Source organism: Nonomuraea roseoviolacea subsp. carminata (genome assembly GCF_024172185.1).
Lineage (GTDB): Bacteria > Actinomycetota > Actinomycetes > Streptosporangiales > Streptosporangiaceae > Nonomuraea > Nonomuraea roseoviolacea.
Window position 1 is genome coordinate 6,045,001 of record NZ_JAMZEC010000001.1, and the last position, 114,256, is coordinate 6,159,256.

At 72.8% G+C, this 114,256-nt stretch carries 105 protein-coding genes, 3 tRNA genes and 2 rRNA genes (2 of these 110 running past the window's edge); 76 read left to right on the top strand and 34 right to left on the bottom strand.

The features are described 5' to 3' along the window. The 21 genes from HD595_RS28005 to HD595_RS28105 all read left to right on the top strand — a co-directional run. A 23S ribosomal RNA gene (locus tag HD595_RS28005) occupies nt 1-2,718 on the top strand; it begins 389 nt to the left of the window's first position. A 133-nt stretch (nt 2,719-2,851) separates the two neighbouring features. Then, nucleotides 2,852-2,968: ribosomal RNA gene (rrf, locus tag HD595_RS28010) — 5S ribosomal RNA — on the top strand. A gap of 409 nt (nt 2,969-3,377) precedes the next feature. Then, complete coding sequence (locus HD595_RS28015; protein WP_253781339.1) at nt 3,378-4,667, top strand: bifunctional folylpolyglutamate synthase/dihydrofolate synthase; 1,290 nt, start codon at nt 3,378-3,380, stop codon at nt 4,665-4,667. Beyond that, nucleotides 4,667-5,032 (top strand): DUF4233 domain-containing protein, encoded by a 366-nt coding sequence (locus HD595_RS28020; protein WP_253774086.1) that lies wholly within the window; start codon nt 4,667-4,669, stop codon nt 5,030-5,032. The genes HD595_RS28015 and HD595_RS28020 overlap by 1 nt, the downstream gene beginning before the upstream one ends. An 11-nt stretch (nt 5,033-5,043) precedes the next feature. Then, a complete protein-coding gene (locus HD595_RS28025; RefSeq protein ID WP_253774087.1) occupies nt 5,044-7,245 on the top strand; it encodes a hypothetical protein in 2,202 nt (733 codons plus the stop codon). A 622-nt stretch (nt 7,246-7,867) separates the two neighbouring features. Next, a complete protein-coding gene (gene ndk / locus HD595_RS28030) occupies nt 7,868-8,278 on the top strand; it encodes a nucleoside-diphosphate kinase (protein WP_080046153.1) in 411 nt (136 codons plus the stop codon). Between the two features lie 265 nt (nt 8,279-8,543). Next, the gene (mreB, locus tag HD595_RS28035; protein WP_253774089.1) at nt 8,544-9,575 is read left to right on the top strand and encodes a rod shape-determining protein; all 1,032 of its coding nucleotides are present in this window, start codon (nt 8,544-8,546) and stop codon (nt 9,573-9,575) included. Between the two features lie 13 nt (nt 9,576-9,588). Next, complete coding sequence (gene mreC, locus HD595_RS28040; RefSeq protein WP_253774091.1) at nt 9,589-10,467, top strand: rod shape-determining protein MreC; 879 nt, start codon at nt 9,589-9,591, stop codon at nt 10,465-10,467. Further along, nucleotides 10,464-10,928, top strand: a complete 465-nt coding sequence (gene mreD / locus HD595_RS28045) for a rod shape-determining protein MreD (protein WP_253774094.1) — start codon at nt 10,464-10,466, stop codon at nt 10,926-10,928. The genes mreC and mreD overlap by 4 nt, the downstream gene beginning before the upstream one ends. Continuing rightward, entirely contained in the window at nt 10,925-12,967 is a 2,043-nt protein-coding gene (gene mrdA / locus HD595_RS28050) for a penicillin-binding protein 2 (protein WP_253774096.1), read from the top strand. Before mreD ends, mrdA begins: the two co-directional genes overlap by 4 nt. Before the next feature lie 67 nt (nt 12,968-13,034). Next, nucleotides 13,035-14,204: a rod shape-determining protein RodA gene (rodA, locus tag HD595_RS28055; protein WP_253774098.1), complete on the top strand. Its 1,170-nt coding sequence runs from the start codon at nt 13,035-13,037 to the stop codon at nt 14,202-14,204. Between the two features lie 50 nt (nt 14,205-14,254). Then, the gene (locus HD595_RS28060; RefSeq protein WP_253774100.1) at nt 14,255-16,165 is read left to right on the top strand and encodes a TIGR03960 family B12-binding radical SAM protein; all 1,911 of its coding nucleotides are present in this window, start codon (nt 14,255-14,257) and stop codon (nt 16,163-16,165) included. 211 nt (nt 16,166-16,376) lie between these two features. After that, the gene (locus HD595_RS28065; RefSeq protein ID WP_253774102.1) at nt 16,377-17,129 is read left to right on the top strand and encodes a TIGR03936 family radical SAM-associated protein; all 753 of its coding nucleotides are present in this window, start codon (nt 16,377-16,379) and stop codon (nt 17,127-17,129) included. Between the two features lie 143 nt (nt 17,130-17,272). Continuing rightward, nucleotides 17,273-20,452, top strand: coding sequence for a ribonuclease E/G (locus HD595_RS28070; protein ID WP_253774104.1), 3,180 nt, complete (start codon nt 17,273-17,275; stop codon nt 20,450-20,452). Nucleotides 20,453-20,685: 233 nt separating this feature from the next. Continuing rightward, nucleotides 20,686-20,988, top strand: a complete 303-nt coding sequence (gene rplU / locus HD595_RS28075; protein WP_101789902.1) for a 50S ribosomal protein L21 — start codon at nt 20,686-20,688, stop codon at nt 20,986-20,988. 15 nt (nt 20,989-21,003) lie between these two features. After that, on the top strand, nt 21,004-21,261 hold the full coding sequence (rpmA, locus tag HD595_RS28080) for a 50S ribosomal protein L27 (protein WP_020546367.1): 258 nt from the start codon (nt 21,004-21,006) through the stop codon (nt 21,259-21,261). Between the two features lie 226 nt (nt 21,262-21,487). After that, complete coding sequence (gene obgE / locus HD595_RS28085; protein ID WP_253774106.1) at nt 21,488-22,840, top strand: GTPase ObgE; 1,353 nt, start codon at nt 21,488-21,490, stop codon at nt 22,838-22,840. A gap of 96 nt (nt 22,841-22,936) precedes the next feature. Continuing rightward, nucleotides 22,937-23,566: a TetR/AcrR family transcriptional regulator gene (locus HD595_RS28090; protein ID WP_253774108.1), complete on the top strand. Its 630-nt coding sequence runs from the start codon at nt 22,937-22,939 to the stop codon at nt 23,564-23,566. Nucleotides 23,567-23,576: 10 nt separating this feature from the next. Continuing rightward, on the top strand, nt 23,577-24,695 hold the full coding sequence (gene proB, locus HD595_RS28095; protein ID WP_253774110.1) for a glutamate 5-kinase: 1,119 nt from the start codon (nt 23,577-23,579) through the stop codon (nt 24,693-24,695). 151 nt (nt 24,696-24,846) lie between these two features. Next, nucleotides 24,847-26,127 carry a glutamate-5-semialdehyde dehydrogenase gene (locus HD595_RS28100; protein WP_253781341.1) on the top strand — a complete coding sequence of 427 codons (1,281 nt, stop codon included), beginning with the start codon at nt 24,847-24,849 and terminating at the stop codon, nt 26,125-26,127. 100 nt (nt 26,128-26,227) lie between these two features. Beyond that, a complete protein-coding gene (locus tag HD595_RS28105) occupies nt 26,228-28,642 on the top strand; it encodes a serine/threonine protein kinase (protein WP_253774112.1) in 2,415 nt (804 codons plus the stop codon). A gap of 31 nt (nt 28,643-28,673) precedes the next feature. Here HD595_RS28105 and HD595_RS28110 read toward each other — a convergent pair whose 3' ends face one another. Beyond that, complete coding sequence (locus HD595_RS28110; RefSeq protein WP_420540720.1) at nt 28,674-29,705, bottom strand: M48 family metallopeptidase; 1,032 nt, start codon at nt 29,703-29,705, stop codon at nt 28,674-28,676. A gap of 87 nt (nt 29,706-29,792) precedes the next feature. Between HD595_RS28110 and nadD the strand changes: the two genes are divergently transcribed. Then, nucleotides 29,793-30,407, top strand: coding sequence for a nicotinate-nucleotide adenylyltransferase (gene nadD / locus HD595_RS28115; RefSeq protein ID WP_301309618.1), 615 nt, complete (start codon nt 29,793-29,795; stop codon nt 30,405-30,407). 15 nt (nt 30,408-30,422) lie between these two features. Here the strand turns inward: nadD and HD595_RS28120 are convergent, their stop codons facing one another. After that, a complete protein-coding gene (locus tag HD595_RS28120; protein WP_253774116.1) occupies nt 30,423-30,773 on the bottom strand; it encodes a VOC family protein in 351 nt (116 codons plus the stop codon). A 164-nt stretch (nt 30,774-30,937) separates the two neighbouring features. Here HD595_RS28120 and rsfS point away from each other — a divergent pair, with 164 nt between their 5' ends. From rsfS to HD595_RS28135, 3 genes are all read left to right on the top strand, one after another. After that, nucleotides 30,938-31,333 carry a ribosome silencing factor gene (gene rsfS, locus HD595_RS28125; protein WP_175602652.1) on the top strand — a complete coding sequence of 132 codons (396 nt, stop codon included), beginning with the start codon at nt 30,938-30,940 and terminating at the stop codon, nt 31,331-31,333. After that, nucleotides 31,330-31,959: a histidine phosphatase family protein gene (locus HD595_RS28130; RefSeq protein ID WP_253774118.1), complete on the top strand. Its 630-nt coding sequence runs from the start codon at nt 31,330-31,332 to the stop codon at nt 31,957-31,959. The genes rsfS and HD595_RS28130 overlap by 4 nt, the downstream gene beginning before the upstream one ends. Before the next feature lie 150 nt (nt 31,960-32,109). Continuing rightward, nucleotides 32,110-32,182 (top strand) — tRNA-Ala (locus tag HD595_RS28135). A 64-nt stretch (nt 32,183-32,246) separates the two neighbouring features. Here the strand turns inward: HD595_RS28135 and HD595_RS28140 are convergent. Then, complete coding sequence (locus tag HD595_RS28140; RefSeq protein WP_253774119.1) at nt 32,247-32,915, bottom strand: AIM24 family protein; 669 nt, start codon at nt 32,913-32,915, stop codon at nt 32,247-32,249. Between the two features lie 201 nt (nt 32,916-33,116). Between HD595_RS28140 and HD595_RS28145 the strand changes: the two genes are divergently transcribed. Continuing rightward, complete coding sequence (locus HD595_RS28145) at nt 33,117-33,659, top strand: fasciclin domain-containing protein (protein ID WP_253774121.1); 543 nt, start codon at nt 33,117-33,119, stop codon at nt 33,657-33,659. A gap of 78 nt (nt 33,660-33,737) precedes the next feature. Here the strand turns inward: HD595_RS28145 and HD595_RS28150 are convergent, their stop codons facing one another. From HD595_RS28150 to HD595_RS28160, 3 genes are all read right to left on the bottom strand, one after another. Next, nucleotides 33,738-34,784 (bottom strand): YbgA family protein, encoded by a 1,047-nt coding sequence (locus tag HD595_RS28150; RefSeq protein ID WP_253774123.1) that lies wholly within the window; start codon nt 34,782-34,784, stop codon nt 33,738-33,740. After that, nucleotides 34,781-35,257 carry an RNA polymerase sigma factor gene (locus tag HD595_RS28155; RefSeq protein WP_253774125.1) on the bottom strand — a complete coding sequence of 159 codons (477 nt, stop codon included), beginning with the start codon at nt 35,255-35,257 and terminating at the stop codon, nt 34,781-34,783. Before HD595_RS28155 ends, HD595_RS28150 begins: the two co-directional genes overlap by 4 nt. Before the next feature lie 82 nt (nt 35,258-35,339). Further along, nucleotides 35,340-36,425 carry a MerR family transcriptional regulator gene (locus tag HD595_RS28160; protein WP_253774127.1) on the bottom strand — a complete coding sequence of 362 codons (1,086 nt, stop codon included), beginning with the start codon at nt 36,423-36,425 and terminating at the stop codon, nt 35,340-35,342. Between the two features lie 176 nt (nt 36,426-36,601). Here HD595_RS28160 and HD595_RS28165 point away from each other — a divergent pair, with 176 nt between their 5' ends. Next, nucleotides 36,602-37,870, top strand: a complete 1,269-nt coding sequence (locus HD595_RS28165; RefSeq protein WP_253774129.1) for a cryptochrome/photolyase family protein — start codon at nt 36,602-36,604, stop codon at nt 37,868-37,870. A 142-nt stretch (nt 37,871-38,012) separates the two neighbouring features. Beyond that, nucleotides 38,013-38,990, top strand: coding sequence for a GNAT family N-acetyltransferase (locus HD595_RS28170; RefSeq protein ID WP_253774131.1), 978 nt, complete (start codon nt 38,013-38,015; stop codon nt 38,988-38,990). On the opposite strand, the gene HD595_RS28175 is transcribed toward HD595_RS28170, so the two are convergent. Then, nucleotides 38,936-40,012 (bottom strand): helix-turn-helix transcriptional regulator, encoded by a 1,077-nt coding sequence (locus HD595_RS28175; RefSeq protein WP_253774133.1) that lies wholly within the window; start codon nt 40,010-40,012, stop codon nt 38,936-38,938. The two genes, HD595_RS28170 and HD595_RS28175, sit on opposite strands and share 55 nt — an antisense overlap. Before the next feature lie 44 nt (nt 40,013-40,056). On the opposite strand from HD595_RS28175, the gene HD595_RS28180 reads away from it, so the two are divergent. Further along, a complete protein-coding gene (locus HD595_RS28180; RefSeq protein WP_253774135.1) occupies nt 40,057-40,512 on the top strand; it encodes a hypothetical protein in 456 nt (151 codons plus the stop codon). A 21-nt stretch (nt 40,513-40,533) separates the two neighbouring features. Here the strand turns inward: HD595_RS28180 and HD595_RS28185 are convergent, their stop codons facing one another. From HD595_RS28185 to nhaA, 3 genes are read right to left on the bottom strand one after another with little or no spacing between them, the layout of a single operon-like run. Then, nucleotides 40,534-40,851 carry a hypothetical protein gene (locus tag HD595_RS28185; RefSeq protein ID WP_253774137.1) on the bottom strand — a complete coding sequence of 106 codons (318 nt, stop codon included), beginning with the start codon at nt 40,849-40,851 and terminating at the stop codon, nt 40,534-40,536. Continuing rightward, a complete protein-coding gene (locus HD595_RS28190; RefSeq protein ID WP_253774139.1) occupies nt 40,848-41,288 on the bottom strand; it encodes a hypothetical protein in 441 nt (146 codons plus the stop codon). Before HD595_RS28190 ends, HD595_RS28185 begins: the two co-directional genes overlap by 4 nt. Nucleotides 41,289-41,322: 34 nt before the next feature. Beyond that, nucleotides 41,323-43,119: a Na+/H+ antiporter NhaA gene (gene nhaA, locus HD595_RS28195; RefSeq protein ID WP_253774141.1), complete on the bottom strand. Its 1,797-nt coding sequence runs from the start codon at nt 43,117-43,119 to the stop codon at nt 41,323-41,325. 213 nt (nt 43,120-43,332) lie between these two features. Here nhaA and HD595_RS28200 point away from each other — a divergent pair, with 213 nt between their 5' ends. Continuing rightward, a complete protein-coding gene (locus tag HD595_RS28200; protein WP_253774143.1) occupies nt 43,333-44,106 on the top strand; it encodes a neutral zinc metallopeptidase in 774 nt (257 codons plus the stop codon). A gap of 7 nt (nt 44,107-44,113) precedes the next feature. On the opposite strand, the gene HD595_RS28205 is transcribed toward HD595_RS28200, so the two are convergent. After that, on the bottom strand, nt 44,114-44,623 hold the full coding sequence (locus HD595_RS28205; RefSeq protein WP_253774145.1) for a 2-thiouracil desulfurase family protein: 510 nt from the start codon (nt 44,621-44,623) through the stop codon (nt 44,114-44,116). Nucleotides 44,624-44,722: 99 nt separating this feature from the next. Between HD595_RS28205 and HD595_RS28210 the strand changes: the two genes are divergently transcribed. The 5 genes from HD595_RS28210 to HD595_RS28230 all read left to right on the top strand — a co-directional run bounded on the left by HD595_RS28210 (nt 44,723) and on the right by HD595_RS28230 (nt 48,374). Further along, nucleotides 44,723-45,088, top strand: a complete 366-nt coding sequence (locus HD595_RS28210) for a hypothetical protein (RefSeq protein ID WP_253774147.1) — start codon at nt 44,723-44,725, stop codon at nt 45,086-45,088. Continuing rightward, nucleotides 45,085-45,465: a hypothetical protein gene (locus HD595_RS28215; protein ID WP_253774149.1), complete on the top strand. Its 381-nt coding sequence runs from the start codon at nt 45,085-45,087 to the stop codon at nt 45,463-45,465. The genes HD595_RS28210 and HD595_RS28215 overlap by 4 nt, the downstream gene beginning before the upstream one ends. Nucleotides 45,466-45,496: 31 nt before the next feature. Next, entirely contained in the window at nt 45,497-46,138 is a 642-nt protein-coding gene (locus HD595_RS28220) for an SRPBCC family protein (RefSeq protein ID WP_253774151.1), read from the top strand. Between the two features lie 146 nt (nt 46,139-46,284). After that, nucleotides 46,285-47,547 (top strand): CynX/NimT family MFS transporter, encoded by a 1,263-nt coding sequence (locus HD595_RS28225; RefSeq protein ID WP_301310803.1) that lies wholly within the window; start codon nt 46,285-46,287, stop codon nt 47,545-47,547. Beyond that, nucleotides 47,544-48,374, top strand: coding sequence for an alanyl-tRNA editing protein (locus tag HD595_RS28230; RefSeq protein WP_253774155.1), 831 nt, complete (start codon nt 47,544-47,546; stop codon nt 48,372-48,374). The genes HD595_RS28225 and HD595_RS28230 overlap by 4 nt, the downstream gene beginning before the upstream one ends. Before the next feature lie 101 nt (nt 48,375-48,475). Here the strand turns inward: HD595_RS28230 and HD595_RS28235 are convergent, their stop codons facing one another. Then, nucleotides 48,476-48,994 carry a dienelactone hydrolase family protein gene (locus HD595_RS28235; RefSeq protein WP_253774157.1) on the bottom strand — a complete coding sequence of 173 codons (519 nt, stop codon included), beginning with the start codon at nt 48,992-48,994 and terminating at the stop codon, nt 48,476-48,478. Between the two features lie 52 nt (nt 48,995-49,046). Between HD595_RS28235 and HD595_RS28240 the strand changes: the two genes are divergently transcribed. The 6 genes from HD595_RS28240 to HD595_RS28265 all read left to right on the top strand — a co-directional run bounded on the left by HD595_RS28240 (nt 49,047) and on the right by HD595_RS28265 (nt 51,111). Then, nucleotides 49,047-49,268 carry a helix-turn-helix domain-containing protein gene (locus tag HD595_RS28240; RefSeq protein WP_253774159.1) on the top strand — a complete coding sequence of 74 codons (222 nt, stop codon included), beginning with the start codon at nt 49,047-49,049 and terminating at the stop codon, nt 49,266-49,268. A gap of 4 nt (nt 49,269-49,272) precedes the next feature. Further along, a complete protein-coding gene (locus tag HD595_RS28245; protein ID WP_253774161.1) occupies nt 49,273-49,839 on the top strand; it encodes a Clp protease N-terminal domain-containing protein in 567 nt (188 codons plus the stop codon). Between the two features lie 65 nt (nt 49,840-49,904). Next, nucleotides 49,905-49,977: transfer RNA gene (locus HD595_RS28250), tRNA-Ala, on the top strand. Nucleotides 49,978-50,130: 153 nt separating this feature from the next. Continuing rightward, nucleotides 50,131-50,382, top strand: coding sequence for a hypothetical protein (locus HD595_RS28255; protein ID WP_253774163.1), 252 nt, complete (start codon nt 50,131-50,133; stop codon nt 50,380-50,382). Beyond that, nucleotides 50,379-50,807, top strand: a complete 429-nt coding sequence (locus HD595_RS28260; RefSeq protein ID WP_253774165.1) for a type II toxin-antitoxin system VapC family toxin — start codon at nt 50,379-50,381, stop codon at nt 50,805-50,807. The genes HD595_RS28255 and HD595_RS28260 overlap by 4 nt, the downstream gene beginning before the upstream one ends. Before the next feature lie 10 nt (nt 50,808-50,817). Then, a complete protein-coding gene (locus tag HD595_RS28265; RefSeq protein ID WP_253774167.1) occupies nt 50,818-51,111 on the top strand; it encodes a hypothetical protein in 294 nt (97 codons plus the stop codon). Nucleotides 51,112-51,127: 16 nt separating this feature from the next. Here the strand turns inward: HD595_RS28265 and HD595_RS28270 are convergent, their stop codons facing one another. Both HD595_RS28270 and HD595_RS28275 read right to left on the bottom strand, forming a co-directional pair. After that, complete coding sequence (locus HD595_RS28270; RefSeq protein ID WP_253774170.1) at nt 51,128-51,910, bottom strand: SDR family NAD(P)-dependent oxidoreductase; 783 nt, start codon at nt 51,908-51,910, stop codon at nt 51,128-51,130. Between the two features lie 45 nt (nt 51,911-51,955). Next, the gene (locus HD595_RS28275) at nt 51,956-52,564 is read right to left on the bottom strand and encodes a cadmium resistance transporter (RefSeq protein ID WP_253774171.1); all 609 of its coding nucleotides are present in this window, start codon (nt 52,562-52,564) and stop codon (nt 51,956-51,958) included. 198 nt (nt 52,565-52,762) lie between these two features. Here HD595_RS28275 and HD595_RS28280 point away from each other — a divergent pair, with 198 nt between their 5' ends. The 10 genes from HD595_RS28280 (at nt 52,763) to HD595_RS28325 (ending at nt 59,174) form a co-directional block, all read left to right on the top strand. Further along, nucleotides 52,763-53,725, top strand: a complete 963-nt coding sequence (locus tag HD595_RS28280) for a hypothetical protein (RefSeq protein ID WP_253774173.1) — start codon at nt 52,763-52,765, stop codon at nt 53,723-53,725. Between the two features lie 5 nt (nt 53,726-53,730). Next, nucleotides 53,731-54,936, top strand: a complete 1,206-nt coding sequence (locus HD595_RS28285; protein WP_253774175.1) for an SRPBCC family protein — start codon at nt 53,731-53,733, stop codon at nt 54,934-54,936. Between the two features lie 100 nt (nt 54,937-55,036). Further along, complete coding sequence (gvpJ, locus tag HD595_RS28290) at nt 55,037-55,384, top strand: gas vesicle protein GvpJ (RefSeq protein WP_425566432.1); 348 nt, start codon at nt 55,037-55,039, stop codon at nt 55,382-55,384. Between the two features lie 2 nt (nt 55,385-55,386). Beyond that, nucleotides 55,387-56,184, top strand: a complete 798-nt coding sequence (locus HD595_RS28295) for a GvpL/GvpF family gas vesicle protein (protein WP_253774179.1) — start codon at nt 55,387-55,389, stop codon at nt 56,182-56,184. 6 nt (nt 56,185-56,190) lie between these two features. Beyond that, on the top strand, nt 56,191-56,535 hold the full coding sequence (locus HD595_RS28300) for a gas vesicle protein GvpG (protein WP_253774181.1): 345 nt from the start codon (nt 56,191-56,193) through the stop codon (nt 56,533-56,535). Between the two features lie 4 nt (nt 56,536-56,539). Further along, nucleotides 56,540-57,079 carry a gas vesicle protein GvpO gene (gene gvpO, locus HD595_RS28305; protein ID WP_253774183.1) on the top strand — a complete coding sequence of 180 codons (540 nt, stop codon included), beginning with the start codon at nt 56,540-56,542 and terminating at the stop codon, nt 57,077-57,079. A gap of 2 nt (nt 57,080-57,081) precedes the next feature. Further along, nucleotides 57,082-57,624, top strand: a complete 543-nt coding sequence (locus HD595_RS47285; RefSeq protein WP_253774185.1) for a gas vesicle protein — start codon at nt 57,082-57,084, stop codon at nt 57,622-57,624. Beyond that, a complete protein-coding gene (locus HD595_RS28315; RefSeq protein ID WP_253774187.1) occupies nt 57,614-58,558 on the top strand; it encodes a GvpL/GvpF family gas vesicle protein in 945 nt (314 codons plus the stop codon). The genes HD595_RS47285 and HD595_RS28315 overlap by 11 nt, the downstream gene beginning before the upstream one ends. Next, entirely contained in the window at nt 58,555-58,848 is a 294-nt protein-coding gene (locus tag HD595_RS28320; RefSeq protein ID WP_253774189.1) for a gas vesicle protein, read from the top strand. Before HD595_RS28315 ends, HD595_RS28320 begins: the two co-directional genes overlap by 4 nt. Before the next feature lie 5 nt (nt 58,849-58,853). After that, entirely contained in the window at nt 58,854-59,174 is a 321-nt protein-coding gene (locus HD595_RS28325; protein ID WP_253774191.1) for a gas vesicle protein K, read from the top strand. A gap of 61 nt (nt 59,175-59,235) precedes the next feature. Here the strand turns inward: HD595_RS28325 and HD595_RS28330 are convergent, their stop codons facing one another. The 5 genes from HD595_RS28330 to HD595_RS28350 all read right to left on the bottom strand — a co-directional run bounded on the left by HD595_RS28330 (nt 59,236) and on the right by HD595_RS28350 (nt 68,144). Beyond that, on the bottom strand, nt 59,236-63,285 hold the full coding sequence (locus HD595_RS28330) for an Ig-like domain-containing protein (protein WP_253774193.1): 4,050 nt from the start codon (nt 63,283-63,285) through the stop codon (nt 59,236-59,238). A gap of 66 nt (nt 63,286-63,351) precedes the next feature. Then, nucleotides 63,352-65,196 carry a glycoside hydrolase family 127 protein gene (locus HD595_RS28335; RefSeq protein WP_253774195.1) on the bottom strand — a complete coding sequence of 615 codons (1,845 nt, stop codon included), beginning with the start codon at nt 65,194-65,196 and terminating at the stop codon, nt 63,352-63,354. Continuing rightward, nucleotides 65,189-65,953, bottom strand: coding sequence for a carbohydrate ABC transporter permease (locus HD595_RS28340; protein WP_253774197.1), 765 nt, complete (start codon nt 65,951-65,953; stop codon nt 65,189-65,191). Before HD595_RS28340 ends, HD595_RS28335 begins: the two co-directional genes overlap by 8 nt. After that, nucleotides 65,950-66,864 (bottom strand): carbohydrate ABC transporter permease, encoded by a 915-nt coding sequence (locus HD595_RS28345; protein WP_253774199.1) that lies wholly within the window; start codon nt 66,862-66,864, stop codon nt 65,950-65,952. Before HD595_RS28345 ends, HD595_RS28340 begins: the two co-directional genes overlap by 4 nt. Beyond that, nucleotides 66,861-68,144, bottom strand: coding sequence for an ABC transporter substrate-binding protein (locus tag HD595_RS28350; protein ID WP_253774201.1), 1,284 nt, complete (start codon nt 68,142-68,144; stop codon nt 66,861-66,863). Before HD595_RS28350 ends, HD595_RS28345 begins: the two co-directional genes overlap by 4 nt. 139 nt (nt 68,145-68,283) lie before the next feature. On the opposite strand from HD595_RS28350, the gene HD595_RS28355 reads away from it, so the two are divergent. From HD595_RS28355 to HD595_RS28405, 11 genes are all read left to right on the top strand, one after another. Further along, entirely contained in the window at nt 68,284-69,273 is a 990-nt protein-coding gene (locus HD595_RS28355) for a LacI family DNA-binding transcriptional regulator (protein ID WP_253774203.1), read from the top strand. A 186-nt stretch (nt 69,274-69,459) separates the two neighbouring features. Then, nucleotides 69,460-70,443 carry a LacI family DNA-binding transcriptional regulator gene (locus HD595_RS28360; RefSeq protein WP_253781343.1) on the top strand — a complete coding sequence of 328 codons (984 nt, stop codon included), beginning with the start codon at nt 69,460-69,462 and terminating at the stop codon, nt 70,441-70,443. Between the two features lie 100 nt (nt 70,444-70,543). After that, nucleotides 70,544-71,524: an ABC transporter substrate-binding protein gene (locus HD595_RS28365; RefSeq protein WP_253774205.1), complete on the top strand. Its 981-nt coding sequence runs from the start codon at nt 70,544-70,546 to the stop codon at nt 71,522-71,524. Nucleotides 71,525-71,594: 70 nt separating this feature from the next. After that, entirely contained in the window at nt 71,595-73,103 is a 1,509-nt protein-coding gene (locus HD595_RS28370; RefSeq protein ID WP_308211252.1) for a sugar ABC transporter ATP-binding protein, read from the top strand. Continuing rightward, entirely contained in the window at nt 73,100-74,113 is a 1,014-nt protein-coding gene (locus HD595_RS28375; protein WP_253774207.1) for an ABC transporter permease, read from the top strand. The genes HD595_RS28370 and HD595_RS28375 overlap by 4 nt, the downstream gene beginning before the upstream one ends. Continuing rightward, entirely contained in the window at nt 74,110-75,108 is a 999-nt protein-coding gene (gene yjfF, locus HD595_RS28380) for a galactofuranose ABC transporter, permease protein YjfF (RefSeq protein ID WP_253774209.1), read from the top strand. The genes HD595_RS28375 and yjfF overlap by 4 nt, the downstream gene beginning before the upstream one ends. 66 nt (nt 75,109-75,174) lie before the next feature. Then, complete coding sequence (gene araB / locus HD595_RS28385; protein ID WP_420540761.1) at nt 75,175-76,800, top strand: ribulokinase; 1,626 nt, start codon at nt 75,175-75,177, stop codon at nt 76,798-76,800. Beyond that, nucleotides 76,797-77,456, top strand: coding sequence for an L-ribulose-5-phosphate 4-epimerase (locus HD595_RS28390; protein WP_253774213.1), 660 nt, complete (start codon nt 76,797-76,799; stop codon nt 77,454-77,456). The genes araB and HD595_RS28390 overlap by 4 nt, the downstream gene beginning before the upstream one ends. Then, nucleotides 77,453-78,910, top strand: a complete 1,458-nt coding sequence (araA, locus tag HD595_RS28395) for an L-arabinose isomerase (protein ID WP_253774215.1) — start codon at nt 77,453-77,455, stop codon at nt 78,908-78,910. Before HD595_RS28390 ends, araA begins: the two co-directional genes overlap by 4 nt. Further along, nucleotides 78,910-80,160: an FAD-binding protein gene (locus HD595_RS28400; protein WP_253774217.1), complete on the top strand. Its 1,251-nt coding sequence runs from the start codon at nt 78,910-78,912 to the stop codon at nt 80,158-80,160. The genes araA and HD595_RS28400 overlap by 1 nt, the downstream gene beginning before the upstream one ends. 58 nt (nt 80,161-80,218) lie before the next feature. Continuing rightward, nucleotides 80,219-80,611, top strand: a complete 393-nt coding sequence (locus HD595_RS28405; protein WP_253774219.1) for a DUF3224 domain-containing protein — start codon at nt 80,219-80,221, stop codon at nt 80,609-80,611. Here HD595_RS28405 and HD595_RS28410 read toward each other — a convergent pair. Beyond that, nucleotides 80,599-81,600 carry a helix-turn-helix domain-containing protein gene (locus HD595_RS28410; protein ID WP_420540762.1) on the bottom strand — a complete coding sequence of 334 codons (1,002 nt, stop codon included), beginning with the start codon at nt 81,598-81,600 and terminating at the stop codon, nt 80,599-80,601. The two genes, HD595_RS28405 and HD595_RS28410, sit on opposite strands and share 13 nt — an antisense overlap. A gap of 36 nt (nt 81,601-81,636) precedes the next feature. Here HD595_RS28410 and HD595_RS28415 point away from each other — a divergent pair, with 36 nt between their 5' ends. Continuing rightward, nucleotides 81,637-82,692 (top strand): type III polyketide synthase, encoded by a 1,056-nt coding sequence (locus HD595_RS28415; RefSeq protein WP_301309621.1) that lies wholly within the window; start codon nt 81,637-81,639, stop codon nt 82,690-82,692. A gap of 40 nt (nt 82,693-82,732) precedes the next feature. Here HD595_RS28415 and HD595_RS28420 read toward each other — a convergent pair whose 3' ends face one another. Further along, a complete protein-coding gene (locus HD595_RS28420) occupies nt 82,733-84,355 on the bottom strand; it encodes a PHP domain-containing protein (RefSeq protein WP_253774226.1) in 1,623 nt (540 codons plus the stop codon). Nucleotides 84,356-84,636: 281 nt separating this feature from the next. On the opposite strand from HD595_RS28420, the gene HD595_RS28425 reads away from it, so the two are divergent. The 6 genes from HD595_RS28425 to HD595_RS28450 all read left to right on the top strand — a co-directional run bounded on the left by HD595_RS28425 (nt 84,637) and on the right by HD595_RS28450 (nt 91,563). Next, nucleotides 84,637-86,484 carry a S9 family peptidase gene (locus HD595_RS28425; protein WP_253774228.1) on the top strand — a complete coding sequence of 616 codons (1,848 nt, stop codon included), beginning with the start codon at nt 84,637-84,639 and terminating at the stop codon, nt 86,482-86,484. Beyond that, nucleotides 86,448-87,761 carry a serine hydrolase domain-containing protein gene (locus HD595_RS28430; protein ID WP_253774229.1) on the top strand — a complete coding sequence of 438 codons (1,314 nt, stop codon included), beginning with the start codon at nt 86,448-86,450 and terminating at the stop codon, nt 87,759-87,761. Before HD595_RS28425 ends, HD595_RS28430 begins: the two co-directional genes overlap by 37 nt. Before the next feature lie 9 nt (nt 87,762-87,770). Continuing rightward, nucleotides 87,771-89,090, top strand: coding sequence for a serine hydrolase domain-containing protein (locus HD595_RS28435; protein WP_253774230.1), 1,320 nt, complete (start codon nt 87,771-87,773; stop codon nt 89,088-89,090). 64 nt (nt 89,091-89,154) lie between these two features. Continuing rightward, nucleotides 89,155-89,709: a TIGR03086 family metal-binding protein gene (locus HD595_RS28440; protein WP_253774231.1), complete on the top strand. Its 555-nt coding sequence runs from the start codon at nt 89,155-89,157 to the stop codon at nt 89,707-89,709. Nucleotides 89,710-89,839: 130 nt separating this feature from the next. Then, complete coding sequence (locus tag HD595_RS28445; RefSeq protein WP_253774232.1) at nt 89,840-91,396, top strand: vWA domain-containing protein; 1,557 nt, start codon at nt 89,840-89,842, stop codon at nt 91,394-91,396. A gap of 94 nt (nt 91,397-91,490) precedes the next feature. Next, nucleotides 91,491-91,563: transfer RNA gene (locus tag HD595_RS28450), tRNA-Ala, on the top strand. Nucleotides 91,564-91,611: 48 nt separating this feature from the next. Here the strand turns inward: HD595_RS28450 and HD595_RS28455 are convergent. Beyond that, the gene (locus HD595_RS28455) at nt 91,612-92,796 is read right to left on the bottom strand and encodes an FAD-dependent oxidoreductase (RefSeq protein ID WP_253774233.1); all 1,185 of its coding nucleotides are present in this window, start codon (nt 92,794-92,796) and stop codon (nt 91,612-91,614) included. Between the two features lie 243 nt (nt 92,797-93,039). Continuing rightward, nucleotides 93,040-93,606, bottom strand: a complete 567-nt coding sequence (locus HD595_RS28460) for a TetR/AcrR family transcriptional regulator (protein ID WP_253774235.1) — start codon at nt 93,604-93,606, stop codon at nt 93,040-93,042. A 157-nt stretch (nt 93,607-93,763) separates the two neighbouring features. Here HD595_RS28460 and HD595_RS28465 point away from each other — a divergent pair, with 157 nt between their 5' ends. After that, nucleotides 93,764-94,465, top strand: coding sequence for a hemerythrin domain-containing protein (locus HD595_RS28465; protein WP_253774237.1), 702 nt, complete (start codon nt 93,764-93,766; stop codon nt 94,463-94,465). Here the strand turns inward: HD595_RS28465 and HD595_RS28470 are convergent. The 8 genes from HD595_RS28470 to HD595_RS28505 form a co-directional block, all read right to left on the bottom strand. Further along, entirely contained in the window at nt 94,450-97,896 is a 3,447-nt protein-coding gene (locus HD595_RS28470) for an ATP-binding protein (RefSeq protein ID WP_253774239.1), read from the bottom strand. The two genes, HD595_RS28465 and HD595_RS28470, sit on opposite strands and share 16 nt — an antisense overlap. Nucleotides 97,897-97,962: 66 nt before the next feature. After that, complete coding sequence (locus HD595_RS28475) at nt 97,963-98,127, bottom strand: hypothetical protein (RefSeq protein ID WP_253774241.1); 165 nt, start codon at nt 98,125-98,127, stop codon at nt 97,963-97,965. Nucleotides 98,128-98,326: 199 nt separating this feature from the next. Beyond that, nucleotides 98,327-98,839, bottom strand: a complete 513-nt coding sequence (locus HD595_RS28480) for a hypothetical protein (RefSeq protein WP_253774243.1) — start codon at nt 98,837-98,839, stop codon at nt 98,327-98,329. A 108-nt stretch (nt 98,840-98,947) separates the two neighbouring features. After that, on the bottom strand, nt 98,948-99,139 hold the full coding sequence (locus HD595_RS28485) for a hypothetical protein (protein ID WP_253774245.1): 192 nt from the start codon (nt 99,137-99,139) through the stop codon (nt 98,948-98,950). A 78-nt stretch (nt 99,140-99,217) separates the two neighbouring features. After that, nucleotides 99,218-102,277: an AfsR/SARP family transcriptional regulator gene (locus tag HD595_RS28490; protein WP_253774247.1), complete on the bottom strand. Its 3,060-nt coding sequence runs from the start codon at nt 102,275-102,277 to the stop codon at nt 99,218-99,220. A 45-nt stretch (nt 102,278-102,322) separates the two neighbouring features. After that, entirely contained in the window at nt 102,323-102,784 is a 462-nt protein-coding gene (locus HD595_RS28495) for a S26 family signal peptidase (protein WP_253774250.1), read from the bottom strand. 126 nt (nt 102,785-102,910) lie between these two features. Beyond that, nucleotides 102,911-103,798: an aldo/keto reductase gene (locus HD595_RS28500; protein ID WP_253774251.1), complete on the bottom strand. Its 888-nt coding sequence runs from the start codon at nt 103,796-103,798 to the stop codon at nt 102,911-102,913. A 1-nt stretch (nt 103,799) separates the two neighbouring features. Then, on the bottom strand, nt 103,800-104,759 hold the full coding sequence (locus tag HD595_RS28505) for a Rossmann-fold NAD(P)-binding domain-containing protein (protein ID WP_253774253.1): 960 nt from the start codon (nt 104,757-104,759) through the stop codon (nt 103,800-103,802). Between the two features lie 80 nt (nt 104,760-104,839). Between HD595_RS28505 and HD595_RS28510 the strand changes: the two genes are divergently transcribed. Further along, nucleotides 104,840-105,730 carry a LysR substrate-binding domain-containing protein gene (locus tag HD595_RS28510; protein ID WP_253781345.1) on the top strand — a complete coding sequence of 297 codons (891 nt, stop codon included), beginning with the start codon at nt 104,840-104,842 and terminating at the stop codon, nt 105,728-105,730. Nucleotides 105,731-105,737: 7 nt separating this feature from the next. Here HD595_RS28510 and HD595_RS28515 read toward each other — a convergent pair whose 3' ends face one another. Both HD595_RS28515 and HD595_RS28520 read right to left on the bottom strand, forming a co-directional pair. Next, nucleotides 105,738-107,000: an MFS transporter gene (locus tag HD595_RS28515; RefSeq protein ID WP_253774255.1), complete on the bottom strand. Its 1,263-nt coding sequence runs from the start codon at nt 106,998-107,000 to the stop codon at nt 105,738-105,740. Nucleotides 107,001-107,108: 108 nt separating this feature from the next. Next, nucleotides 107,109-108,071 (bottom strand): GlxA family transcriptional regulator, encoded by a 963-nt coding sequence (locus HD595_RS28520; RefSeq protein WP_253774257.1) that lies wholly within the window; start codon nt 108,069-108,071, stop codon nt 107,109-107,111. Nucleotides 108,072-108,142: 71 nt separating this feature from the next. Between HD595_RS28520 and HD595_RS28525 the strand changes: the two genes are divergently transcribed. Beyond that, nucleotides 108,143-109,408, top strand: coding sequence for an MFS transporter (locus HD595_RS28525; RefSeq protein ID WP_253774259.1), 1,266 nt, complete (start codon nt 108,143-108,145; stop codon nt 109,406-109,408). Continuing rightward, nucleotides 109,405-110,064, top strand: a complete 660-nt coding sequence (locus tag HD595_RS28530; RefSeq protein WP_253774261.1) for a peptidyl-tRNA hydrolase — start codon at nt 109,405-109,407, stop codon at nt 110,062-110,064. The genes HD595_RS28525 and HD595_RS28530 overlap by 4 nt, the downstream gene beginning before the upstream one ends. 74 nt (nt 110,065-110,138) lie before the next feature. On the opposite strand, the gene HD595_RS28535 is transcribed toward HD595_RS28530, so the two are convergent. Beyond that, nucleotides 110,139-111,104: a DUF3616 domain-containing protein gene (locus tag HD595_RS28535; protein ID WP_253774263.1), complete on the bottom strand. Its 966-nt coding sequence runs from the start codon at nt 111,102-111,104 to the stop codon at nt 110,139-110,141. Between the two features lie 110 nt (nt 111,105-111,214). Between HD595_RS28535 and HD595_RS28540 the strand changes: the two genes are divergently transcribed. The 3 genes from HD595_RS28540 to HD595_RS28550 form a co-directional block, all read left to right on the top strand. Further along, the gene (locus HD595_RS28540; protein ID WP_253774265.1) at nt 111,215-112,126 is read left to right on the top strand and encodes a hypothetical protein; all 912 of its coding nucleotides are present in this window, start codon (nt 111,215-111,217) and stop codon (nt 112,124-112,126) included. Between the two features lie 37 nt (nt 112,127-112,163). Then, complete coding sequence (gene ftsH, locus HD595_RS28545) at nt 112,164-114,092, top strand: ATP-dependent zinc metalloprotease FtsH (RefSeq protein ID WP_308211253.1); 1,929 nt, start codon at nt 112,164-112,166, stop codon at nt 114,090-114,092. Between the two features lie 93 nt (nt 114,093-114,185). After that, on the top strand, nt 114,186-114,256 hold the beginning of the coding sequence (locus tag HD595_RS28550; RefSeq protein WP_253774267.1) for a DUF937 domain-containing protein. The gene runs 493 nt beyond the window's last position; only the first 71 of its 564 coding nucleotides appear in the window; it begins with the start codon at nt 114,186-114,188; the stop codon falls past the right edge of the window.

Here is a 114,256-nt window from a genome sequence, read left to right on the forward strand (position 1 = left end):
GGAAGGGGCGCCGTAGACCGTGAGAGCCGGGTAGGCGAAATCGGATGGACTTCTTGAGGTGTTCCCGAGTAGCACGGGGCTCGAGGAATCCTGTGTGAATCTGCCAGGACCACCTGGTAAGCCTAAATACTCCCTGATGACCGATAGTGCACGAGTACCGTGAGGGAAAGGTGAAAAGTGCCCCGGTGAGGGGTCGTGAAATAGTACCTGAAACCGTGTGCCTACAAGCCGTAGGAGCTTACGAGGATTTCGGTCCTTGTGTGATGTGACTGCGTGCCTTTTGAAGAATGAGCCTGCGAGTTATGGTGTGTGGCGAGGTTAACCCGTGTGGGGGAGCCGTAGCGAAAGCGAGTCTGAATAGGGCGTTTGAGTCGCATGCTGTAGACCCGAAGCGGAGTGATCTACGCATGGGCAGGTTGAAGCTCAGGTAAGACTGGGTGGAGGACCGAACCCACCAGGGTTGAAAACCTGGGGGATGACCTGTGTGTAGGGGTGAAAGGCCAATCAAACTCCGTGATAGCTGGTTCTCCCCGAAATGCATTTAGGTGCAGCGTCGCGTGTTTCTTGCCGGAGGTAGAGCACTGGATGGCCGATGGGCCCGACAAGGTTACTGACGTCAGCCAAACTCCGAATGCCGGTAAGTGAGAGCGTGGCAGTGAGACTGCGGGGGATAAGCTTCGTAGTCGAGAGGGAAACAGCCCAGATCACCGACTAAGGCCCCTAAGCGTGTGCTAAGTGGGAAAGGATGTGGAGTCGCAGAGACAACCAGGAGGTTGGCTTAGAAGCAGCCACCCTTGAAAGAGTGCGTAATAGCTCACTGGTCAAGTGATTCCGCGCCGACAATGTAGCGGGGCTCAAGTACACCGCCGAAGTCGTGGCACTCATCACCATGTGTGGTGGGTGGGTAGGGGAGCGTCGTGCAGCTGGTGAAGCGGCGGAGTGATCCAGTCGTGGAAGCTGTGCGAGTGAGAATGCAGGCATGAGTAGCGAATCGAGGGTGAGAAACCCTCGCGCCGGATGACCAAGGGTTCCTGGGGCAGGCTAATCCGCCCAGGGTAAGTCGGGACCTAAGGCGAGGCCGACAGGCGTAGTCGATGGACAACGGGTTGATATTCCCGTACCCGCTTCAATGCGCCCATATCGAACCCCTTGATACTAAGAGTCCTTAACTCGGGTTGTCCTTCGGGACGGCCGTCAGAGTGAACGCTCGGCCTGATTGGGTAGTAGGTAAGCGATGGGGTGACGCAGGAAGGTAGTCCAGCCCAGGCGATGGTTGTCCTGGGGTAAGCATGTAGGGAGTGAGGTAGGCAAATCCGCCTCGCATGTATCCTGAGATGTGATGCCGAGCCGATTGTGGCGAAGTGGATGATCCTATGCTGCCGAGAAAAGCCTCTAGTGAGTGTTGTGGCGGCCCGTACCCTAAACCGACTCAGGTGGTCAGGTAGAGAATACCAAGGCGATCGGGTGAACTGTGGTTAAGGAACTCGGCAAATTGCCCCCGTAACTTCGGGAGAAGGGGGACCTCTGCTGGTGATGGCACTTGCTGTCTGAGCTGGTGGGGGTCGCAGTGGCCAGGGGGAAGCGACTGTTTACTAAAAACACAGGTCCGTGCGAAGTCGTAAGACGATGTATACGGACTGACGCCTGCCCGGTGCCGGAACGTTAAGGGGACCGCTTAGCGCAGCTTGCTGTGCGAAGGTGAGAACTTAAGCGCCGGTAAACGGCGGTGGTAACTATAACCATCCTAAGGTAGCGAAATTCCTTGTCGGGTAAGTTCCGACCTGCACGAATGGCGTAACGACTTCCCCGCTGTCTCAACCGCAGACCCGGCGAAATTGCATTACGAGTAAAGATGCTCGTTACGCGCAGCAGGACGGAAAGACCCCGGGACCTTCACTACAGCTTGACATTGGCGTTTGGAGCGTCTTGTGTAGGATAGGTGGGAGACTGGGAAGCTCGGACGCTAGTTCGGGTGGAGTCATTGGTGAAATACCACTCTGGTCGTTTTGAACGTCTAACTCTGGTCCGTGATCCGGATCGGGGACAGTGTCTGGTGGGTAGTTTAACTGGGGCGGTTGCCTCCTAAAAGGTAACGGAGGCGCCCAAAGGTTCCCTCAGCCTGGTTGGCAATCAGGTGTTGAGTGTAAGTGCACAAGGGAGCTTGACTGTGAGACTGACGGGTCGAGCAGGAGCGAAAGCTGGGACTAGTGATCCGGCATCGGCATGTGGAAGCGGTGTCGCTCAACGGCTAAAAGGTACCCCGGGGATAACAGGCTGATCTTCCCCAAGAGTCCATATCGACGGGATGGTTTGGCACCTCGATGTCGGCTCGTCGCATCCTGGGGCTGGAGTAGGTCCCAAGGGTTGGGCTGTTCGCCCATTAAAGCGGTACGCGAGCTGGGTTTAGAACGTCGCGAGACAGTTCGGTCCCTATCCGCTGCGCGCGTAGGAGACTTGAAAGGGGCTGTCCCTAGTACGAGAGGACCGGGACGGACGAACCTCTGGTGTGCCAGTTGTACCGCCAGGTGCATGGCTGGTTGGCTACGTTCGGAAGGGATAACCGCTGAAAGCATCTAAGCGGGAAGCTCGCCTTGAGATGAGGTCTCCCACCCTGTGAGGGGGTAAGGCTCCCGGTAGACGACCGGGTTGATAGGCCGGAGGTGGAAGCGCGGTAACGTGTGGAGCTGACCGGTACTAATAGGCCGAGGACTTGACCACAAAGCTTATGCTTTGGTGTGTGCTGCGCTCTGTTACTCTTCGCCGGGTCCAGAGCTGCGCCACACTGAAGGTTTTGCTCGCGTCCACTAGGCAATTCTGAGACAGCAAGCAGTGCTTGTGTGTTTCGGAGGGTTACGGCGGTTATGGCGGGAAGGAAACACCCGGTTACATTCCGAACCCGGAAGTTAAGCTTCCCAGCGCCGATGGTACTGCACTCGGGAGGGTGTGGGAGAGTAGGTCACCGCCGGACAATCTTTGTTAGACAGGTAAGGGCTCCATCCGGAGCTTCTCGGGCCAGGGTTGGCTTGAGGGGCGGAGGATGGGGCCCTTTCTTGCGTTGTGGGGGGCTTGCGAGGCCGGCCCGGGCTTTCGGCGGGGCGGGTGCTCTGACTGCCTGTCGGGTGCGCTCGTGGGTGGTGCTGGCTTTTGAGCGCGCGCGCAGGTCTTGGTGGGCGTGCTGTTCTGCGTCGGGCGTTTCCTGTGTGCGTGGTGTTACGTGGCACGCGCTTATGGGACGCGCCTGTGTGAATGTGTCAGGCGCGGCCGCCGCGACCTGGCGTCGCCTCACGTGCGAGTGTGTCCCGCTGGCCCTGTCTCCGACCGGTCGGGGCGCTCAGTAGGGTTGAGGGGTGGACTACCGTGCTGTTGAACGCGCGATCATGGACCGGGGCGTCGAATGGGACTTCGAGCCCACGCTCGACCGGATCGCCGCCCTGCTCGACCTGCTCGGCTCGCCTCAGCGGGCGTACCCGGTCATTCACATAGCGGGCACCAACGGCAAGACGAGTACGGCCCGTCTGACCGAGGCGCTGCTGCGCGAGCGCAACCTCCGCGTCGGCCGCTTCACCAGCCCGCATCTCGTCTCGATGCGTGAGCGCATCACCGTGGACGGCGAGCCGCTGAGCGAGGAGCGCTTCGCGCAGGTCTACGAGGAGATCATCCCGTACGTCGAGCTGACCGACGCGCAGGGCCGCCGCATCCAGTTCTTCGAGCTGCTGACGGCCATGGCGTTCGCGGCCTTCGCCGACACCCCGGTCGACGTGGCCGTGATCGAGACCGGCATGGGTGGGTCCTGGGACGCGACGAACGTCGCCGACGGCACGGTCGCCGTCATCACCCCCATCTCGCTCGACCACACCGACCGGCTCGGCCCCGACATCCCGAGCATCGCCGGTGAGAAGGCCGGCATCCTCAAGCCGGGCGCCACCGCCATCCTCGCCCAGCAGGAGCTGGAGGCGGCCGAGGTGCTCATGCGCCGGGCCGCCGAGGTGGGCGCGGTCGTCGCGCGCGAGGGCCTGGAGTTCGGCGTGCTGGCCCGCGAGGTGGCGATCGGCGGCCAGCTCCTGACGCTGCGCGGCCTCAAGGGCGTCTACGACGAGGTGTATCTGCCGCTCTACGGCGCCCACCAGGCGAGCAACGCCGTCACCGCGCTGGCCGCCGTCGAGGCGCTCACGGGCGGCGACGACCCGCTGGACGCGGACCTGGTGCGGCAGGCGTTCGCGCAGGCGTCGTCGCCGGGACGGCTGGAGGTCCTCCGCCGCACCCCGACCGTGGTGGTCGACGCGGCGCACAACCCCGGCGGCATGCAGGCCACGCTCGACGCGCTGCACGAGGCGTTCGACTTCGCCAAGGTCGTCGGCGTCGTCGCCGCCATGGGGGACAAGGACGTCGACGCCATGCTGGAGCTCCTGGAGCCCGTGCTGGAGGAGATCATCGTCACCCGTAACTCCTCGCCCCGGTCGATGGCGCCCGAGGAGCTGGCGCGGCTGGCGGTGGCCGTCTTCGGCGAGGACCGTGTGCACGTCGTCGAGCGGCTCGACGACGCGATCGACAGGGGCATCGGCATCGCCGACGCCGAGGGTGAGTTCAGCGGCACGGGCGTGCTGATCACCGGGTCCGTGGTCACCGCCGGCGACGCCCGCCACCTGCTGCGGGCGGAGGGCGAGTGATGGCCGGCGGCGGGAAGGGCCTGCTGGGCTTCGAGGTGACTCCGGGCATGCGCCGGCTGGGGGCGAGCGTGCTCGGCATGGAGGCCATCGTCGCCGGACTGGTCACGCCCGTCGCGATCGCCGTGAACGGCGTGCGGCCCGCGCTGGCCGTCACGGCCGGCATCGGCCTGGCCGTGCTGTGCGTGGTGGCGGCCGGTCTGCTGAAGAAGCCGATCGGGTACGTCCTGGGCAGCCTGGTGCAGGTGATCGCCATCGTGACGGGCTTCCTGGTCCCGGCCATGTTCTTCCTCGGGGCGATCTTCCTGGCGCTGTGGATCACCGCGATATTCGTCGCTCGCCGTGTCGAAGGCGTGACTTCCCGCTAAAGTCGGCCAACATGGCCGTCCCCCCGATTCAGCGGACCCCGAACCAGCCGGCCACGGGATCCGACCCCGGCACCACCCACCCGTGGTTCCTCGACATCGTGCTGGCGCTGCTCATCGTGGCCGCGCTGCCCCTGGCGATCGTCGCCATCCCCAACACCGTCTCCGTCGTCGGCGACCTGCTGCCGCCGGGGTTCGACCGGCTCGGGCTCATGCGCGCGCACGGTCTCGCCCTGCCCGCGATGATGCTGACGGTCCCGCTCGCCTCCGTGGCGCTGGGCCGGGTGCGGGTCGCCTACATCCTGGTCGCCGGGCTCGCGCTGCTGGCCGTGGCCGACGCCGCCGGAGGCTACGCGGGCTCGACGTTCCTCGTCGGCGTGCTGCGCGTCCTCCACGGTGTGGGCGCCGGGCTGCTGCTCCCGGCCACGCTGGTGGCCGCCTGGGAGCGCCCGGCGGTGCTGCGCGCCGTCTGGTCGGGGGTGCTGGCGCTCAGTCTGCTCAGCGCCCAGGCGCTCGCCCTGTGGCCGCTCGACGGCGTGAGCGACTGGAAGGTGACGCTCCAGCCGTACCCGATGCTGACCGGCGCCGCGCTGGTGCTGGCCGCCGCCTACCTGGTGCTGTGGCTGCTGTACGGCCGGCGGCCCGCGCCGCGGCCGCAGCCGCGCGAGCGCAGCAGGCTGCTGCTGGCGACCATGCCCGCGGCGGGCATCGCGATCGTGGCCATCAGCACCGCCAGCGAGGACTGGCGCCCCAACATCGTGATCGTCGTCGCCGTGCTCGCCGTGGGGGCGCTGCTCGCGCTCGCCTCCATCGGCGTCCCCGAGGCGCGTTCGCTCGCCTACGTGATGGTCGCCGTCGGCGCCGTGCTGCTGCCGAGCATCGCGCAGGTGACGTACGTCGAGATGGGCGGGCTCGGCGGGCCCGGCCTGAAGGGGCTGTGGGGGCCGTTCGGCGTGGCGGGCGGCCTGGCCGTGGCGGCGGCGGTGCTGGTGCGGCTGTTCGTCCGGGGCGAGGCGACCTGGCCGGCGCCGCTCGGGCTGCTGTCGATGGTGGTCGGCCTGTGCTCCGTGCGGGTCGTGGTGCCGGCGGCCGACGGGCGGGTGCTGGTGGTGCCGTTCACGCTGCTGGCGGTGGGCGCGGCCGTGGCCCTGACGGCATCGCTGCGGCGGGCCGGGGTCGGGACGGCGCTGTTCGGCCTGGCGCTGTGCTTCCCCGGGGTGCTGGCGGGCTACCTGCTCGGCAGCGGGGTGCAGATGGCGATGCTGCGCGGGGTGAGCACGCCGCAGCAGCTCGTGGACCGGTTCGTGGGGGCGCTGCACATGTGGGCGCTCATCGGCGGGTTCCTGGTGGTGGCGGTGATCGTGCTGGCCGCGCTGCTGTCGCGCCGGGGGCCCGGGTCCGAGGTGGTGGGCGTCGATGAGGGACCCGAGGGGCCGTCCGGTGGTGGGCGGCTGAGCGACGCCGACGCCGACGCAGATGCCGGGGATGGGGTCACGCATGAGGCTGATCAAGCGGGCGGCTCCTCTGAGAGGAGGGTGGGCGTCTCTCCCAGCGGGCGTGCGGGCGGCCTTTCCGGCGACTCGCCCGGCGCGCGTTCGGAGAGCGTGCCCGCCGAGGCGCCCCGGGGGGACGTCGCCGGAGATGGTGCCCGTCCTGCAGGCGTCGCGGGTGCCGGTGGGTCCGCTGCTGCGGTCGGGGCTGACGGCTTGATCAGCGCAGACGGGGCGGTGGCCGACGGCGGGCCGGGTGCGGGCGTCGAGGGGAACGGGTCCGGGAGGCTCGGTAACGGGGCCCTGGGGGCGTTTGAGGCGTCACCTGAGGTGATGGGTGGGACGGACGGCGGCGAGCGCCGTGAGAAGGCTCTCAGGGACGCGGGCGGGAGGCGGGGGGAGTCCTCGCCGGCTGCCGGGGGTGACGGTGCTTCGGACGATGCCAGGGTGGTCGGCGACGAGGACGCGCCCACCGGGGCGATTCCCCGGGTGCCCGCCTCCACGGCCAACGGGCGTACCCCGTGGAAGGGGAGCGTTCCGGCCCAGACGCCGTCGCCGGGCCCCGCGGACGGGTCGGGAACCTTCGGGGAGCGGCGTACGGCGCCGGGCGGGGCGGAGCGTCGCCGCAGGCCGCCGGCGGGCGGCGCCCCGGAGACAGGGGATGCCGAGCACCTTCCGGCGGTCCCCCCGCAGGGGGCCTCTCCGGAGGACGGCACTCAGGGGTGAGCCCGCCCCCGGTGTCACGGCGTGCCCACAGACGCCTCGGGCTTCCGCCTCGCGACTTCGCGGCACGCTGGGACGCGGGTTTCTCGCCCCGCGACCAGCCGGCGCCCTGGGATGCAGGTTTCTCGCTCCGTGAGCACCTGGCAGCCTGGAGCCCAGGTTTCTCAGTCCGCGACCACCCGGCACTCTGGACCGCGGGTCTCTCGCCCGCACCACCGGGCGCCCTGGAACGCGGGTCTCTCGCCCGCACCACCGGGCGTCCTGGAACGCGGGTCTCTCGCCCGCACCACCGGGCGTCCTGGAACGCGGGTCTCTCGCCCGCACCACCGGGCGCCCTGGAGCGCGGTCTTTCGCACCGTGAGCACCCGGCGCCCGGGCGCGCCGGCTTCTCGGTCGGCGACCAACCTGGCGCCCCGGCGCCACGCACGGCCCTGAGCGCCACCTCGTCCGGAAGCGGCCCGGGCTCCGGGTCGTGCGGCGCGGGGGAGGCGTCCCGGGGACGGTAAGCTGAGCCGCAGCTACAGCGACGCGAGGTCGCCCGTGCCGCGGAGCGCTCCCGGCGGAGTCATCCCGGCGTCCGTAGCCGCATCCGCGACCCCCAGACCTGTTCAAAGGAGAACCTCAAGTGTCCGAGCGCACTCTTGTCCTGATCAAGCCCGACGGGGTGAAGCGCGGCCTCATCGGTGACGTGATCGCCCGCGTGGAGCGCAAGGGCCTCAAGGTCGTCGCGATGGACCTGCGCACCCTCGACGCCGACACCGCCAAGGCCCACTACGCCGAGCACTCCGAGCGGCCGTTCTTCGGCGAGCTCGTCGAGTTCATCACCTCGGGCCCGCTCGTCGCCATGGTGCTGGAGGGCCCGCGCGCGGTCGAGGCGTTCCGCGCCCTGGCCGGGCTCACCGACCCGGTGAAGTCGGCTCCCGGCACGATCCGCGGCGACCACGCCCTGGAGATCGGCGAGAACGTCGTCCACGGCTCCGACTCGCCCGAGTCCGCCGCCCGCGAGATCAAGATCTTCTTCCCGGACCGCTTCTAGGAGCGCCGGAAGGGCCGCGTCCCTTCCGTCCGGATTCGTGAGTGCCCGCCCTGGCCCGTGCCAGGCGGGCATTTCGCGTTTCTGATCACCTAACGGCGCACTCTCCACTTTTCCCGGAAACCGGGCAAAAGGCGCTTGGCGCAGAGGCGGCAGGATTTTTGTGGGGCGCGCGGGCTCGTTGCGTCCGGCGGTGGGTACGTCACGTTACGATTCGAATTCGCTCCGTAGCGATTGGCGTACGATATTACGGAAGGCTCCGTTCCCCATGGGCAGCAAGCTCGCGTTTCTCGGCCGGGACATGGCGGTCGACCTGGGCACCGCCAACACGCTGGTGTACGTGCGGGGCCGAGGCATCGTCCTCAACGAGCCGTCGGTCGTCGCCATCAACACCTCCACGGGCAAGATCGTGGCGGTCGGCATCGAGGCCAAGCGGATGATCGGCCGCACGCCCGGCCACATCGTCGCGGTGCGGCCGCTCAAGGACGGCGTGATCGCCGACTTCGACGTCACGGAGCGGATGCTGCGCTACTTCATCCAGCGCGTGCACAAGCGCCGCCACTTCGCCAAGCCCCGCGTGATCATCGCCGTGCCGAGCGGGATCACGAGCGTGGAGCAGCGGGCGGTGAAGGAGGCCGGCTACCAGGCGGGCGCGCGCAAGGTCTACATCGTCGAGGAGCCCATGGCCGCGGCGATCGGCGCGGGACTGCCGGTCCACGAGCCCACCGGCAACATGGTCGTCGACATCGGCGGCGGCACCACCGAGGTGGCGATCATCTCGATGGGCGGCGTGGTGACGAGCCAGTCGATCAGGATCGGCGGCGACGAGCTCGACCAGGCGGTGATCACGTTCGCCAAGAAGGAGTACGCGCTCATGCTGGGCGAGCGCACCGCCGAGGAGATCAAGATGGCGATCGGCTCGGCGTGGCCCACCGAGGAGGAGGCGCACGCCGAGATCCGCGGCCGCGACCTGGTGACGGGCCTGCCGAAGACGGTCGTCGTGTCGGGCGAGGAGGTCCGCAGGGCGACCGAGGAGCCGGTCGGTTCCATCGTCGACGCGGTCAAGTCCACGCTCGACCGGTGCCCGCCGGAGCTGGCGGGTGACCTGATGGACCGCGGCATCGCGCTCACCGGCGGCGGCGCCCTGCTCAAGGGCATGGAGGAGCGGATCAGGGCCGAGACGGGCATGCCCGTCCACCTCGTCGACAACGCCCTCGACTCGGTCGCGCTCGGCTCGGGCCGGTGCGTGGAGGAGTTCGAGGAGCTGCAGCAGGTGCTCGTGCCGGAATCCCGCCGTTGAGGGGCGACGCCTGATGAGGGACACCCACCGTGCCCGGCTGATCCTCGGCACGCTGCTGGCGATCGCCCTGATCGCGCTGACCGTCGACCGCCGCGCCGGTGACGGGTCGCCGTTCGTGCCGGTGCGCGCGGCCGGGGCGTGGCTGTTCGGCTCGGTGGAGGGCGCCGCCGGGGTCGTGTCCCGGCCGGTGACCGGCTTCGTCCAGGCGGTCGTCACCGCGCCCGGCGTCCAGGACGAGATCAAGCGGCTGCGCGCCGAGAACGCCCGGCTGCGGACGGGGCTGATCGCGAGCAGGCTCGACGCCGACAGGTCGGCGGAGCTGAAGCGGATGCTCGGCACGGCGGGCCGCGGCGGCTACACGGTCGTGACCGGCAACGTGATCGCCCGGCGCGGCAATCCCGGCTTCGAGGAGGCCGTCCAGCTCGACATCGGCACGGACGACGGGGTGCGTCCCGAGATGACCGTGATGAACGCCGACGGGCTGGTGGGGCGGGTCGTGCAGGCCGGCGCCCGCACGTCCACGGTGCTGCTCATCAGCGACCGGGCCTCGGCCACGGGCGCCCGGCTGGAGGGCGGCCAGGAGATCGGCGTCGTCAACGGGGTGGGCGAGAACGGGCGCCTGGTGCAGTTCAAGCTGCTCGACGCGACCGCGCCGATGGCGCCGGGCGGGCGCATCGTGAGCTTCGGGTCGCAGCACGGCCGGCCGTACGTGCCGGGGCTGCCGGTGGGGGTGATCGAACGGGTGGAGGCGACGCCGGGCGAGCTGACGCGGGTCGCGTTCGCGCGGCCGTACGCGGATCTGACGGCGCTGGACGTGGTGGGGGTGGTCGTGCGCGGGCCGGGGCGTGATCCGCGCGACGCCGTGCTGCCGCCGAAGGAGGGAGCGCGATGACGGCCTGGCTGATCGTGCCGCTCGCGGTGCTGGTGCAGGTGATCCTGGTCAACCGGGTGCCGCTGCCCGGAGGCGGGTCGCCCGACCTGGTGCTGCTGGCGGTGACGGCGGTGGCGATGGCGAGGGGGCCGGTGACCGGGGCGGTGATCGGGTTCTGCGCGGGACTGCTGGTGGACGTCATGCCGCCGGCCGCCCACCCGATGGGCCTGTACGCGTTCACGCTGGCGGCCGTCGGCTACGTCGCCGGGCGCGGGCTCGGCACGCCCGTGACGACGGTCATGCTGTGCGTGCTGCTCGGGCCGCTGCTGGCGGCCGGGCTCGGCGGGCTGATCTCCGATCCGCATGTCGACGTGGACACCTTCACCGACCAGGTGCCGCTGACCATCGCCTACACGTTCTTCCTGTCGCCGCTCGTCATGTGGTGGGCCGCCCGCGCCGGTGAGCCGGGGTACGCGACATGATCCGGATGCGGTCGCGGCTGTTCGTGCTGCACGTGCTCGTCCTGAGCCTGCTCGTGGTGCTCGGCGTGCGGCTGTGGCAGGTGCAGGTGGTGCGCGGGCAGGAGTTCGTGACCAGGGCGACCGAGACGCGGACGCGCACGGTCATCGAGCCCGCGGTGCGCGGCCAGATCCTCGACTCCTCCGGCCGTCCGCTGGTGCGCAACCAGACGGCGCTGGTGGTGTCGGTCGACCGGACCGCGCTGGCGCGCACGCCCGACGGCGGCAAGTCGGTGCTGCGCAAGCTCAGCGCCGTGCTCGGCACGCCGGTCAAGAAGCTGCGCGAGCGCATCCGCCCGTGCGGGCCGGGCGTCTCGCAGCCGTGCTGGACGGGCTCGCCGTACCAGCCGGTGCCCGTCGAGCAGAAGGCCGACACCCGCCAGGCGCTGCAGATCCTCGAACGCCAGGAGGACTTCCCCGGCGTCAGCGCCGAGATCCAGTCGGTGCGGCAGTACCCCGGTGGCCAGGCGGGCGCGCAGATGCTCGGCTACCTGCAGCCGGTCACCGAGGCCGAGCTGGAGAAGCGCGCCGGGCTCAAGGCCGCCTACTCCGGCGTCGACCTCGCCGGGCGCGACGGCCTGGAGGAGGTGTACGACGAGGCGCTGCGCGGCAAGCCGGGGATGCGCCGCGTGCAGGTGGACCGGATGGGCAAGGCGATCGGCGTCGAGCAGCAGGTACGGCCGGTCAGCGGCGACAACCTGATCACCAGCATCGACGCCCGCGTGCAGGCCGTGGCCGAGCGGGCCCTGGCCAGGGCGATGCACAACGCGCCGAAGGCCGACGGCGGCGCGGCCGTGGTGCTCGACGCGCGCACGTCGCGGGTGCTGGCGCTGGCCAGCGCGCCGAGCTACGACCCGGCGGTGTGGGCGGGCGGCATCTCGGCGAGCGGCTACCAGCGGCTGCTGTCGCCGAAGTCGGGCATGCCGCTGGTGTCGCGGGCGATCAACGGGCAGTTCGCGCCCGGCTCGACGTTCAAGGTGTCGTCGGTCACGGCGATGCTGCGGGCCGGGTATCCGCTGAACGGCACCTACGACTGCCCCGGCTCGTACATGGTGGGCGACCGGGCGTTCAACAACTTCCACGGCATCGGGCTCGGCACGATGAACCTGCACACCGCGCTGGTCAAGTCGTGCGACACGATCTTCTACCGGGCGGCGTACGAGCAGTACCTGCGCGACGGCGGGCGCGACCCGAAGAAGAAGCCGCGCGAGATCTTCGCCAACACCGCGAGGGCCTTCGGCTTCGGCCGCCCCACGGGCATCGACCTGCCCGGCGAGTCGTCCGGGCGCATCCCCGACCGCCGCTGGAAGAAGGAGATGTGGACCCTGACCAGCGGCACCAACTGCCGCCGCGCGCAGACCGGCTACCCGGAGGTGACCGACCGGGCGCGGGCCGACTTCCTCAAGCGGCTGGCCTCCGAGAACTGCGCCGAGGGCTTCATCCTGCGGCCCGGCGACTCGGCGAACTTCTCCATCGGCCAGGGCGACGTGCTGGTGACGCCGCTGCAACTGGCCCGGGCGTACGCGGCGCTGGTCCACGACGGCAAGCTGCGCAGCCCGCGCATCGGCTGGGCGCGGGTGCGGCCCGACGGCACGCTGGTGCAGACGTACGACGTGCCGGTGGTCGGCAAACTGCCGCTCAGCGAGAAGGAGCGCCTCTACATCAAGAACGCGCTCAGCGAGGTGGCCTCCGACGGAACGGCCGCCGGCGCGTTCGCCGGATTCCCCATGGACAAGGTGCGCATCGGCGGCAAGACCGGCACCGCGGAGGTGTGGGGCAAGGAGGACACCTCCTGGTTCGCCTCGTTCGCGCCGACCAACGACCCGCGGTTCGTGGTGGTGGCCATGGTGTCGCAGGGCGGCATGGGCGCGCAGACGGCGGCGCCGGCCGTACGGGAGATCTACGAGGGCATCTACGGGATCAAGGGCCCGGCGGCCCTGCCGGGCGGCAAACCGGTGAGCAGGCTGCCGAAGTTCGCGCCCGACGGGACGGTAGCGCGGTAAGCGCTCCGGTGGGGGCGATCTGTGACGGCGGGGCGAGTGGTGACGGCGGGGCGAGGGCGGAGGGGTGATGGCGGAGCGCGTGCTGAGGAGCGGCCGGCGCGGCTACGGCCGCAGGATGGTGGGCGCGCAGTCGTCACTGTGGCGGCTCGACGGCGTCCTGCTGGTCGCGGTGGCCGCGCTGTGCGTCATCGGCACCCTGCTGGTGTGGTCGTCCACCCGCACGTGGGCGCCCGGCTCGACCGGCCTGGTCAAGAAGCACATGCTCAACCTCGGCATCGGCGTCGTGCTGTGCGCCATGACGACCGCGATCGACCATCGGGCCATGCGCGCGTACGCGCCGCTGGTGTTCCTGCTCAGCCTGGTGGGGCTCGGGCTGGTGATCTCGCCGCTCGGCGCGACGATCAACGGGTCGCACTCGTGGATCCTGCTGGGCGGCGGCTTCGCGGTGCAGCCGTCGGAGTTCGCCAAGCTCGGGCTCCTGCTGATCCTCGCGATGCTGCTGGCGCAGCCGGCCGAGGGCAGCGACCGGCCACGCACGTTCGACATCGTGCTGGCGCTGTGCGTGGCGGCCCTGACGATGGGCATGGTGATGCTCCAGCCGGACCTCGGCACGGCGCTGGTGCTCGCCGTGATCACCGCCGCGGCGCTGATCATCGGCGGCGTGCGCAAGCGGTGGATCGTGGGGCTGACGCTCGTGGCCGTGACCGGGGTGTTCCTGGTGTTCCGGCTGCAACTGCTGGAGCCGTACCAGATCGCGCGGTTCACCGCGTTCCTCGACCCGGGCGTCGACCCGCGCGGCGTCGGCTACAACAGCACGCAGTCGCTCATCGCGATCGGCTCCGGCGGGCTGTTCGGCAAGGGGTGGCTGCACGGCGGGCAGACGACCGGGCGGTTCGTGCCGGAACAGCACACCGACTTCATCTTCACGGTCGCGGGGGAGGAGTTCGGCTTCCTCGGGTCGGTGGCCATCGTGCTGCTGCTCGGCGTGGTGCTGCTGCGGGGGCTGCGGATCGCCCGGCAGTGCGACGACCGGTTCGGCACGCTGGCGGCGGGCACGATCGTGTGCTGGTTCGCGTTCCAGACGTTCGTCAACATCGGGATGACCATCGGGATCATGCCCATCACCGGGCTGCCGCTGCCGTTCGTGTCGTACGGCGGCACCGCGACCTTCGCCAACCTCATCGCGGTGGGGCTGCTCCAGTCGATCCGGATCCGCGAGCAGCAGCAGTACGCCTGACCGCGACCGGCGTGGCCCGGCCCGCTCCCGGGCGCCGCTACCCTGGTCGTATGCCTGTCGAGTCGATTTTCCACCGCCTGGAAGCGCTGCTGCCCAAGGTGCAGAAGCCCATCCAGTACGTCGGGGGTGAGCTCAACTCGACCGTGAAGGACTGGGACGACGCCGACGTGCGCTGGGCGCTGATGTACCCGGACGCCTACGAGGTCGGCCTGCCCAACCAGGGCGTCGCGATCCTCTACGAGATCCTCAACGAGCTGCCCGCCACCCTGGCCGAGCGCACCTACGCCGTCTGGCCCGACCTCGAGGCGCTCATGCGCGCCGAGGGCGTGCCCCAGTTCACGGTCGACGCCCACCGCCCGGTGCGCGCCTTCGACGTGTTCGGCGTGTCGTTCTCCACCGAGCTCGGCTACACCAACATGCTGACCGCCCTCGACCTGGCCGGCATCCCGATGCTGGCCGTCGAGCGCGGCGACGACGACCCGATCGTGCTCGCGGGCGGCCATGCCGCGTTCAACCCCGAGCCGATCGCCGACTTCCTCGACGCGGCCGTGCTCGGCGACGGCGAGCAGATCGCCATCGCCATCACCGAGGTCGTTCGCGAGTGGAAGGCCGAGGGCCGGCCCGGCGGCCGCGACGAGCTGCTCATGCGCCTGGCCGAGTCGGGCGGCGTCTACGTGCCCAAGTTCTACGACGTCGACTACCACCCCGACGGTCGCATCAAGCGGGTGGCGCCCAACCGGGCCGACGTCCCGTGGCGCGTCCACAAGCACACGGTCATGGACCTCGACGAGTGGCCCTACCCGAAGAAGCCGCTGGTGCCGCTGGCCGAGACCGTCCACGAGCGGTTCAGCGTGGAGATCTTCCGCGGCTGCACGCGCGGCTGCCGCTTCTGCCAGGCCGGCATGATCACGCGCCCGGTGCGCGAGCGGTCCATCACCACGATCGGCGCCATGGTCGACAACGGCATCAAGGAGTCCGGCTTCAACGAGGTCGGCCTGCTGTCGCTGTCGTCGGCCGACCACTCCGAGATCGCCGACGTCGCCAAGGGCCTGGCCGACCGCTACGAGGGCACCAACACCTCGCTGTCGCTGCCCTCCACCCGGGTCGACGCGTTCAACATCGACCTGGCCAACGAGTTCTCCCGCAACGGGCGGCGCTCCGGGCTGACCTTCGCGCCCGAGGGCGGGTCCGAGCGCATGCGCAAGGTGATCAACAAGATGGTCACCGAGGAAGACCTCATCCGCACCGTCACCACCGCCTACTCGCAGGGCTGGCGGCAGGTGAAGCTGTACTTCATGTGCGGGCTGCCCACCGAGACCGACGAGGACGTGCTCGGCATCGCCGACCTGGCCAAGAAGGTCATCAAGGCCGGGCGCGAGATCACCGGCTCGCGCGACATCCGCTGCACCGTGTCGATCGGCGGCTTCGTGCCCAAGCCGCACACGCCGTTCCAGTGGGCCGGTCAGGCCGACCACGAGACCGTCGACCGGCGGCTCAAGGCGCTGCGCGACTCCCTGCGCGGCGACAAGGAGTTCGGCCGGGCCATCGGCTACCGCTACCACGACGGCAAGCCGTCCATCGTCGAGGGCCTGCTCTCGCGCGGTGACCGGCGGGTCGGCGCGGTCATCCGGGCCGTCTGGGAGGACGGCGGGCGCTTCGACGGCTGGAGCGAGCACTTCTCCTACCAGCGCTGGATGGCCGCCGCCGAGAAGGCCGGCGTCGACGTCGACTGGTACACCACGCGCGAGCGCGAGGAGAACGAGGTCCTCCCGTGGGACCACCTCGACGCCGGGCTCGACCGCGAATGGCTCTGGCAGGACTGGCAGGAGGCCGTCTCCGGCGGCGAGGTCGAGGACTGCCGCTGGACGCCGTGTTACGACTGCGGCGTCTGCCCGACCATGGGCACCGAGATCCAGGTCGGCCCGACGGGGCGCAAACTCCTCCCGCTCACGGTCGTCTAGGGCGGCGTTCGGGCGCCCGGGTGCCCGGCCCCGTCGCCGCTTCCGGAGCGCTGGGTGCGCGGGCCGTGCCTCGCCGTACATGATCCTGAGTCGATCAGGCGTCGCGGCGGCTTATTCTGAAACGAAGGAACTCTGACACGGGAAGGACGACAAAGCTCTGAAACCTGTTCCCGACGGGCCCCCGCCCGCGCCCACGGTGCAGCGCCTGCGCGTGCGCTACGCCAAGCGCGGCCGCCTGCGCTTCACCAGTCACCGCGACATCTCGCGGGCCGTCGAACGTGCGGTCCGCCGTGCCGGCATTCCGGTGGCCTACAGCGCGGGCTTCTCGCCCCACCCGAAGATCTCCTACGCGGGCGCGGCGCCGACCGGCGTCGCCAGCGAGGCCGAATACCTCGAGATCGGCGTCACCACGCCGTGCGAGCCGGAGCGCATCCGCGGCGACCTCGACGGGTCGCTGCCGCCCGGGCTCGACGTGCTGGACGTCGTCGAGGCGGGGCCGGGAGGGCTTGCCGAGCGCCTGGAGGCCTCGGAGTGGGAGGTGCGGTTGCCGGGTGCGGATCGCGAGCTCGCCGGAGTGGCGGTGGAGAAGTTCCTCTCCGCCGGGGCCGTGGAGGTCGAGCGCCTCACCAAGAAGGGCCCGCGCCGCTTCGACGCCCGCGAGGCCGTGCTGAGGCTGGCGGTGTCCGAGGGGACAGGTAGAACCGCAGCTCAGGTGCCCGGACAGTCGTGTGTCATACTGCGCATGGTTGTTCGGCACATGACGCCTGCCGTTCGACCCGACGATGTGCTCGCAGGGCTGCGCCTTGTGGCCGACTTCGCGCCGCCGGTCCCCCCCGAGGTGACCAGGCTGGCGCAGGGGCCGCTGGACGTCGGCACCGGTGCGCTCGCCGACCCGTTCGACCTTGACCGCGAGACCACGCGCGGCGGCGAAGCGGGACCGGTGGGTGAGCACGTCGCCGGTTAAGGGAGTGTCCCGCACGCGTGGGGCACGACCGCTGACAGGACTTGGCGCCCGTGCCCCTTGGCGGGGGCGCGGGCGGACAACGAGACACGAGAGCTCCTGCGCGGCGCGGCGACGCGCCCGGGAGCTGACGGGAGAGCGCCCGCATGCTCGAGAACGAGCCCAACACCGGGGCCACAGGCTCCGACGGCGGAACAACTGAACAGTCACCCAGCACCCCGCGACGCAGGGCCGCGAGCCGGCCCGCCGGGCCGCCGCCCGAGATTCCCGAGGACGAGCCCGCCCAGGTGACCGTCTCCGCGGCCGAGGCCGCGGCCCGGGCCTCCGAGCCGACCGGAGAGGCGACCGGAGGCGACGGCCGGCAGACCGCGCCGCGGGCGGTCCAGGAGGCCGTGACGGGCACCGGCCAGGAGGCCGCCCCGGGCACCGGCCAGGACGCTGCTGCGGGCTCCGGCCAGGACGCTGCTGCGGGCTCCGGCCAGGAGGCCGCCGCGGCGGACGGGGGCAGCCCGGTCGAGGCCGCGGTCGCCGGCGCCGTCGCGCAGGCCGCCTCCGCAGGTGACGAGGAGGACGGCGCCGCCGAGGCCGAGAAGCCCAAGCGATCCAGGACGCGGTCGACGGCCACCACCTCGCGCCGCCGTACCAGCAGGAAGGCCGAGGAGGCCGAGCCGGCCACCACGGGAGCGCCGGCCGGCGCCGCCGCAGACCAGAGCGCCGAGCAGGATGCCGGCCAGAGCACCGACCAGGCCGCGCTGGAGACCGCCGACCGCGCGCTCGCGGCCGAGGCCGCCGCTCCGGACACTGCCCCGGACACCGGGGCGGCTCAGGACGGCGCCGAGGCCGAGGCCGCGCCCGTCCGGCGTCGCCGCACCCGCAAGAAGGCGGAGCCCGAGGCCGCGACCGCCGCCGAGGGCACCGGCCCGACGGCTCCGACCGGCGAGGCCGGCGCGGTCGGCACCGAGGCCACCGCGATCGGCGCGGACACCTCCGCCACCGGCGGCGATGTCACCACGGCCGCGTCCGCCCGGGACGGGAGCGACACCGGCGACTCCGGGCGTGCCCAGGCCGCGAGCGCGGGCGTCGAGGACGACATCCTCGACGAGCTGCCCGAGGACGAGCCGCTCGACGACGAGCCCGCCGGCGAGGACCTCGACGAGGACACCGACCGGCCGAGCCTGCTCGCCGACCCGTTCGGGTTCTCCGCGCGCCGCGCCGACGAGCCGGACGCCGTGTTCCGGCGCCCCGCGGCGATCTTCGCGCCGCTGTTCCAGGCGCCCGACCCGAGCCAGGCCCAGCCGTTCCGCCCCGAGCCCGTCCGCCCCGAGCCGGCGCGCCCCGAGCCCGAGGTGGCCGCCGACGCCGACGAGGGCGACGAGACCGGCGCCGACGAGACCGACGCCGCCGACTCCGACTCCGACCAGGAGGAGGAAGAGGGCGGCAGCCGCCGTCGCCGCCGCCGCAGGGGCGGCCGCGGCCGCGGCAAGACCCGCGAGCGCGACGAGTCCGACGCCGACGACTCCGACGAGGACGGCGACGAGGGCGAGGACGAGCAGGCCGAGGAGCACCAGGAGGAGGAGACCTCCAGCTCGCGCCGCCGGCGCCGCCGCCGCAGGCGCGGCACCGACGACGGCGCCGAGCCGTCCGGCGACGACCCGCCCAACACCGTCGTCCGCATCCGCGCGCCGCGCTCCGGCCGCGCCTCGCTGGTCGACACCTCCGCCGACGGCGTGCAGAGCGTGCGCGGCTCCACCCGGCTGGAGGCCAAGAAGCAGCGCCGCCGCGAGGGCCGCGAGCTGGGCCGCCGCAGGCCGCCGATCATCACCGAGTCGGAGTTCCTGGCCCGGCGCGAGTCGGTCGACCGGATGATGGTGGTGCGCCGCCAGGGCGACCGCACCCAGATCGCGGTGCTGGAGGACGGCGTCCTCGTCGAGCACTACGTCAACCGCGAGGCCAGCCAGTCGTACGTCGGCAACGTCTACCTCGGCAAGGTGCAGAACGTCCTGCCCTCGATGGAGGCGGCGTTCGTCGACATCGGCAAGGGCCGCAACGCCGTCCTGTACGCCGGTGAGGTCAACTTCGACACCGCGGGCCTGGAAGGACAGCCCAAGCGGATCGAGTCGGCGCTGAAGTCCGGCCAGTCGGTGCTGGTGCAGGTCACCAAGGACCCGATCGGCCACAAGGGCGCCCGCCTGACCTCGCAGATCAGCCTGCCCGGCCGCTACCTGGTCTACGTGCCCGACGGCTCGATGACCGGCATCAGCCGCAAGCTGCCCGACAAGGAGCGCACCCGCCTCAAGAGCATCCTGAAGAAGGTCATGCCGGAGAACGCGGGCGTGATCGTGCGCACGGCGGCCGAGGGCGCCTCCGAGGAGGAGCTGGCCCGCGACGTGGCCCGCCTGTCGGCGCAGTGGGAGAACATCCAGAAGAAGGCGAAGTCGGCCAGCCCGCCCGAGCTGCTGTCGGCCGAGCCCGACCTCACCATCCGCGTGGTGCGCGACGTCTTCAACGAGGACTTCAGCTCGCTCGTCGTGCAGGGCGAGGAGGCGTGGGAGACGGTCGAGGAGTACGTCAAGTACGTCGCCCCGCACCTGGCCGAACGGCTGGCGCGGTGGGACGGCGACCAGGGCGACGTCTTCGAGTCGTACCGGATCGACGAGCAGCTCGGCAAGGCCATGGAGCGCAAGGTGTGGCTGCCCAGCGGCGGCTCGCTGGTGATCGACCGCACCGAGGCGATGACCGTCGTCGACGTCAACACCGGCAAGTTCACCGGCCAGGGCGGCAACCTCGAGGAGACCGTCACCCGCAACAACCTGGAGGCGGCCGAGGAGATCGTCCGCCAGCTCAGGCTGCGCGACATCGGCGGCATCATCGTCATCGACTTCATCGACATGGTGCTGGAGTCCAACCGCGACCTGGTGCTGCGGCGGCTGCTGGAGTGCCTGGCCCGCGACCGGACCAAGCACCAGGTGGCCGAGGTCACCTCGCTCGGCCTGGTCCAGATGACCCGTAAGCGGGTCGGACAGGGGCTGCTGGAGGCGTTCTCGACGCCGTGCGAGTGCTGCAACGGGCGCGGGCTCATCGTCTCCACCGAGCCGGTGGAGTCGAAGCCTGAGCCGCGTGGCACGCAGGGCAAGATGTCGGTCGAGAAGGCGGTCGCCGAGAAGCTGGGCGACAAGGGCGGGGAGAAGGTTTCCGCGGCCAAGGACTCCTCCGGCCGTGATACCGTGACCGGTGCGCTTGATGACGTCCCGGCTGAGGACGACCAAGCCGGCCAGTCTTCCGGCAGGGGGCGGCGACGCTCACGCCGAGCCAAGTCCGCCGAGTAGCCCCCTGAGTGGCTGCTCGAAGGACTGTCCGACGATCCGACCGGTTCGCTTCGGGCACCGTTAATCCGGTACCCTAGTGGATCGGTGCGTCAGGTGACGTGCCCTGTTGGCGCGCCCACTCGGTTCGTTGGTTCCAGACAGGATGCGGGTGCGGGCGCAGCACTCGGCAGTCAACGGCCGCCCCGTCCGGGACGGCCGTGGATCGCAACAGTAGACAGTAGAAGGGTTCCGCGGTGTACGCGATCGTTCGTTGCGGCGGCAGGCAGCAGAAGGTCTCCGTCGGTGACGTCCTCGAGGTGGACAAGGTCGCCGGCGAGGTCGGCTCTTCGATTTCGCTGCCGACGGTGCTCGTCGTCAACGACGGCGATGTGACCACGGAGGCGGGCAAGTTCACGGTCAGCGCCGAGATCCTCGGCGAGACCAAGGGTCCGAAGATCCGCATTCTCAAGTACAAGAACAAGACCGGTTACAAGAAGCGCCAGGGTCACCGCCAGCGGTACACCCAGGTGAAGATCACCGGTATCGACCAGGCCTGATCGGGAGTTTGAGAGATGGCACACAAGAAGGGCGCGTCGTCCACCCGGAACGGCCGTGACTCCAACGCTCAGCGCCTGGGCGTCAAGCGCTTCGGCGGCCAGCTGGTCAACGCGGGCGAGATCATCGTCCGTCAGCGTGGCACCCACTTCCACCCCGGCGACAACGTCGGCCGCGGTGGCGACGACACGCTGTTCGCGCTGACCGCCGGTCACGTGCAGTTCGGCGTCAAGCGCGGCCGTCGCGCCGTGAGCATCGTCCCGGTCGCGGAGTAACTCGCGGAGTAATCCGCAACCGGAGAGCGTTACCAAGGGGTGGATCGGTTCCTCGATCCACCCCTTCGCGTTTGTTCGTGATCGCCTGGCCGGGTGGGGTCGCTTCCTGCGGGGATGCGGCCCGCTCTGCGTCGGGCGGGGTTCCGCCGGTGATGGCGGGCCGCGGCGGACCGTCCGCGGAAGACTTGGAGACAACCCCTGCACGGGGGCGTGAGGAGAGGCGGACATGCCGGACTTCGTGGACCAGGTGGTCCTGCACGTCAGGGCCGGTGACGGAGGGAACGGCTGCGCCTCCATCCACCGGGAGAAGTTCAAGCCGCTCGGCGGCCCCGACGGGGGCAACGGCGGCCGGGGCGGTGACGTGATCCTGGAGGTGGATCCGAACACCGCCACCCTGCTCGACTACCACCGCCGCCCGCACCGCAAGGCCGACAACGGCAAGCAGGGGCAGGGCTCCAACCGCGACGGCGCCAACGGCGGCGACGTCATCCTGACCGTGCCCAACGGCACCGTGGTCAAGGACGCCAACACCGGCGAGGTGCTGGTGGACCTGGTCGGCGCCGGCACCCGCTACGTGATCGCCAACGGCGGCCACGGCGGCCTCGGCAACGCCGCGCTGGCCAGCACCAAGCGCAAGGCCCCCGGGTTCGCGCTGCTCGGCGAGCCGGGCGACGCGCTGGACGTGGTGCTGGAGCTCAAGAGCGTCGCCGACGTCGCCCTGGTGGGCTTCCCCAGCGCCGGCAAGTCGTCACTGATCGCCGCGCTGAGCGCGGCCCGGCCGAAGATCGCCGACTACCCGTTCACCACGCTCGTGCCCAACCTCGGGGTCGTCACCGCCGGCGACACCGTCTTCACCGTGGCCGACGTGCCGGGGCTGATCCCGGGCGCGTCCCAGGGCAAGGGCCTCGGTCACGAGTTCCTGCGCCATGTCGAGCGGTGCGACATGCTCGTCCACGTCATCGACTGCGCCACGATGGAGCCCGGCCGCGACCCCGTCACCGACTACGAGGTGATCGAGGCGGAGCTGGAGGCGTACGGCAAGCTGGGCGACCGGCCGCGCATGGTGGTGCTCAACAAGGCCGACGTGCCCGACGCGCAGGAGCTGGCCGAGCTGGTCAGGCCGGAGTTCGAGGAGCGCGGGCTGCAGGTGTTCACGGTGTCGGCGGCCACGCACGCCGGGCTGCGCGAGCTGACGTTCGCCATGGGCGAGTGGGTCGCCGCCGCCCGCGCCAACCGCCCGGTCGAGGAGCCCACCCGCCTGGTGATCAAGCCGCGGCAGCTCGGCGAGGCCGGGTTCACGGTCCGCAAGGTCAACGACAACCTCTTCCAGGTCACCGGTGAGAAGCCGGAGCGCTGGATCCGGCAGACCGACTTCAGCAACGACGAGGCCGTCGGCTACCTCGCCGACCGGCTGGAGCGGCTGGGCGTCGAGGAGCAGCTGGTCAAGGCGGGGGCGACCGCCGGCGCCGAGGTGGTCATCGGGCCCATGGAGGGCGGATACATCTTCGACTGGCAGCCGACGCTGTCCGCCGAGTCCGTCCGGACGGGTCCGCGCGGCACCGACAGCAGGCTCGGCTAGGAGCCACGGGGGACAGACGGCAGGCTGGTGGCGCCGATCACCGCTAAGGTGGTTAGTGTTCACTAAGGCGCGGACGTAGGGGAGAGGCGCGACCCGGTGCGACAGCCCACGACTCGCGAGCGCATCCTGGCCGCCGCCGCGCGGCTCCTGGACGAGGCCGGGCTGGCCAAGGTCACCACCAAGGAGATCGCGCGGGTGGCGGGCTTCTCCGAGCCCACGCTCTACAAGCACTTCCGTGACAAGGAGGACCTCCTGCTGGCGGTCCTCCACGACGGCCTGCCGCACATCGACGCCCTGTCCGGCCTGCCCGAGCGGGCCGGCACGGGCACGGTCGAGGGCAACCTGCGCGACGTGGCCGAGCAGGCGTCGGGGTTCTTCGACCGGTCCATCCCGGTGGGGTCGGCGATCTTCGCGGAGCGCGACATGCTGGCCAAGCAGCGGGCCCGGCTGCGTGCCGCCGGGCTGGGGCCGCAGCTGGCCGAGCGGATCGTGGCCGAGTACCTGCGCGCCGAGCAGCGCCTGGGCCGGGTCTCGGCGGAGGTGGCACCGGAGGCGGCGGCCGCGCTGCTGGTGGGGGCGTGCTTCTACCGGGCGTTCGTACGGGCGTACATGGGAGAGGGCCCGGGCTTCACGCCGGACGTCGTCACGGCTCTCCTCCACGGTCTCACGCCCGGCCCGTCCGCCGGTGACGGAGACGGGCGAATGGATATGTCCGGCCTCGGATAGGCTTCCAGATGTGCGCGAACGGATCAGCTCAGCGTCGAAGGTCGTCGTCAAGGTCGGCTCCTCCTCGCTGACCACCCCTCAGGGAACGATCGACGTGGACCGGGTCGACGCGCTGGTCGACGTCCTCGCCGCGCGCCGCCGTACCGGCACGCAGATCGTGCTGGTCTCCTCGGGAGCGATCGCCGCGGGCCTCGGCCCGCTCGGGCTGTCCGCGCGCCCGCGCGACCTCGCCACGCAGCAGGCCGCCGCCTCGGTCGGCCAGGGCGTGCTCGTCGCCCGCTACACCTCCTCCTTCGCCCGTTACGGCCTGCGCGTCGGCCAGGTGCTGCTGACCGCCGACGACATGATGCGCCGCGCCCACCACGCCAACGCCCAGCGCACCCTCAACCGGCTGCTGGAGCTCGGCATCATGCCGATCGTCAACGAGAACGACACCGTCGCCACCGACGAGATCCGCTTCGGCGACAACGACCGGCTGGCGGCGCTGGTCGCCCACCTCGTCCACGCCGACGCGCTGGTGCTGCTGTCCGACGTGGACGCCCTCTACGACGGCCCGCCGAGCCGCAGCGGCTCCCGGCGGCTGACCGAGATCCGCGGCCCCGAGGACCTCGTGGGCGTCGAGCTGGGCCGCAACGGCGCGGCCGTCGGCACCGGCGGCATGGTCACCAAGGTCCAGGCGGCGCGCATCGCCACCGGCGCCGGCGTCCCGGTCGTGCTCACCGCCGCCGCGCACGCCGCGCAGGCGCTGGCCGGCGCCGACGTCGGCACCTACTTCCACCCGGGCGGCCGGCACCCCGGCACCCGGCTGCTCTGGCTGGCGCACGCCACGACCGGCCGCGGGCGGCTGCACCTCGACGACGGCGCGGTCGAGGCCGTCGTGACGCGCCGCAAGTCGCTGCTGCCGGCCGGGGTCACCTCCGTGGAGGGCGAGTTCGCCGCCGGCGACCCCGTCGACCTGTGCGCGCCGCGGGGCGCGGTGGTGGCGCGCGGGCTGGTCAACTTCGACGCCGGCGAGATCCCCGGCCTGCTGGGCCGCTCCACGCGCGAGCTGGCCAGCGAGCTGGGTCCGGAATATGAACGCGAGCTGATCCATCGCGACGACATCGTCATACTGGAGTCTCACGGCTGACCCGCCGTCCTCCGGCGCACCCGCGACCGGAGGCGGATCCCGGGGAGCGGCGACGCTCCCCGAAGCCGGTGGACGCTGACGGAAGGACGCCGGAGACGGCGTGCACCGGCGGTACGGCATGACGATCCGGCACGACAACGAGGAGCGTGTGATGTCCGAGGAGTTCCTGAAGGTCGCCCGCGCGGCACGAGAGGCCGCCGCCGAGCTGGCCCCGCTGCCGCGGGCGCCGAAGGACCGGGCGTTGCGCGCCGTCGCCGACGCCCTGGAGGCCCACGCCGCCGAGATCGTCGAGGCCAACGCCGAGGACGTCGAGCGGGCCCGCGAGCAGGGCACGTCCGAGGCGATGATCGACCGGCTGCGGCTCGACGAGGACCGGATCCGGTCGGTGGCCGACGCGGTGCGGCAGGTGGCCGACCTGCCCGACCCGGTCGGCGAGGTCGTGCGCGGCTCCACCCTGCCCAACGGGCTGGAGCTGCGGCAGCTGCGAGTGCCGCTCGGCGTCATCGGCATCATCTACGAGGGCCGCCCCAACGTGACCGTCGACGCGGCGGCGCTCTGCCTCAAGAGCGGCAACGCGGTGCTGCTGCGCGGCTCGTCCAGCGCCTACTCCTCCAACACCGCGCTCGTGCGGGTCATGCAGGAGGCGCTGGAGGCGACCGAGGTGCCGGCCGGGGCCGTGCAGCTCGTGCCCGGCCTCACGCGCGACTCGGTCAAGGAGCTGATGCGGGCGCGCGGGCTGGTCGACGTGCTCATCCCGCGCGGCGGCGCGTCGCTGATCAACTCGGTGGTCGAGGAGTCCACGGTGCCGGTCATCGAGACCGGGGTGGGCAACTGCCACGTGTACGTGGACGCCGAGGCCGACCCGCGGCTCGCGGTGGAGATCCTGGTCAACGCCAAGGCGCAGCGGCCGTCGGTGTGCAACGCGGCCGAGACGTTCCTGGTGCACGCCGGAATCGCCGAGACGTTCGTGCCCATGGCGCTGCGAGCGCTCAAGCAGGCCGGCGTGACCGTCCACGGCGACGACCGGATCGCCCGCTTCGGCGAGGTCGTGCCCGCCACCGAGGACGACTTCCGCGCCGAGTACCTCTCGCTGGACATCGCCGCGGCGGTCGTCGACTCGCTGGAGGACGCGGTGGCCCACATCCGCGCGTACGGCTCGGGGCACACCGACGCGATCGTCACCCGTTCGCAGGGGGCGGCGCGCCGGTTCGTGTCGCTGGTCGACTCGGCGGCCGTGGCGGTCAACGCCTCGACCCGGTTCACCGACGGCGGCGAGTTCGGGTTCGGCGCGGAGATCGGCATCTCCACGCAGAAGCTGCACGCGCGCGGCCCGATGGGTCTCCCGGAGCTGACCTCCACCAAGTGGGTCTACACCGGCGAGGGACAACTGCGCACCTCCGAGGGCACGGTCATCGCCGGGGCGGGCTGCTGACCCGACACGGCGAGGGAAACTCTCGGCGCGCCTCGGACAACACCGGCCCTTCCGGCGCTAAGGTTGTGCCCCTTATGGGCGTGCCCGGCAGGGAGGGACGGTGAGCAAGCTCGGCAAGGTCGGGCCGTATACCTTGCTCGAGCGGCTCGGCCGGGGTGGCATGGGCGAGGTCTACCTCGCCGGCTCCCGGCGCGGCGAAAGAGTCGCACTGAAGGTTCTGCACGAGCTCGCTCAGGATGATTCGTCCAGGATTCGGCTGGAACGCGAAGTTCGTGCGCTCCGCCGGGTGGAGAGCCCGTACGTCGCCAAGGTGCTCGACGCCGACCTCGACTGCGCCCGGCCGTACCTCGTCATGGAGAACATCGAGGGGGTCACGCTCCTCGACCGCGTCCGCCAGGACGGCCCGCTCGACATGGCCAACCTCGTGGACATGGCGCAGGGCATCGCCGCCGCCCTGGCGATCATCCACGCCGCCGGGGTGGTCCACCGCGACCTGAAGCCGGCCAACATCATCATGGGCGCCGAGGGCCCGGTCCTCATCGACTTCGGCATCGCGCAGGTGCACGACGCCACCCGGCTCACGCTGACCGGCACCTTCCTCGGCACCCCCGGGTACACCGCGCCGGAGGTCTTCGCCGACGAGCCGGTCGAGTCGCCGGCCGACATCCACGCCTGGGCGGCGACGGTGGCCTTCGCGGCGACGGGCCGCCCGGCCTTCGGGCGCGGCACGCCCGAGGCGCAGATGTACGCGGTGCTGAACGGCCAGGCCGACCTCAAGGGCGTGCCCGTGGCGCTGCTGCCGCTGGTGCGCGCGGCGCTCAACCGCGAGCCCGCCAAGCGGCCCACGGCGGCGCTGCTGGCCGACCGGCTGTCGCGGCTGGCCCGGGTGACCGGCCGCTCCCGCTCCACCAAGGCGTCGAAGGGGCTGCTCGCGGCCCCCGTGGCCGAGGACACACGCGCTCCGGCGGCCGACGACGCGCACCGTGAGGACGGGCGCTCCCCGGCGCCGAGGGGCCGGGCGGGCGGCGACACCGGTCCCCGTGGCCGCTCCGCCGGTGACGCGGACCCGCGTACCGGCGACTCCGACCCACGCCCGCGTCCGCGCCCGGGAGACTCCGGTTCCCGCCCGCGCACCGGGGACTCCGGTTCTCGTCCGCGCCCGGGAGACTCGGGTCCGCGCCTGCGCCCCGGGGACTCCGGGCCGCGTGCGCGCGCCGGTGGCGAGCCTGGCTCGCGTACCCGGGGGAGCGGCGACTCGGGGCCGCGCACGGGTGACTCGGGGCCGCGTCCACGCGGCGGAGAGCCGGCCGGCCGCGCGGGAGGCGACGCGGCGGCCCGTGGGCGCGCCGCGGCCGACCCGGGCGCCCGCGCCCGTTCCGCGCAGGACGGCGACGTCCCGCCACCCCGTGGCCGGGCGAGCGCCGACGGTCCGCGCACCCGTACGGGCGCCGCCGGAGACCTCACGCCGCGCCCCAGGGCCGGCTCCACCGGTGACGTCACGCCGAGGTCGAGGACGGGCGCCGGCGACACCACCGCACGCCCGAGGTCCGGTGCCACCGGAGACACGCCGCGTCCCCGGACGGGCGCCACCGGAGACGTCACGCCACGCCCCCGGACGGGCGGCGGCGGAGAGGCCACGCCGCGTCCCAGGCCGGCGGGCGACGCCACCGCACGCCCCAGACCGGCCGCCGAGGTCGCCCGCACCCGTACGGCCGCCGAGGCCGCGCGAGCGCGCACGACCGGGGACGTCACCCCGCGGCCCCGCACGACCGGCGAGGCCGTCGCCCGCGGGCGCGCCGTCGCCGACGGAGGCACCCGGGCCCGCACCGCCGCCGAGGGGAAGGTGCCCGCGCCACGCGGCCGGGCCGAGGCCAAGACCCGCGGCCGGACCGCCGAGGGCGCCAAGCCGGTGACCGCGCGGGCCCGCGCCAAGGCGGCGGCCGCCCAGGCGAGAGGCGGCCGCGCCGCCCGGTTCCGTTCGGAGCCGGGCACCACGTCGCTGCCCGCGGGCAACGCCGCCCTCCTGCTGCTGGCGGTGCTGGCCGTGCCGTGCGTGGTGGCGTCGGTGATGTGGCCGATCGCCTCGATCGGCGTCACGGCGGTGTTCGTGGTGCTGACGCGGGCCATCTGGATGAGCCACTGGATGGTCCGCAACCGCGCGTCACGGCGCTGGCGGGTGGCGCTGCGGGTGGTGTTGTTCCCGTTCGCCGCGACCGGTTCGGCCGTGACGGCGGCGGTGTGGCCGGGCGTGCCCGTCGTGGTGGCGGCGGGCGGGGCGCTCTGGCTCACCGGCGGCGGCCAGATCGGCTCCGACTGGTGGCAGCAGCCCGCGCCGGTGACCGCCGCCGGCGTGGTGTTCGGGATGTTGTGCGGCGGCATCACCGGCCGCGAGATCGAGCGGATCGGCGCCCGGCTGCCGGAGCTGCGCCGTGAGGGGCTGCGCGCACTGGCCGTGCTGGGCGGGTTCGTCGCCCTGTGCGCGGCCGCCGTGCGCGCGATCTCCCTGCTGCTCTAGAGCCCGCCCGCTCCCGGCTCTTCCAGGAGGGTCAGCCCTGGCCGCCGTCGCGGCGGGAGAAGCGGTTGAAGATGCGCTCGCCGGCGTTGACCGCGCCCTCGGCCACGTCGCGCAGCACCCCGATGAACGGGTCCTGCGACTGCGACCAGGAGGCGCGGTAGGACTCGGCAGCCGCCTTGACCTCGTCGGTGACGCGGGCGTTGGCGTCGTCCTCGCGGCGCGGGTAGTCGCCGGCGATGATCCGGTCGTACTCACCGCTGCGCTGCCACTTGTCCAGCTCGGCCACGCGCACCACGGCGAACGGGTGGGTGGTGCCGAGCAGGTTGAGGACCTTGAGGAAGCCGTCGCGCAGGTCGCCCGCGGTGTCGTACTCGTGGTACTGCTCCAGGAACGCCTCGATGTTCATCTCGTGGGTGTAGGCGCCGCCGGCCAGCTTCATCAGGGCGCGCTTGGCGGTGTCCGGGTCCTGCCCGACGAGCAGGCCGCCGCGGTCGCACGACAGCTCCGACTTGCGGTACCACTCCTCCAGGCCCGCCACGATGGCGCGCAGCCCGATGTAGCCGAGCGGGATCCACGCGACGCGGGTGGCCAGGCGGGTGAGGATGTCGAGCATGGTGCGGTAGACCGCGTGCCCCGACAGGATGTGGGCGGTCTCGTGGCCGATGACGAAGCGCTGCTCCTCCTCGTTCATGAGGTTGAGCAGACCGGTGGTCACGACGATGAACGGGTCGTCGAAGCCGATGGCCTTGGCCTGGACCTGCGGGTCCTGCTGGACGTAGATCTCGGGGATCCGGTGCAGGTCGAGGGTGTAGGCGGCGTCGCGCCCCATGTCGTACAGGGAGCGGAACTGGGTCTCGCTCACCCGTACGGACGAGGCGAGGTACATCAGGCGCAGCCGGCGCTCGCTGATGAGACCGGACATCTGCTTGAGGACCGTGTCGAACCCGCTCAGCTTCCGCAGAGCGACCAGGGCCGACCGGTCTGCGGGGTGTTCGTAGGCACGGGACGAGATGCCGGGCAGTTGGACGCGGTTGCGGTCCGGGGTGGTCGTCATGCCCGGCATGCTACGTCGGCATCGGGGGCCGCGCGCGGGTCTCGCCGAGGGGGGTCCCCTCATCTTCGGGTAGGGGTCCCGCGTAAGGTCCGACTCATGATGAATGCGCCTGGTATCCAGGGGAAGCGACGCGTGGGAGTGATGGGTGGGACGTTCGACCCCATCCACCACGGTCACCTGGTCGCCGCCAGCGAGGTGGCGCACCACTTCGAGCTCGACGAGGTCGTGTTCGTCCCGACGGGCCGGCCGTACCAGAAGTCGGAGCGCGAGGTGTCGGCGCCCGAGGACCGCTACCTGATGACGGTGATCGCCACCGCGTCCAACCCGCGGTTCTCGGTCAGCCGGGTGGACGTCGACCGGCCCGGCCCGACCTTCACCATCGACACGCTGCGCGACATCTCGCGCGCGTACGGGCCCGACGCCGAGCTGTTCTTCATCACCGGCGCCGACGCCCTCGGCGCCATCCTCACCTGGCAGGACGCGAGCGAGCTGTTCGGCCTGGCGCACTTCGTGGGCTGCACCCGCCCCGGCCACACGCTGCACGACCCCGGCCTGCCCGAGGGCAAGGTCACCCTGCTGGAGATCCCCGCCCTGGCCATCTCGTCCTCGGAGTGCCGGCAGCGCGTGGCCGACGGCGAGCCGATCTGGTACCTCGTCCCGGACGGCATCGTGCAGTACATCAACAAGCGCAACCTCTACCGCCAGGACTGACCGGCCGCCCGCCGGTCAGCGCCGGTGGCTGAGGACGTTGACCACGCGGCCGTTCGGGTCGCGGGCGAAGAAACGCCGCACACCCCACTCCTCGTCGCGCAGCGGGTGCACGATCTCGGCCCCGCTCGCCCGCACCGCCTCGTAGGCCGCGTCCACGTCGTCCACCTCGATGCTCAGGTCCGGGACGACGGGGGCGGTCAGGTCCTCGGCCATGAGACTGACCTGGGCGCCGGGGTGGGCGGGTGAGGCGAGGGTCACGATCCAGCCGTGGTTCATGACCTCCTCCAGGCCGAGCAGGCCGTAGAACGCGGCGCTCTCGCGCGGGGCGTCGGAGTGGACGTTCGGGACGACACGGCGTACGGACATGGGCGGTTCCTCCTCGGCGGCGTGCACGGATGGCGCCATCTTGGCGTGCCCCTGTTCACACCGTGTACGCCCAGGGCTTCCGTGGCGGGAGTGAGGGGTTACGGCGGAGAAGGGTAGGCTCAACACAGGGCAGTTTTGCCGACACAGGAGGACAGACCCGCATCGTGACCGCATCCGACAGAGCCGTCCAGCTGGTCAGGATCGCCGCCGAGGCAGCGGCGGACAAGCTGGCCGACGACATTCTCGCCTACGACGTGAGCGAGCAGCTCGTCATCACCGACGCCTTCCTGCTCTGCTCCGCCACCAACGACCGCCAGGTCCGCGCCATCGTCGACGAGATCGAGGAGAGGCTGCGCACCGAGGCCGACGCCAAGCCCGTCCGCCGCGAGGGCGAGCGCGAGGGCCGCTGGGTCCTCCTCGACTTCCTCGACATCGTCGTGCACGTCCAGCACGAGGAGGACCGCACCTTCTACGCCCTGGAGCGGCTGTGGAAGGACTGCCCGGCGATCACGCTGCCGGAGAGCGTGATGCAGGCCAACATGCAGCGGGCCAGGAGTTGAGCAAGCGGATCGTCTGCCTCCGGCACGGGCAGACGCTGTGGAACGTCGAGCACCGCTTCCAGGGACACTCCGACATCCCCCTGGACGAGACCGGGCAGGCGCAGGCCGCCCGGGCGGCGTCGCTGCTCGCGTCGCTGCGCCCCAGCATGATCGTCTCGTCCGACCTCCAGCGGGCCAACGACACCGCGCTCGCGCTCGGCCGGCTCGTCGGCCTCGACGTGGCCGTCGACAAGGACTTCCGCGAACGGGGTGGCGGGCAGTGGGAGGGCCTCACCCGCGACGAGATCGCCGCCCGCTGGCCGGAGGAGTACGTCGCCTGGGAGGCCCCGGACGGTGAGCCGGTCACCGACGTGGCGGCGCGCGTCGCCGCCGCGATGCGCCGCTGGGCCGCCAGGCTTGACGACGACGGCCTGCTGGTGATCGCGTCCCACGGCGCCGCGCTGCGGCTCGGCATCTGCGAGCTCCTCGGGCTGCCCGAGGAGCTGTGGCCGGCGCTGGGCGGCCTGGGCAACTGCTCGTGGTCGGTGCTCCAGGAGGGCCGCAAGGGATGGCGGCTGCTGGAGCACAACGCGGGCACGCTGCCCGAGCCGATCAGCAGCGACGACCGGCCCGACGCCCAGACCTGACCCGGCGACGGGCCGCGCGCCGCCGTCCGGGACGGTGCGGGCCCTCGCCGCGATCAGGCGCCGCGATCGGGCGTCGCGATTAGGCGAATCGTACGGATGGCTATATGCTTCCCGAGCGCCGTTGACGAGAGCACTCGTGGACGGTGACCAGGGGCTATGGCGCAGTTGGTAGCGCGCCTCCATGGCATGGAGGAGGTCTGGGGTTCGAATCCCCATAGCTCCACAGCAGACACGAGGTCCCGCCCGGTGGGCGGGACCTCGTCGTTTCTCCGCGAGCCCGCCGGGCCTCACTGGCCGGGGCGGGGGACGGGATGGCCCTCGCTGGCCTGCACGAGCACGAACCCCTGGCCCTGGAAGGCGAGCTGGACGGCCTCGCCGCTGCCCCGGCCGATCAGCGCGCCCGCCTTGAACGTGCGGTTGATCCCCACGTGCAGCCCGGCGCTCCAGCACACGGCCGACTGGCCGTCGGCGAACGTCGGCGCCCGCGAGGCGTCCAGCATCACCGGAGCGCCGTGCGCGGTGACCGCCACCCAGCCGGTGCCGCCGATCGTCATGTTGAACAGGCCGCCCGCGGCGATCCCCGCGCCCTGGACCCGGTTGATGTCCCAGGTGAGCCCGGCGTCGAGGGCCAGCAGGTTGCGGCCGTTGACGGTCAGGGCCTCGTTCTCCAGGTAGAACAGGTGGATGTCGTCGGCGTTGTCTGCGAGGAACAGCGTGCCCTCGCCGGTGACGCGCATGAGCGGCGCGCCCTCCCCGGTCACGACCTTCTTCAGCAGCTTGCCCACGCCGCCCGCGCCCTCGTACGCGAAGTCCATGCGGCCCTGGAAGGCGACCATCGACCCCTGACGCGCCAGCACCTCGGGCGGGAGCTGGACGCGGAGCATCTTGGAGTTCTGCAGGGCGAAGGTGGCGTGTCCCTGCTCGGACCCGAGATTGCCGAAGAGCGCGCTGCGCATGGGGCCTCTTTCTGTGACGTGCCGGTCCGGGTGCGGCCGGTACCAGGGTGACGAACGGCGCGCCGCCCGGGTTCCCGCGGCCTTTACTCCCTTTTGGGATGGGCGGCGCGTCCAGAACGTCCCCGCGTAGCGGAGGAGAGGGAAAGGGACGAGGCGTCGCAGCCGCCTCGCCACAGACTCCATCGAGGGGAACGACGACCAGTGAAGAGATTTCTGCTCGCGGCGGCGCTCGGGCTGTCCGCGACCCTCGCGGGCGCGCCCGGCGCGTCCGCGTCCTCGCCGGGCGCGCCGATCGGCCCCGGCTGTCCGGCCGCCGGCGAGAGTGACGTCGCGGCGATCACCGGCACGCCGGTGGTGACCGCGGCCTCCCAGGTGCCGGAGCTGTCCACGCTGGTCAGCGCGATCAAGCAGGCCGGTCTCACGGACAAGCTCAACTCCACCTCGGACGTCACGGTCTTCGCGCCGACCGACCAGGCGTTCGCGGCGGTGCCCAAGGACACGCTGAACAAGGTCCTCGCCGACCGGCAGGCGCTGACGAAGATCCTGACCTACCACGTGGTCGAGGGCAGGCAGACGCCGGACGACCTGTCCGACGCCCGGCTGACCACCTTGGAGGGCGGCACGGTGCACGTGAAGGGGGCGGGGGAGGACTACACGGTGAACCAGGCGAAGGTGCTGTGCGGCAATGTGCCGACGCTCAACGCCTCCGTCTATGTCATCGACAAGGTGCTCATGCCGGAGTAGCGGCGTGGGGCGGACGCGGCGAGCCGGAGTGGCCGCCGCGTTCGTGCGCGTCGGCGCTCGTCGCGCGTCCGCGGTCGTTCAGGCGGCGACGTGGTGGCGCAGGGCCAGTTCCTCCGGGTACGGCGACAGGAACGTCTGGCGGCGCACGTAGGCCGCCCCCGGGTTGTCCTCGCCCTCGGCGTCGTGCCGGATCAGGGCGGCCGGCACGCTGAGCGGCAGCAGACCGGCCCGGTAGGAGCCGATGACGCCGGTCAGGTGGTCGCGCCGGGCCCGGTCGAGGCCGAGCATCCCCAGGCAGTGCTGGAGGGCGTTGACGTTGCGTCCGGTCCGGGCCCGGTGGGCGAACGCCGCGCGGAACGCGCCCGCGTAGGCGGCGGCCGTCTCCGCGCGCGGCAGGGCCCCGGCGCGGGCCACGACGGTGCCGGCGGCGCGGTAGCCCGCCGGGTCGTGCGCGAGGAGCTGCATCTTGTGCCGGGTGTGGAAGGCCACCAGGTCGCGCGCCCGCCAGTCGCCGGCCAGCAGCGCGCGCAGCCGGGCGTGGGCGAAGATCCGCTCCACGAACGCCTCGCGGAGCACGGCGTCGTTCAGCCGTCCCTCGTCCTCGACGGGCAGCAGCGGGTGCGCCTCGACGACCGCCGCGGCGAACACGCCCCGCTGCCGCCGGTCGAGCGGCGGCCCGTCCGCGCCCGGGTAGAGCGGGATGCCGTGGACGCCGCAGGTGGGACTCCGCGCCTTGAACACGTAGCCGTCCACGTCGAGGGCCGCGGCGCGGGCCTCGGCCAGGGCCGTCATGCGGCCGGTGAGGTCGGCGCGGGTCTTCCTGGTCATCAGGCGCGGGCCCGACGGCGAGCGTTCCAGGCGGAGCGTCTCCCGCGGGGTGCCGAGGCCCAGCTCCATCTCGGGGCAGATCGGCACCCAGTCGACGTACGGGTCGAGCGGGCCGGACAGGAAGCGGTCGCGGCTGTGGCCGCCGTTGAAGCGCACCGGCTCCCCGAGCAGGCAACTGGAGACCGCGACCCTGGGCCTGACCAGGCCGGCCGTGCCGTGGACGGTGCCGTCCACCGCGCCGCCGGGGGCCACGCGGCCGGGGGTCATGCGGCTGGGAGTCACGCGGCCGGGGGTCATGCGGCCTCCAGCAGCGTGGACAGGCGGTGCAGCCCGCGGGCGGTGCGGGCCTTGACGGTGCCGAGCGGCACGCGCAGCCGCTCGGAGATCTCGCGCTGGCTGAGGTCGCCGTAGTAGGCGAGCGCGATGGCCTCGCGCTGCGCGGCCGGCAGCTCGGACAGCGCCCTGCGGACCAGGTCGCGCCGCGCGACCTCCTCGCACTCCTCGCGGCCGTCGTCGCCCGCCGGCTCTCCGGCGGCATCCAGCGGCACGGTGGGGCGGCGGGCGCGCAGGTGGTCCACGGCGCGCTTGCGGGCGATGCCCAGCACCCACGCCTCCAGGCTGCGCCCGGGGTCGTAGCGGTGCCTGCACCGCCAGACCTCGATGAACACCACCTGCGTCAGGTCGTCGATCTCTCCTGGCGGGACGAGCCGGCGCAGGTACGAGCGGACCAGGGGGCCGTGGGTGCGAAAACACTCGGCGAGCGGTTCCATGCGCTCCACCCTTCCTCGGATAACCTCTTCAAAACTTATTCAACGCGAACCGGGCGGTGATGGGCAACCAAGGGCAGGGAGATCAGCGCAGCGCGTCGGCGACGACGGTGACGGCGTCCCGCAGCGAGGCCACGCGCGTGACCCGGGGCGGGAGGTCCGGCCACCAGCCGGGGCCGCCGACGACGATCCGGGCCGGCGGGCGCAGCGCCGGAAGCGCGGCCAGCGGGGCCGGGTCGCCCGTATCGGCCTGGTGCGACCAGACGAAGACGACGTCGGGGCCGAGGCGGCGCATCGCGGCGGCCAGCGCGGCGTGCGGGGTGCGGGCGCCGAGCACGCGCGTGTCGATCCGCCGGTCGGTGGCGAGCGCGGCGGCCAGCGCGTGGACGGGCAGGCTGTGCTGCTCCTCCTCCGCGCAGGCCAGCAGCACGGGACGGTCGTTGACCGGGTGGGCGGGGCGGGCGGCCAGCGGGTGCAAGGCGGCCAGCAGCCGCTCGGAGAACAGGTGCTCGACGTCGATCCCGGCGCCGGTCTCGTCCTGCCTGCGGCTGATCGCGTCGAACACGGGACACGCCAGGCGGTCCCAGGTGGGCACGACGCCGAGCCGGGCCAGGGCGGCGGCCAGGCCGTCGGTCACCGTCCGGCCGTCCAGCGCCGTCGCGGCCCTGGCCAGCATCGCGGCCGAGGGCACGTTCCCCGGCTCGCCCCCGATCCGGGCCCGCTCGCCCCCGATCCGGGGCGGCTCGCCCCCGCCCGCCATCCGGGCCCGCTCGCCCCCGCCCGCGATCCGCGCCCGCTCGTCTCCGCCGCCGGTCTCGGCCCGCTCACCCGGGCGGGCCTCATCGGCGGCGCCCTCCTCCGGCGCGGGGGAGGCCGGCTCGACGCCCTCTCGTGACGCGGGGAGAGCCGGTGGGACGGTGACGCGCAGCGCCTGGCGGGCGGCGTCGGCCGGCGGGACGCCGGAGTGGACCAGGCGGCTCATCTCCTCCAGCCGGGCCAGGTCGGCCCGGTCGTAGCGGCGGTGGCCGCCGGGGCTGCGGCGGCTCGGGCCGATGCCGTAGCGCAGGTTCCACGTGCGCAGCGTCGGCGCGGGCACGCCGAGCCGCCGCGACACGGCCCCGATGCCGTATCCCGGCTCCTCGGCGGCGCCCGCCGAGCCCGTCTCGTCCATGCAGGTGTCCCCGTCCTTCGCCGACGCCCGCCCATTCTTTCGGACGCCGGCCCCTGCGAGTTGCAACCGGCGGCCGGCCATCCGGGTTGCGAGCGGCGGCCGACCGCGTGAGTCGCGACCGGCGGCCGGCCCTCGCGGGTTGCAACCGGCGGCGGCCCGCCGCCGAAGACCCCCGTATGGACACCGCCATCGTGCTCTTCAACCGGGATCTGCGCCTGCACGACCATCCGGCGCTGGCCGAGGCGTGCGCGCGGGCGCGTCACGTGGTGCCGCTGTTCGTGCTCGACCCGGCCGTGCCCGCCGGGCTTCGCATGCCGTTCCTGCTGGACTGCCTGCGGGACCTGCGAGAGGCGCTGCGCGCCCGCGGCGGCGACCTGGTGGTGCGGCGGGGCGACGCCGTGGCCGAGACGGTCCGGCTGGCCCGCGAGACGGGGGCGCGGGCCGTCCACGCCACCGCGGACGTCAGCGCGCTGGCCCGGGACAGGGAGCGGCGGCTGGCGGACGGGCCGTTCGCGTTCCGGACGTTCCCCGGCGTGACCGTGGTCCCGCCCGGCGAGCTGCTGCCCGCCGGGGGCGGCGACCACTACCGCGTGTTCACCCCCTACTGGCGGGCGTGGTGCGCGGCGCGGCGCCGGACCGCCGCGCAGGCCCCGGCCTCGGTCACGCTCCCGCCCGGCCTGGACCCGGGCGACATCCCGGACGGGTCGCCGCACGACGGCCCTCCGCACGGCGCGCGGGGCGGGGAGGGGCAGGCCCGGGCACGGCTGGAGCGGTGGGTCCGCGACGGGCTGGCCGGCTACGCGGGCCGGCGCGACGACATGGCCGCCGACCGCACCTCCCGGCTCAGCCCGTACATCCGCTTCGGCTGCCTGTCGCCGCTGGAGCTGGCCGGGCTGCCGGGCGAGGAGTTCGTCAGGCAACTGTGCTGGCGCGACTTCCACCACCAGGTCACGCTGGCCTTCCCCGAGCTGAACCGCCGCGACTACCGGCCGAGGGGCCGGCACTGGCATGACGACGCCGACGCCGTGGCAGCCTGGAAGGAGGGCGCCACCGGGGTGCCCATCGTGGACGCGGGCATGAGGCAGCTTCGCGCCGAGGGCTGGATGCACAACCGGGCCCGCCTCATCACCGCCGGCTACCTGGTCAGGGAGCTGGGCGTCGACTGGCGCACCGGTGCCGCGCACTTCTTCGAGCTGCTGCTCGACGGTGAGGTGGCCGACAACTCCGGCAACTGGCAGTGGGTGGCCGGCACGGGCAACGACACGCGGCCCAACCGGGGCTTCAACGCCATCCGGCAGGCCACTCGCTTCGACCCCGACGGCGGGTACGTGCGCAGGTACGTGCCCGAGCTGGCGGACGTGCCGGTGCGGTTCGTCCACGAGCCGTGGCGCTCGCCCGTGCCGATCCGCGGATACCCGCAGCCGCAGCACCTCCGCGCCGCCTGAGCGCCCCCGCGCCTCGCGGCCACTCGGCCTCCCGCGTCTCCCGCGCCTCCGTAACGGAGGCGTAACGGATCTTGGGGCGCGGGCGGCGGGTCTGGGAGGCTGGCGTCGTGATCGCGCCCGCGTGCCCCGGTGGAGGCTCCCGATGACCGTCGTACGGGGCTTCGCGGCGGGCGACGAGGGCGCCCTGGTCGACGCCTGGAACCGCGCCATGCCGGCCGACCCCACCACCCCCGGCTGGTTCCGCGACTGCGTGCTGCTCGACCCGAACTTCGACCCCGAGGGCCTGCGCGTCGCCGTCACGGACGCCGGTGAGGTGGCCGGGGGCGCGTACGCGGTGCGCCGGCTGACGCCGCTCGCCCCCGGCACGGGGCTGGAGCCGGGGACGGGCTGGATCCCGTTCCTGTTCGTGGCGCCGGAGCACCGGGGCGGCGGGCTCGGCCGGCGGCTCCTCGACGAGGCCCTCGCCTGGCTGGCCGGCCATGGGCGCACCCGGGTCGAGTTCGCCTGCTACACGCCCCACTACGTGCTCCCCGGCGCCGATCCCGAGCGCTATCCGGCGGGTTGCGCGCTGCTGCGGCGGGCGGGGTTCGAGACGTTCTCCCGGCCGGTCGCCATGGACCGCGGCCTGGCCGCGTACGTCATGCCCGACGAGGTGCGCGCGCTCCGTGAGCGCCGCGAGAGCGAGGGCTACGGCTTCCGGCGGCCCCTCGACGGCGAATTGCCGGAGCTGATCCGGTTCGCGGCGGGGGTGTTCAGCCCCGAGTGGGGCGAGGCGATCAGGCGGCACGGGAATCCGGCGCGCCTGCTCGTGGCGGTGCGGGAGAAGGAGGCGCCGGAGAAGGAGGCGCGGGAGGGGATCGTCGGGTTCGCCGCGTACGGGGCGTACCGGGGCATCGCCGAGCGGTTCGGGCCGTTCGGCGTCGACCCGGCCGAGCGGGGGACCGGGATCGGCGCGATCCTGCTGCACGGCGCGATGACCATGATGCGCGCCGAGGGGCTGCACTCGTCGTGGTTCCTGTGGACGGGCGGGACGGGGCCGGCCGCCCGCCTCTACACGAAGGCGGGCTACGAGGTCACGCGCCGCTTCCACGTCATGCGCCGTACCGCGGAACCGGTCTGACGGGCCGGTCGCGGCGCGAACCGGCCCCCGTCGGCAGGCGTGTCCCGGCCCGCGTAGAGGGCGGTGAGGGCGCGGACGGTGGCCGCGAGCGCGTGACGCAGCTCCGGCGGCTCCAGCACCTCCACGTCCGTGCCGAGGCGCAGCAACTCGCCCGTCGCGTGCCCCACCGACTCGATGGGCACCGTCACCCGCGTCCACCCTTCCGCGTCCGGCGGCGCGGCCGTAGCCCGGACGGCCGCCACGACCCCGGGCGTCATGAGGTCGGGCACCCGCTCCAGTCCGCGCGGCGACAGCCGCACCACGGCCTCGCCGCGCCGCAGCCGGGCCTCGAACTCCGCCCGGTACGCCTCCCAGTGGGCCGCCAAGTCGAAGCCGGGCGGCCGGACGAAGCGCTCCTCGCGCAGCGGATGCAGCTCCAGGATCTGTGACACCCGGTACGTGCGCACCTGCCCGCCGCAGCGGGCCACGACGTACCACCGCCCGGCCTTGACCACCAGCCCGTACGGCTCCAGCCGCCGCTCCACCTCCTGCGGCGCCTTCCAGCGGCGGTACCTGACCCGCACCGCGTGCTCCTCCCACACGGCGGCGGCCACGGCCGGCAGATGGGTGACCGGCTCGGCGTCGCGGTACCACGACGGCGCGTCCAGCAGGAACCGCTCCTGGATCCGGCCGGCCCGGTCGCGCAGCTCGACGGGCAGCGCGGCCATCAGCTTGAGCTGCGCGGCCGTCACCACCGCGCCCAGCCCCAGCTCGGCGGCCGGGCCGGGCAGCCCGGCGAGGAACAGCGACTCGGCCTCGTCGGCCGTCAGCCCGGTCAGCCGGGTGCGGTAGCCGTCGAGCAACCGGTAGCCGCCGCTCGGGCCCGCGTCGCCGTACAGGGGGATGCCGGCGGCGTGCAGCGACTCGACGTCGCGGTAGATCGTGCGCACCGAGACCTCCAGCCGCTCGGCCAGCTCGCGCGCGGTCATCCGGCCGCGCGTCTGCAGGAGCAGCAGGATGGAGACGAGACGGGAGGCGCGCACCCACTGACACTACCTGTCAGTGACCCGGCCCTAGGTTCGGCCGCGTGAACAACGACTTCGACTTCCTCATCGGCACCTGGGACGTCCGCAACCGCCGTCTCGTCGGCAGGCTGACCGGCAGCGACCAGTGGGAGGAGTTCCCGGGCCGGTCCACCTGCAGCCGGCACTTCGACGGCGCCGCGAACGTCGACGAGATCGTCTTCCCCACGATGGGCTTCTCCGGGCTGACCGTCCGGATCTTCGACCCCGCCACGGAGCTGTGGTCCATCTACTGGGCCAACAGCGCCCGGGGCGTGCTCGGCCTGCCGCCCGTGGTGGGCCGGTTCGAGGGGGACCGGGGCGAGTTCCACGCCGACGACGAGCACGAGGGCACGCCCGTCCGCTGCCGGTTCGTCTGGCTCGTCCAGGGCCCGGACTCCTGCCGGTGGGAGCAGGCGTTCTCGGCGGACGGGGAGCAGACCTGGGAGACCAACTGGACGATGGACCTCACCCGGGCCTGAACCCCGCCCGCCACGACTCGGCTACTGCTGGCCGCCGGCCCAGAGGATCACGAGAAGGGCCACCGCGGCCAGCACGAGCAGGGCGCCGCCCACCACGAGCACCCAGCGCACGCCCGGCGAGCGGGCCGGCTCGGCCTCGTAGACGGGCACGTCGGGCAGCATGTCCGGCGTGTACGGCAGGCGGCGCGTGCCCGTGTCCTCGGTGAGCGACGGATGCGGGGTGTGCCGGGGCGGCTCGGCCGGAGCCTCCTCGTCGGGAGGCGGGCTCTGGGCCGGGACGGGGATGTGGACGGTCCTGCGGGCGTCGGGGTCGTCCGGAAGGGGGCGGTCGGCGGTCATCGGGGCTCCTGGCCGTACGGGGGGTGGGGCTGGTGCGGAGCGGGGGCCTCCCAGGGCGGGGTCTGCCAGGCGGGAGCGTGCGGGGCGGAGAGGTGCGCTTCGGGCGCCGCGGCGCCGGGGTGGGCGCGGCGGGCGACCACGGCCCAGATCAGCAGGCCGAATCCGGTCATGGTGAGCAGCGCGTCGATCGCGCTGTGCAGCAGCATGACGATCTGGAACGTGTCCATGCCGCCGGAGCCCACCAGATGGGGGACCACCAGCGACCACACGAGGCGCATGACGAGCGCGAGCAGCAGCACGAGACAGCCCCACAGCCCGATCATGGCGGCCTTGCCGTGTTCGCGCCGGGCGCGGGCCGTCAGGATGATGCCCGTGATCAGCGCCAGGGCGGGAAGGAGCGATAACAGGAACGCTATGGCGTTGTAGAGCAGGCCCATGGTGGCTCTCCGCGGTGACTCAGGCTCGTGCCGTTTATACGGACTGTTCCTGTTCTTCCACCGCACGCGTGATCGACACCAGATCCAGGCCACCTTGGTAGCGGACGCCGTTGACGAACAGCGTCGGCGTCCCGCGCACGCCGCCCGCCCGGCCCGACTCCTCGTCCCTGGCGATGCGCGCCGCCTGCGCCGGCACGTCCGGGAACGGCTCGACGTCCAGCTCGGCGGCGTAGCGGCCGAGGTCGGCGTCGGTCAGGAACCGCTGGTTGGCGAAGAGCACGTCGTGCATCTCCCAGAACCTCCCCTTCCCCGCCGCCGCCTCCGACACCAGCGCGGCCGCCATGGCCCTCGGGTGCAGCGTGCGCAGGGGGAAGTGCCGGAACACCAGGCGGACGTCCGGGTGCCTGCGCAGCAGCTCGTCCAGGATCGGCTCCAGCCGGCCGCAGTAGGGGCACTCGAAGTCGCCGTACTCCACGATCGTGACCTTGGCGTCGGCGGGGCCGCGCACGTGGTCGTCCGGCCCGACCGGCTCGGCGAGCAGGACGGGCAGCTCCTCCTCCGGCTCCGCCTCGGGCGGCGCGCACACGCCGCCCCGGTCCCACGCCAGCCGGAACGCGATCCAGCCGGTCAGCGCCGACAGCAGCGAGCCGGCGAGGATGCCGATCTTGGCCTGGGCCTGCACGGACGGGTCGGTGAAGGCGAGGTCCACGATGAACAGCGACACCGTGAACCCGATGCCCGACACCGCCGCCCCGCCGAGGAGCTGGCCCCACACGAGGTTGCCCGGCAGCAGGCCCCAGCCGAGGCGCAGCGGCAGCCAGGTGCCGAGCGAGATCCCGGCGAACTTGCCGAGCAGCAGCCCCGCCGCCACCCCGATCGTGACGGGCGAGGTCACCGCCTGGCGCAGCGTCTCGGCGTCGAGCCGGACACCCGCGTTGGCCAGCGCGAACAGCGGCACGATCACGTAGCTGCTCCACGGGTGGAGCTGGAGCTGCAGCCGCTCGTTCACCGACACGGCCATCCGCACCTTGCGCGCCGCCTCACGGGCGGCGCGGGCGTTCGGGTCGCTGGTGAGTCCCTGGACGGCCTCGCCGGCGGCCAGCAGCTTGTACTCGCTCGGCGCGTACACGAACACGAGCACGCCGAGCGCGATGCCCACCAGCGTGGGATGCACGCCGCTCTCCAGCGTGGCCACCCACAGCCCGAACCCGAGCACGATGTAGGCCGGCGCCCGCCAGATCCGCAGCTTCCGCAGCGTCATGATGGCCGCGAGCAGCACCGCCGCCACCACCAGGGCGATCACCGACAGGTCGCGGGTGTAGAAGACGGCGATGATGATGATCGCCAGCACGTCGTCCACGATCGCCAGCGTGAGCAGGAACGCGCGCAGCGGCTCCGGGCAGCGGGCGCCCACCACGGCCAGCAGGCCGAGCACGAACGCGGTGTCGGTGGCGATCGGCACGCCCCAGCCCCCGGCGCCCGGCCCGCCCGCGTTCAGCGCGAGGTAGACGGCCGCGGGGGCGATCATCCCGCCGAAGGCGGCCAGGGCGGGGACCGCGAGCAGCCGCCGGTCCTGGAGCTGGCCCAGCCGCACCTCGTACGACGCCTCCAGGCCGATGAGGAAGAAGAACAGCGCCATCAGGCCGTCGTTGACCCAGTGGCGCAGGTCGAGGGAGAAGACGGCGCCGTCGAACGACAGGCCCATGGGGATGTGCCAGAACGCCTCGTACGTGGCGCTCCACGGCGAGTTCGCCCACACGAGCGCGAGCAGGGTCGCGCCGAGCAGCACGCTCGTGCTGCCCGCCTCGGTCCTGAAGAACGCCCGCAACATTCCGATCCCCCCGGCGTCCGATGATAGGGGGCGTTCGCGCGTGGCCCGGCGGCGCGGTCCGGCGGGCGGCGCCGCATCGCCGGCGGAACGCGCCGGAATTGACCACGGAATGGCGCCGGAAAACGACTCTCGGAATAGGGCGGGATTTCGCGCGGTAATCCACTTGCCCGCTACATGATCTTGGGTCTATCGTCGCGCCCCATGAGATTACGCGTGACCGCCGCGACCGCCGCAGTCGCCGCGCTGCCGATGACGTTCTCGATGACCGGAACGGCGGTGGCCGAGGCTCCCGTCAAAGGCGCGGAACTGACCGCGCACCCGCTCTACGACAAGGGCGCGCTGCCCACGGTGAAATGCAAGGAGCGGCAGGTCAGAGCCCGTGACCTGGCCTCCGTCCGGGCCTACGTCACCGGCATCGTCGGCTGCCTCGACGCCACCTGGGAACAGCACCTCACCGCCGCCGGGCTGCCCTTCCGGAAGGTCCGGGTGAAGCATTACGGACACATTCCCAAGAAGTACTGCGGAATGGAGATCGGCTCGGACGAGTCGATGGCGTACTACTGCGACAGAACGGACACCATCGCGTTCCAGATCGGCAAGGACTGGGCCGCGAATCCGTACGACCTGTGGCTCGCGGACATGACCGCCGGCATGTACGGCTATCACGTACAGAATGTGATCGGTATTCGCGCGGCGACCGACAAGGAGCCGTACCGGAACAAGACGCACTGGCGTGAGGTGATGCGGCGCGAGAGCCTGCAGACCGCGTGCCTTGCGACGGCCTGGCTGAAGAGCGTGTGGCCGCTCGACCGCCGGACCCGGCGCGACTGGGACGACCTGCTGGCGCTCGTGCAGGGCGACCGGCGCGGCGAGCCGCGCTACTTCGGCACGACGGGCACCATCAAGCGGTGGATGAGGCGCGGATACGCCGCGGCGGACCCGGGGGCGTGCAACACGTGGGCGGCGCCGTCCTCCCAGGTCTCCTGAAGGGCCGTCAGAGCGATCGGCCGCCGGCCTCCAGGGTGTCGAGGTAGGTGGCGGCCTCGGCGATCTGGTCCTCGGTGAAGACGCGGACGCCGTTGGCCTCCAGCAGCGCCGTGGTGACGCCCTGGCCGGGCACGCGCCGCCCCTGGAACGCGCCGTCGTAGATCGACAGCGTCCCGCACGACGGGCTGCCCTCCTTCAGCACCGCCAGCCGCGCCCCGGAGGCGCGGGCCGCCGACAGCGCCAGTCGCGCGCCCTCCAGGAAGTGCGTGGTGACGTCGGAGCCGTCGGCGGCCAGCACCCGGGCGGCGCCCGCCAGCACGGCGGCGCCGCCCGCGCCGGCCTCGATCTCGGCCGCGGGCCGCGGCGTCGGCAGGCCGCCCTCCACCTCGGGACAGAACGGCACCAGCCGCCCCTCCTCGCGCCATCCGGCCAGCCGCGCGTCGGAGCTCGTCTTGGCCCCGCCGTCGTAGCGCACCCGCCGGCCCATCAGGCACGCGCTGACCAGGATCCTCTCCATGCCTCGATCCTACGGACCCGCAGCCCGTGCGCGTCCGCCGCCTTGACGGCGGCCCGCCGGATCCGGGGGCGGGGGCGGCGGGCGATAGCCTTTTGCGCGATGAACACCACCGTGGCCACGATCGTCATCGCCGGCTCCCTGCTGCTCATGCTGGCGAGCCTGGTCAACGCGATCCGTGACCGGTCCATGGGCATGGTCCTGCTGGTCGGGTTCGCCGTGCTGGAGGTGGCCGTGCTCGTCCAGGCGGGCATCGTGATCGCGGCCGTCGCCGGGGGAGAGGGGGCGCACGTGTCCAAGGGCACGCTGTTCGGCTACCTCGCCGGCGAGGTGGTCATCCCGCCCGCCGGGGTGTTCCTGGCGCTGGCCGAGCGCAGCCGGTGGGGGTCGGGGATCCTCGCCGTGGCCGGGTTCGCGATCGCGGTGATGACGGCGCGGCTGCTGCAGATCTGGCAGGGCATGCCGTGACCTCCCCGTCCATCGGCACCGGGCCGGGCCGGGCTCTGCTGGCCGTCTACGGGCTGTTCGCGCTGGCGGCAGGCGCGCGGGCCACGGTGCAGATCCTCACCCGCTTCGGCGAGGCGCCGCTCGCCTACTCGCTGTCGGCCTTCGCCGCGCTCGTCTACATCCTGCTCACGGTCGCGCTGGCGCGCGGTGCGCGCAGGCTGGCGCTGGTGGCGCTGTTCGTGGAGCTGGCCGGGGTGCTGGTCATCGGCACGGCCAGCGTCCTCGATCCGGCCGCCTTCCCGGAGGCGACGGTCTGGTCGGTGTACGGCAAGGGCTACCTGTTCATCCCTCTCGTGCTCCCGTTCGTGGGCCTCTACTGGTTGCTGCGCAGGCGTTAACGCAAGCCCTTCAGGGGCAGAGGCGAACACCATGAGCACGATCGAACACTCGGTAGACGTCAACGTTCCTGTCAGGGTCGCCTACAACCAGTGGACGCAGTTCGAGAGCTTCCCCGAATTCATGGAAGGGGTCGAATCGGTCAAGCAGCTCACGGACACGCGCACCGCGTGGATCACCGAGATCGCCGGTGTGAAGCGCGAGTTCGAGGCGGAGATCTCCGAGCAGCACCCGGACGAGCGCATCGCCTGGCACTCGGTCGACAAGCCTCGGCAGGCCGGCGTGGTGACCTTCCACCGCATCGACGAGGACACCACCAAGGTCACGCTCCAGATGGAGTACGACCCCGAGGGCTTCCTCGAGACGGCCGCTGACGCCCTGCAACTCGTACGCCTCCGTGTCCGCAACGACATGGAGCGCTTCAAGCAGTTCATCGAGTCGCGCGGCGGCGAGACCGGCGCGTGGCGCGGCGACGTTCCCGGCCCGCACCAGCACGGCTCCACCCTGGGCACCGGCGACCCGACGGTCCCGCCCGGCACGGGGCAGCAGGTGCCGCCCGGCACGATCGGCGGCGAGGACTACGCGCCGCCCGGCGCCGGTGGCCCCACGCTTCCGCCGCCCGGGCCGCTCGGGCCGCACGACACTCCGCCCCAGCCGCCGCGTCCGGTTCTGTAGCCGCACGGCGTAAGGGACGATCCCTTCGACCGCAGAGCCCCCGGGCATCCCGGGGGCTTTGTCATGCGTCAGGAATAAATGCCCGTTTTGGGGCTGTTAAGATTGCCATTCGTCCCATGATTTGATGAGTGGAGGATCTCCCCCAGATGAGCGTGCTCACCCATGAGTCCCGAGGCAGGACCGGCCCCCTCGCCTGGCTCCTGGTGCTGGGAATCGTTCTCGCCGCCCTGAACCTCCGCACGGCCGTGACCAGCGTGGGACCGCTGCTCGACCAGCTCGCCCAGGGACTCGGCATGACGAGCGTCGGCACCGGACTCCTCACCACGCTACCCGTGCTCGCCTTCGCCACGGTCGGCGCGATCACCCCCACGCTGTCGCGGCGGATCGGCGAGCACCGGCTGCTCCTCCTCGCCCTCGTCACCCTCGGCGCGGGCCTGCTGGTCCGGGCGCTGGTGGACTCCGCGCCGGTCTTCCTGCTGAGCAGCGCCGTCGCGCTGTCCGGCGGCGCGGTCGGCAACGTCCTCATCCCCACCCTGATCAAGCGCCACTTCCCGGCCCGTACCGGGATCATGACCACCGTCTACACGACCGCGCTCGCGGCCGGCACGATGCTGGCCGCCGCGGCCACCGTGCCGATCGAGCGGGCCTCGGGCGACTGGCACATCGCGCTCGGCGTGTGGGCCGCCCTGGCCGCCGTGGCCACCCTGCCGTGGCTCGCGCTGCTGCGCAGCGACCCGGCCCGCCGCCGGACCCGTGGGGAGGCGGCTCCGGGCGCCGCTCCCGCCGGGCTGCGCGGGCTCGCCCGCAGCCGCCTGGCCTGGACGATCGCCGTCTACTTCGGCACCCAGTCGATGATCGCGTACATCATGTTCGGCTGGCTGCCCACGATCCTCACCGACGGCGGCTACAGCACCGGTGAGGCCGGGTTCGTGCTCGGCGTCTTCACCGCGCTCAACATCCCCGTCTCGATCCTCGTCCCCGTCGTCGCCTCCCGCTTCCGCGACCAGCGGCCCGTGGTGGTCGGTCTCGTCGCGGCGTACGCGGCCGGCTTCCTCGGGCTGTGGCTGGCGCCCCTCTCGACCGCCATGGTGTGGGTGGTCCTCATCGCGCTCGGCATGGGCTCGTTCCCGCTGGCGCTCATGATGCTGGGCCTGCGCACCCGCACCGCCGAGGCCACCGCCGCGCTGTCCGCCTTCGGGCAGAGCGCCGGCTACCTCATGGCCGGCGCCGGGCCGCTCGCCGTGGGCCTGCTGCGCGAGCTCACGGGCGGGTGGTCGCTGCCGTACGCGATGATCTTCGTCGTGCTGGCCGCGCAGCTCGTCACCGGCCTGTACGCGGGCCGGCGGCGCTTCATCGAGGACGAGCAGCGGGAACGCGTGGACGCCGAACCTGCGACAATTCCGGCGTGAACTCCACTGTCGTCACCTTCCCCGCGGGCCAGGTCAGCGGCCTCTCGCGGATCGTCGGGACCGTGCCGGTGGGGGAGCGGCACGGCCTCGTCGTCTCCGAGACCCCGTTCCACCCCCTCGACCACACCTGGCCCGACCAGCCCGCCGACCGCGGCACGATCGGCGGGCTGCCGGTCGTCGACTGCGTGACCGGCGCCTGGTCGGACGGCGAGATCCACCTCGGAGCCGACATCCCGGCGCGGCGCGGCGCCGAGGGCTGGCAGTGGCTCGTCGTCCACGTCACCGACGCGCCGCTGCCCGTCGGCGACAGCGTCGACCTGGCCGTGGACCCCGCCTACCGCGCGGCCCTGTCGGCCGGGCACACCGCCTGCCACCTGGCCGCCCTCGCCCTGAACGCCGCGCTGGCCGACCGCTGGCGCAAGGAGCCGGCCCTGGACGCGCTCGGCCGTCCCGACTTCGACCAGACGGCGATCACCTCCTCCCGCATCGAGCCGGACGCCAGCGTGGACGTCTACCGGCTCGGCAAGTCGCTGCGGAAGAAGGGCTTCACGGCCGAGGGCCTCGACACGGCGCTCGCCGAGGTGGCCGCCGCGGTGAACGACCGGCTCAAGGCGTGGGTGGCGGCCGACGCCCCGGTACGGCTCGACGTGCCCGGCCCGGAGCTGACGGCCCGACGTACCTGGCACTGCTCGCTGCCCGAGGGCGAGGCGTCGATCCCGTGCGGCGGCACGCACGTGACGCGCACCTCCGAGCTGGGAGCGGTCACGGTGGAGCTGGCCCTGGAGGAGGGCACCACCCTGACCATGCGCACCACCGTGACCCGCTGACCTCCGGCCGGTCGGTCTGACGCCGCCCGGCCTTTCTGACGCCGAGTGGCCCGTCAGGCGACCGGCCCGTCAGGGGACCGGCCCGTCAGGGGACCGGCCCGTCAGGCGGCGGTCAGGAACTCCAGCACCCGCTTCCAGTCGTCCTCGCAGGCCGCGCGGTGCTCGCCGTACTCGGCGTCGAAGAAGCCGTGCGCCGCGCCCGGACAGGTGACCAGCTCGTGCCTCACCCCGGCCGCCGAACAGGCCGAGGTCGGCGCCGACAGCTCGTCCGCCTGCTGGGTGGGCCCCGGCCCGTACGGGCCCGCGATGCCCGGCACGCCGTAGAAGCCGATCACCCCGGCGAACCCGAACCGCGGCGCGGAGGCGAGGAACGCGTTGCGCCCGCCCCTGCAGAATCCCAGCGCCACCGCCGGGCGGCCGAGCCGCTCGGCCGCGGCCATGATGTCGGCCTGGATGCCCGTGAGCTGAACCGGCGCGGGCGCGTGGCCCGCGACCCCGACCCGGCCGACGGGCGGCGGGTCATCACCGCGATCACCGACAAGGGGCGGGCCGCGGTGGCCAGCCGTGACCTGGTCATCACCGAGCGGCTCGCGCCGGTCGTGGACACGCTCCGTCGTCACGCGTTCGTCAGCATATGGCGACAAACGCGCCGTGTCAGCATATGCTGACACCATGACCGCGAACGCCACCGATCTGGCCCGCGCCGCCGCCGACCCCGACCCCGGCGTGGGGCTCGCGGCGGTCGCGACCCTCAGGACGCTGCTGGAGGAGCTGGAGGCGACGCACGTGTCCAACGCCCGGGACCGCGGCTGGTCCTGGGAGCGGATCGCCGACGCGCTCGGCGTGAAGCGCCAGACGGTCCACCGCAAGCACGCCCGCAGACTCGGAAGGTGACGCGATGCCGCCCCACGGACACCCGGCCCCGCCCCGGGGCCTGACCGACTTCACCCCGCCCGCGCGCCGCGCCATGGTCAGGGCGGGCACGATCGCGCTCGACGCCGGCCATCCGGCGCTGACCACCGGAGCCATCCTGCTGGCCCTCGCCGAGACGCGTCCCTTCGGCCTCGCCTCGTTCACCGCCACGCGCGAGCAGATCGGCGCCCGCGTCGACACGGGGCCGGACGCGCGGGCGCTGCTCGCGACGCTCGGCATCGACCTCGACGAGGTACGCCGTCACACCCGCGCCGGCGCCGACGACCCGGACCGGTGGCGGCTCACGCGCTCGCCGCTGCGGCCGCTCAGGATGACGCTGCACGGGCCGCTGGGGTCGATCCCGCTGGCCATGCACGCGCGCAAGGTGGTGGAGGTCGCCCGCTGGCGGCCCGGCCCGGTGACCGGGGAGAGCCTGCTGTGGGGCCTGCTGGCCGACGGCGCCAACGGCGCGGCGCGGATCATGCGCTCCGCCGGGGTGGACCTGTGCGCCCTCGCCCTGGAACTCGGCGTGCCGGTGCGGCGGGCGGCCTGACGGATGGTTCCCGTCAGGGTGGCACGGGGAGTGCGGGATCTCCGATACACTTGGCGAGGAATCAAGGGGCTATGGCGCAGTTGGTAGCGCGCCTCCATGGCATGGAGGAGGTCTGGGGTTCGAATCCCCATAGCTCCACACAGACTGAGGGTGCGGCACTCGTTGGGGTGCCGCCTTTTCTTTTTCGCCCCGCCTTCGTGCGGGGCTTCGCCGTGAGCTGTGGTACACCGTGGTACGCCGAAGTAGCATGGAGTCATGGATGCCCCGAGGCCCCGCCCTACCGAGGTGAGCGTGCGCCAGTTCGTCAACGACTCCGGTAGCGTCACGCGCGGCCTGCGCGAGGGGAAGCGCTACATCCTGACGATCAACGGTGAGCCGCTCGCCGAGGTGAAGCCGGTCAAGCGCCGCCGATTCGTTCCCACTGCCGAGGCGCAGGCCGTCTTCGCCACCGCTCCGGTTGTCGACTGGGACGAGGTACGGGCGGATCTCGACGAGGTGATCGACGACGAACTGCGTGATCCATTCGACGGGACCGGCCTGTGATCCGGCATGAGCGAGGCGTCCTCGACACGAACATCGTGGCCGCCTTCAAAATGTTCGATCCCGCAGAACTGCCCGTGGAGTCGGCGATCACCGCCGTCACGCTCGGCGAACTGTCGCGCGGCCCCTACGCCACCGATGACCCGGTCAGGCGCGCGGGAAGGGTCGCGGTGCTCCAGTACGCCGAAGCGGCATTCGGTGACCCGCTGCCGTATGACGCGGAGGCGGCGCGCGTGTTCGGGCAGATCTGTGCCGTCGTGTACGCGCAGGGCCGGCAGCCACGGAGCCGGACCGCCGACTTGATGATCGCTGCCACGGCCGCCGGCAACGATTTGCCGTTGTTCACCGCGAATCCCAAGGATTTCGCCGGTCTGGAGTCGCTCGTACGCGTGGTCGCCGTGACGCGACCCGACGGCGCGACTGGTTAGCGGGCCCGCCGTGACGGCGCGGAAGGTGGCGGCACGTGTCGCGGGGGTGTGCCTGTTCGCGTTCGGCGGGCTCGTTCTCTGGTTCGGCTACCAGATCAGCCCGTTCAGGTACGACGCGGTCGACCCCGGCGCTGGCAACCCGCAGTCCCTGGCGGACATCCTCGCCGTGACGCTCGCCGCCGGGATCGGCGTGCTGGCGACGTTCGCGGCATTCCTCGCGTTCAGGCGCGCCTGGGCGGGCGTCGTCGTGGTCGCCGTCTGGCTGCTCGCCGTCGGCCGGAAGGTGTACGTCTGGGTCGTGTGACCGCGGGCCTTCGGCCTCACACCGTCCGGAGCATGCCGCCGTCGACGAAGTAGGTCGAGCCCACGGAGTAGCTCGCGCGGTCCGAGCAGAGGAAGACCAGGAGGTTCGCGACCTCCTCCGGCGTGGCGAAGCGGCCGATGGGGGCGTGCTCGCGGGCCACGTCGTCGAGGTGGCGCCGCCAGTCGTCGCCGCTGAGCTGCTTCGCCGTCTTCACCCAGTCGGGGGTGAGGACGAGGCCGGGGTTGACGCAGTTGACGCGGATGCCGTCGCCGACGACCTCGGTGGCCAGCACCTTGGAGAACATCATCAACGCGGCCTTGGTCACGTTGTAGATGGGCTCGTACCACAGGGGCTGCACCGCGCAGATCGAGGCGTTGTGGAGGATGACGCCGCCGCCGCGCCGGCGCATGCCGGGGACGAGCCCGCGGGCCAGCCGCACGGCGGCCATGACGTGTAGATCCCAGTACTCCTGCCACTTCTCGTCGGGCGCGTCGAGGATCGTCTCGTTGGACCCGGCTCCCGCGTTGTTGACGAGGAGGTCGGTGCCACCGAAGGCGTCCTCGGCGGCGCGGGTCAGCGTCGCCGTGCCCTCGCCGGTCGCCACGTCGCAGGCCACGGGAACGACGCGTACGCCGTGGTCCTCGGCGATCGCGCGCGCCTCGCGGTCGAGGCGGTCGGCGCCCCGCGCCGCGAGCACCAGGTGTGCCCCCTCGGCGGCCAGCCCCCGCGCCACCGCGAGGCCGATCCCCGAGCTGCCGCCCGTGACGACGGCCACCTTGTCAGCCAGCCCCAGTTCCACGAGACCTCCAAGGAGACGGTTCCTCCCCGGCTCCTACCCACCTGCTCAGCCGGAGGAGAGCACTCCTGACTCCAGGACGATGAGAGCCCCGACGGTCATGAAGACGAACGGGACGATCCAGTGGCCGTACCGCTCGACGACCTCGATGACCCTGCGGTGCGAGCCGAGCCAGGAGCCCGCCAGGCACCACAGGGCGACGCCCGCGGCGAACACCGCGATCGTCACCAGCGACGGCACCGGGCCGATCGTGCGGAACACCGGCGTGTAGACCGACAGGTTGTCGGCGCCGTTGGCGATGGTCACGCCCGCCACGGCCGCCATGCCCGACGCGACGGCCGTCGGGGGCGGGTCGTCGCCGGAGTCCTTGCGGGAGCGCACGGCCGCGACGAGCCCGCGCACCCCCAGGGCGAACGGGACGAGCCCGAGCAGGCCCACCCAGCGGTCCGGGACGACCGTCAGGCCGAGCGCCGCGACCGCCGACAGGGCCACCAGGGCGGCGATCCCGGTGTACTGGCCGGCCCAGATCTGCCAGGGGCGAGGCGCCCCGTTGGCGCGGGACGACAGGAACAGGACGGTGAGGACGACGAGGTCGTCCACGTTCGTGCCGGCGAACATCCCGGCGGCTGTGACGATGGTGCCCGCGATGCCGTCCATGACGGCCGAACCTATCGCGGCGCGGGAACGGGAACGTGGGCGAGACAGCGTTCCCTGGCGGGCTTCTTAAACGTCGGGGTGACCGAGCGTCAATTCTGCCCGTTTTCTACCACTAAGTGTTTCTTCGTCCCCTTGTCGGGCACCGATGGGGCAGACCGGCCGCCGCCAGGCCGGGTGCCGACAGAAGGAGCGCGTGTCATGAGCGACAAGTCCAGAATGGCGCTCGCCCTCGCCATGGGGTACTGCCTCGGCCGGCGTCGCAAGCTTCGCATGGCGACCGCTCTGGCAATGGCGGGGGCGGCGGGCCGGCTGCGCAAGAACGGCGGCGGACTGCTGCAGCAGGGTCTGAAAGCGCTCGGCACGTCCCCCCAGATCGAAGAGATCACCACCCGGCTTCGGGGCGAGCTCATGGAGGTCGGCAAGGCGGCCGCCATGGCGGCCGCGAGCAAGCAGGTGGACCACCTCACCTCCAAGCTGCACGACCGCGCCGAGACGCTGCGGCACCCGAGCCCTCCCAGCCCTCCGGGCCCGCCGCGCCGTCGGGGCCGCGGGCGGCCCGCTGAGGAGGAGGAAGAGGGCTACGAGGGCGAGGAAGACGAGTACGAGGACGAAGAGGGCGAAGAGCCCGAGGAGCCCGAGGATGAAGAGCCCAAGGAGCCTGGGGGCGAAGAGGGAGAGTACGAGGGCGAAGAGGGCGAAGAAGAGGAAGAGGAGGAGCCCGCCGAGGAACGGCCGCGCGGCCAGGGTACCCGGGTGCGCGCGCAGGGCGCGTCCGGCGGGTCGCCCGTGAGCAGGGCCGCCACGGGCGGCACCTCGGGGGTGAGGTCGGCGGTCTCCGGGACCACGACCCGGTCGTCGGGGTCCAAGACCTCCACCGGCAAGGCCTCGCCCTCCACCGGCAAGGCCTCGCCCTCCACCGGCAAGGCCTCGCCCTCCACCGGCAAGGCCTCGACGTCCAGGCCTTCCGCGAGCAAGCCTTCCGCGAGCAAGCCTTCCGCGAGCAAGCCCTCGGGAAGCAAGTCCTCGGGAAGCAAGTCCTCGGAGAGCAAGTCTTCCGGAAGCAGGTCGTCCGGTGGTGAGGCGAAGGCCGGAGCCCGGCCGGCCCGGCGCAAGGCCGATTCCGGTGAGAAGGGCGCACCGGCCAGTAGGACGCGGAGGTGAGCCAGGTGGCTGACGCATCGAAGCCCGACGAGTCCACCAGGGAAGGTCCCGGCGGCGAGGTCGTCGACGCTCTGCAGGACCTCGCCATGGCCCTGGCCGAGCGGGCCCTGGGGTCCATCACCGAGAAGCTGGAGGAGATGACGGGGCGGCTCACCGACGTCGCCGAGGGCGACGGCTCGGGGTTGCTCCAGGCCATCACCGGGGGCAGCGGCGCCTCGGGGCTGCTAGGCGCGATCACCGGGGGCAAGGACGGCGGCGGGTTCTCGCCCGGGAAGATGCTGCTGAAGGGGGCGGCGAAGGCCGTCACGGGCTCCATCGGCGAGAAGATCGGCGGCCTGTTCGGCAAGGGCAAGGGTGGCAAGGGTGGCAAGAGGAAGCTCAAGCTCACCCACATCTTCGAGACGGTCGACATCGGCGCGCCGATCCGGATCGTCTACAACCAGTGGACGAAGTACGAGGACTTCCCGACCTTCACCAAGAAGGTGGAGAGCGTCAACCAGGAGTCCGAGGAGAAGGTCTCGTGGAAGGCGCAGGTCTTCTGGTCACACCGGACCTGGAAGTCCACGATCCAGGAGCAGATCCCGGACGACCGCATCATCTGGCGGTCGGAGGGGCCCAAGGGCTGGGTGGACGGAGCAGTGTCGTTCCATGAACTCGCCCCCAACCTGACCCGCGTCGTCGTCGTCCTCGAATACCACCCTCAAGGGATGTTCGAGCGTACGGGCAACCTGTGGCGGGCCCAGGGCAGGCGGGCACGCCTGGAGCTCAAGCACGTGGCGCGGCACATCATGAGGAACGTCATGCTGCACCCGGAGGAGATGGCCGACGACGGGTGGCGCGGCGAGATCCACGACGGCGAGATCACCAAGGACCACGAGACCGCCATGCGCGAGGAGAAGGAACGCGAAGGCGGCGGAGAAGGCGAAGAGGGCGAAGAGGAAGAGCGCCCCGAGGAGTACGAGGGCGAAGAGGGCGAGTACGAGGGCGAGGAGGGCGCCGAGGAGGGCGAGGAGCCCGAAGAGGGCGAGGAGGAAGAGGGCGAGGAAGAGGAGCCCGAGGAGGAGGGCGAGGAGGAAGAGGAAGAGCAGCCGGTCGGCCGGGCCGGCGAGGGCGAGGAAGGCGAGGAAGGCGAGGAAGAGGAAGAAGAGGAAGAAGAGGAGGCGCCGCGGGCGCGCCGTCCCGCGCGTCGCCGGACGGCCGCGCGGCGGTGAGCCGGTGGCGTGAGGATCGGGGAGTGAGCGTATGACTATCCAGCCCGCGGGCGGCGGTGGCGGAGTAGCCCAGCGACCCTCGGCATCGGGCCTGGCGGATGTGATCGACACCATCCTGGACAAGGGCCTGGTGATCGACGCGTACGTGCGGGTCTCTCTGGTGGGGATCGAGCTGCTGACCATCGACGCGCGGATCGTGGTGGCGAGCGTCGACACCTACCTGCGCTTCGCCGAGGCCGTGAACCGGCTGGACATCTCGGAGCAGGGCGGCCAGGGGCTGCCCGAGCTGATGCAGAACATCAAGCAGAACAAGGTCTCCCGGGAGGGCAAGAGCGCGGCCCAGGGCGTGCTGGAGGCCGCCGCGGAGAAGCTCGACGACCTGATGGGCGGCTCCGGGGACGAGGAAGAGGCGCGGTCCAGCCGCCGGCGTCGCAGGGGGGAGAGCTGATCATGACGGACACCTCCACACGCGGGCAGGAGGGGCAGGAGTCCGCACCGGAAACCGGACAGGGCGTCTACCTGTACGGGATCGTGCCGGCCGACGTGCAGGTGTCGGACGAGGCGCGCGGTGTGGGCGACCCGTCCGCCGCGGTGACGATCGTCCGGCACGGCGAGATCGGCGCGCTGGTCAGCGAGCTGGTCCTGGGCCGTCCCCTGGGCACGCCCGACGATCTCTTGGCGCACGAGCGGCTGCTCGACGCCACCGCGGCCGAGGTGCCGGTGCTGCCCATCCGCTTCGGCGCGGTGGTGACCAGCGTCGAGGCGGTCGTCGAGGAGCTGCTCGCGCCGAACCACGACGACTTCCGGACGGCGCTGGAGGAGCTGGAGGGCCGCGCCGAGTACGTCGTCAAGGCGCGCTACGTCGAGCAGGCCGTCCTCAGGGAGGTGCTGGAGGAACAATCGGAGGCGGCGCGGCTGCGCGAGGAGGTGCGGAGGCTGCCCGAGGACGCGAGCAGGGAAGCGCGCATCCAGCTCGGCGAGCTGGTCAACGGGGCCATCAGTGCCAAGCGCGAGGCCGACACTCAGGCGCTCCTGGAGGCGCTGGAGCCGGTCTGCGTGCTGACGTCCGTACGCGAGCCCACCCACGAGCAGGACGCCGCGCACATCGCGCTGCTCGTGGAGGTGGACCGGCAGGAGGACCTGGAGGAGGTGCTGAACCGGTTCGCCGAACAGTGGGAGGGCCGCGTTCAGATCCGGTTGCTCGGGCCGCTGGCAGCGTACGACTTCATCGTCACGCCGGAGGGGTGAGGGCGCATGGGCCTGCTCGGTCTACTGTTCGGCTGGCCGCTGGCGCCGATCAAGGGAGTGATCCGGCTCGGTGAGCTGATCCAGGAGCAGGTCGAGCGCCAGATGAGCGACCCGGCGGCGGTGCGGCGCGAGCTGGAGGAGATCGAGCGGGACGCGGCCGAGGGACTCGTCTCCGAGGAGGAGCAGGAGGAGCGGATGCGCGAGGTCCTGGCGAGGATGATCGGCCCGCCCGCCGGAGCGGGCCCCGCCGAAGCCGGACACGGCCCTGCTGAAGCCGGACACGGCCCTGTTGAAGACGCTCCGGGCGAACGCGGATCGGGCGAAGGCGGCCCGGGTGAGGTCAGGAGGTGATCGCGTGCCGGCCAGGCGACGCAGCCGCGCGGGCGACGTGTCCGAGCGCGAGCGGGACGATCTCCCACCGGACGAGGACGCCGTGGACGACGAGGACGAGCGGCCCGACGAGAACGACGAGACAGACGAGACAGACGAGACCGACGAGGGCTACGAGGACGAGCCGTCCGACGAGGACGACGAGGACGACGAGGACGACGAGGACCAGGACGAAGAGGACGACGAGGACGAGGCCGAGGACGACTACGAGGAGGAGCGGCCGCGGCGACGCGGGCGGCGGCTGTCCGCGGCGACCGCCGGCGAGGCCGGGCTGCGGCACATCGCCGAGCTGACGTCCCGCGAGCCCGAGGGCGTCACGCTGGTCAAGCCCTCCGACGGCGGCGGGTGGACGGTGGGCGTCGAGGTGGTGGAGGACCGCCGGATCCCGTCGTCCGGCGACATCCTCGCGATGTACGAGGCCGAGCTGGACACGGAGGGCGGCCTGCTCTCCTACCGGAGGCTGCGCCGCTACCGGCGCGGCAGCGGCGACAGCGAGAGGGGTTGATCGTGGAGCCAGCGCGGACGGGAATCGGGCGCCAGGCCTCCCCCTCGTCCTCCGGCGGGCGCGAGCCGACCAACCTGGGGGACATCCTGGAACGCGTCCTCGACCGGGGAGTGATCATCGCCGGTGACATCCGGGTGAACCTGCTCGACATCGAGCTGCTGACGATCAAGCTGCGGTTGATCATCGCCTCGGTGGACACGGCGCGGGAGATGGGCATCGACTGGTGGGAGCACGACCCGTGGCTCAGCGGCAAGGACCGCGGCCTGGAGGAGGAGAACCGGCGGCTGCGCGACCGGGTCGCCGAGCTGGAGGAGGGGGGCTATCCGCGCTCCCGCCACGACGACCGCGAGATCGAGGAGGGGCGCTCCGGCCGTCGCGCGGTCGAGGGTGAGACGGAGGGGCGTTCCGGGCGTCGCGTGGTCGAGGGCCGGGTCGAGGAGGGGCGTCCCCGCCGCCGCACGGCCGAGGGCGAGAGCGAGGGGCGTTCCCGCCGTCGCGCCGTCCGCGGCGAGGTGGAGAGGGAGGAGGACGACCGTGGCCGCTGACCCGGGTGCGGGCACGTACCTCTACGCCGTCGCCGCCGAGGAGACCGCGGGCCGCGAGGACGCGCTTCCGCGGGGCGGCGCGGGCCGCGAGAGCCCGCTTCCCCGGGGGGTCGCGGGCGGCGAGGTGCGCGCGATCGGGCGGGCCGGGCTGGTCGCCTACGTGAGCACCGTGCCGCTCGACCAGTTCGGCGAGGAGCCGCTGCGGCGCTCCATGGAGGACCTCGACTGGCTGGAGGAGACCGCGCGCGCCCACCACCGCGTCGTGGAGGCGGTGGCGCGGGAGACGGCCGTGGTGCCCGTGCGCCTGGTCACCGTCTACAGCGGCGACGCGCAGGTGGGGGCGCTGCTGGAGGAGCGGTACGACGACTTCGCGCGGGCGCTCGCCCGCGTGGCCGGGCGCCAGGAGTGGGGCGTGAAGGTGTACGCCGCCCCGGGGGAGGAGCCGGACGAGCCGGAGGAGCGGCGCGGACGGCCGGCCGAGGCCGCGGCGCGCGAGCGGATCGCCGGAGAAGAAGCTCCAGAGGCCGGGGCGCGCGAGCGGGCCGCCGGAGAAGAAGCCCCAGAGCCCGGGAAGACGCCGGAGCGGCCCGGCACGGCGTACCTGAAGCGGCGGCAGCGGCAGATCCGCGGCCGTGAGGAGGCGTGGCGGCGGGCCGGCGCGCGGGCCGAGGACATCCACGGCGCGCTCAGCTCCATCGCGGTCGCGAGCCGCCGTCACCGCGCCCAGGACCCGCAGCTGTCCGGACGCCCCGAGTCGATGGTGCTGAACGGCGCCTACCTGGTGGACCGGGAGCGGGGCGAGGAGTTCGCGCGGACCGTGGAACGGCTGCGCGGGCAGGGCGGCGACGTGCAGCTCACCGGCCCCTGGGCGCCGTACTCGTTCGCCGTGCTGGACGACGAGGACGGCGGGCCGCGTGGAGGGGACCTGAGGTGACGTTCGAGCGGACGCGCGGGGACCGGCTCGCCGCCGAGGGGCGGCTGCCGTCCGAACGGGTCGCCCTCGTGGACCTGCTGGACCGGCTGCTGTCCGGTGGCGTGGTCGTGAGCGGGGACATCGTGCTGTCGATCGCGGACATCGACCTCGTCCGCATCTCGGTGCGGGCGCTGTTCATGTCGATCCGCGAGTCGGAGCCGATCCGCGCGTACGAGCCCGTCCGCTCCCGGGAGCCCGTCCGCGGGTACGTCACCCGGACGGATCGCGACCCGTACGGGCCGGAGGACTGAGCGTCATGGACGAGCCCGTGCGCGAGGTGCGTTCGCCGCGCCTGCGGATCGAGGCCGACCGGGAGGCGGTCGAGCGCGACCTGTCGCGGCTCGTGCTCACGCTGGTCGAGCTGGTGCGCCAGCTCGTCGAGCGGCAGTCCGTGCGCCGCATGGAGGAGGGCGACCTGTCCGATGAGCAGGTCGAGGTGCTCGGCATGACGCTGATGCGGCTGGAGGACGCCATGACCGAGCTGTGCGAGCGGTTCGGCCTGTCGCCGTCCGACCTCAACCTTGACCTCGGCCCGCTCGGCACGCTCCTGCCCGAGGAGGACCGGCGGGAGCGCTGACGATCCGGGGCCGGGCTCCCGCCCCTCGCGGCGGGAGCCCGGCCCCGGGCTCACGGGACCGTCACCGGACCGTCACGGTCGCCCTGGCCTGGACGGCGGTCCCCGCCACCGTGCCGGTCACCGTGAACGTGCCCGGCTGGGCGTACTTCTCCGGGCCGACCGCCTCCCAGGTGACGGCCACGGAGCTGTCCTTCGACCCGTCGTTGTAGGTCGCCACGACCGTCCCGGGCAGCGCCGGCGCCACCCCCGCCCTGGTCGTGACCGCCTCCTCGGCGATCGAGGTGACGGTCACCGCCGCGGTCGTCCGGACGTACACGGTGGCCTGGGCGGGCTGGCGGACGCCCTCGGCGAGCCCGGCGACGGTGAAGCTGGTGCCGCCGGTCCTGACCTGCTCGGGCGTGACCTGCTGCCAGGTGACGGCGGCCGAGCCGCGGGCGCCGTCCGCGTACAGGGTCTCCACGGTCGCCGGCAGTTCGGGCAGCGTGCCGGCCAGGGTGGGGACGTGCGCGGGACGGACGGAGTCCGGCGGGACCTCGTACGCCTTGACCTCCAGCAGCCCGACCGACGCCCCGCCGGCTTCGAGCTGGACGCGCAGCTTCGAGGTCGTGACCGTGTCGAAGGACACGGCGTTGTAGGCGTCGGCCGCCGTCGGGTAGGAGGCGACGCCGGTGACGTCCTCGAACGAGTCCCCGTCCCACTGCTGGATCTTCCACGAGGCGGGCACGCGCACGCCGCCGTCGTCGTCGAAGAAGTACACCTCGGCCTTGTTCAGCCGCACCGGCGACGGCCAGTCGAGCTGCACCCACTGCGTGCCCTGCTGCGGCCAGGTGCCCCAGCGCGGGTTGGCGCCGTCGTCGGAGCGCGGCGGGTCGATGCCGTCGTTGACGGCCGTCACCTTCTCCCAGGGGGAGGTGTAGGAGGCGGTGGGCGTGGCCCTGGGCGCCACGTTCACCTGCTGCGCCTGGGCGGTGGCGGTCACGGTCACGGTCGCCGAGCCGCTCTTCTCGCCGTCGGAGGCGGTCAGCCGCAGCCGGTACGTGCCCGGTTCGGAGAACGAGGCGACCGTGCTCGTGCCCGTCGGGTCGGTGAAGAACGCCTCACCGGGCCCGTCGGCCTTGGCCCACTGGGTGGTGAGCCGGCCGGACGGCAGCGCGTCGTCCTTGACCACCGCGTCGATCCTGGCCTGGCCAGGGCGGCTGAAGGTGGGATCGGCGACGGCCACCACGCTCGGCGCCCGGTTGGCGGCCGGGCCGGCGTCGGCGCCCGTCCGGTACGCCTGCACCTCCTTCAGGCCCGTCGCGTAGCCGGGCTGGTGCGTGACCAGCACCCGCAGCCTGCGCGCGGTGACGGCCGGGAAGCCGACCTCGTTGAGGTTCGCCCGCGGGTAGGCCGGTCTCCTGGCCGGTCCGGGCACGTCCTTCCAGGTGTCGCCGTCCTGGTACTGCACCGCGTAGAAGGCGGGCTCCCGGTGCCCGCCCGGCTTGCGGTCGGCGAAGAAGTACAGCCTGAGCCGGTCCACCCGCTGCGCCGCGCCGAGGTCCAGCTCCAGCCAGTCCTGGGGCTTGCCCGACCCCTTGCTGTCCCAGTACGGCTCGTTGATCGTGAACCCGTCCACCGCCCCGGCGGGGTCGCCGTGGGAGGCGGTGGCCGCCTTGACCAGGTTCGGGCGGGTGGAGCGCAGGTCCACGCCGGCCTTCTGGAACAGGTCCTCGACGCGCTCGCCCGACAGCTCCACCTGGACGGGGGCCTTCATCGCCGGCGCCTTCTCCGCGTGCACGACGGTGCTGTTCCCGGTGCCGCCCTCGACCTTGCCGGTGGCCGGGTCCCAGGTGGCGTGCGCGAGCCCGGACAGGGTGACCTTGCGCTTGCCGTCGACCAGGATCGAGTAGCCCTCGGGCACCCCGGCGTAGTGCCGGGTGCCGTCGCCCGGCTTGTCCCAGACGATGGTCAGGTCCTTGCCGCGGTAGTCGACGCCGTTGACGGTGAAGTGGTCCCAGCCGATGTCCACCGGCCACAGCTCCACCTTGCCGTCGGAGCGCGGGCGCAGGCCCATCACGTCCTCGATGACGGTCCAGTTGCTGCTGCCGAGGATCGTGTGGTGGATCCAGGAGCGGTAGCCGATGGTCTTGGTGCCGGCGTTCCAGTCGGCCCAGAACTCGTTGGCGTCGGGGTAGCGGGTGTCGCCGCCGACGTACTGCGACCAGGCGTTCCAGTACAGGAGCTGCTTGTACTGCCCGGCCGTGATGTACGGCGACGGGTACTCGCGCAGCGCCTTGCCGAACAGCGCGAAGTTCCGGGTCGAGTTGATCTGCGAGAAGTTGTTGGAGCCGGGGTTGCCGGCCGCGGCGGCCTCCGCCTTGTCCTTCTGGTCAGCGGTATAGGCCGGGAAGATCGGATATTCCGCAGGATCCGCCCATAAGCGGAGCGCCTCCCGATATTTCGGGTCGTCGGTGGGCACCAGGCCGGTCGCGTACGGGATGTAGTTGTTCGACTCCTTCCACGGGATCAGCTTGCCCGTCTGCAGGTCGCGGTGCTTGAACAGCTTGTCCTGCTCGTCCCACAGCAGGGTGAGGACGCCGTTCTTCACCTTGTCCGCCACGCCGCGCATCTCGGCGGCCTTGGCGGTGTCGCCGGTCAGCTCGTACGCCTGCGCCGCCGCCATCGCGTTGGCGTAGACGTAGGCGCCCTCCAGCCGCTCGTTGGCCCGCCCGTAGTAGTGGAACGACACCGCGTCGGCGTCGTTGCCGGTCATGTACTCCCGGTCGTACTCGATGACCCCGTTGCCGTTGGAGTCGTACGCGGCGAGCTGCCCGTGGACGTCCTTCTCGGCGTAGCGGGCGAGGTTGCGCAGGATCGCCGGCTGGCCGCCGTGGATCTGGTAGCTCTCCAGCGCCGCCGCCGAGATGTACTGGGTGTAGCTGTTCGACCAGTTCTCCGGGTCGCCCGGGTTGTCGGTGTACTTGGAGTTGCGCGACACCTCGCCGGCTGACACCCACGGCCCGTACGAGTAGATCGGGTCCCGCAGGTACTTCAGGTCCTGCACGAACATCGGGACGGTCAGCACGATCGCGTTGTTGTAGCCCAGCGCGCCCTCCACCGACGTCGGGAACTGGTAGTCGTTCCCGGGGATGTCGGCGTCGAGGAAGTTGAAGCGCATGAGCCACCAGCGGTAGTACACGAACTTCTTGATGTTCTCGTCCGGCACGTCGATGTAGGGGATGTTCCGCGCCCACCAGGCGTTGTAGTCCTGGAGCTGGCGCCGCAGCGCCTGCTCCGGCGAGCGGCCCTTGTAGCCGTCGTACTCCGAGCGGGAGGCGGGCAGCTCGTCGGTGACGAAGCCCATCTGCACCTTCGCGCGCACCGTGCCGCCGGGCGCGAGCGTGACCGAGCCCTTCAGCGTGCCCTCCGACGCCTTCAGCCCGTCACCGCTGAGCCGGGGGAAGATCGTGGTCAGCCGGTTCCTGGCGAACACGGCGCCGGTCAGCTCCTGCTCGCCGTCCGCGGTCCTGGCGTACGGTGAGGTCACCGTGATGGGGACGTCCCTGGCCGCCGATCCGGTGTTGGTGATCTCCAGTGTCGTCACGGCCACGTTCTCGTGCGTGATGAACTTCTTCACGCCGACCGCGAGCCCGTCCCCGGTGTAGCGGCCGCTCCAGTGGCTGGGCATCTGCAGCCGCTTGGAGACGTCCTCGGTCAGGTCGGTCCCGAACGAGATCGTGTAGGCGTCGCGGTTGTCGACGCTCTCCCAGTACGCGACGTACCCGCCGAAACCGATCTTCTTCGGGTCGTGCTCCTTCATGAACAGCGCCCGGCCGCGCGACATCAGCCAGGTGCCCGCCGGGTCGTCGCCCGGCCGGGCCAGCATGCGGTCGATCCAGTAGGAGTCGCCGCCCTTCTCCTTCTTGTAGATCGCCTCCATCATCCTGCGCGGGTCGTGGCCGGCGGGCTCGTCGGGCACCGGGTCGGCTCCGGTGAAGGCCGGCATGCCCAGCGCGTCCGGGGCCGCCGTCCAGGCCGTTCGCGCCGCCTGCGCGGAGGCGGCCGGCGGGGTGCCGGCGAGCAGGCCGCCCGCCAGGGTCAGGGCGACCAGACAGGGCAGGGTTCTACGCAAGGGGTCTCCTCCAGCGGGGGGTGGGTCACTCGCCGAGGCGGGTGAGGTCGCTCGGCGAGAGGGGGGTCACTCGGCGACGGGAAGCCAGACGCGCATGGTGGCGGGGCCGCGGTTGCCCCACCGGTGGTAGGGGACGAGCCGCAGCGCGGTGTCCGCGCCGCCGCTCACCTTGTCCGGTTCCGGCCCGTACGGCCAGCCGTCGCCCCGGGGCTCCGCGAGCACCGCGGCGACCTCCAGCTCGACCGCCCCGCCGCCGGCCGGGCCACCCGAGTCGACGCCGTCCTCGGAAGGCGCCACCTCCACGGGCGGGGCCGGCGCGCGGACGGTCAGGTGCGCCAGCGGCGGCTCGTCGCCCACCGACTCCGCGCAGTACACGAGCGGCCCCCGCTCCACCGCCGCGCACCCGCGCAGGGCGTCGACGCGCCGGTCCGGGTACGTCCAGCGCGGCTCCATGGGCAGCTCCAGCCGGATCTCGTCCCCGGCCCGCCACGGCCCCTCCGCGACGGCGTAGCCGGGCGCGACCGGACGGGCCGGGCCGGAGCCGGCCGTCAGCGTGGCGCCGCCCGCCCAGAAGGGCACCCGCAGCGACACGGCCCCCGCGCCGTCCTCCAGGACCCGCACGGTCACGCCGCCCGACCACGGGTAGCCGGTCTCCACCCGCAGCGCCAGCTCGCCGTGCCGGATCTCGGCGGGCGTGTGGTGGTGGATCCGCACCCCGCCGGAGTCGGCGGCGGCCACGTACGCGCCCAGGGAGGCGAGGGTGCGGGCGATGTTGTTCGGGCAGCACGACACGTCGAACCACTGCGAGCGCAGGCCGCCCTCGGCCGCGTGGTTGACGCCCTGCGGCGGCTCGGCGGCCACCCGCACGTGCAGCGGGTTGCAGTAGAAGAACGAGCGGCCGTCCAGCGCCGCCCCCGTGGCGAGCATGTTGTACATCGTCCGCTCTGCCACGTCGGCGTACCTGACGTCGCCGGTGGCCAGCAGCAGCCGGTGCGCCAGCATGATCGAGGCGATGCTCGCGCAGGTCTCGTTGTAGGCGCGGTCCGGCGGCAGCTCGAAGTCCTCGCCGTACGACTCGTCGGCGTGCCGGGAGCCCATGCCGCCGGTCAGGTGGGTGCGCCGGGCCAGGGTCCGCTCCCACTGCGCCTCGACGGCCTTGAGCAGCTCCTCGTCGCCGGTCTCGACGGCCACGTCCACCACGCCGGAGGCCAGGTAGAGGGCGCGCACGACGTGGCCGCGGAAGACCTGCGCCTGCCGTACCGGGAGGTCGTCCTGGAAGTAGGCGCGGCCGAAGGGGATGTCGCCGAGCGCCGGGCGGCCGCGGCGCTCGACGAAGCGGCGGGCCATCTCCAGGTAGCGCTCGGCCCCGGTGGCCCGGTACAGCTCGACCAGCGCCATCTCGACCACCGGGTGGCCGCAGGTCTCGGCGGTGTCCATGAAGCGCCGGCACACGTGGTCGGCGGCGCGCACCGCGATCTCGGTCAGCCGGTCCTCGCCGTGCGTGCGCAGCCGGGCCACGCCCGCCTGGATGAGGTGGCCGTAGCAGTACAGCTCGTGGCCCCACTCGAAGTCGGTGTAGCGGTTGCCGCTCCAGCGCGTGTTGAGGTAGCCGTCGCCCTCCTGCGCCCTGCCCACGGTCTCGGCCAGCTCCGGCAGCGCCGGGTGGTCCGCCCAGGCCATGCCCTCCAGCAGCTTGTAGATCTCCGAGTCGCTGAACTCCCGGCCCCTCCGCGGGCGCTGCCCGCGGAAGTTGCCGATCCAGCCTTCGCGTTCCATCCACTCCTGGCAGTGCACCATGGTGACGTCCCGGTTGAGGGCCGCGCGGTCGCCCCAGAACCCGGCGGTCAGCCGCACGGAGTCGAGGCCCAACGGGGACAGCACGCCCGAGGAGGGCAGGACAGGATTAGCCACGCAGAGCTCCCGACATGAATCCGCGCACGTAGTGGCGCTGCAGGACGATGAAGAGGACGAGGCACGGGACGGCCATGACCATGACGCCGGCCTGGAGCATCCCGTAGTCGATCGCGCCGAACGTGCGCTGGGTCATGCTGACCACGGCCACCGGCAGCGTGAACGACGAGCCGTCGTTGAGCAGGATGAGCGGGGCGAAGAAGTCGTTCCAGGAGGCGAGGAAGGCGAACAGGCCGACCGTGACGAGCGCGGGCCGCACCGCGTGCAGCAGGATGCGGGAGAACGCGCGGAAGGTGCCGCACCCGTCGACCAGCGCCGCCTCCTCCAGCTCGCGGGGGATCGCCTCGAACGCGTTGCGCATCATGAACAGCGCGAACGGGAGCTGGAACATGACGAACACCAGTGACAGGCCCACCAGCGAGTTCTGCAGGCCGATGAAGCCGAGCAGCACGTACAGCGGGATGAGGATCGTCGCGTACGGCACCATGAGGATCGCCAGCGTGGCCAGGAACAGCAGGTTCTTGCCGGGGAAGTCGAAGCGGGCGAAGGCGTAGCCGCCGAGCGCCGAGACCACGAGCGTGCCGGCGACGGTCATGGCCGACACGAGCACGCTGTTGGTGGCGTACGTGCCGAGCCCCTCGCCGAACCTGGCCATCTCCAGGTAGTCGGACGGGTCCTCCAGCGACGCCCAGCCGCTCCACACCAGCGGGAACAGGAACAGCACGGCCAGCGCCGACAGGGTGAGATGGCGGGTCACCGCAGCCTCCGCATCATCAGGGTGTTGAGGCCGACCAGGCCCACCAGCAGCACGACCGACAGGGCCGCGGCGCCGCCGAGGTCGAAGCGGAAGAACGCGTCACGGTAGGCGACCATGACCATGGAGACGGTGCTGTTGTCGGGGCCGCCGTTGGTGAAGATGAAGAACTGGTCGAAGGCCAGCAGGGAGCCGGTGACGCTGAGGATCAGCATCAGGGCGAGCGTGGGCCGCAGCAGCGGCAGCGTGATCCTGGTGAAGATCTGCCAGCGGCCGGCGCCGTCGCTGCGCGCCGCCTCGTAGACCTCGACCGGGATCGCCTGCAGCCCGGTCAGCAGGATGAGCATGTTGAACCCGGCGAAGCGCCACAGCACCAGCGCGATCGTGGAGAACAGCGCCATGTTCGGCGTGCCGATCCACTTCACCGGCTCGTGGGTGATGCCCAGCGCCCGCAGCATCGGGTCGATGGGGCCGAAGTCGTTGTTGAGCATGCCGTAGAACAGCAGCGCGGCGGCGGCGAAGCCGACCGCGCCCGGCAGGAAGAACGCGGTGCGGAAGAAGCCGACACCGGGCCGGCGCTCCTGCACGAGCAGGGCGAGGCCGAGCGCGACCGACGACAGCAGCACCGTGGTGATCGCCGTGTACTTCAGCGTGAAGAGCACCGCGTCGAGGAACAGCGGGTTGTCGGCGATCCTGGCGTAGTTGTCCGGGGCGTTGAAGCGGGCCGGGCCGAGCAGCGGCCAGCGGTTGAGCGACATCCAAACCACGAGCACGAGGGGCACGACGAACAGCACCCCGACGATGACCGCGGTGGGCGCCGCGTACAGCCAGCCCTGGACCTTCTTGCCCCGCCATCGGGCGGGCGGCGCGCCGTGCGCCGCCCGCCGTCCGGCGCGCGTGAGCGTCAACGTCATTGCTGCAGCGACTTCGTGATCTCGGCGTTGAGCTGGGGGAGCTTCGAGGCGTCACCGAAGATCGCCTCCCGGGCCAGGCGCAGCCACGGCCCCTGCGGGTCGTTGAAGGTCTGGCCGAAGCGCGGCGCGAACGGGGTCTGGCCCTTGGCGACCAGCGAGTTGATCAGCACGACGCGCGGGTCCTCGGCGGAGTACTTGTTACCGGCCAGGTCGGTGCGGGCGAGCACGTCCTTGTTCTTGGCCATGACCTCGACCTGCGCGTCCTCCGACATGGTCCAGGACAGGAAGTCCCAGGCCGCGTCGGCGTTCTTCGTGGTGGAGGAGATGCCGATCGAGTCGCCGCCGACGAAGGTGGACTCGCCGCCGTCGGGCCCGGCGATCGGGGTGACGCCGATCTTCATGTCCTTCGGCATGAGGCCGAGCGTGGTCGAGGGCATCGGCATGACGCCGATCTCGCCCTTGGGGAAGAAGCCGGTCCAGGTCGGGCCCTGTTCCTCCTTGGCCGTCGGGCCGGTGACCTTCTTGTCGTACAGCTCGCGCCAGATCTTGAACACGTCGGTCATCGGCGCCCGGTCGTTCAGGGAGGTGGTGCCCTCGGGGTTCATGACCTGGCCGCCGGCCGCCCAGACCGAGGGCCAGAAGGTGAAGACGTAGCAGCCGCCGCAGTTGCCGCCGAAGAACGTGCCATGGACCCTGCCGTCCTTGCCGTCCTTGCCGAGCTTGTCCTGGATGGTGGTCGCCTGCTGGGCGAACTCCTTGAGCGTCTTGGGGCCCTTCTCCGGGTCGAGGCCGGCCTTCTGGTACAGGTCCTTGTTCCAGAACCAGACCGACAGGTCGAGGGTGTGCGGCAGCGTGTACTGCCGGCCGTCCATGGTGCCCAGCTTCATGTGCGAGGGCGCGAGCTTGTCCTTGAACGGCAGGGCGTTGATCCGGTCGGTGATGTCGAGGAACAGGCCCTGCGCGGTGTAGTTGGGGACGAAGATGACGTCGGCGGCGAACACGTCGGGAAGCTGCTTGGCCCCGGCGGCGGCCGCGATACGGGGCTGGTAGTTGTCCGTCGGGATGACGGTCAGTTTGACCTGGTTCTTGTGGCTGCTGTTGTAGGCCTTCACCAGCCGCTCGCTCTGCGCCTGGGTGGCGGCGCGCGTCCACATGGTGATGGTGGCCGGGCCCGCGGCGGGCTCGGCCGACGACCCGGCTTCACCGCCGCCGCTCCCGCAAGCCGCCGATGTGAGCGCTAACAGCCCGAGGATGGCGATCCCGGCCAGTCGTCGTCTCATGGTTGTCTCCTTTGGGACCCCCGAGAACTAAAAGGTTTTCGGAAACGTAGAAGAAACATCGTGGCCTGTCAATGGGTGTTAAGGTGCGTGGCAGTTGTCAGGTGACTGAAAAGGGTTTCGAAATATGGCGGGTAGGCGCGTGACCATCAACGACGTGGCCTCCCTGGCGGGGGTGTCGATCGCCACGGCCTCCAAGGCGCTCAACGGGCGGCAGGACGTGCGGGCTTCGACCCGCGAGCGGGTGCTGGCCGCCGCCGCGGAGCTGTCGTTCCAGCCGAACGCCCTCGCGCGGGGGCTGCTGTCGGGGCGGACCCGCACGGTGGGCCTGCTCACCTCCGACAGCGTGGGCCGGTTCGGGATCCCGGTACTGCTGGGGGCGGAGGACGCGTTCGGCGCGGGGGAGATGGCGGTGATGCTGTGCGACGCGCGCGGCGACGCCATCCGCGAGCAGCACCATCTGCGCGCGCTGCTGTCGCGCCGGGTGGACGGGATCATCGTGGTCGGCGAGAGCACCGACCCGCGGCCCTCGGTCAGCAAGGACGTCCCGGTCCCCGTCGTGTACGCCTACGGGCCCTCCGACGACCCCGAGGACGTCTCCTTCGTGCCCGACGACGTGGGCGGCGCGGCGATGGCCGTGGAGCACCTGCTCGCCCTCGGCCGGCGCCGGATCGCGCACGTCACCGGCCCCCGGCACTACAAGGCGGCCCGCGACCGCGCCGAGGGGCTGCGGATCGCGCTGGAGGCGGCCGGCTGCGAGCAGGCCGGCGAGACGCTGTGGGGCTCGTGGTCGCAGCGCTGGGGACGGCACGCCGCCGAGATGCTGCTCATGGCCGAGCCCGGCGTGGACGCGGTGTTCTGCGGAAGCGACCAGGTGGCGGCCGGCTTCGTGGAGGCCGCCCGCGAGCGGGGCCGCTCCGTGCCCGGCGACCTCGCGGTGATCGGCTACGACAACTGGGAGGTGCTGTCCACCGAGACGCGCCCCGCGCTCACGACCGTGGACATGAACCTGGAGCTGCTCGGCCGCACCGCCGCCCAGCACCTGTTCGCCGCCATCGACGGCCGGGCCACCCCCGGGGTGCACCGCATGCCCTGTCATCTGGTGATCCGTGACTCGACCGCCGCCGCGTGAGAATCCCCGTGGCCGTGGGGGAGAGCGCCCCGCGGGGGCGATCACGAGCGCGCGCGTGACGTTTCCGTAATCCCGGGAGCTCTTGACGGGACCCATTGTTAACGTTCACAGTCTTCCCAGGCCCAGCGTGAGAGGGCCGGGAAGGAGCACCTCGTGGGATCGTCGCAAGCCCGGCGGATGCCGGTCATGGCGGACGTCGCCCGTGAGGCGGGAGTGTCGCACCAGACGGTCTCCCGCGTGCTCAACGAACACCCTAACGTGCGCAGCGAGACCCGCACCCGGGTGCTGGAGGCGATCGACAAACTCGGCTACCGCCGCAACCTCGTCGCCCGCGCCCTGGTGACCAAGCACTCCCGGACCCTGGGCGTGGTCAGCTTCGACACCACCCTCTACGGCCCCGCCAGCACGGTGTACGGCATCGAGCAGGCGGCCCGCGCGGCGGGCTACTTCGTCAGCATCGTCAGCCTCAAGTCCATCGACCGGACCGGCGTCCGCGACGCCCTCGACTACCTGGCCGACCAGGGCGTCGACGGCATCGTGGTCGTCGCGCCGCAGCGCTCGGCCGCCCAGACCCTGGCCGACCTGGCGCCCGGCGTGCCCATCGTGGCGGTCGAGGGCGGCGAGGCGGGCGACGTGTCGGTGGTCTGCGTGGACCAGGTCGAGGGGGGCCGGCTCGCCACCGAGCACCTGCTCTCGCTGGGCCACGAGACCGTCTGGCACGTGCGGGGCCCGTCCGACTGGCTGGAGGCCGAGGGCCGCGTGGCCGGGTGGCGGGCGGCGCTCGCCCAGGCCGGGCGCGCGGCGCCGGAGCCGCTGGCCGGCGACTGGAGCCCGCGCTCGGGCTACGAGGCGGGCCGCAGCCTGGCGTCCATGGCGGGCGTCAGCGCGGTCTTCGTGGCCAACGACCAGATGGCCCTGGGTGTGCTCAGGGCGTTCTCGGAGCAGGGGGTGAAGGTGCCCGACCAGGTGAGCGTCGTCGGTTTCGACGACATCCCCGAGTCGGAGTTCTTCTCACCTCCCCTCACCACCATCAGGCAGGACTTCGACGCGGTCGGCAGGAACAGCATAGAGGTGCTGCTCCAGCAGATCGAGGGCGAGGAGCAGCGTGCGTGCGAGCGCCTCGTCGTCCCGCCCTCCTTCGTGGCCCGGGCCAGCACGGCGCGGGTCTGAACACCCATCGGCGATATCGGGGACATCGGGGAACACGGAAGCGCGGCGCTCGCGTCAGGTCGCTGATGTTAGCGCTCACATAAGGAAAGAAGGACTCCACGTGTTGAAGAGGATCTCGATGCTCGTCGTCGCCGGCCTGGCCGCCGCGACGCTGACCGGCTGTGGCGGCGGCGGGGGCGGCAGCGGCTCGGGCGGCGGCGACGGCTCGATCACCATGGGCTTCTCCCAGGTCGGCGCCGAGAGCGGCTGGCGCACGGCGAACACCAAGTCGGTCCAGGAGTCGGCCAAGGCCGCCGGGATCACGCTGAAGTTCTCCGACGCCCAGCAGAAGCAGGAGAACCAGATCAAGGCGATCCGCTCCTACATCCAGCAGAAGGTGGACGTCATCGCCTTCTCGCCGGTGGTCGAGTCGGGCTGGGACACCGTGCTCAAGGAGGCGAAGAACGCCAAGATCCCGGTCATCCTCACCGACCGGGCCGTCGACTCCAAGGACACCAGCCTCTACAAGACCTTCCTCGGCTCCGACTTCGTCGAGGAGGGCCGCAAGGCCGGCAAGTGGCTGGTCGAGCAGTACAAGGACGCCAAGGACCCGGTCAACATCGTCGAGCTGCAGGGCACGACCGGCTCCGCCCCGGCCAACGACCGCAAGGCCGGCTTCCAGGAGGTCGTCGGGGCCGATCCCAAGTTCAGGATCGTCGCCTCGCAGACCGGCGACTTCACCCGCGCCAAGGGCAAGGAGGTCATGGAGGCGTTCCTCAAGGCCAACCCCGACATCGACGTCCTGTACGCGCACAACGACGACATGGGCCTCGGCGCCATCGAGGCCATCGAGGGCGCCGGCAAGGTCCCCGGCAAGGACATCAAGATCATCACCGTGGACGCCGTGCACGACGGCATGCAGGCCCTGGCCGACGGGAAGATCAACTACATCGTCGAGTGCTCCCCGTTGCTCGGCCCGCAGCTCATGGACCTCGCCAAGAAGGTCGTCAAGAACGAGAGCGTCCCGGCCCGCGTGGTGACCGAGGAGACCACGTTCACCCAGGAGCAGGCCAAGACCGCGCTGCCCAGCCGCAAGTACTGACCCGGTGATCGGGCCGGCCGCCCCGGCCGGCCCGATCACGCAGATCACGCGAACAGGAGGGGGCGCCGCCTTGGACGTACCCGCTCCGGTCCTGCGGATGAGCGGGATCGGCAAGCAGTTCCCTGGAGTCAGGGCACTGGACGGCGTGGACCTGCGGCTGCTGCCGGGCGAGGTCCACGCGCTCATGGGCGAGAACGGCGCGGGCAAGTCCACGCTGATCAAGGTGCTGACCGGGGTCCACCCCGCCGACTCGGGCACGATCGAGCTGGCCGGCCGGACCGTGTCCTTCGCCGGGCCGCTGGAGGCCCAGCAGGCCGGCATCAGCACCGTCTACCAGGAGGTCAACCTCTGCGCCAACCTGTCGGTGGCGGAGAACATCTTCATCGGCCGCGAGCCGCGCCGCCGCGGCCGCATCGACTGGAAGCGGATGCGGGCCCGCGCCGCCGAGCTGCTGGAGCGGCTGGAGCTCGACGTCGACGTCTCCGCGCCGCTGTCGTCGTACTCCCTGGCCCTGCAGCAGATGGTGGCCATCGCGCGCGCCATCGACGTCGAGGCCCGGGTGCTCATCCTCGACGAGCCCACCTCCAGCCTCGACGCGGGCGAGGTGCGCCAGCTCTTCCGCGTGATGCGGCGGCTGAAGGAGGAGGGCATCGCCATCCTCTTCGTCTCCCACTTCCTCGACCAGATCTACGAGATCTCCGACCGGATGACGATCCTGCGCAACGGCCGGCTCGTCGGCGAGTACCTCACCCGCGAGCTGAGCCAGGTCGCGCTGGTCGCCAAGATGATCGGCCAGGAGCTGGCCGAGCTGGAGCGCCTGCACGGCGAGGCCAGGACCTTCGACCGCCCCCTGGTCGAGGCCCGCGAGCTGGGCCGGACCGGGGCCGTCGAGCCGTTCTCGCTCACCATCCACGAGGGCGAGGTCGTGGGCCTGGCCGGGCTGCTCGGCTCCGGCCGCACCGAGATCGCCCGGCTGCTGTTCGGCGCCGACCACGCGACGAGCGGCGAGGTGGCGGTCGGCGGCGCGCCCGCGGCGCTGCGCACCCCGCGGGCGGCGATGGCGCGGCGCATCGCGTTCTGCTCCGAGAACCGCAAGCGCGACGGGCTGATCCCCGACCTCACCGTCCGCGAGAACATCGTCCTCGCCCTCCAGGCCACCCGCGGCTGGACCCGGCCCGTGCCGCGCGACCAGCAGGACGAACTGGTCGGCCGGTACGTCAAGGCACTCAAGATCAGCCCGGCCAACCCCGACCACCTCGTGCGCGACCTCAGCGGCGGCAACCAGCAGAAGGTGCTGCTCGCCCGCTGGCTCATCCTGGAGCCGCGGCTGCTCATCCTCGACGAGCCGACGCGCGGCATCGACGTCGGGGCCAAGGCCGAGATCCAGCGGCTCGTCGCCGAGCTGTCCGACGGCGGGATGGCCGTGCTGTTCATCTCCGCCGAGCTGGAGGAGGTGCTGCGGCTCAGCCACCGGGTCGGCGTGCTGCGCGACCGCCGGCTGGTGGCCGACCTGCCCAACGACGACACCCTCACCACGGACACGCTCATGGAGACCATCGCGAGCGGGGGCCGGGCATGAGGCGACTCCTCTGGCCATTGCTCGTGCTGGCCGCGCTGCTGGCCGTCAACCTCTTCTTCACCCCGTCCTTCTTCTCCGTCGAGATGAAGGAGGGGCACCTGTACGGCAGCCTCATCGACATCCTGCGCTTCGGCGCCCCGCTCATCCTCGTCTCGCTCGGCATGACCCTGGTCATCGCCACCGGGGGCATCGACCTGTCGGTCGGCTCGGTGGTGGCGATCTCCGGCGCGCTGGCGTGCCTGCGGATCAGCGAGGACGGCGGCGTCCTGTCCGCCGTCGTGCTGGCGCTCGGGCTGTGCGTGCTGCTCGGCCTGTGGAACGGGTTCCTCGTCGCCGGCGTCGGCATCCAGCCGATCATCGCCACGCTCATCCTCATGGTCGCCGGGCGCGGGCTGGCCCAGCTCATCACCGACGGGCAGATCATCACGGTCAACAGCCCGTCGTTCAAGGTCATCGGCGGTGGCTACCTGCTGACCGTGCCGTTCGGCATCCTGCTCGTGCTCGTCGTGCTGGGCGTCACCGCGTTCCTCACCCGGCGGCTCGCGCTCGGCGTGCTCATCGAGTCGGTCGGCGGCAACGCCGAGGCCAGCCGGCTCGCGGGCATCCGTTCGCGCGGGATCGTCATCACGGTGTACGCCTTCGCCGCGCTCTGCGCGGGCGTCGCCGGGCTCATGATCGCCTCGAACGTGTCCAGCGCCGACGGCAACAACGCCGGCCTGTGGATCGAGCTGGACGCCATCCTCGCGGTCGTCATCGGCGGCACCTCGCTGGCGGGCGGCCGGTTCTCGCTCGGCGGCACCGTGCTCGGGGCGCTCATCATCCAGACGCTGACGACGACGATCTACTCGGTGGGCGTGCCGCCGGAGACCACGCTGCTGGTCAAGGCGCTCGTGGTGGCGGCGGTCTGCCTCGTCCAGTCGCCGAAGTTCCGTGACAAGGTGTTCCGCCGGGCCGGGCCGCGTGCCTCGTCCCGGCCGGCGGCCGAGGAGAAGGTGCGGGTGACGGCATGACGACGGCCATCCTCGACCGGCTCGGCGCGCGCGGCCGGTCCGTGCCGGCCAAGTACGTGCCGGTGCTCGTGACCGCCGGGCTGTTCGTGGCGATGTTCGTCGCGGGCGGCATCCGCTACGAGGGGTTCGCCACCGGGCAGGTGGTCCTCAACGTCTTCATCGACAACGCCTTCCTGCTGGTGGTCGCGGTCGGCATGACGTTCGTGATCCTGACCGGCGGCATCGACCTGTCGGTGGGCTCGGTCGTCGCGCTGTCCACGATGATCTCGGCCAGCCTCATGGCGGGGCCGGGCTGGCCGCCGTACCTGGTGGTGCCGCTGGTGCTGCTCATCGGGTCGGCGCTCGGGCTGGTGATGGGTTACATCGTGCACGCCTTCGACATCCAGCCGTTCATCGTCACGCTGGCCGGCATGTTCCTGGCCCGGGGCCTGTGCTACACGATCGGCACCGACTCGATCCCCATCGAGGACCCGACGTTCACCGCGTTCGCGCAGACCAGGATCGACCTGTTCGCCGACCTGTGGATCTCGCCGAGCGTGGTGATCGCCGTCGTGGTCGTGCTGGTGGCGGCGTACGTGCTGCACTACACCCGCCTCGGCCGCACCGTCTACGCGACCGGCGGCAGCGAGCAGTCGGCCCTGCTCATGGGCCTGCCGGTGGGACGGACCAAGGTGGCGGTCTACACGATCAGCGGCTTCTGCTCGGCGCTCGGCGGGGTGCTGCTGTCGTTCTACATGCTGTCGGGATACGGACTGCACGCCGTCGGCATGGAGCTGGACGCCATCGCGGCCGTCGTCATCGGCGGCACCCTGCTGACCGGGGGCTCCGGTTTCCTGCTCGGCACCGTGCTCGGGGTGCTGGTGCTGGGCCTCATCCAGACCGTGCTGAGTTTCGAGGGGACGCTGAGCTCCTGGTGGACGAAGATCTTCATCGGGTTGCTGCTGTTCGTGTTCATCCTGTTGCAACGTCTATTCTCGGCGCGGCGCCGTATCTGACCGTTCGTGCGGCGTGTGCCGTACCCGACCAGGGGAGTGTGTGTGAGCGTTAACAGTGACAGCTGCGTGATCGGCGTCGACTTCGGCACGCTGTCGGGACGCGCCGTCGTGGTGCGCGTCGCTGACGGCGCCGAGCTCGGCACGGCCGTCCACGAGTACGCCCATCGCGTCATCGAGGACCGCCTGCCGGGCGGCGACGTGCGCCTCGGGCCCGACTGGGCCCTGCAGTCGCCGCACGACTGGCTGGAGGTGCTGAGGACCGCGGTCCCCGAGGCCGTCGCCGCCGCCGGCGTGGACCCCGCCCAGGTCATCGGCATCGGCACCGACTTCACGGCCTGCACCGTGCTGCCGACCACCGCCGACGGCACGCCGCTCTGCCACGACACCCCCGAGCGCCCCCACGCCTGGCCCAAGCTGTGGAAGCACCACGCCGCCCAGTCCCACGCCGACCGCGTCAACGCCCTGGCCGCCGAGCGCGGCGAGAGCTGGCTGCCCCGCTACGGCGGCAGGATCTCCTCCGAGTGGGAGTTCGCCAAGGGCCTGCAGGTCCTGGAGGAGGACCCCGAGGTGTACGCGCGGGCCGAGCGCTGGATCGAGGCCGCCGACTGGATCGTCTGGCAGCTCACCGGCGTCGAGACCCGCAACGTCTGCACCGCCGGGTACAAGGGCATCCACCAGGACGGCGCCTACCCGTCCGAGGAGTTCCTGGCCGCGCTCAACCCCGGCTTCGCCGGCTTCACCGCCAAGCTCGGCCACGACCTCTCGCCCCTCGGCGGGCTGGCCGGCCGGCTGACCGCCGAGGCCGCCGCCTGGACCAAGCTGCCCGAGGGCATCGCCGTCTGCGTCGGCAACGTGGACGCGCACGTCACCTCCGCCGCGGCCGACGCCGTCCGGCCCGGCCAGATGGTCGCCATCATGGGCACCTCCACCTGCCACGTCATGCCCTCCGACCAGCTCGCCGAGGTGCCCGGCATGTGCGGCGTCGTCCAGGACGGCATCGTGCCGGGCCTCTGGGGCTATGAGGCCGGCCAGTCGGGCGTCGGCGACATCTTCGCCTGGTTCATCGACACCTCCGTGCCCGCCTCCTACGCGCGCGCCGCCGAGGAGCGCGGCCAGAGCGTCCACGAGTACCTGACCGAGCTGGCCGCCGCCCAGGAGGTCGGCCGGCACGGCCTGGTCGCGCTCGACTGGCACAACGGCAACCGCTCGGTGCTGGTGGACCACAACCTGTCCGGCGTGATCGTCGGCCAGACGCTCAGCACCCGGCCCGAGGACGTCTACCGGGCGCTCATCGAGGCCACCGCGTTCGGCGCCCGCGTCATCGTCGAGACGTTCGAGGCGTCCGGCGTGCCGGTCGAGGAGTTCGTGGCGGCCGGCGGCCTGCTGAAGAACCGCTTCCTCATGCAGGTCTACGCCGACGTGCTGCGCCGCCCGATCTCGGTGATCGGCTCGGACCAGGGCCCGGCGCTCGGCTCGGCCATCCACGCGGCCGTCGCCGCCGGCGCCTACGCCGACATCGAGCAGGCCGCCGCCGCCATGGGCACGCGGCGCGAGAACGTCTACCTGCCCGACGAGGGCCGGGCCGACGCCTACGACCGGCTCTACGCCGAATACCGCACACTGCACGACTACTTCGGGGACGGACGCATGCTGCACACCCTGCGGAAGATCAGGAACGAGGCCGGCGCATGATCCAGCGCCTGCGCAGAACGGTCAGCGACCTGCACGCCGAGCTCGTACGCAACAACCTCGTCGCGTGGACCGCCGGGAACGTCTCCGGCCGGATCCCCGGCGAGGACCTGTTCGTCATCAAGCCGTCCGGCGTGAGCTACGACGAGCTGGGGCCGGAGAACATGGTCCTGTGCGACCTCGACGGCAACCTCGTGGAGGGCGACCACGCCCCGTCCAGCGACACCGCCGCGCACGCCTACGTCTACCGCAACCTGCCCGAGGTGGGCGGTGTCGTCCACACCCACTCCACCTACGCCAGCGCGTGGGCCGCCCGCGGCGAGGCCATCCCCTGCGTGCTGACCGCCATGGCCGACGAGTTCGGCGGCGAGATCCCGGTCGGGCCGTTCGCGCTGATCGGCGACGACTCCATCGGCCAGGGCATCGTCGAGACCCTCAAGGGCCACCGCTCGCCCGCCGTGCTCATGCGCAACCACGGCGTCTTCACCATCGGCAAGGACCCCAGGGCCGCGGTGAAGGCCGCCGTCATGTGCGAGGACGTCGCCCGCACGGTGCACGTCGCCCGCCAGCTCGGCGAACCGCTGACCATCGCGCGGGACGACGTCGACCGCCTGTACGACCGCTACCAGAACGTCTATGGACAGAGGAGCCCGCGTTGACCATCTGGTTTCTGACCGGCAGCCAGGGACTGTACGGCGAGGACACGCTGCGCCAGGTCGCCGAGCAGTCCCGGCGCATCGCCGAGGCCCTGCCGGTGCCCGTGGAGTGGAAGCCCGTGCTCACCGACGCCGCCTCGATCCGCCGCGTGATGCTGGAGGCGAGCGCCGACGACACGTGCGCCGGAGTGATCGCGTGGATGCACACGTTCTCGCCGGCCAAGATGTGGATCGCCGGCCTCGACGCGCTGCGCAAGCCGCTGCTCCACCTGCACACGCAGGCCAACGTGGAGCTGCCGTGGAGCTCCATCGACATGGACTTCATGAACCTCAACCAGGCCGCGCACGGCGACCGCGAGTTCGGCCACATCCAGACCCGTCTCGGCGTCCCCCGCAAGACCGTCGCCGGGCACGTCAGCGACCCGCGCGTCGCCGAGCGCGTCACGGCGTGGGCGCGGGCCGCGACCGGCCTGGCCGAGCTGCGCACCCTCAAACTGGCCCGCTTCGGCGACAACATGCGCGACGTGGCCGTCACCGAGGGCGACAAGGTCGAGGCGCAGCTGCGCTTCGGCGTCTCCGTCAACACCTACGGCGTCAACGAGCTGGTCGAGGCCGTGGACGCCGCCTCCGACGCCGACGTGAACGCCCTGGTCAAGGAGTACGAGGAGCTGTACCGGGTGGCGCCCGCGCTGCTCGGCGAGCGGCGCGAGTCGCTGCGCTACGCGGCCCGCATCGAGCTCGGCCTGCGCCAGTTCCTGGAGGGCGGCGGCTTCAAGGCGTTCACCACGAACTTCGAGGACCTGGGCGGCCTGCGCCAGCTTCCCGGCCTGGCCGTGCAGCGGCTCATGGCCGACGGCTACGGCTTCGGCGGCGAGGGCGACTGGAAGACCTCGGTGCTGCTGCGCACGCTCAAGGCCATGGCGCCCGAGGGCGGCACCTCGTTCATGGAGGACTACACCTACGACCTGACGCCCGGCCAGGAGGTGATCCTGGGCGCGCACATGCTGGAGGTGTGCCCGTCGATCGCGGCCGGCACCCCGTCGTGCGAGATCCACCCGCTCGGCATCGGCGGCCGGGAGGACCCGGTCCGGCTGGTGTTCGACGCGGCGCCCGGCCCGGGCGTGGTCGTGGGCCTGGCCGACATGGGCGACCGGTTCCGGCTCGTCGCCAACGAGATCGACATCGTGCCCTCGGCCGAGCCGCTGCCCGCGCTGCCGGTGGCCCGCGCGGTCTGGAAGCCCCGGCCCGACTTCCGCACCAGCACCGAGTCGTGGCTGACCGCGGGCGCCCCGCACCACACCGTGCTGTCCACGGCCGTCGGCGCCGAGGAGCTGACCGACCTGGCCGACATGCTGGGCGTGGAGCTGCTCGTCATCGACGCCGGCACGACGAGCCGGCAGTTCGCGAAGGAGCTGCGCTGGAACCAGGCGTACTACCGCCTGGCGCAGGGCTTCTGATGACCGAGGGCGTCGTGGCCGCCGGTGCGACCAACTGGGCCGGCAACGTGGCCTTCCGCGCGTCGGGCGTGCGGCGGCCGTCCTCGCTGGAGGAGCTGCGGCGGCTGGTCGCCTCCGGCGCCCGGGTGCGGGCGCTCGGCACCGGACACTCGTTCAACGACGTCGCCGACTCGCCGGGCGAGCTGGTCGCGCTCGATCGCATGCCGTACCTGGTGGAGATCGACAGTGGTGAGATCGGCAGGGGCGGGGACGGGCGGGCTCCCCGGGTGCGGGTGGGCGGCGGCGTGACCTACGCGCGCCTCGCGGCCGACCTGCACGCGCGCGGGTTAGCCCTGGCCGCCATGGCCTCGCTGCCGCACATCTCGGTGGCGGGGTCGGTGGCGACCGGCACGCACGGCTCCGGCGACGGCAACCGCAGCCTCGCGGCCGCGGTCAGCGGGCTGGAGCTGGTCACGGCCGACGGCTCGCTCGTCACGCTGGAGCGCGGCGACGAGGACTTCCCGGGCGCGGTCGTGGCGCTCGGGGCGCTCGGCGTCGTCACGGCGCTCACGCTCGACCTGGTGCCCGCCTTCGAGCTGCGCCAGTACGTCCGTGAGGACCTGCCGCGCGACGCCCCGTTCGACGAGGTCATGGCCGGCGGCTACAGCGTCAGCCAGTTCACCGACTGGAGCTCCACCCGGGTGTGGCTCAAGCGGCTCACCGAGCTGCCGGACGGCGACTGGCTCGGCACCCGGGCGGCCGGCGGCCCCCGCCACCCCGTGCCGGGCATGCCGGCCGGGAGCTGCACCGCGCAGCTCGGCGTGCCGGGGCCGTGGCACGAGCGGCTGCCGCACTTCCGCGCCGACGCGCCGCCGAGCGGGGCGGGCGACGAGCTGCAGTCGGAGTTCGCGATGCCGCGGGAGCGGGCGGCCGAGGCGCTGGCCGCGCTGTACGCCGTGGGCGACGCGATCCGGCCCGCGCTGCTGATCTCGGAGGTGCGCACGGTCGCGGCCGACGACCTGTGGCTGAGCCCGTTCCACGGCCGCGACAGCGTCGCCGTCCACTTCACCTGGGTCAAGGACCCGGCCGCGGTGCTCCCTGCCCTGCGGCTGGTGGAGGAGACGCTGGCGCCCTTCGACCCCCGGCCGCACTGGGGCAAGCTGTTCACCCGGTGGCCGGAGCCGTCCGAGCGGTTCGCGGCGCTGGTGCGCGCCTACGACCCGGCGGGCACGTTCGGCAACGACTTCCTGCGGCGCGTCACGGGGGAGTGAGCCCGCCCGCCGGTCGTACCTGACAGGAGCTGACAGGTAAGACCGGCATCCTGGACCCATGACCGCTCACGGAACCTTCGAGATCGACAGCGTGACCCCCGAGCCGCCCTTCTCCGAGGGCGACGGCGTCTCGCTCGGCCGGATCACGCTGACCAAGACCTTCCACGGCGACCTCGACGCCACCTCGGTGGTGACCATGCTCGCCACCACGACCGCGATCGAGGACTCCCGCTCGTACGTGGCGGTCGAGCGAATCGAGGGCGTCCTCGACGGGCGCAAGGGCGGTTTCGTCGTCCAGCACGTCGCGACCAGCGACCGGGGTGAGACGTCGCTGCGCGTCACCGTCGCCCCCGACTCCGGCACGGGCGAGCTGCGCGGCATCCGCGGCGAGCTGGAGATCCACATCGCGCCTGACGGCTCCCACTCCTACACCTTCGACTACAGCCTCTGACGCGGTCTCCCCGAGTCCGGTGAGGTGCCCGCGGAGGCGCCCCGGGTGGTGAAGGCGCGGCGGTAGGCCGACGGGGACGTCCGCATCGTGCGCGCGAAGTGCTGACGGAACGTCACCGGGCTGTCGAACCCCACCGCGGCCCCGATCTCCTCCACGGGCGCGGCCGTGCCCTCCAGCATGGGCAGGCTGGCCGCCACCCGCTGCGAGATCACCCATCGGAGCGGGGTCGTGCCGGTGCGCCGGCGGAAGTGCCGCAGGAACGAGCGCTCCGACATGTGGGCCACCCGCGCCAGGTCGGCCACGGTGATCGGCCGCGCCAGGTCGGCCAGGGCCCACTCCATCGCCCGGGCCACCGCGTCGTCGTCCTCGACCGGCGGCACGGGCGACTCGATGAACTGGGCCTGCCCGCCCTCCCGGTGCGGCGCGATGACGAGACGGCGCGCCACCGCGTTGGCGATGCCGGGGCCGTGGTCGGCGCGGACGAGATGGAGCAGCAGGTCGAGCCCGGCCGCGCTGCCGGCGCTGGTCAGCACGTCCCCGGCGTCCACGTACAGGACCGAGGCGTTGACCCGCACCTGGGGGAAGCGGCGCTGGAGCAGGTCGGTGTACTTCCAGTGGGTGGTCGCCTCGCGCCCGTCGAGCAGGCCGGCCGCCGCCAGAGCGAACGCGCCCGAGCAGATCGACACCACGCGCGCCCCGCGCTCGTGGGCCCGCCGCAGCGCCGCGAGCAGCCCCGCGGACTCCGGCCCGCGCACGTCGGGCACGCCGGGCACGATCACCGTGCCCGCCTCGGCCAGCACGTCGAGCCCGTGCTCCGCCTGGAGCGTGAACCCGCCCACCGCGCGCAGCGGGCGCGTCGTCTCGGCGCAGACCCGCAGGTCGTACCAGGGAACTCCGAGCTCCGGCCGCGGCAACCCGAAGATCTCCACGACGCAGCCGAGCTCGAACGGCCCCATCCCGTCGAACGCGAGCACCGCGACCGTCGGCAATGGAGGCGTCAGCGAGATCGGGATCGCCATGGGCGCATGTTAGCCCGCCTCTCAAAGCGGGAGAAACAGGACATGCACATATCGGGGGTACACACCGTTCTGCCTGATCACCGCTACGAGCAGGCGGAGATCATCGAGGCGTTCTCCCGGTTGACCGAGGCCGACCGGGATCTCCTGGAACACTTCCGCGCCGCAACCGGCGTCCGGGGCCGCAACCTCGCGCTGGCGCTGGAGGACTACGGGAAGCTCGACTCCTTCACCCGCGCCAACGAGGCGTACGCCGAGATCGCGCTCGACCTCGCCGAGCGGGCCGTCCTCGGCGCCCTCGCCAAGGCGGACGTGCCGCCGGAGAAAGTGGACCACCTGATGTTCTGCTCCAGCACGGGCCTCGCGACCCCGTCGCTGGACGCCCGGCTGGCCCAGCGCGCCGGACTGCGCGACGACGTCAGACGCGTGCCGGTGTTCGGGCTCGGCTGCGCGGCCGGCGCGGCGGGCCTGGCCCGGCTCAACGACTACCTGCGCGGCTGGCCCGCCCACGTCGCGCTGCTCGTCTGCGCCGAGCTGTGCTCGCTCACCCTCCAGCGCGACGACACCTCCGTCGCCGGCGCCCTGGCCGGCACGCTGTTCGGGGACGGCGCGGCGGCGGTCGTGGCCACCGGGCGCGGGCCGGGACCCGAGGTGGTGGCCACGCGCAGCAAGCTGTACCCCGGCACCGGGCACCTCATGGGGTGGGAGATCGGCCGGCACGGGTTCCGCGTCGTGCTGGACCCCGGGCTGATCGGCTTCGTCGAGCAGGTGGTCGGCGGCGACGTCAGGACGTTCCTCGCCGACTACGGCCTGACCCCCGACCAGGTCGGCACCTGGATCTGCCATCCCGGCGGTCCCAAGGTCATCGACACGATCGCGGGCGTGCTGGGACTGCCCGCGTCGGTGTTCGCGGTGACCCTGGAGTCCATGCGGGAGCACGGCAACCTGTCGTCGGTGTCGGTGCTGCACGTGCTCCAGCGCACGCGCGGCCGTCCCGGTCAGCCGGGGCTGCTGCTCGCGCTCGGGCCGGGCTTCTCGGCCGAGCTCGTCCTGCTGCACTGGTGAGGGCGGCCCGGGAACCCGCCGAGGTCTCGGCCCACCGGGGTCACGTCAGTTCCACGAAGACGGGGTTGGTGTAGCACCAGAGGTCGCTCCAGGGGCTCTCGTTGCGACCGGTGTCCGCCGCCGGCTCCATCCCGCCCGGAGCGCTGCGCCTGCCGTCGGTGCCGCGCAGCCGGAAGTAGAACGGTTCGCGCACGTCGCGGAACCTGTAGTGGAACTCGGCGACCCGGCCCCTGCCCCGCGGCGTGAACGACTCGACCACCTGTACGTCCGGGGCGGTGAAGACGTCGGGGTCGGCGGCCGGCCCGGTGATCGCGCCGCGGATCAGGTCCAGGCGGGCGAGCCGGGGGATCTCCTCGTTGGCGTTGGGCCGGCCGGCCAGGTCGACGGAGACGGTGAGGGTGACGGTGTCGCCGCGCCGCACCGACAGCCGCCCGCCGAGCGTCGCCGGGGCGTTGCCGGGGGCGTGCGCGTCGACGTGCAGCCCGTCGACGAGGCCGCCCATCGACACCCAGGAACGCCCGGCCTTGATGGCCTCCATGACCGCGCCGTAGCTGCGCGAGGTCGCCCCCACGACCGTGCGGCTGAACTGGCCGGGCCAGAAGTCGGCGTGCCGCTGCGGGACGCCTCCGTCGACGGGGTCGGGGTATCTGCCGTGCTGGTCGTACCAGTCGGCGGGCCGGGAGGGCTCGACAGTCGTGTCACCGTTGTAGAAGTGGCCGTCGGAGTTGGCGGTGATCCACCAGCCCTTGCCCTCGGCGAGCAGCGAGTCCCACATGCCGCCCAGGATCCCGGTCATCGAGTCGAAGCCGCCGTAGGTCGGATAGTGCTCCGGCCTCCAGCCGGGCCAGGAGCTCGCGTCGGCGGTGTTGTTGAAGTCGCCGCGGGCCCTGGGCTCGTTCTGGGCGCCGGGCGCGCCCTCCATGCCGACCGCGATGTCCGGCGCCTTGTCGCGGTAGGCGCGCAGGTCGCGCGGGGCGTACCTGCCGCGCCGCATCACATGGTTGATCAGGAACAGCGCCGAGCTCGCCGCGCCGGTGCGCAGCGCGGTGTCGAGCCAGGCGAGCGCCTCCAGCGCCTTGGCCTCGTTCTCCGGGCTGCTCGCGCCGGTGCCGTTGATCCGCGAGTCGAAGAGCCGCTCGAACGCGCGCAGCAACTGGATCTCGTCGCGAGCGCCGTCGAAGAAGACCGTGGCGTGCTCGCCCCCGGGAACGTTCCATTCCAGCCCCTGCCACAGCAGCAGCTCGGGGTGCTTGGCCCGGGAGACGACGATGTCGGCGTAGGTGGCCTCGACCGCGAACTTCTCATGAGCGGCGTGCCCGTGGTCGGTGATGACCAGCCAGTCCAGGCCGTGCCGCAGAGCGCCCGCGGCCTGCTGCTCGATGGTGTACATGCCGTCGTAGCTGTACTGCGTGTGGACATGGTGGTCGCCGGCCATCCAGTGGAGCGCGCGGGAGCCTCCGGCGCCGGTGGCGGCGGCGGGACGCGCGGCCAGCCCGCCCAGGGCGGTCACGCCGAGGGCGCCGATGCCGAGCAGGCCGCTGTTCAGCAGGAAGCGGCGCCGGCTGAGGTCGGCGGGTGACAGCTCCTTCTCCGGGACGGACAGGTCGGCGAACGCGGCCGTTCCTTCCGGGGCGCTGGAGGGGTGTGCAGGGGTACGGCACATGGGTCATACCTTTCGTCTGGACCACCTGGTGCGTCGTTCTCGAGGTCGCCCATGAGCTTGCGCACGACATGTGTGTGGGGGCCGGGCGGGATGATCCCGCGGCCGGGCGTCACGCTCGCAGAGAGGTGTGACGGCTTCCAGAGGGAGACGGTGAACGCTGGGGGAGTTCTTTCGGAACGGGAGGAGATCCGCTCAGGTGATGTCGCGACGGCACAAGATTCCGCCCGCTCTTTGTCGTCCACGACGAAGAGGGCCGCGGCGGCCTCGCCTAGCGTTCGGTCATGCGCCGCCTCTCCCTCGACGACCTGTACGGCCTGGCCGTACCCGGTGATCCGCAGCTGCGTCCTGACGGATCCGCGGTCGCCTACACCCTGACGACCGCGGATCGGGAAACCGACGCCAACGTGACAGAGATCTGGCTGGCCGCCCCCGGCGCCGCCCCGCGCAGGCTGGCGGTCGGCGCGGCCCCCCGCTGGTCACCCGACGGCCGCACCCTCGCCTACCTGCGCCCGGCCGGGGGGCCGCCGCAGATCCACCTGCTGCCCATGGACGGCGGCGAGCCGCGCGTCCTCACCTCGGCGCCGCTCGGCGCCGGCCCGCCCGTCTGGTCGCCCGACGGCACCCGCATCGCCTATGCCGGGCCGTCCGGTGAGGTGGACGAGAACGCGCCGATCGTCATCGACACCCTGGAGTACAAGGCCGACGGCGCCGGGCTGCTGCGCGGCCTGACCACGCACCTGTTCGTCGTCGGCGTCGAGGACGGCGTCGCGGTGCAGGTGACCTCGGGCGACTTCCACGCCGGCGCGCCGGCCTGGGCCCCGGACGGTGACCTGCTGGCGTTCACCGCCGGCATGGACGCCGACCGCGACCTGGACATCTGCGGCGGCCTCTACCTGGTCAAGGCCGAACAGGACGGCGCACTCGAACGCGCGGGCGGCACCGGCGTGATCTGCTCGGGCGTCTGGTGGCTGGGCGGCCGCTGGGTCGTGGCCGGTCACCGCGAGGTGCCCGAGGGCCACACCCGCCTGTTCGCCCTGGAAGGGGATGACTTCGCCGAGATCGAGACCGGCCTCGACCGCAACGTGATGATCGGCGGGCCCGGCTACCCAGGGGCGGCGCCCACGCTGAACGGCGACGACCTGCTGTTCTGCGTCCGCGACCGTGGATTCACCCACCTGTACCGGCTGCCGCCCGGTGGCGTCGCCGTGCGGGTCCTCCCCGGCGACCAGAACGTGTCCGGCGTCAGCGTGGCCCGCGGCCACGTCGCCCACGTCGCCTCCACCGCGCGCAGCGCGGGCGACGTCTACCTCGACGGCGACGCGCTCACCGACCACGCCCCCGAGGGCGTCGAGCTGTTCCGGGCGCGCAGCCGTACCTTCACCGCCCCCGACGGCACGCCGGTCGAGGCGTTCGTGCTGCGCGACGAGACGCTCACCGAGCCCGGCCCGCTGCTGCTGGACATCCACGGCGGCCCGCACAACGCCTGGGCGCCCGTCTTCGACGGCGTCCACCTCTACCACCAGGTCCTCGCCGCCCGGGGCTGGACCGTGCTGACGGTGAACCCGCGGGCCAGCGACGGGTACGGCGAGGCGTTCTACACCGCCACGGCCGGCGCCTGGGGCCTCTCGGACGAGGGCGACTTCCTCGCCCCGCTCGACGCCCTGATCGAGGAGGGCGTCGCCGACCCCGCCAGGCTGGCGGTCACCGGCTACAGCTACGGCGGGTACATGACCTGCTGGCTCACCGGCAGGACCGCCCGCTTCGCCGCGGCCGTCCCGGGCGGGGTCGTCGTCGACCTGCGCAGCATGGCCGGGACCGCCGACCTCGGCCACTTCCTCTCCAAGCACGAGGTCCGCGGGGAGTTCGAAGAGCAGTCGCCGATCACCCACGTCGGCGGGGTCGTCACCCCGACCCTGATCCTGCACGGCGACGCGGACGACCGCTGCCCCATCGGCCAGGCGGAGCAGTGGTTCCAGGCACTGCGCGAGCGCCGGGTGCCGGTCCGCCTGGTCCGGTATCCCGGTGGCTCACACCTGTTCGTCCTCGACGGGCGCCCCTCACACCGCTTCGACTACAACGAAAGGATCCTCGCGTGGCTGATGCACTGGGTCAGCGGCTCGCCGAACTGATCGACACGTACGAGGTCCCGGGCGCGGCGCTCGCCTACCTGCACAAGGGGGAGCTGCACGAGTTCGCCGCGGGCGTGCTCAACGCCGACACCGGCGTCGAGGCGACGCCGGACTCCCTGTTCCAGATCGGCTCGATCACCAAGGTGTGGACGGCCACCCTGCTCATGCAGCAGGTGGAGCGCGGCCGGCTGACCCTGGACACCCCCGTCGCCGAGCTGCTGCCCGGCTTCCGGGTCGCCGACGCCGAGGTGTCCAGGACCGTCACGGTCAGGCACCTGCTGTCGCACACCAGCGGCATCGACGGCGACCTTTTCCTCGACACCGGCCGCGGCGACGACTGCATCAAGAAGTACGTCGAGGCCTGCGCCGGCCTGGCGCAGAACCACCCGCTCGGCGCCACCCAGTCCTACTGCAACTCCGGCTTCGTCATCGCCGGTCGCATCCTGGAGGTGCTGGAGGGCAGGACCTGGGACGCGGTGCTGCGCGAGAACATCTGCGGGCCGCTCGGCCTGACCCATACCTGGACGCTGCCGGAGGACGTGCTGCGCTTCCGCGCCGCGCACGGCCACGTCGAGGACGGCAGGGCGGCTCCGGTGTGGGGTCTCATGCGCTCGTGCGGTCCGGCCGGCCTCATCTGCGCCCGTCCGCGCGACGTGGTCGCCTTCGGACGCGCCCACTTCGAGGGCGGCCTGCTCGACGACCCGCGGGCGATGTGGGAGCCGCAGGTCGACATCCCCAACCCGCACACCCTGGGCAGGCACTGGGGCATCGGCTGGATCATCGACGAGTGGTCGGGCCGCCGCGTCCTCTCGCACGGCGGCAACACCATCGGCCAGCACGCCATGCTCTGGGCCGTCCCCGACACCGGCACCGTCGCGTGCGTGACCACCAACGGCGGCCACAGCGGTGCCTTCACCCACGCCCTGGCCACCGAGCTGTTCGCCGAGCTCGACGGCCTGACCGTGCCGCCGGTGCTCGGTCCGCCCGAGACCCCCGTGCACGTGGACGTCGAGCGCTACGCCGGCGTCTACGAGCGGGTCGGCTCCCGCATGACCGCCGGCGTCCACGACGGCACGCTCAGACTGCGCATCGAGGCGACGGGCCCGCTCGCCGCCCTGGAGGAGCCGTTCGACCTCGACCTCGTCGCGGTCGACGAGGTCACCTTCGTCGGCCGCCGCGAGGGCGACCCCGACTGGGTGTCGGGCGTGTTCTACCAGCTCGACGACGGCTCGCCCTACCTCCACCTCGGTGTCCGCGCCACCCCCAAGATCGCCTGAGGCAGTCGAATGAACCTGCAGGAACGCCTCGACGAGGCGGCCAAGACCCACGACGTGCCCGGCGCGGCCATCGCCGTGTGGACCGGCGGCCGGCTGCACGAAGCCGCCACTGGTGTGCTCAACCGGAACACCGGCGTGGAGACCACCCCCGACAGCGTCTTCCAGGTCGGCTCCACCACCAAGGTGTGGACGGCCGCGCTGATCATGCAGCTGGCCGAGGAGGGCCTGCTCGACCTGGACGAGGAGGTGGGCGCCTACCTGCCGGGATTCGCCCTGTCCTACGACACCGTGATCACCGTCAGGCAGCTGCTGACGCACACCGGCGGCTTCGACGGCGACCTGTTCGAGGACACCGGGCGCGGCGACGACTGCCTCGACAGGTTCGTGGCCTACCTGCACGGCGCGGGCAAGGTACACGAGCCCGGCGAGCTGTTCTCGTACTGCAACGCCGGATACTGCGTGCTCGGCGCGATCGTGGCCAGGCTGCGCGGCACGACCTGGGAGCAGGCGTTGCGGGAGCACCTGCTGACGCCGCTCGGCGTCACCCACGCGGCGCCGCTGGCCGAGGAGGCCGTGCTGTTCCGCGTGGCGGCCGGACACGTCGGGCCCGGCAACGACGTCTACACCCGGTGGCAGATGCCCCGCTCCAACGCGCCCGCCGGGTCCACCCTGTGCCTGGCCCCGCGCGAGCTGGTGCGGTTCGGCCGCATGTTCGCCGCGGGCGGCCTCGCCGAGGACGGCACCAGGGTGCTGTCGGAGGAGAGCGTCACCGCGATGCGCACCCCGCAGGTCGCGGTGCCGGGTGTGCCCGGCCTGATGGCCGCCGACTGGGGTCTCGGCTTCGAGCTGTTCACCTGGGGCGCCTACGGGCACGACGGCGGGACCCCGGGCCAGAGCACGTTCTGGCGGGTGGCGGACGACGGCTCGTTCGCGATCGCGATGTGCCTCAACGGTGGCGGCTTCGTCGGCGTCCTGAACGACCTGCTCCTTCCGCTGCTCAGGGAGGGCGGGCTGGCGGCCCCCGACCTGCCCCGCCCGCCCGAGCGGCCGCGGGCCGTGGACCCCGCGCCGTACACGGGCCGCTACGAGGGGCCCCAGCTTGCCTACGAGGTCTCGCCGGCGGGCGGCGGCGTCGAGATCACCCTGATCCCCGGCGCCTTCGAGGCCAGTATGGGCCAGCAGCGCACCACCGCCAGGTACGTCCACCTCGCCGGGGAGACCTTCATCGCCGAGCGGCCCGAGGACGGCAGGCACGACACCGTCACGTTCGTCGTGCGTGACGGGGTCGCCACGCACCTGCACAACAGCCGAGCGGTCCCGCGCGTCTGAGCAGGCCGCGAACGTCGTCGTCAAGCCGCTGCACGGGTGAGGGCGGGCTGGCATGCTGGGGCGCATGAACCAGACCATGGAGGAGACGCTGCCGCTCTTGGAACGCGCCGCCGGGCGTACGGCGGACCTGGTGGAGGGCATCGGCGACGACGAGCTCGCGCTGCCGACGCCGTGCGCCGAGTTCGACGTCCGCGGCCTGATCGCCCACCTGGAGTGGGGGGCTTCGCTGTTCGAGTCGCTGGCCTCCGGCGGCGGGATGATCCCGCAGGGCGAGTACACCGGAGACTTCCGGGAGCGGGCCGGGCGGATGCTGGCCGCCTGGCGCAGGCCGGAGGCGTGGGAGGGGGTCAGCCCCGGCATGGGGCTGCCGATGGCGACCCTCGCCGCGATGAGCCTCTGCGACCTCGTCGTCCACGGCTGGGACCTGTCCGTGGCGACCGGCCGGCCGTACGAGGTGGACGGGGAGGAGGCGGAGCGGCTGCTCGCCTTCGCCGGTCAGATGGCCCCGACGGGGCGGAAGATGGGGGCGTTCGGCGAGCCGGTGGAGGTGCCCGCCGGAGCGTCCGCGCTGGAGCGCGCCTTGGGGGAGCTGGGCCGCGACCCCTCGTGGAAGCCGTGACGATCTCTGGGGCGTGAGGGGGCGGGGTGATCCGGGCGATCACGCCCCGGTCGCGGTTCGCGCTCGCTTGGATCACTCGCCCGGCCACGCGGTGACGGGAGACCGTCGATACGCGTGGAGGTGGTAATCCGTGAAATTACGCCCATGGGCGGCAGGCGCCGGACTTGTCGCACTGCTCGCTCTCGCGGCCTGCGGCGGCGGGCCCGGGGGCTCCACCGAGAGCTCCACCGAACGCGCCGCGCCCGCCAGGACCGAGGCCGGCCGGCCCGTGCCCGCCAGGACCGAGGCAGGCCGGCCCGTGCCCGCCCAGCCCCGTGCCACCCGCCAGGCGCGGCCCGAGGCCGGAAGAAAGACGGCCGCCGACGCCGAGCAGGACACCGGCCGTGACGCGGCCGAGGCGCGGATCTCGACGTTCGCCCTCGACGTCGACACCGCCTCGTACTCCTACGCCCGCCGCGCCCTCGGCGAGGGACGCTGGCCCGAGCCCGCCCGCATCCGGCCCGAGGAGTTCGTCAACTCCTTCGGCCAGGACTACGCCGAGCCCGCCGGCGACGGCTTCACCGTCCGCATCGACGGCGCGCACCTGCCCGGCTCCGACACGGCCGTCGTCCGCGTGGGCCTGCGCACGCGCGGCTCCGACGCCGCCGCCCGCCGCCCCGCCGACCTGACCTTCGTGGTGGACGTCTCCGGATCGATGGCCGAGACCGGCCGGCTCGACCTGGTCAAGGAGTCGCTGCACACGCTGATCGACCAGCTCGCCCCGGGCGACCGGGTGTCGGTCGTCGCGTTCAGCGACACGGCCGAGACCCTCGTCCCGATGACGCCGCTCACCGCCCGGCCCGCCCTGCACGCCGCCGTGGACCGGCTCGCCGTCCAGGGCGGCACGAACCTGGAGACCGGGCTGGTCACCGGGTATCGGCAGGCGTCCCGGGCGTTCCGCCCCGCCGCCGTCAATCGCGTCGTCCTGCTGTCCGACGGCCTGGCCAACCAGGGCGTCACCGCCTGGCAGGCCATCCTCGACCGGGTCAAGGAGTACGCGGGCCGGCAGGTCACGCTGCTCACGGTCGGCGTCGGCCGCGACTACGGCGACGAGCTGATGGAACAGCTCGCCGACAACGGCGACGGCGCCGCCGTGTACGTCAGCACCCGGGAGGAGGCCGCGAAGGTCTTCGCCGAGCGGCTGCCCACCACCATCGAGCTGCGCGCCCGCGACGCCAAGGCACAGGTCGCCTTCAACCCGTCGGTCGTGGAGAGCCAGCAGCTCCTCGGCTACGACAACCGGGTCATGGCGGCCGAGGGGTTCCGCGACGACGCGCGCGACGGCGGCGAGGTCGGCCCCGGCCACGCGGTGACGGCCCTCTACAGCGTCCGCCTCAGGCCGGGAGCCACGGGCCAGCTCGCCCAGGCCACCGTGCGCTGGCAGGACCCGGACACGCGCGCCCCGGCGGAGGCGAGCGGGTCCGTGGACGTCGACGCGCTGGCCCCGTCGATCTGGGACAAGGCGCCGGTCCGGCTCCAGGTGGACGTGGTGGCCGCCGCCTTCGCGGTGTACATGCGGGACAGGCAGGCGTTCGGGATGGACCTGCCGGTGCTGGGGGAGCACGCCAGGCGGCTGGCGGAGAGCGCGGAGGACCCGATGGTGTCCGAACTGGCCCGCCTCATCGACCGGGCCCGCGCCATCGGGTGAGGTCACCGCGGCGGTCCCGGGCCGCCGGCCGCTGACCGGGCCGCCGACCGTGCTCGGCGGCCCGGGAAGTCCGATACACTGGTGCACGCAGCGCGGGGCTATGGCGCAGTTGGTAGCGCGCCTCCATGGCATGGAGGAGGTCTGGGGTTCGAATCCCCATAGCTCCACAGGGGAGATCCCGTCCGATCGGCTCGATCGGGCGGGATCTCGTCGTTTCAGGGGTGTGCCGGGCGTCGCGCCGCCCTGATCACGCCGCCTTGGGCGGCTGCCAGTCGAGGGTTCTCGTGGTCGCGGTCAGGTAGGTGCCGGCGGGCAGGAGCGAGGCCAGCGTCGGCCACCGGGTGGCGTAGCTGGATGATGCGCCCGACCTGGGCGGAAGCTCGCGCCACCTGCTGCGAGCGCGGCCGCCGCACCTGGTCGTAGCGAAGGAGCGCCGCGTCGACGTCGTCCGTGGCCGACAGGAACGCGGTCAGGGTGGCGGCGTCCTCCAGCGCCTGGGCCGCGCCCTGGCCGAGGTCGGGCGTGAGCGCGTGGGCGGCGTCGCCGAGCAGGGCCACCCGGCCCGAGACGTAGGTGTCGAGCGGGGCGGCCAGGGCGTGGATGTCGTGCCTGATGAGCGCGTCGGGCGAGGTGGCCGCGATGAGCTCGGGGATGGGCCGGTGCCAGTCGGCGTGCCTGGCCGCCACCTGGGCCAGGGTGTCGTACGCGCCGGTGCCCTCCGGCCAGGACTCGGTGGAGTACCAGTAGACGCGGCCGTCGGCCAGCGGGATGACGCCGAAGCGCCGGCCGCGGCCCCAGGTCTCGGTGGTGACCATCGGCATCCCGGCGGGCGCGCGGCCGGCCTCGACGACGGCGCGCCAGGTGACGTACCCGGCGTAGGCCGGCCCCGGGTGGCCGGGGAACAGGGCAGTCCGGACGTTGCTGCGTATCCCGTCGGCGGCCACGATCACGTCGGCGGTCAGCTCTCCCGGCCCGTCGGGCCCCTCGAAGGCGAGCGTGCCCGGCCCCAGCAGGCCGGTCGCGGTGTGGCCGAGCCGGATCTCGGTGCCCTCCGCCGCGCCGATCAGCAGGTCGTGCAGGTCGGCGCAGTGCAGCGCGAAGGTCGGCACGCCCATGCGCTGTTGCAGTTCCTCCACCTTGGCCCGCATCAGCCATCGTCCGGAGGGCAGGCGCAGCCCCGCCGCGCCCTGGGCCATGCCGCGGGCGCGAAGCGGCGCGCCCAGGCCCAGCGCGTCGAGCGCGCGGACGGCGTTCGGCGCGAGCGTGATGCCGGAGCCCAGCGGCTGGAAGGCGGGCGCCCGTTCCAGCAGCGTGACCCGCCAGCCGGCGCGCCGCAGTCCGATCGCGGTGGCCAGGCCGCCGATGCCGCCGCCGACGATGAGCGCATGCGAGGAGTTCATGACGGTTGTCGCCTTTCTCCGGGCTTCCATACAGTGCTGTATGGTACGCCCCGTCACGCCAGGGGAAGATCGCGGGGTCGCCGGCGGCGCGGCTGCGCTCGGCGGCTACGGCCTGACCGGCGCGCGGCTGCACGGCACGGCCGCCCTGCCGCTCGGCGGCCTGCTCGCGCTCGGCGCCGTCAGCGACGGACTGACCAGGCGTGCGGGGCGTCGGCGGGCCCCCGTCGCCGGTCGTGGTGACCCTCAGCGGGCAGGGCCGAGCAGCATCTCCATCAGCCGCTCGGCGTACGCGGCGTCGGCGTACACCTCGGGCGCGCCGCGGCGGGCCTGGCAGTGGCCGAGGTAGGCGACGTGGAAGATGCGGGCACGCTCGTCGCTCTCCCGCTCGCCGTACCCCAGATCGGCGAAGACCCGCCGCAGCAGGCGCAGGCGGGCCGCCGTGACCCGCCGCAGGGCCGGAGCCACCAGCGGGTCGGCGGCCCTGGCGGCCAGCGCCGCCTCGATGTCGGCGGCCGCCGGGTGCGTGAAGGCGGTCACGAAGATCGCCCGGAGCCGCTGCGCCGGGTCCGCCACCGCGGCCAGGGCGGCCTCGACGTCGGTGACGCCCTCCTTCTCCCAGGTCTCCAGCGCGGCGACCAGCAGGTCCTGGCGGTTCTTGAAGTGCCAGTAGAAGCTGCCGCGCGTGGTGCCGAGCTCGGTGGCCAGCCGGTCCACCGCGACCGCGGCGATCCCGCCCTCGCCGATCGCCCGCAGGGCGGCGCGCGTCCAGTCCTCGCGGGTGAGCAGGCGTTCTCCGTTGCGTGTGGCCACCGCCCAACCCTACGAGACGGAACGTCGGCGGGGCGGGGTTCGTCCCGGCCTCGCGCCGCCTTGAGGCGCTCTTGCGGATGATCTTCAAGAACCGCCCAAGTGCGGGTCGGCATGATGGCGCCGTCCCTCCAGGAGCAGGAGCAGAAGGAGCACCGCCATGCGAACCGCCGCGCACCCCCACGTGCCGCAGATCATGCTGCCCGGTCAGGCCGCCGCCGCGCCCGGGCCGCTCGACATGAGCAACATGTACCTGGCGCACTTCGGGTTCCGCCGCGACCTCGGCCACCTGATCACCGCGGTCGGCCGGGTCCGCCTCGACGACCGCCGGCGCGTCACCGCCCTGCGCGAGCACCACGCGTGGGTGCTGTTCGTGCTGCACCACCACCACACCGCCGAGGACGAGACGGTCTGGCCGCGCCTGCGGGAGCGGGCGCCGGAGTCGATCGGCACGATCGACGCGCTGGAGACCGAGCACGAGGCGTGCGACCACTGGCTCAGCGAGAGCACCGCGGCCTTCGAGGCGTTCGAGGCGGCTCCGTCCGAGCCGGGGCGCGAGCTGCTCATGACCGCCCTGCGCGCGCTGGCCGACACCCTCGGCGCGCACCTGGCGCACGAGGAGACCGACGGCATCCCGCTGATGATGGCGCACATCACGCCGGAGGAGGACGCGCGGATGCACAAGGGGATCACGAAGCAGTACGGTCTCCGCAAGCTGGTCACGCTGCTCGGCTGGATCACCGCCGAGCTGCCGCCCGACGTCGAGGCCCACCTGCGCGCGACGGCGCCCAAGCCGATGCTGCTGCTCAGCCGCCTGGCCGCCGGCAGTTACCGGCGGCGCGCGGCCTACCTGTGGGGATGAGCCGGCCGGGGATGAGCGGGCCGGGAGTGAGCGGGCCCGGGATGAGCGGGCCGGGGACGGGCCAGCTCCCGCTCCACGCTCTCGGCGTGGGCGGCGTGCCGCCGCGCCGCCTCCGTGTCGCCCAGCGCCTCGGCCAGTTGCGCCAGCGACCGGCTGACCGGCCACGTGAGCAGGCCCAGACCGGCGATCCCCATCCGGTCGGCGTACGGCGACGCCTCCGCGTACAGGTCGGCGCAGGCCGCCCGGTCGCCCAGCGCCGCCCACACCTCGCAGCGGACGACCAGCCAGAACAGGTAGACGAAGGTGCGGGGGATCGGCGGCTGCCGCTCCCACGGCCCGAGCACCCGCCGCGCCTCCTCCAGCCGGCCGCTGACCACCAGGAAGTGGGCGTACCCGTCGCCGTTGAACCGGTCGAGCTGGTCGTGCTCGACGTCCTGCGGCGGCTGCACCGCGTCCGCGGCCCCGTGTCGCAGGCGCATGAGCGCGACGTGGTACGTGGCGCCCGCCGTGCTCGACTCCACCCCCCACATCGAGGTGGCCCGCTGCTCGGCGATGGTCGCCGCGAGCAGCGACTCGGCCGCCTCCAGGTCGCCGCGGTTGGCGAGCACGCCGAGCAGCAGCCAGTTCAGCATGATGCGCAGGTACGGCATGTGCGTGCGGCCGACGAGCCGCTCCGCCTCGGCCAGCACGTCGAGGGCCTCCGGCACCCGGCACAGCTCCAGCAGCGTGCCGCCCTGGCAGGTGAGCCCGATCGTGCGCAGCTCGTGGTCGCCCGCCTCCGACCCGGCGCGGGCCATCTCCTCGCCCGCCGCCAGCCGCTGACGCACCGAGTCCGGGTCGAGCAGCGCGTAGTAGCGGGCGAACAGCACGCGGCCCAGCAGCGTCGCGTCGTTCTCCTGGCGGGCCAGCCGCGCGGCCTCGGCGCTCCACCGGTCCCGCTCCGCCGGGAGCCGTCCCGGCTGGTAGTACGTCTGGAGCGCCAGGCAGGCCAGCACCCGGGCCCGGGCGGCCGGCTCCAGCCCCTCGTCGGCGGCCAGCTCCTCCAGGTCCGCCACCAGGTCGGCGTCGTGCTCGCCGTAGACCTTCCAGGGCTGCAGGATGCGCCCGCCGTACCCGGTCGCGGCCTCGATCCAGCGCCGCCGGTCGCCCGCCTGCCTGGCCAGGTGGCGGATCCGCGTCAGCTCGGCCTCCTGCCCCAGCGAGTCGCCCGCGCCGAACCTGGCCTCCGCCAGCGCGAACAGCAGGTCCATCCGCTCGGCCTCGCCGAGCCCGGGGTCGTCCCCGGCCAGCCGTTCGGCCCGTTCCAGCAGCTCGACGGCCACGTCGTACGCGCGCAGCCGCTTGGCCTCCTCGGCGGCCCGCCACGCCGCCCGCCAGGCCCGCGTGGTGTGGCCCGCGGGCACGGCAGCGAACCAGTGGTGCGCGGCGGCGGCCAGCCGGTCCGAGGCCGGGCCGCCGGTGCGCGACTCGATCGCGGTGGCCACGGCGGCGTGCAGCCGGGCGCGGCGCAGCACCGGCACCACCTCGGTGAGCGCCTCCTGCACCAGCGCGTGCACGAACAGGAACCGCCCGGGCCGCCCCTCCGCGACCAGATGGGCGGCCAGGGCCGGCTCCAGCCGGTCCAGCGCCGTGTCCAGGTCGAGCCCGGCGGCCTCGGCCACGATCGCCACGTCGAACTCCCGCCCGGCCACCGCCGCCACCCGCAGCAGCGCCGCGGACGGCTCGGGCAGCCGGTTCACCCGGCCGAGCACGACGTCCCGCACGCCCAGCGGCAGCGTGCCGCGGCCCGGCGATCCGGCGCCCAGGTAGCGCATCAGCTCGGTGACGAAGAACGGGTTGCCGTTCGTGCGGTCCCGCAGCGCGGACACGTCCGTGCCCGCCGGGGTCAACTCGGCCAGGTCGGCGGCCGAGAGCCCGGACAGCGGCAGCCGGACCGCCTGCCGGCGCGCCAGCGCCTCGAACGCCTCGGCCAGCGCGCCCTCCGGCGGCGGCCAGTCGCGTGCCGTGCCCACCAGGGCCAGCCTGCCGTCGCGCACGTGCCCGGCCAGGTAGCCGAGCAGCCGCAGCGAGGACCGGTCCGCCCAGTGCAGGTCGTCCAGCACCACCAGCACCGGCCGCCGGCCCGCGGTCAGCGCCCGCGCCGCCGCCTGGTACGTGCGGAACCGGGCGCCCTCCGGGTCGGTCCCGGTCGCGGAGCCGACGCCGGGCAGGTCGGCGCGCACGTCGGCGGGTAGCGGCGGAAGCGTGTCGGCCAGCCGTTCCAGCACGGTCACCCACGGCCAGAACGCGGGCGCCCCCTCCGTGGCCGCGCACCGGCCCACCGCGACCGTGAAGCCCTTGGCCCGGGCCCGGCTCACGAGTTCCTCGGCCAGCCGCGTCTTGCCGATCCCCGGCTCTCCGGTGATGAGCGAGAAGCCGGGACGGCCGGCCGCCGCCGCGTCCAGCAGCCCGTCCAGCGCGGCCAGCTCCTCCTTCCGGCCCGCGATCCCCGGCCCGCCCGTCTCCCGCTCGCCCGTCTTCGGCTCGCCCGCGTCCGCTCCGGCCGTCTTCGGCTCGCCCGCGTCCGCTCCGGCCGTCTCCGGCGCGCCCGCCTCCGCCCCGGTCATCTCCGCCCCGGCCGCCTCAGGCGCACTGGACCGGGGTCCGGCTGACCGGGGGTCGAGCCGCTGCCGCCGGGGAAGCAACGCGGGGGATCGGCCGAGGATGTCCCGTTCCAGCTCGCGCAGCTCCTCGCCCGGGTCGATGCCGAGCTCCTCGGCCAGGATCCGGCGCGCCGTGCGCAGCGTCTCCAGGGCCTCGCCCTGGCGGCCGCAGCGGTAGAGCGCCAGCGCCCGCAGCGCCCACAGCCGCTCCCGCAGCGGGTGCTCGTACGTCAGCGCCTCCAGCTCGCCCAGCAGCTCGTCGTGCCGGTCCTGCCGGATGACCGCGCCCACCCGCAGCTCGCGGGCCCGTTCCCGGGCCTCGGTGAGGCGCGCCCTGGCCGCGGCCGCGAACGCCTGGTCGTCCAGGTCCTGGTACGGCTCCCCCCGCCACAGCGCCAGCGCCTCGTCCGCCAGCCGCTCCGCCTCCTCCGGCTCGGCCGCCTGCTCGGCCCGCCCGACCAGGCGCAGGAAACGCGTCGCGTCCACCTGCTCCCGGTCGATGGCCAGGGTGTAGCCCACCGGCCCGAACGTCAGCACGCTGCGCGCCCTGGCCCGGCGTCCCGGCTCCAGCAGGCGGCGCAGGTTGGACACGTACGAGTGCAGCGACGCCTGCGCCTCGGCCGGCGGCTCCTCGCCCCACAGCCGGTCGATCAGCGTGGCCGGAGCCACCGGCCGGCCCTCGGCCAGCACCAGCGCGCTCACCATCGCCCGCAGCTTCGGCGAGCCGACCTGACACGGCCGCCCGTCGGCATCGACGATCTCCAGCGGACCCAGCACCCGGATGTCCACAGCCCTACCACTCTCAAGAAGTCGCCTGATAGTACGACAGGAGTGGGATCGGTGAGTGGTTCGTGACTACCTGAAGACCTCGGTCCGCCCGGACGTCCCGGGATGGACCATGACGAGGAACCGCTGCCGGACGTCGCCGTCGTCGGCCAGGACCGCCTTCACCCCCCGCATGAGCTCGCCGGGGGTGGCGCCGACGACCTTGTCGGCGTTCGCTCGGGAACGGAGGCGCACCGCCGCTCGGCGGTCGCGACGACGTCGTGCTCCCGCTTCCGCTGTGCCTCGCCCTCGGCGGACTCGCGCCGGTTGAGCGCCGGGCACAGGTACCCGAGGACCTTGGTGTTCTCCTCGAAGGCGAGGTGCTGCGCGACCGCCGTCACCGCGCGGACGGCGGTGACGGCATGGGCGGGGCCGTGCGCGCGGCTCCTGGTGATCACGCGTGGTGCTGCGCCCGCCGGGCCGCCAGGCCGGTCAGCTCCGTGTCCGCCGCCACGATCACGCCTTCCGCGCCCGTACGCAGGAACGTCGGGAACGCGCTGATGCCGACCGCCTCCGCGATCCGCAGCGCGTCGTCACCCGTGACGACCTTGGCCACGCCGCTCATGAGCTCCACGAGGTCGTCCGCCCGGCCAGGGTCGCCGGACACGACCGCCAGGGCCGCGCCGTCCTCGGCGCGGGCGGCCGCCACGAACTCCGGCGCCCGCTCGTGACACGTGTCGCACTCCACGTCGAAGAAGCCCACGAGCCGGGGCCCGGCCGCCTCTTCCGGAAGCCGGCGCCCGACCAGGACCCGGGGGTCGTAGGCCATGGGGGCCATCGCCCCGCCGGACAGGCGCTGCAGCTCGGCGGTGTGCTCGCGCAGCCGCCGCAGGACGCCCGTCATGAGCACCAGGTTCAGCAGGCAGAGCAGGCCGACGAGCACGACGGCGGCGATCAGGAAAGCCATGAGGTGACCTCGCATCAGACGGTGAGCAGCCCTGCCGGGCCGGGGAGGGGCGATCCGGCGCGGGTCCGCGGGCGGTGGGGGACCGCCGGCGGACCCGCGCCCCACGGCTCAGACCCCGCAGGTCCTGAACACGTAGCAGGCGCCGCAGTACGTCTTGCCGCCGCTGAGCATGCAGATCTTCCGGAAGTCGGAGCGCTCCCGGCAGTAGCAGTGCACGTAGTACTCGTAGGCTGCCGCGGACGTCTTCGGCACCAGCTTCTCGAGAATCCGGTCGCCGAGCCTGCCCAGGACGTTGGACATGGATCCACGCTCCTTTCCGTAACGATGCGGTCGGCCGAAAAGCTATTTGGGGGACATACAGCGGCCGATACAGCTGCCCTACATCCGGGCCGTGAGCAGCCGCTCCAGCGCGGGGTCGCGGCGCAGCGCCCGGTCGGCGAACAGCTCGCCGGCCCGGCGCGCGTCGGCCTCGGCCCGCGGGTCCGCCAGGGCCGAGCGGGCCCGGGCGAGCTGCCGCGCCCCGGCCGCCTGCCCGTACGGGTCGCCGATCCGGGCGGTCAGCTCCAGGACGCGCACCAGGTCGGCCTCGGCCGCGGCCGGGTCGCCCTGGCGCAGCAGCATCTCGGACCTGGCCAGCCGCGCCTCCCACTCGTCCTCGCGGTTGCCGGTCTCACCGCAGCGGGCCAGCGCCTCCTCCAGCGCGGCCAGCGCCCGCTCCCGCTGGTCCAGCAGCCCGTACGCGCGGCCGAGCGCCGCCAGCGTGATGCTCTCTCCGTACAGGTCGCCGTCGGCCCGGCGGACGGCCAGGCAGCGCTCGAACCGGCGGACCGCCTCGGCGTGCCTGCCGAGCCGGAGCAGCACCTCGCCCAGGTTGTGGCCGACCAGCCCGACCCGGCTGGACCCGTGGGCCTCCAGCAGCCGCAGGCTCGCGGTGATGTGGTCGAGCGCCGAGCCGAGGTCACCGGTCTGCATGCTGAGCCAGCCGAGGTTGTGCAGCGCCAGGCCCTCGGCCTCGCGGTCGCCGACCTCGCGCCAGAGCTCCAGCGCGCGGCTCATGAGGTCGCGCGCCTCCTCCGCGCGGCCGGCCCGCCACTCCACCAGCCCGAGGGTCACGAGGGTGGCCGCCTCGGCGGGCCGGTCGCCGTGGCGCCGCGCCACGCTGATCGCCAGGCGGGAGAGGGTCTCCAGCTCCCGCCAGTGACCGCCCTTCATGGCCACGGCCTTGACCAGCGGCATCAGCTCCGTGACGAACCGCGCGACGTCCGGCTCGCCGCGCGTGGCCTGGGCTGCGGCCGCCACCAGGCAGCGCAGCTCCGTGTCGAACCAGCGCACGGCCGCGGCGGGACCGTTCAGCAGCGGCCCGGGTTCGCGCCCGCGTCCGGACTGCGACGCCTGGCCCCGCCCGCCCCCGGACTGCGGCGCCTGGCCGGGCCCGCCCCCGGGCTGCGGCGCGGTGTCGCGCCCGCCGCTTCTCCGCCGCCCGCCGCCGCGCAGGTGCGGCTGCAGCAGGTCGCGCATCTCCCGGCAGAGTCCGAGGTACGCGTCGAGGGCGCGGCGCAGCGCCCGGGTCCGGTCCCTCTGCCGGTCGTGAACCGCGGCCAGTTCGACGGCGAACAGCCGCAGCAGGTCGTGGACGCGGTAACGCCCCTCGGGGACGGGCTCCAGCAGCCGCGCCTCGGCCAGCTCGTCCAGTGCCGCCTCGGCCTCCTTGCGGCCGGTGCCGGCCAGCGCCGCGGCCAGCTCCACACCCATCTCCGGCACGTCCAGCACCCCGAACCGGCGGAACGCGGCCTGGGCGGCGCCCGTCAGCGTGTCGTAGCCGGCCTCGAAGCAGGAGCGCAGGCTCAGGCCGGGCGCCCGCAGCTCGTCCAGCCGGTCACGGTGGTCGCGCAGCCGTTCGCCGAAACGGGTGAGCGACCAGTCGGGGCGGGCGGCCAGGCGCGCGCCGGCGATGCGCATCGCGAGGGGGTGGCACCCGCACAAGCGGGCGATCTCGGCCGCCGCCCCGGGTTCGGCGGCGACGCGGTGCTCTCCGGCCAGCGCCGTCAGCATGCGCACGCAGTCGTCCTCGCTCAGCAGCCCGACGGCGACGGGCACGGCGTCCATGGTGGTCAGCGCCACCCGGCTGGTGACCAGGGCCGCGCAGCCCGCGTCCGCCGGGAGGAGCGGCGCCACCTGGGTCGCGCCCACGGCGTTGTCGAGCACGACGAGCACCCGCCGGCCCGCCAGCGACGACTGGTAGAGGGCCGCCGCCTCGGCCGCCGCGGCCGGGACCTCGTCCGGGGGGACGCCGAGGGCGCGCAGGAAGCGGCCCAGCGCCTCGGCCGGGGTCAGCGGCTGCATGCCGGGGGAGGTGCCCTGGAGGTCCACGTAGAGCTGGCCGTCGGGGTACCGGCCGGCGACGGCGTGAGCGGCGCGCAGCGCGAGCGCCGACTTGCCCGTCCCGCCGGGGCCGTGCAGCGCGAGCACCGCGGGGCCGCCGCCGGGCCCGGGGTCGGCGGTCAGGGCGGCCCGCAGGCGGGCCAGCTCCGCCGTACGGCCGACGAAGACCTTGGGGGCGAGGGGAAGCTGACGCGGCCCGCGCTCGCCTGGCCCGCGTTCACCTGGGACGTGCTCGACCGGCGCGCGCTCACCCCGGCAGCGGGCGGCGCGGCACCCGGGCTCCGGGGGCGCGGCCATGGGCAGGGGCGCGGGCTCGGGCGGGGCCAGCAGGCTCGCGTCGCGGCGGAGCACCGCCTGGTGCAGGCGCAACAGGTCCGGCCCCGGGTCGATGCCCAGCTCCTCCGCCAGCACCCGGCGGGCCACGGCGAACGCCTCCAGCGCCCCCACCACGTCGCCGCTGCGGTAGAGCGCCACCATGAGCTGCCCGTGCAGCCGCTCGCGCAGCGGATAGTGCGCGACGACCTCACGCAACCGACCGACCGCCTCGGGGTAGCGGCCGAGCAGGAGCTGGATCTCGGTGTGCTCCTCCACCACGCCCAGGTAGCGGTCGGTGAGCCGGGCCACCACCTCACGCAGGCTCGGCCCGAGCGGCACGTCCTCGGCGACCATCCCCTCCCACAGCGACAGCGCCCGGCCGTAGGCGTCCAGCGCGGCCCCGGGGTCGCGGCGGGCCAGCGCCCGGCCGCCGCGCCCCGACAGCTCCTCGAACTGGAACAGGTCGAACTCCTCCGGCTCCACCCGCAGCAGGTAGCCGGCCTCCGAGGTGACCAGCCGCTCGGCCGCGGGATCGGCGGAGGGGGGCAGCAGCTTGCGCAACTGCGTGAGGTACGTGCGCAGGTTCGCCACGGCGGAGCGCGGCGGGCGGTCGTCCCAGACCTCCGTCACCAGGGATCGGACCGGGACGACGTGACCGGCCCGGGTCAGCAGCATGGCGAGGACGGTGCGCTGCTTGGGCGCCGTGATCCGCACCGCCGAGCCGCCGGCCTGGATCCGCATCGGGCCAAGAAGTCGGAACTCCACGGGCGTGCCCTCCGCTCCGGCCTAGAGGGACGACCCGCCCAACCGGCGCAACGCGACCCCGAGCAGCCTGTCCTCGTGGAAGAAGCCGCGCTGCCGGGAGTCGAAGCTGCGCTCGTTGTCGCCGAAGACCACGAGCGCTCCGGCGGGCACCCGCTCCACGTCCCCCTCCACCGGCACGTCGGGAGGGACGGGGTCGCCGGGTAAGGCCACGGCCCGCTTGATGTTCCAGCGCCGGCCGTCCGGTCCGGGCGGGCCGGGCAGGATCCGCCCGGTGGGATCCGGCGTCGGCTCCAGCACCACGACGTCGCCCCTCGACACCTGGTCCAACCGCCGCCGCCGCACCAGGATGCGGTCGCCGTCGTTGAGCGTCGGGGCCATGCTGACCCCGTCCACGGTGACCACCACGTAACGCCGGCGGGCCAGCAGGACTCCCGCGGCCGCCACGGCAACACCGGCGAGCAACCCGCCGCTGATCAGGTTCATCGCGCTCTTCCCGGTACGGACCGAAGGTTGATCTTTGCCAGGAACGATCTCCGTTGTGCCGCGACGCTGTCAAGGGAAAGATCAACCGGGCAGGCCGGCGGGCCCGTGGCGCCGGATACAGCGCCGTCAGGGACAGCGGGCGAGCTCCGCGTCCGTCAGCGTGAGGGCCGCGGCGGCGGCCGAGTCGCGGATCGTCTCCGGGCGGCTGGCCCCCGGGATGGGGATGACCACCGGAGAGCGGGCCAGCAGCCACGCGAGCGCGACCCGCTGCGGGCTGACGCCGCGCTCGGCCGCGATCTCGTGGAAGGCGGCCATGCGCGGGTCCGGCTCCTGGCCGGAGGGGCCGTCCAGGGAGCTGCGCGACAGGCCGCCGAGCGGGCTCCAGGGCAGGAACGCCAGGCCGAGCCGCGCGCACAGCTCCAGCTCGGGCTCGCTGTCGCGCACCGCGGGCGAGTAGCGGTTCTGCACCGAGACCAGACCGTCGCCGAGGATGTCGCGGGCCTGCAGGATCTGGGCGGTGTCCACGTTGGACACCCCAGCCATGCGGATCTTTCCCTCGTCGAGGAGGTCGCGCAGCGCGCCGACCGACTCGGCCCACGGCACGGCCGGGTCCGGCTTGTGGAGCTGGTACAGGCCGACGGCCTCCACGCCGAGCCGCCGCAGCGAACCCTCGCAGGCCCGCTTCAGATGCTCGGGGGTGCCCGTGACGGTCCACGTGCCGTCGCCGGGCCGCCCGCGGCCGCCCTTCGTGGCGACCAGCACCGCGTCGCGGTCGCCGCCGTAGGCGGCGAGGGCCCGCGCGACCAGCTCCTCGTTGTGGCCGATCTCGCCCGCGTGCCAGTGGTACGAGTCCGCGGTGTCGACGAGCGTGACGCCCGCGTCGAGGGCGGCGTGGATCGTGGCCACGGCCCGCTCCTCGCCCGGTCGGCCCTCGATGGACAGCGGCATGGCGCCGACGCCGACGGGGCCCACCTCCACGGGGCCCAGGCGACGGGTCAGGGATCGGGTGCGCATGTCAGGCCGCCTTCGCGTGGCCGAGCGTCGCGGCGACCGCGTCGGGCAGCCAGTCCGCGCCGGTCGAGAGGGGGAGGCCGAGCCGGGCGGCCAGGCCGTTGTCCATGGCGTAGTGGCGGTCGAAGGAGAACGGCGAGGCCGGTTCGCCCGGCTCCACCACCTGGTACACCGGCGCCCGTCCGGTCTGCGCGCCGATCGCCTCACACAGGTCGAGCACGTCGAGCGGCCCGTGCGAGCAGGCGTTCAGGGCGCCGACGTGGTCGGAGGCCGCCACCCGGAACAGCAGGCCGGCGATCTCCTCGTCGTTGGTGAACGAGCTGGGGAACGGGTCGCGGTGGACCGCGACCGGCCGGCCCGCGCGGATGCGGTCGGCGTAGTACGCGAGCCGGCCGGTGAAGTCGCGGGCCCGCACGCCGAGCACGTGCGCCGAGCGCACCGCGACGAACGCGAAGGCGCTCTCCCCGGCCAGGACCGCCTCGGCCCGCCGCTTGTCCTCGGCGTACGTGACGGCCTCGGCGGGCAGCCCGGACGGGCCGGGCCCGGCCGGGCCGGGCCCGGCCGGGCCGCCGTCCGCCGGCCACGCGGCCGCGTCGAAGAAGTACTCCGTGACCAGGGTCCCGGAGGCGGCCGGGGTGATCAGCGCGGACGTGGCCGGGTCGTACACCTCCATCGTGGACGTCATAACGTACCGGGCGGTGCGCCCGGCGAAGACCCGCCGCGCGAGCGCCGCCTGGAGCGGCGTGTAGCAGACCTGGTCGATCACCACGTCGAACGTGCTCCGTCCGAGCGCCGCGCGCAGCCCCTCCTCGTCGTCGCGGTCGGCGACCACGTGCGCGACCCCCGGCGGGGGCGCGGCCGAGCCGCGGTTGACGACCGTGACGGCCGTGCCCGCGTCGCGGAGGAGTTCGATGAGGCGGAGCCCGAAGTAACGGCTCCCGCCGATGACGCATACGCTCTTCACGCCACCGAGCCTGCCGGGGCGGGGCGGTGAGCAGAAGTGCCGACCTGCTTACGAGGCCGTTAGGAGAACTGTTGATCGACGTGCAGCGGCTCCGGGTCCTGCGCGAGGTGGCCCGCCAGGGCAGCTTCGCCAAGGCGGCCGCCGCGCTGCTCTTCACGCCCTCGGCGGTGTCCCAGCAGATCGCCGGCCTCGAACGCTCGGTCGGCGCGCCGGTCGTCGAGCGCAGCACGCGCGGCGTGGTGCTCACCGAGCCCGGCCGCCTGCTCCTGGAGGCGGCCGACGTGGTCTTCGCCGAGCTGCGCAGCGCCCAGGAGCGCATCGACCGGATCGCGGCCGGGCGTCCCCGCCTGACGATCGCCACGTTCAGCAGCGGCGGCCGCCGCCTGCTGCCGGGCGCGCTCACCGCGTTCGTGGCCGCCCACCCCGACGTCGAGGTGAACGTGCTGGAGCGCGAGCCGGAGGACGCGCTTCCCCTCGTGCGCGAGGGGGTGGCCGACCTCGCCCTCGCCTACCACTTCGACGGCCCGCTGCCGCTCGTCCAGGGCGACCGGCCGGTCCTGGAGTGGACGCCGCTCATGGACGACCCGCTGTCGGCGGTGCTGCCCGCGGGGCACCGGCTGGCCGGCCGCGAGGCCGTCGAGATCGCCGAGCTGGCCGGCGAGCGCTGGGTGCTCGGCTGCACCAAGACGGAGGCGTTCCTGCGCCGGTACGCCGAGGGGGCGGGGTTCGAGCCGGTGTTCGCCGGCGGGACCAGCGACTACTTCTTCGCCCAGGCGCTGGTCGCCGCGGGGGTGAGCGTGTCGCTGATCCCCGAGGTCGCCCTGGACCGCTCGGCCACGGGCGTGGCCGTCGTGCCGATCCGGCCGCCGCGCCCGGCCCGCCACGTCGGGCTGGTCACCTCGCGCCGCCCGGCGGACCCCGGCCTGGTGGAGGCGCTGGCCGGGCTGCTGGTGCGCGCCGCCCGGGGCTGACCCGGGCTCACGCCCGCTCGGGGTGGCGCTGCCGTACGGGGGTGAGGAGCGCGACCAGCGCCAGCACCAGGCAGGAGGCGCCGGCCACGACGAACACCGTCGTCGCGCCGCGATGCTCGGCGCCCCAGCCGAGCACGGCCGCGCCGACCGGCCCGAGCGAGAAGTGGATCGTCCAGAACGCCGACGTCACCCGCCCCAGCAGGTGCGGAGGCGTCACCTGCTGGCGCAGCGACATGGAGCAGATGCCGGCCACGCTGACGCACGCGAGGTACAGAGCCATGATCGCGGCCACGCCCCACACCGAGCCCGCGAGCCCGAGGGAGAGGATGGCGAGGCCCGACACGACCTGCGCGCCGATCCACGACGGCCCGAACCCGAGGCTCCGCCGCACCCGGGCGACCAGCATCGAGCCGGCCATCGTGCCCACCGCCCCGACGCCCAGCACGACGCCCACCACGGAGTCGCTCTGGCCGAGGTCGTGCTTGAGCCGGTAGATCACGATGTCCGTCAGGCCGAGCGTCATGAAGATGAAGAACGACAGCAGGATCGTCAGGGTCCGCAGCACGGGCTGCCGGAACAGGAACTCCGCCCCGGCCAGCAGTTCCCGCCAGGGCCGCCCCTCGCGCGCCGGTCCCGCGGTCTCGGCGGACGCGACGGCGTAGCGGGAGGAGCGGGTCAGCAGCACGCCCAGCGCGGACAGCGCGAAGCTGGCCGCGTTGATGGTGATCGCCGCGGTCGGTCCGAAGCGCCCGGCCACCACACCGGCCAGGGTCGGGCCCAGGACGCCCGCCGCGGCGGCCGTGGCGTACAGCATGCCGTTGGCCTCGGTGACGCGTCCCTCGCCGGCCAGGCCGCCGACCGCGGCCACGTACGTCACCTGGAAGACCATGCCCACGGCCGCGGCCAGCGGCAGCACCGCGTACAGCAGCCAGATGTGCGTGCCGAACGCCCAGACGACCGGGATCGTCGCGAACAGGACGAGCCTGATGACGTCGCACGCGATGAGCAGCCGCCTGCGGTCGAACCGGTCGGCGAGCACCCCCGCGAACACCCCGGCCGCCACGGACGCCGTGCCGGCCACACCCGTGAGCAGGCCCATCTGCGTGGCCGAGCCGGTCACGTTCAGGACGAGGAGCGGCACGGCGATGAGCGCGAACGAGTCGCCCGCGACCGACAGCGTCTGCGCGCACCAGAAGATCAGGAAGTCGCGGTCGCGCCAGAGCGAGCCGGGGCGGGGCGATCGGCCCGTGCCGATCCGGAGGGAGATCACGCCGGTGAGGGTATCCCCCGGGCCCCGCGCGCCGCCGCCCGATTTCGCCCGGCGAGACGGCGCTCAGCCGGAGAGGACGGCGCGGCGGCTCGCCCGGTGAGACGGCGCTCAGCCGCGGGGGGCGGCGCGGCGGAAGGTGTGCCGGTAGGCCAGGGGTGCGACCCCGACGGCGGCGCGCAGGTGCTGGCGCAGCGACACCGACGTCCCGAACCCGGAGCACCGCGCCACCTCCTCCACCGGCAGGTCCGTCGTCTCCAGCAGCAGCCGGGCGTGCTCGACCCGCTGCCGGGCCAGCCAGCGGGCCGGGCTCATGCCCGTCTCCTCGCGGAAGCGCCGGGTGAAGGTGCGCACGCTCATCCGCGCGTGCTCGGCCAGCGCCTCCAGCGGCAGGTCGGCGTCGAGCCGGCCGAGCATCCACGTGCGGGTGGCGGCGGTGCCGTTGTCGCCGGTGTCGGGCAGGGGCCGCTCGACGTACTGGGCCTGGCCGCCCTCGCGCCACGGCGGCGTGACGCAGCGGCGGGCCAGCCGGTTGGCCACCTCGCTGCCGTGGTCGCGCCGGACCACGTGCAGGCACAGGTCGATCCCCGCGGCCACCCCGGCCGAGGTCAGCACGTCGCCGTCGTCCACGTACAGCACGTCCGGGTCCAGCCGCACGCGGGGGAACAGCGCGGCGAAGCGGGACGCCTTGCGCCAGTGGGTGGTCGCGGGACGCCCGTCCAGCAGCCCCGCCGCGGCCAGCACGAACGCCCCCGTGCAGATCGACATGACCCGGGGACGGCCGCGCAGCGCCTCGCGCACCTCGCCCGTGACGGTGCCGTCCGTCAGGGCCCGGCCGGCGACGATGCCGGGCACCACGACGGTATCTGCGGTGTCGAGCACGTCGAGGTCGTGGTCGGGCACGACGCTGTAGCCGGCGGCGCACCGCACGGGCCGGCCGCCGGGCGAGCAGGTCACCACCTCGTACAGCCTCTCGCCGGTCGCCGTCTCCGCGCCCCAGAACACCTGGCCCGGGACTCCCAGATCCAGGGTCGAGAAGTGGTTCAGGACGAGGACCGCGACCCGGTGCGTCATGGCCCGATTCTTTCACACGTTGGCTTTCCGGCCACTCGCGGCCGTCGCGCCCGCTCGCCGAGGATGGGCCCATGACGTTGAGCACCCCTCCTGTCCGCACGCGCGGGATCCATCGCGCCTGGTTCGTCGCGGCCGTCGCCTTCGTGGCGATCCTCGGCGCCGCCGGTTTCCGCGCCACCCCCGGCGTGTTGATCAGTCCGCTCCAGGAGGAGTTCGGCTGGACGAAGGGCACGATCTCGCTCGCCGTCTCGGTCAACCTGGTGCTCTACGGCCTGACCGCCCCCTTCGCCGCCGCCCTCATGGACCGCTTCGGCATGCGGCGCGTGGTCGCCGCGGCCATGCTGCTCGTGGCCACGGGCAGCGGGCTGACCGTCTTCATGACCGCGAGCTGGCAGCTCGTGCTGCTGTGGGGGGTGTTCGTCGGCCTCGGCACCGGGTCGATGGCGCTGGTCTTCGCCGCCACCGTGGCCGACCGGTGGTTCGTCCGGCACCGCGGCCTGGTCACCGGGGTGCTCACCGCCGCCGGCGCCACCGGGCAGCTCGTCTTCCTGCCCGTGCTCGCCCACCTGGCCGAGGGGCCGGGATGGCGGGTGGCCGCGCTGACCGTGGCCGGCTCCGCCCTGGCCGTGGTGCCGTTCGTGTGGTGGCTGCTGCGCGACCGGCCCGAGGACGTGGGCACCACCGCGCTCGGCGCCGACCCCGAGGCCCCGCGGGCGGCGCCGGCCAGGGGCAACGCGGCGCTGCGCGCGCTGTCGGTGCTGCGCTCGGCGGCGCGCACCCGGCCGTTCTGGCTGCTCGCGGGCGGCTTCGCCATCTGCGGCGCCAGCACGAACGGCCTGGTCAGCACCCACTTCATCCCCGCCGCCCACGACCACGGCATGGCCGAGCCGACCGCCGCGGGCCTGCTCGCCATCGTCGGGATCTTCGACGTCGCCGGCACGATCGCCTCCGGGTGGCTGAGCGACCGGATGGACCCCCGGGTGCTGCTCGGCGTCTACTACGGGCTGCGCGGGCTGTCGCTCATGGTGCTGCCGAGCCTGTTCGCGGCCACCACCGAGCCGAGCATGCTGATCTTCATCGTCTTCTACGGCCTCGACTGGGTGGCGACCGTGCCGCCGACCGTGGCCCTGTGCCGGCAGGCGTACGGCGCCGACGGCGCGGTCGTGTTCGGCTGGGTGTTCGGCTCCCACCAGGTGGGCGCCGCCGTCGCCGCCGTGGCCGCCGGCCTGACCCGCGACCACCTCGGCGCCTACGACCTCGCGTGGTACGGCGCCGGCCTGTTGTGCCTGGCCGCCACCGGCATGTCGCTGGCCATCCGGCATGCTAGGGGGCGATGAACGACTCCGAACTGATGGTCCTGCCCCTCGTCGTCAGGATCGAGCGGGCCGCTCCCCCCGAGCGCACCGACGCCCTGGAGGCCGCGGCGATGGCCGTGCTGAGCCTGCTCGACGACCCGGGGGAGTGGGCGGACGAGCTGCACGCCTGGCAGTCCACGGGCAAGATCCGCAAGGTCGTGCGCCGGGCCAGGGGAGCCGAGTGGCGCAGGGCGTCGGCGCTGCCCGGCCGTACGGTGGAGCACCGCACGGCCGAGGTGCGCGTCCACCCGCCCGTGCCGCTCGACGCCTGGCCGCGCGACCTCGCGCGGCTCCAGGTGTCCGGCACCGAGCTGACCGACACCCGCGAGCCCGCGCCGGCGCAGGCGCCCGTCCTGTGGGCCAACCCGGCCCTGTCCATGTCGGCGGGCAAGGCGATGGCGCAGGCCGGGCACGCCGCCCAGCTCGCCTGGTGGGCCAGCGACCGCGCCGAGCGCGACGCCTGGCGGGAGCGCGGTCTCACGGTCAGCGCGCGCACCGCCGCCCCGGGCGACTTCGCGGCCCTGGTCGCCGCCGGGCTGCCGGTGGTCCGCGACGCCGGGTTCACCGAGATCGAGCCGGGATCGTGCACGTTCGTCGCCGACGCGCCATGGCTGTACGGCCGCGTGTCCAGAGCGTGAAGCCGTCCGGCGGGTAGCCGGAGCGTGAAGCCGCACGGCCGCGTGCCGGGAGCGTGAAGCTGTCCGGCGGGTGGTCAGAGCGTGAAGACGTCGGCCAGCACGCCGCCCGCCGGGGTGATCCGCGCGGGCGACGGGCTGTCGTAGACCACCATCAGGCGGCCGTCCCGCAGCACCGTGAGCCCCTCGGGGCGGTCGCAGTCCACTCCGTGGGGCAGCTCGGCGAGCGTCTCCAGCTCGTCGGCCGGCACGAGGTCGCCCGTGTGCCGCATCCGCCAGCGCACCACCCGCACCGGCCCGTCGAGGATCATGCTGGGGCCCGTGAGCAGCAGCAGGTCGCCGTCGTACGGGGCGATGTCGCGCACCCCGAGCCCGCCGAGGTCGAGGAAGTGCTTGCGCACCGGCCCGTCGAGGCGCAGCCGCCCGCCGCCCGCCTCCACCGGCATGATCTCCAGCACCACGGCCCAGCCGCGCAGCACCGGGCCGCGCAGCCCCAGGTACACCTGCTCGCCGTCGACCGCGACGCCCTCCACGTCGAAGCCGTTGTCCTTGCCCGGCAGCGCCAGGAACGGCCCCAGGTGCGGGTCGTCCGCGAGACGGGCGGCCACGCCGTCGCGGCCCGACAGGACCGAGCCGGGCAGCGGCGCGTTCGTGACCGGGTCCAGCGGCAGCCTGGCCAGGACGAACCGGTTCTCCTCCCGGACCACGGCGGCCAGCCGCCGGGCGGCCTTGGCCGGGTCCGTGGACTTGACCCGCCGCCGCTTCAGGCTGTGCGAGCCGACCGCCCACAGGTGGCCGTCGGCCAGGGCCAGGCCCTCGATGTCGGCCTCGTCCTCGCGCCCGGCGGGCAGCCGCACGTAGTCGTCCAGGAAGAACGTGCGCTGTCCCGCGTACCGCTCGCCCGTCCACACCAGGTGCTCGACGGTCGCGGTCTCGTCGCCGGCCACCCAGACACCGGCCTCGTCCCGCAGGAGCGCCGACAGGTTGGTGTGCGTACGGGCCTCGCGCGAGGCCGGGTCGAATCGGAGCTCCACCTGTTCCACGCGGTCATGATTGCACTTCGGTCGCTTCTCCAGCGGAATGGCGGGATATGTCGTACGCTCCGGTCGTGCTCCAAGGGGATGATGGGACCAACGGTACGAACGGTTCCGATGTGACGACTGCGGCGCGCTCCGGCACCCCTGCCTCCCCGCCCAAGCGCTCCCGCATCGGCGACCTGCGGATGCGGGACGTGTACCGGGGGCTCGCCGTGCTGGCCGCGGCGGCGGTCGTCGCCGCCGGGCTGGTCTTCGTGCTCCCGTCGTCGCCGGACGAGGTCGCCGCGGGGCCGATCACCGCGCCACCGGCCCAGCCGTCCTCGTCCGGCGCCACCCCGCCGCCCCAGCAGACGCCGACCCCGTCCGTCCTCGGGACGACCGCGGCCCCTGAGGTGACCGCCCCCTCGGCCGTCGCTTCGACCACCCTGACGCCCTCGCCGCTCGCGGCCACCGGCAGGCCGATCCCCACGCCCGGCACCACGCTGGCACCCGGCTACACCGCCATGGAGGCGCTGTACGCCGACGCCCGCGTCCCCCGGCTGCCCGCCAAGGCCCGCCGCGTCCCCCTCAAGGCCGCCGCCGGGCGCACGGTGAAGGACCGGCGCTCCGGCGTGGTCGTGCCGCGCCTGGCCAAGCCCTGGAAGACGTACGGCCCGGCCCCGTTCACCAGCCGCCAGGTGCTGCCCCAGGTGCGCGGCGCGCGGGTGCGCGGCATGTTCGTGACCTGCCCGCTGCCGATCGAGGAGCAGAAGGCGCCGCGCGACAGCGCCCTGCTGGCCGCCCGCTGGACGCTGAACCACCACCCGAAGGGCGCCGCCATCACCTGGCTCGCCTCCCAGCCGGTCAGGAAGGGCTGGATGCTGATGTACCGGGTGACGTACGGCAAGCACAGCTCCCGTGCCGCCGTGGTCGTGCTCGACGGGGGAATGCCGAAGCCCGCTCTGGCGTTCGTGTCAGTGCCTGACACGCAGCGGAAGCGGTGGGCCGACGTGACCCGCGTCATCTCCGGAGTGCGTGTCTTAGGGTAGAAGGATCATGTAATGCGGCGATTTGGGGAGTGACGCCGTGGAACGCTCTGGAACGCCGCAGGTCCCGGACAAGGGCAAGGCCAAGCCGCCGTGGCGGGCTGAAGGCCTGCCGGGGACGCCCGGCGGAAGGCCCAAGATCAACTGGTGGCGGTTCGCCGTCACCCTTTTCGTGGTGTACGCCGTGTTCTTCCTGGTGTCGTCGTTCTTCGACAACAGCCAGGTCGAGACGATCTCGTACACCCAGTTCACCCAGCAGGTGAGCGCGAAGAACGTCAAGGAGATCTACGCCACGGGCCTGTCCGTGGAGGGCGACCTCAAGAGCGCCGCCAAGGACCCCGACAGCGGCAACCAGACCTACACCGAGTTCCGCACCGAGATCCCCGCGTTCGCCGACACCGACCAGCTCTCGCAGCAGCTCCAGAGCTCCGGCGTGGACATCAAGGCCGAGCCCATCAACGGCGGCCGCGGCTTCTTCCTCAACCTCCTGCTGTCGCTGCTGCCCGTGCTGCTGCTGGCCGGTCTGTGGATCTGGATCATGCGGCGGGGCGCCAGCATGATGGGCGGCGGCGGGCTCGGCGGGCTCGGCAAGTCCAAAGCCGCCAAGCCGGTCGAGGCCGGCCAGGTGCGGGTGACGTTCGACGACGTCGCCGGCATCGACGAGGTCGAGAACGAGCTCGTCGAGATCGTCGACTACCTCAAGGACCCCGGCAAGTACCGCCGGCTCGGCGCCAAGCTGCCCAAGGGCGTGCTGCTGGCCGGCCCTCCCGGCACGGGCAAGACCCTGCTCGCGCGGGCCGTCGCCGGCGAGGCCAAGGTGCCGTTCTTCTCCGCCAGCGCCTCCGAGTTCATCGAGATGATCGTCGGCGTGGGCGCCTCCCGCGTACGTGACCTGTTCGAGGAGGCGCGCAAGGTCGCGCCGTCGATCGTGTTCATCGACGAGATCGACGCCATCGGCCGCGCCCGCGGCGGCGCCGGCGGCATCGGCGGCCACGACGAGCGCGAGCAGACGCTCAACCAGATCCTCACCGAGATGGACGGCTTCTCCGGCGCCGAGGGCGTCATCGTCATCGGCGCCACCAACCGCCCCGAGGTCCTCGACCCCGCGCTGCTGCGGCCCGGCCGCTTCGACCGCACCGTCCAGGTGGGGCTGCCCGACGCCGCCGGCCGGATCGCCATCCTGGAGGTCCACACGCGCGGCGTGCCCCTCGACGGCACGGTCGTCCTGGAGCGGATCGCCCGCACGACGCCCGGCATGACCGGCGCCGACCTCGCCAACCTGGTCAACGAGGCCGCCCTGCTCGCCGCCAAGCGCGGCAAGGAGAAGGTCACCAGCGGCGACTTCGCCGACGCGCTGGAGAAGCTGCAGCTCGGCGCGGCGCGCAGCATCGTGATGCCCGAGGAGGAGCGCAACCGCACCGCCTACCACGAGGCCGGACACGCCCTGCTCGGCATGCTCCAGCCCGGCGCCGACCCGGTGCGCAAGATCTCGATCATCCCGCGCGGCCGGGCGCTCGGCGTGACGCTGTCCACCCCCGACAGCGACCGCTACGCCTACGACGAGCAGTACCTGCGCGGGCGCATCGCCGGCGCGCTCGGCGGGATGGCCGCCGAGCAGGTGGTGTTCGGCGTGGTCACCACCGGCGCCGAGAACGACCTGGAGCAGGTCACCATGATCGCCCGCGGCATGGTGGGCCGCTGGGGCATGTCGGAGAAGGTCGGCCCGCTGACCATCCTGCCCAACGACGGCCAGCAGCCCCAGGCCTCGCCCGCCACGCTCGCGATGGTGGACGAGGAGGCCCGGCGCATCGTGGACGAGTGCTACGAGCGGGCCCTGGAGGTGCTGCGCGAGCACCGCGACAAGCTCGACGGGATCGTGGCGGCGCTGCTGGAGCACGAGACGCTCGACGAGCCCGACGCGTACGCGGCGGCGGGCCTGACGCGCGCCCCCCAGCCGGTCGAGAGCTAGCCCTTTCCGACATTTAACGCAATTTAGTGCAAAACGGACAGTAGTCGGGTCCAGTCACGGGAACGCCTCCGCAGAAGGAACGGGGGGACTCTCATGACCCTGACCGATGAGATCCTCGACCGGCTCGGCGACCCCGGCCTGGAGCAGTTCGCCGGGATGTTGGG

What these genes read in the sequence shown, in the direction of transcription:
- HD595_RS28275 (WP_253774171.1), bottom strand. Translation starts at nt 52,564, where the DNA reads ATGGACGGCATCGCGGGCACCATCGTCACAGCCGCCGGGATGTTCGCC.
- HD595_RS28020 (WP_253774086.1), top strand. Translation starts at nt 4,667, where the DNA reads ATGGCCGGCGGCGGGAAGGGCCTGCTGGGCTTCGAGGTGACTCCGGGC.
- HD595_RS28325 (WP_253774191.1), top strand. Translation starts at nt 58,854, where the DNA reads ATGGACGAGCCCGTGCGCGAGGTGCGTTCGCCGCGCCTGCGGATCGAG.
- HD595_RS28070 (WP_253774104.1), top strand. Translation starts at nt 17,273, where the DNA reads ATGCTCGAGAACGAGCCCAACACCGGGGCCACAGGCTCCGACGGCGGA.
- HD595_RS28170 (WP_253774131.1), top strand. Translation starts at nt 38,013, where the DNA reads ATGACCGTCGTACGGGGCTTCGCGGCGGGCGACGAGGGCGCCCTGGTC.
- obgE (WP_253774106.1), top strand. Translation starts at nt 21,488, where the DNA reads ATGCCGGACTTCGTGGACCAGGTGGTCCTGCACGTCAGGGCCGGTGAC.
- HD595_RS28485 (WP_253774245.1), bottom strand. Translation starts at nt 99,139, where the DNA reads ATGTCCAACGTCCTGGGCAGGCTCGGCGACCGGATTCTCGAGAAGCTG.
- HD595_RS28465 (WP_253774237.1), top strand. Translation starts at nt 93,764, where the DNA reads ATGCGAACCGCCGCGCACCCCCACGTGCCGCAGATCATGCTGCCCGGT.
- mreB (WP_253774089.1), top strand. Translation starts at nt 8,544, where the DNA reads ATGGGCAGCAAGCTCGCGTTTCTCGGCCGGGACATGGCGGTCGACCTG.
- HD595_RS28415 (WP_301309621.1), top strand. Translation starts at nt 81,637, where the DNA reads ATGTTAGCCCGCCTCTCAAAGCGGGAGAAACAGGACATGCACATATCG.
- nhaA (WP_253774141.1), bottom strand. Translation starts at nt 43,119, where the DNA reads ATGTTGCGGGCGTTCTTCAGGACCGAGGCGGGCAGCACGAGCGTGCTG.
- HD595_RS28120 (WP_253774116.1), bottom strand. Translation starts at nt 30,773, where the DNA reads ATGTCCGTACGCCGTGTCGTCCCGAACGTCCACTCCGACGCCCCGCGC.
- HD595_RS28440 (WP_253774231.1), top strand. Translation starts at nt 89,155, where the DNA reads ATGAACCAGACCATGGAGGAGACGCTGCCGCTCTTGGAACGCGCCGCC.
- yjfF (WP_253774209.1), top strand. Translation starts at nt 74,110, where the DNA reads ATGACGACGGCCATCCTCGACCGGCTCGGCGCGCGCGGCCGGTCCGTG.
- mreD (WP_253774094.1), top strand. Translation starts at nt 10,464, where the DNA reads ATGACGGCCTGGCTGATCGTGCCGCTCGCGGTGCTGGTGCAGGTGATC.
- HD595_RS28295 (WP_253774179.1), top strand. Translation starts at nt 55,387, where the DNA reads ATGACGGACACCTCCACACGCGGGCAGGAGGGGCAGGAGTCCGCACCG.
- HD595_RS28220 (WP_253774151.1), top strand. Translation starts at nt 45,497, where the DNA reads ATGAGCACGATCGAACACTCGGTAGACGTCAACGTTCCTGTCAGGGTC.
- HD595_RS28110 (WP_420540720.1), bottom strand. Translation starts at nt 29,705, where the DNA reads ATGCCGGGCATGACGACCACCCCGGACCGCAACCGCGTCCAACTGCCC.
- HD595_RS28425 (WP_253774228.1), top strand. Translation starts at nt 84,637, where the DNA reads ATGCGCCGCCTCTCCCTCGACGACCTGTACGGCCTGGCCGTACCCGGT.
- HD595_RS28185 (WP_253774137.1), bottom strand. Translation starts at nt 40,851, where the DNA reads ATGACCGCCGACCGCCCCCTTCCGGACGACCCCGACGCCCGCAGGACC.
- HD595_RS28190 (WP_253774139.1), bottom strand. Translation starts at nt 41,288, where the DNA reads ATGGGCCTGCTCTACAACGCCATAGCGTTCCTGTTATCGCTCCTTCCC.
- HD595_RS28420 (WP_253774226.1), bottom strand. Translation starts at nt 84,355, where the DNA reads ATGTGCCGTACCCCTGCACACCCCTCCAGCGCCCCGGAAGGAACGGCC.
- HD595_RS28100 (WP_253781341.1), top strand. Translation starts at nt 24,847, where the DNA reads ATGTCCGAGGAGTTCCTGAAGGTCGCCCGCGCGGCACGAGAGGCCGCC.
- HD595_RS28525 (WP_253774259.1), top strand. Translation starts at nt 108,143, where the DNA reads ATGACGTTGAGCACCCCTCCTGTCCGCACGCGCGGGATCCATCGCGCC.
- HD595_RS28155 (WP_253774125.1), bottom strand. Translation starts at nt 35,257, where the DNA reads ATGGAACCGCTCGCCGAGTGTTTTCGCACCCACGGCCCCCTGGTCCGC.
- HD595_RS28345 (WP_253774199.1), bottom strand. Translation starts at nt 66,864, where the DNA reads ATGACGTTGACGCTCACGCGCGCCGGACGGCGGGCGGCGCACGGCGCG.
- mrdA (WP_253774096.1), top strand. Translation starts at nt 10,925, where the DNA reads ATGATCCGGATGCGGTCGCGGCTGTTCGTGCTGCACGTGCTCGTCCTG.
- HD595_RS28390 (WP_253774213.1), top strand. Translation starts at nt 76,797, where the DNA reads ATGATCCAGCGCCTGCGCAGAACGGTCAGCGACCTGCACGCCGAGCTC.
- HD595_RS28495 (WP_253774250.1), bottom strand. Translation starts at nt 102,784, where the DNA reads ATGAACCTGATCAGCGGCGGGTTGCTCGCCGGTGTTGCCGTGGCGGCC.
- HD595_RS28165 (WP_253774129.1), top strand. Translation starts at nt 36,602, where the DNA reads ATGGACACCGCCATCGTGCTCTTCAACCGGGATCTGCGCCTGCACGAC.
- rpmA (WP_020546367.1), top strand. Translation starts at nt 21,004, where the DNA reads ATGGCACACAAGAAGGGCGCGTCGTCCACCCGGAACGGCCGTGACTCC.
- HD595_RS28225 (WP_301310803.1), top strand. Translation starts at nt 46,285, where the DNA reads ATGAGCGTGCTCACCCATGAGTCCCGAGGCAGGACCGGCCCCCTCGCC.
- HD595_RS28350 (WP_253774201.1), bottom strand. Translation starts at nt 68,144, where the DNA reads ATGAGACGACGACTGGCCGGGATCGCCATCCTCGGGCTGTTAGCGCTC.
- HD595_RS28500 (WP_253774251.1), bottom strand. Translation starts at nt 103,798, where the DNA reads ATGCGCACCCGATCCCTGACCCGTCGCCTGGGCCCCGTGGAGGTGGGC.
- HD595_RS28150 (WP_253774123.1), bottom strand. Translation starts at nt 34,784, where the DNA reads ATGACCCCCGGCCGCGTGACTCCCAGCCGCATGACCCCCGGCCGCGTG.
- HD595_RS28455 (WP_253774233.1), bottom strand. Translation starts at nt 92,796, where the DNA reads ATGAACTCCTCGCATGCGCTCATCGTCGGCGGCGGCATCGGCGGCCTG.
- HD595_RS28520 (WP_253774257.1), bottom strand. Translation starts at nt 108,071, where the DNA reads ATGACGCACCGGGTCGCGGTCCTCGTCCTGAACCACTTCTCGACCCTG.
- HD595_RS28530 (WP_253774261.1), top strand. Translation starts at nt 109,405, where the DNA reads ATGAACGACTCCGAACTGATGGTCCTGCCCCTCGTCGTCAGGATCGAG.
- HD595_RS28490 (WP_253774247.1), bottom strand. Translation starts at nt 102,277, where the DNA reads ATGCGGATCCAGGCCGGCGGCTCGGCGGTGCGGATCACGGCGCCCAAG.
- rodA (WP_253774098.1), top strand. Translation starts at nt 13,035, where the DNA reads ATGGCGGAGCGCGTGCTGAGGAGCGGCCGGCGCGGCTACGGCCGCAGG.
- HD595_RS28025 (WP_253774087.1), top strand. Translation starts at nt 5,044, where the DNA reads ATGGCCGTCCCCCCGATTCAGCGGACCCCGAACCAGCCGGCCACGGGA.
- nadD (WP_301309618.1), top strand. Translation starts at nt 29,793, where the DNA reads ATGATGAATGCGCCTGGTATCCAGGGGAAGCGACGCGTGGGAGTGATG.
- HD595_RS28160 (WP_253774127.1), bottom strand. Translation starts at nt 36,425, where the DNA reads ATGGACGAGACGGGCTCGGCGGGCGCCGCCGAGGAGCCGGGATACGGC.
- HD595_RS28060 (WP_253774100.1), top strand. Translation starts at nt 14,255, where the DNA reads ATGCCTGTCGAGTCGATTTTCCACCGCCTGGAAGCGCTGCTGCCCAAG.
- HD595_RS28360 (WP_253781343.1), top strand. Translation starts at nt 69,460, where the DNA reads ATGGCGGACGTCGCCCGTGAGGCGGGAGTGTCGCACCAGACGGTCTCC.
- HD595_RS28245 (WP_253774161.1), top strand. Translation starts at nt 49,273, where the DNA reads ATGCCGCCCCACGGACACCCGGCCCCGCCCCGGGGCCTGACCGACTTC.
- HD595_RS28435 (WP_253774230.1), top strand. Translation starts at nt 87,771, where the DNA reads ATGAACCTGCAGGAACGCCTCGACGAGGCGGCCAAGACCCACGACGTG.
- HD595_RS28210 (WP_253774147.1), top strand. Translation starts at nt 44,723, where the DNA reads ATGAACACCACCGTGGCCACGATCGTCATCGCCGGCTCCCTGCTGCTC.
- HD595_RS28140 (WP_253774119.1), bottom strand. Translation starts at nt 32,915, where the DNA reads ATGCGCAGCGCGCTCTTCGGCAATCTCGGGTCCGAGCAGGGACACGCC.
- HD595_RS28480 (WP_253774243.1), bottom strand. Translation starts at nt 98,839, where the DNA reads ATGGCTTTCCTGATCGCCGCCGTCGTGCTCGTCGGCCTGCTCTGCCTG.
- HD595_RS28280 (WP_253774173.1), top strand. Translation starts at nt 52,763, where the DNA reads ATGAGCGACAAGTCCAGAATGGCGCTCGCCCTCGCCATGGGGTACTGC.
- HD595_RS28240 (WP_253774159.1), top strand. Translation starts at nt 49,047, where the DNA reads ATGACCGCGAACGCCACCGATCTGGCCCGCGCCGCCGCCGACCCCGAC.
- HD595_RS28405 (WP_253774219.1), top strand. Translation starts at nt 80,219, where the DNA reads ATGACCGCTCACGGAACCTTCGAGATCGACAGCGTGACCCCCGAGCCG.
- HD595_RS28375 (WP_253774207.1), top strand. Translation starts at nt 73,100, where the DNA reads ATGAGGCGACTCCTCTGGCCATTGCTCGTGCTGGCCGCGCTGCTGGCC.
- HD595_RS28015 (WP_253781339.1), top strand. Translation starts at nt 3,378, where the DNA reads ATGGACCGGGGCGTCGAATGGGACTTCGAGCCCACGCTCGACCGGATC.
- HD595_RS28205 (WP_253774145.1), bottom strand. Translation starts at nt 44,623, where the DNA reads ATGGAGAGGATCCTGGTCAGCGCGTGCCTGATGGGCCGGCGGGTGCGC.
- HD595_RS28400 (WP_253774217.1), top strand. Translation starts at nt 78,910, where the DNA reads ATGACCGAGGGCGTCGTGGCCGCCGGTGCGACCAACTGGGCCGGCAAC.
- mreC (WP_253774091.1), top strand. Translation starts at nt 9,589, where the DNA reads ATGAGGGACACCCACCGTGCCCGGCTGATCCTCGGCACGCTGCTGGCG.
- HD595_RS28300 (WP_253774181.1), top strand. Translation starts at nt 56,191, where the DNA reads ATGGGCCTGCTCGGTCTACTGTTCGGCTGGCCGCTGGCGCCGATCAAG.